Annotated in this window: 96 protein-coding genes and 1 other annotated feature (1 of these 97 running past the window's edge); of the genes, 74 read left to right on the top strand and 22 right to left on the bottom strand. The window is 49.3% G+C overall.

Translation table 11 applies throughout. The features are described 5' to 3' along the window. The 6 genes from FHS16_RS18285 to FHS16_RS18260 form a co-directional block, all read left to right on the top strand. Nucleotides 1-152, top strand: partial view of an N-6 DNA methylase gene (locus FHS16_RS18285; RefSeq protein ID WP_183565680.1) — the end only. The gene continues 724 nt to the left of window position 1, outside the view; 152 of the gene's 876 nt are visible here — the last part of the coding sequence; its start codon lies beyond the left edge, outside the window; its stop codon occupies nt 150-152. 386 nt (nt 153-538) lie between these two features. After that, a complete protein-coding gene (locus FHS16_RS18280; RefSeq protein ID WP_183565677.1) occupies nt 539-1,708 on the top strand; it encodes a polysaccharide deacetylase family protein in 1,170 nt (389 codons plus the stop codon). Between the two features lie 31 nt (nt 1,709-1,739). After that, on the top strand, nt 1,740-3,185 hold the full coding sequence (locus FHS16_RS18275) for an FG-GAP repeat domain-containing protein (RefSeq protein WP_183565673.1): 1,446 nt from the start codon (nt 1,740-1,742) through the stop codon (nt 3,183-3,185). Nucleotides 3,186-3,210: 25 nt separating this feature from the next. Beyond that, nucleotides 3,211-4,077, top strand: coding sequence for a response regulator transcription factor (locus tag FHS16_RS32260; protein ID WP_183565670.1), 867 nt, complete (start codon nt 3,211-3,213; stop codon nt 4,075-4,077). Further along, a complete protein-coding gene (locus FHS16_RS18265; RefSeq protein WP_183565666.1) occupies nt 4,074-5,468 on the top strand; it encodes a sensor histidine kinase in 1,395 nt (464 codons plus the stop codon). The genes FHS16_RS32260 and FHS16_RS18265 overlap by 4 nt, the downstream gene beginning before the upstream one ends. Before the next feature lie 351 nt (nt 5,469-5,819). Then, nucleotides 5,820-6,641: an alpha/beta hydrolase gene (locus tag FHS16_RS18260; protein ID WP_183565664.1), complete on the top strand. Its 822-nt coding sequence runs from the start codon at nt 5,820-5,822 to the stop codon at nt 6,639-6,641. 39 nt (nt 6,642-6,680) lie between these two features. Here FHS16_RS18260 and FHS16_RS18255 read toward each other — a convergent pair whose 3' ends face one another. The 3 genes from FHS16_RS18255 to FHS16_RS18245 are packed head-to-tail and all read right to left on the bottom strand — an operon-like array spanning nt 6,681 to nt 10,421. Then, nucleotides 6,681-7,841: a Ger(x)C family spore germination protein gene (locus FHS16_RS18255; RefSeq protein WP_183565659.1), complete on the bottom strand. Its 1,161-nt coding sequence runs from the start codon at nt 7,839-7,841 to the stop codon at nt 6,681-6,683. Then, nucleotides 7,838-9,328, bottom strand: a complete 1,491-nt coding sequence (locus tag FHS16_RS18250; RefSeq protein ID WP_312890966.1) for a spore germination protein — start codon at nt 9,326-9,328, stop codon at nt 7,838-7,840. The genes FHS16_RS18255 and FHS16_RS18250 overlap by 4 nt, the downstream gene beginning before the upstream one ends. After that, complete coding sequence (locus FHS16_RS18245) at nt 9,312-10,421, bottom strand: endospore germination permease (protein ID WP_183565655.1); 1,110 nt, start codon at nt 10,419-10,421, stop codon at nt 9,312-9,314. Before FHS16_RS18245 ends, FHS16_RS18250 begins: the two co-directional genes overlap by 17 nt. Nucleotides 10,422-10,590: 169 nt before the next feature. Here FHS16_RS18245 and FHS16_RS18240 point away from each other — a divergent pair, with 169 nt between their 5' ends. The 3 genes from FHS16_RS18240 to FHS16_RS18230 all read left to right on the top strand — a co-directional run bounded on the left by FHS16_RS18240 (nt 10,591) and on the right by FHS16_RS18230 (nt 13,519). After that, nucleotides 10,591-11,664 (top strand): DUF3048 domain-containing protein, encoded by a 1,074-nt coding sequence (locus tag FHS16_RS18240; protein WP_183565652.1) that lies wholly within the window; start codon nt 10,591-10,593, stop codon nt 11,662-11,664. Nucleotides 11,665-11,887: 223 nt separating this feature from the next. Continuing rightward, nucleotides 11,888-12,499, top strand: coding sequence for a DUF47 domain-containing protein (locus FHS16_RS18235; protein WP_183565649.1), 612 nt, complete (start codon nt 11,888-11,890; stop codon nt 12,497-12,499). 24 nt (nt 12,500-12,523) lie between these two features. Further along, nucleotides 12,524-13,519 carry an inorganic phosphate transporter gene (locus FHS16_RS18230; protein ID WP_183565646.1) on the top strand — a complete coding sequence of 332 codons (996 nt, stop codon included), beginning with the start codon at nt 12,524-12,526 and terminating at the stop codon, nt 13,517-13,519. A 569-nt stretch (nt 13,520-14,088) separates the two neighbouring features. Here FHS16_RS18230 and FHS16_RS18225 read toward each other — a convergent pair. After that, nucleotides 14,089-14,625, bottom strand: coding sequence for a tyrosine protein kinase (locus FHS16_RS18225; RefSeq protein ID WP_183565643.1), 537 nt, complete (start codon nt 14,623-14,625; stop codon nt 14,089-14,091). Nucleotides 14,626-14,861: 236 nt separating this feature from the next. On the opposite strand from FHS16_RS18225, the gene FHS16_RS18220 reads away from it, so the two are divergent. The 6 genes from FHS16_RS18220 to FHS16_RS18195 all read left to right on the top strand — a co-directional run bounded on the left by FHS16_RS18220 (nt 14,862) and on the right by FHS16_RS18195 (nt 20,827). Then, complete coding sequence (locus tag FHS16_RS18220; protein WP_183565641.1) at nt 14,862-15,152, top strand: YerC/YecD family TrpR-related protein; 291 nt, start codon at nt 14,862-14,864, stop codon at nt 15,150-15,152. Nucleotides 15,153-15,163: 11 nt separating this feature from the next. Next, complete coding sequence (locus FHS16_RS18215) at nt 15,164-15,946, top strand: sirohydrochlorin chelatase (RefSeq protein ID WP_183565638.1); 783 nt, start codon at nt 15,164-15,166, stop codon at nt 15,944-15,946. Between the two features lie 63 nt (nt 15,947-16,009). Further along, nucleotides 16,010-16,918 carry a diacylglycerol kinase gene (locus tag FHS16_RS18210; protein ID WP_183565920.1) on the top strand — a complete coding sequence of 303 codons (909 nt, stop codon included), beginning with the start codon at nt 16,010-16,012 and terminating at the stop codon, nt 16,916-16,918. An 80-nt stretch (nt 16,919-16,998) separates the two neighbouring features. Then, on the top strand, nt 16,999-18,507 hold the full coding sequence (gene rlmD, locus FHS16_RS18205) for a 23S rRNA (uracil(1939)-C(5))-methyltransferase RlmD (RefSeq protein ID WP_183565634.1): 1,509 nt from the start codon (nt 16,999-17,001) through the stop codon (nt 18,505-18,507). A gap of 763 nt (nt 18,508-19,270) precedes the next feature. Further along, nucleotides 19,271-20,218: a helix-turn-helix transcriptional regulator gene (locus FHS16_RS18200; RefSeq protein ID WP_183565630.1), complete on the top strand. Its 948-nt coding sequence runs from the start codon at nt 19,271-19,273 to the stop codon at nt 20,216-20,218. 204 nt (nt 20,219-20,422) lie between these two features. Beyond that, nucleotides 20,423-20,827, top strand: a complete 405-nt coding sequence (locus FHS16_RS18195; protein ID WP_183565627.1) for a VOC family protein — start codon at nt 20,423-20,425, stop codon at nt 20,825-20,827. 644 nt (nt 20,828-21,471) lie between these two features. Here the strand turns inward: FHS16_RS18195 and FHS16_RS18190 are convergent. From FHS16_RS18190 to FHS16_RS18165, 6 genes are all read right to left on the bottom strand, one after another. Beyond that, complete coding sequence (locus tag FHS16_RS18190) at nt 21,472-22,203, bottom strand: response regulator transcription factor (protein WP_183565624.1); 732 nt, start codon at nt 22,201-22,203, stop codon at nt 21,472-21,474. Then, the gene (locus tag FHS16_RS18185; RefSeq protein WP_183565621.1) at nt 22,200-24,356 is read right to left on the bottom strand and encodes an ATP-binding protein; all 2,157 of its coding nucleotides are present in this window, start codon (nt 24,354-24,356) and stop codon (nt 22,200-22,202) included. Before FHS16_RS18185 ends, FHS16_RS18190 begins: the two co-directional genes overlap by 4 nt. Before the next feature lie 489 nt (nt 24,357-24,845). Beyond that, complete coding sequence (locus tag FHS16_RS18180; RefSeq protein ID WP_183565618.1) at nt 24,846-25,229, bottom strand: hypothetical protein; 384 nt, start codon at nt 25,227-25,229, stop codon at nt 24,846-24,848. After that, nucleotides 25,226-26,650: a hypothetical protein gene (locus tag FHS16_RS18175; protein WP_183565613.1), complete on the bottom strand. Its 1,425-nt coding sequence runs from the start codon at nt 26,648-26,650 to the stop codon at nt 25,226-25,228. The genes FHS16_RS18180 and FHS16_RS18175 overlap by 4 nt, the downstream gene beginning before the upstream one ends. Before the next feature lie 2 nt (nt 26,651-26,652). Then, nucleotides 26,653-27,045: a hypothetical protein gene (locus tag FHS16_RS18170; RefSeq protein WP_183565610.1), complete on the bottom strand. Its 393-nt coding sequence runs from the start codon at nt 27,043-27,045 to the stop codon at nt 26,653-26,655. Between the two features lie 31 nt (nt 27,046-27,076). Then, nucleotides 27,077-27,640, bottom strand: a complete 564-nt coding sequence (locus FHS16_RS18165; RefSeq protein ID WP_183565607.1) for a hypothetical protein — start codon at nt 27,638-27,640, stop codon at nt 27,077-27,079. Between the two features lie 445 nt (nt 27,641-28,085). Here FHS16_RS18165 and FHS16_RS18160 point away from each other — a divergent pair, with 445 nt between their 5' ends. The 14 genes from FHS16_RS18160 (at nt 28,086) to FHS16_RS18095 (ending at nt 52,689) form a co-directional block, all read left to right on the top strand. Then, nucleotides 28,086-31,103, top strand: coding sequence for an S-layer homology domain-containing protein (locus FHS16_RS18160; protein WP_183565604.1), 3,018 nt, complete (start codon nt 28,086-28,088; stop codon nt 31,101-31,103). 204 nt (nt 31,104-31,307) lie between these two features. Continuing rightward, the gene (locus FHS16_RS18155; protein ID WP_183565601.1) at nt 31,308-32,465 is read left to right on the top strand and encodes a HupE/UreJ family protein; all 1,158 of its coding nucleotides are present in this window, start codon (nt 31,308-31,310) and stop codon (nt 32,463-32,465) included. A 23-nt stretch (nt 32,466-32,488) separates the two neighbouring features. After that, nucleotides 32,489-33,796: a tetratricopeptide repeat protein gene (locus tag FHS16_RS18150; RefSeq protein WP_183565598.1), complete on the top strand. Its 1,308-nt coding sequence runs from the start codon at nt 32,489-32,491 to the stop codon at nt 33,794-33,796. Then, a complete protein-coding gene (locus FHS16_RS18145; RefSeq protein ID WP_183565595.1) occupies nt 33,793-34,338 on the top strand; it encodes a HupE/UreJ family protein in 546 nt (181 codons plus the stop codon). The genes FHS16_RS18150 and FHS16_RS18145 overlap by 4 nt, the downstream gene beginning before the upstream one ends. Nucleotides 34,339-34,687: 349 nt before the next feature. After that, entirely contained in the window at nt 34,688-35,623 is a 936-nt protein-coding gene (locus FHS16_RS18140; RefSeq protein WP_183565592.1) for an S-adenosylmethionine decarboxylase related protein, read from the top strand. Between the two features lie 19 nt (nt 35,624-35,642). After that, on the top strand, nt 35,643-36,527 hold the full coding sequence (gene speE, locus FHS16_RS18135; protein WP_183565589.1) for a polyamine aminopropyltransferase: 885 nt from the start codon (nt 35,643-35,645) through the stop codon (nt 36,525-36,527). Nucleotides 36,528-36,777: 250 nt separating this feature from the next. Next, nucleotides 36,778-37,071 carry an AbrB/MazE/SpoVT family DNA-binding domain-containing protein gene (locus FHS16_RS18130; RefSeq protein WP_183565585.1) on the top strand — a complete coding sequence of 98 codons (294 nt, stop codon included), beginning with the start codon at nt 36,778-36,780 and terminating at the stop codon, nt 37,069-37,071. 1 nt (nt 37,072) lies between these two features. Continuing rightward, nucleotides 37,073-37,465, top strand: a complete 393-nt coding sequence (locus FHS16_RS18125) for a type II toxin-antitoxin system death-on-curing family toxin (protein WP_183565582.1) — start codon at nt 37,073-37,075, stop codon at nt 37,463-37,465. A gap of 172 nt (nt 37,466-37,637) precedes the next feature. Continuing rightward, nucleotides 37,638-37,751, top strand: a complete 114-nt coding sequence (locus FHS16_RS32680; RefSeq protein WP_376769682.1) for an NUDIX domain-containing protein — start codon at nt 37,638-37,640, stop codon at nt 37,749-37,751. A gap of 138 nt (nt 37,752-37,889) precedes the next feature. After that, nucleotides 37,890-42,248, top strand: coding sequence for a BREX system ATP-binding domain-containing protein (locus tag FHS16_RS18115; protein ID WP_183565575.1), 4,359 nt, complete (start codon nt 37,890-37,892; stop codon nt 42,246-42,248). A 110-nt stretch (nt 42,249-42,358) separates the two neighbouring features. Continuing rightward, nucleotides 42,359-47,062 carry an S-layer homology domain-containing protein gene (locus FHS16_RS18110; RefSeq protein ID WP_183565572.1) on the top strand — a complete coding sequence of 1,568 codons (4,704 nt, stop codon included), beginning with the start codon at nt 42,359-42,361 and terminating at the stop codon, nt 47,060-47,062. 538 nt (nt 47,063-47,600) lie between these two features. Next, nucleotides 47,601-47,741 carry a hypothetical protein gene (locus FHS16_RS18105; protein WP_183565569.1) on the top strand — a complete coding sequence of 47 codons (141 nt, stop codon included), beginning with the start codon at nt 47,601-47,603 and terminating at the stop codon, nt 47,739-47,741. A gap of 104 nt (nt 47,742-47,845) precedes the next feature. Continuing rightward, nucleotides 47,846-51,709: an InlB B-repeat-containing protein gene (locus FHS16_RS18100; protein WP_183565566.1), complete on the top strand. Its 3,864-nt coding sequence runs from the start codon at nt 47,846-47,848 to the stop codon at nt 51,707-51,709. A 410-nt stretch (nt 51,710-52,119) separates the two neighbouring features. Next, nucleotides 52,120-52,689, top strand: a complete 570-nt coding sequence (locus FHS16_RS18095) for an SF0329 family protein (protein WP_183565563.1) — start codon at nt 52,120-52,122, stop codon at nt 52,687-52,689. Nucleotides 52,690-52,875: 186 nt separating this feature from the next. Here FHS16_RS18095 and FHS16_RS18090 read toward each other — a convergent pair whose 3' ends face one another. After that, entirely contained in the window at nt 52,876-53,943 is a 1,068-nt protein-coding gene (locus FHS16_RS18090) for an LLM class flavin-dependent oxidoreductase (RefSeq protein ID WP_183565560.1), read from the bottom strand. Between the two features lie 298 nt (nt 53,944-54,241). Here FHS16_RS18090 and FHS16_RS18085 point away from each other — a divergent pair, with 298 nt between their 5' ends. From FHS16_RS18085 to FHS16_RS18065, 5 genes are all read left to right on the top strand, one after another. Next, nucleotides 54,242-54,838: a DUF6630 family protein gene (locus FHS16_RS18085; RefSeq protein ID WP_183565557.1), complete on the top strand. Its 597-nt coding sequence runs from the start codon at nt 54,242-54,244 to the stop codon at nt 54,836-54,838. Nucleotides 54,839-54,857: 19 nt separating this feature from the next. Next, on the top strand, nt 54,858-55,817 hold the full coding sequence (locus tag FHS16_RS18080) for a HEAT repeat domain-containing protein (RefSeq protein WP_183565554.1): 960 nt from the start codon (nt 54,858-54,860) through the stop codon (nt 55,815-55,817). A gap of 102 nt (nt 55,818-55,919) precedes the next feature. Next, nucleotides 55,920-56,531: an FMN-binding negative transcriptional regulator gene (locus FHS16_RS18075; RefSeq protein WP_183565550.1), complete on the top strand. Its 612-nt coding sequence runs from the start codon at nt 55,920-55,922 to the stop codon at nt 56,529-56,531. Between the two features lie 142 nt (nt 56,532-56,673). Then, nucleotides 56,674-57,912, top strand: a complete 1,239-nt coding sequence (locus tag FHS16_RS18070; RefSeq protein WP_183565546.1) for a carboxylate--amine ligase — start codon at nt 56,674-56,676, stop codon at nt 57,910-57,912. Nucleotides 57,913-58,221: 309 nt separating this feature from the next. Then, entirely contained in the window at nt 58,222-59,160 is a 939-nt protein-coding gene (locus FHS16_RS18065; protein WP_183565543.1) for an aminoglycoside phosphotransferase family protein, read from the top strand. A gap of 70 nt (nt 59,161-59,230) precedes the next feature. Here FHS16_RS18065 and FHS16_RS18060 read toward each other — a convergent pair whose 3' ends face one another. Continuing rightward, complete coding sequence (locus FHS16_RS18060) at nt 59,231-60,160, bottom strand: helix-turn-helix transcriptional regulator (protein WP_183565539.1); 930 nt, start codon at nt 60,158-60,160, stop codon at nt 59,231-59,233. 100 nt (nt 60,161-60,260) lie between these two features. On the opposite strand from FHS16_RS18060, the gene FHS16_RS18055 reads away from it, so the two are divergent. The 3 genes from FHS16_RS18055 (at nt 60,261) to FHS16_RS18045 (ending at nt 61,487) form a co-directional block, all read left to right on the top strand. Further along, nucleotides 60,261-60,728, top strand: a complete 468-nt coding sequence (locus FHS16_RS18055) for a VOC family protein (protein ID WP_183565536.1) — start codon at nt 60,261-60,263, stop codon at nt 60,726-60,728. 234 nt (nt 60,729-60,962) lie between these two features. Next, complete coding sequence (locus FHS16_RS18050) at nt 60,963-61,274, top strand: hypothetical protein (RefSeq protein WP_183565533.1); 312 nt, start codon at nt 60,963-60,965, stop codon at nt 61,272-61,274. Nucleotides 61,275-61,319: 45 nt separating this feature from the next. Next, nucleotides 61,320-61,487: a nucleoside triphosphate pyrophosphohydrolase family protein gene (locus tag FHS16_RS18045; RefSeq protein WP_221226397.1), complete on the top strand. Its 168-nt coding sequence runs from the start codon at nt 61,320-61,322 to the stop codon at nt 61,485-61,487. A gap of 118 nt (nt 61,488-61,605) precedes the next feature. On the opposite strand, the gene FHS16_RS18040 is transcribed toward FHS16_RS18045, so the two are convergent. The 3 genes from FHS16_RS18040 to FHS16_RS18030 are packed head-to-tail and all read right to left on the bottom strand — an operon-like array spanning nt 61,606 to nt 64,691. Then, complete coding sequence (locus tag FHS16_RS18040) at nt 61,606-62,745, bottom strand: DHHW family protein (protein ID WP_246431826.1); 1,140 nt, start codon at nt 62,743-62,745, stop codon at nt 61,606-61,608. Nucleotides 62,746-62,778: 33 nt separating this feature from the next. Beyond that, nucleotides 62,779-64,161, bottom strand: a complete 1,383-nt coding sequence (locus FHS16_RS18035) for an MBOAT family O-acyltransferase (RefSeq protein ID WP_183565527.1) — start codon at nt 64,159-64,161, stop codon at nt 62,779-62,781. Between the two features lie 5 nt (nt 64,162-64,166). Continuing rightward, complete coding sequence (locus tag FHS16_RS18030; RefSeq protein ID WP_183565524.1) at nt 64,167-64,691, bottom strand: DUF4358 domain-containing protein; 525 nt, start codon at nt 64,689-64,691, stop codon at nt 64,167-64,169. A gap of 451 nt (nt 64,692-65,142) precedes the next feature. Here FHS16_RS18030 and FHS16_RS18025 point away from each other — a divergent pair, with 451 nt between their 5' ends. From FHS16_RS18025 to FHS16_RS17965, 13 genes are read left to right on the top strand one after another with little or no spacing between them, the layout of a single operon-like run. Then, on the top strand, nt 65,143-66,498 hold the full coding sequence (locus FHS16_RS18025; protein WP_183565521.1) for an AMP-binding protein: 1,356 nt from the start codon (nt 65,143-65,145) through the stop codon (nt 66,496-66,498). Further along, entirely contained in the window at nt 66,498-66,767 is a 270-nt protein-coding gene (locus tag FHS16_RS18020) for a phosphopantetheine-binding protein (protein WP_183565518.1), read from the top strand. The genes FHS16_RS18025 and FHS16_RS18020 overlap by 1 nt, the downstream gene beginning before the upstream one ends. Next, nucleotides 66,764-67,822 carry a Gfo/Idh/MocA family protein gene (locus FHS16_RS18015; protein ID WP_183565515.1) on the top strand — a complete coding sequence of 353 codons (1,059 nt, stop codon included), beginning with the start codon at nt 66,764-66,766 and terminating at the stop codon, nt 67,820-67,822. The genes FHS16_RS18020 and FHS16_RS18015 overlap by 4 nt, the downstream gene beginning before the upstream one ends. Before the next feature lie 14 nt (nt 67,823-67,836). Beyond that, on the top strand, nt 67,837-68,964 hold the full coding sequence (locus tag FHS16_RS18010) for a DegT/DnrJ/EryC1/StrS family aminotransferase (RefSeq protein WP_183565512.1): 1,128 nt from the start codon (nt 67,837-67,839) through the stop codon (nt 68,962-68,964). Between the two features lie 55 nt (nt 68,965-69,019). Further along, the gene (locus FHS16_RS18005) at nt 69,020-69,304 is read left to right on the top strand and encodes an acyl carrier protein (RefSeq protein ID WP_183565510.1); all 285 of its coding nucleotides are present in this window, start codon (nt 69,020-69,022) and stop codon (nt 69,302-69,304) included. After that, the gene (locus FHS16_RS18000) at nt 69,301-70,260 is read left to right on the top strand and encodes a DUF6005 family protein (protein ID WP_183565507.1); all 960 of its coding nucleotides are present in this window, start codon (nt 69,301-69,303) and stop codon (nt 70,258-70,260) included. Before FHS16_RS18005 ends, FHS16_RS18000 begins: the two co-directional genes overlap by 4 nt. Next, nucleotides 70,244-71,614, top strand: coding sequence for a glycosyltransferase family 4 protein (locus FHS16_RS17995; RefSeq protein WP_183565504.1), 1,371 nt, complete (start codon nt 70,244-70,246; stop codon nt 71,612-71,614). Before FHS16_RS18000 ends, FHS16_RS17995 begins: the two co-directional genes overlap by 17 nt. Then, nucleotides 71,601-73,418, top strand: coding sequence for an ABC transporter ATP-binding protein (locus tag FHS16_RS17990; protein ID WP_183565501.1), 1,818 nt, complete (start codon nt 71,601-71,603; stop codon nt 73,416-73,418). Before FHS16_RS17995 ends, FHS16_RS17990 begins: the two co-directional genes overlap by 14 nt. Beyond that, a complete protein-coding gene (locus FHS16_RS17985) occupies nt 73,415-75,022 on the top strand; it encodes a class I adenylate-forming enzyme family protein (RefSeq protein WP_183565498.1) in 1,608 nt (535 codons plus the stop codon). The genes FHS16_RS17990 and FHS16_RS17985 overlap by 4 nt, the downstream gene beginning before the upstream one ends. Further along, a complete protein-coding gene (locus FHS16_RS17980; RefSeq protein ID WP_183565494.1) occupies nt 74,976-75,239 on the top strand; it encodes an acyl carrier protein in 264 nt (87 codons plus the stop codon). Before FHS16_RS17985 ends, FHS16_RS17980 begins: the two co-directional genes overlap by 47 nt. Next, entirely contained in the window at nt 75,236-76,375 is a 1,140-nt protein-coding gene (locus FHS16_RS17975) for a phenylacetate--CoA ligase family protein (protein WP_183565490.1), read from the top strand. Before FHS16_RS17980 ends, FHS16_RS17975 begins: the two co-directional genes overlap by 4 nt. Nucleotides 76,376-76,422: 47 nt before the next feature. Further along, nucleotides 76,423-77,376, top strand: coding sequence for a hypothetical protein (locus FHS16_RS17970; protein ID WP_183565487.1), 954 nt, complete (start codon nt 76,423-76,425; stop codon nt 77,374-77,376). Beyond that, nucleotides 77,373-78,245 carry a sugar phosphate isomerase/epimerase family protein gene (locus tag FHS16_RS17965; RefSeq protein WP_183565484.1) on the top strand — a complete coding sequence of 291 codons (873 nt, stop codon included), beginning with the start codon at nt 77,373-77,375 and terminating at the stop codon, nt 78,243-78,245. The genes FHS16_RS17970 and FHS16_RS17965 overlap by 4 nt, the downstream gene beginning before the upstream one ends. 27 nt (nt 78,246-78,272) lie before the next feature. Here the strand turns inward: FHS16_RS17965 and FHS16_RS17960 are convergent, their stop codons facing one another. Continuing rightward, the gene (locus FHS16_RS17960) at nt 78,273-79,124 is read right to left on the bottom strand and encodes a helix-turn-helix transcriptional regulator (protein ID WP_183565481.1); all 852 of its coding nucleotides are present in this window, start codon (nt 79,122-79,124) and stop codon (nt 78,273-78,275) included. A 118-nt stretch (nt 79,125-79,242) separates the two neighbouring features. Here FHS16_RS17960 and FHS16_RS17955 point away from each other — a divergent pair, with 118 nt between their 5' ends. From FHS16_RS17955 to FHS16_RS17915, 9 genes are all read left to right on the top strand, one after another. Continuing rightward, the gene (locus tag FHS16_RS17955) at nt 79,243-79,515 is read left to right on the top strand and encodes an acyl carrier protein (protein WP_183565478.1); all 273 of its coding nucleotides are present in this window, start codon (nt 79,243-79,245) and stop codon (nt 79,513-79,515) included. Between the two features lie 45 nt (nt 79,516-79,560). Continuing rightward, a complete protein-coding gene (locus tag FHS16_RS17950) occupies nt 79,561-80,691 on the top strand; it encodes a hypothetical protein (protein ID WP_183565475.1) in 1,131 nt (376 codons plus the stop codon). Beyond that, nucleotides 80,606-81,124: a hypothetical protein gene (locus FHS16_RS17945; protein WP_183565472.1), complete on the top strand. Its 519-nt coding sequence runs from the start codon at nt 80,606-80,608 to the stop codon at nt 81,122-81,124. Before FHS16_RS17950 ends, FHS16_RS17945 begins: the two co-directional genes overlap by 86 nt. Beyond that, complete coding sequence (locus FHS16_RS17940; RefSeq protein WP_183565469.1) at nt 81,033-81,773, top strand: class-II aminoacyl-tRNA synthetase family protein; 741 nt, start codon at nt 81,033-81,035, stop codon at nt 81,771-81,773. Before FHS16_RS17945 ends, FHS16_RS17940 begins: the two co-directional genes overlap by 92 nt. 496 nt (nt 81,774-82,269) lie before the next feature. Further along, nucleotides 82,270-84,072, top strand: a complete 1,803-nt coding sequence (locus FHS16_RS17935; protein ID WP_183565466.1) for a sensor histidine kinase — start codon at nt 82,270-82,272, stop codon at nt 84,070-84,072. 5 nt (nt 84,073-84,077) lie between these two features. After that, a complete protein-coding gene (locus tag FHS16_RS17930) occupies nt 84,078-85,667 on the top strand; it encodes a response regulator (protein ID WP_183565463.1) in 1,590 nt (529 codons plus the stop codon). Nucleotides 85,668-85,811: 144 nt separating this feature from the next. Then, entirely contained in the window at nt 85,812-87,167 is a 1,356-nt protein-coding gene (locus tag FHS16_RS17925; protein ID WP_183565460.1) for an ABC transporter substrate-binding protein, read from the top strand. A gap of 134 nt (nt 87,168-87,301) precedes the next feature. After that, nucleotides 87,302-88,183: a carbohydrate ABC transporter permease gene (locus tag FHS16_RS17920; protein ID WP_183565457.1), complete on the top strand. Its 882-nt coding sequence runs from the start codon at nt 87,302-87,304 to the stop codon at nt 88,181-88,183. A 15-nt stretch (nt 88,184-88,198) separates the two neighbouring features. Further along, complete coding sequence (locus tag FHS16_RS17915; RefSeq protein WP_183565453.1) at nt 88,199-89,041, top strand: carbohydrate ABC transporter permease; 843 nt, start codon at nt 88,199-88,201, stop codon at nt 89,039-89,041. Here the strand turns inward: FHS16_RS17915 and FHS16_RS17910 are convergent, their stop codons facing one another. After that, entirely contained in the window at nt 89,042-90,310 is a 1,269-nt protein-coding gene (locus tag FHS16_RS17910; RefSeq protein ID WP_183565450.1) for a DUF3895 domain-containing protein, read from the bottom strand. Between the two features lie 265 nt (nt 90,311-90,575). Here FHS16_RS17910 and FHS16_RS17905 point away from each other — a divergent pair, with 265 nt between their 5' ends. From FHS16_RS17905 to tyrS, 7 genes are all read left to right on the top strand, one after another. After that, nucleotides 90,576-91,235, top strand: coding sequence for a pentapeptide repeat-containing protein (locus FHS16_RS17905; protein ID WP_183565447.1), 660 nt, complete (start codon nt 90,576-90,578; stop codon nt 91,233-91,235). Nucleotides 91,236-91,622: 387 nt separating this feature from the next. Continuing rightward, nucleotides 91,623-95,309, top strand: coding sequence for an S-layer homology domain-containing protein (locus FHS16_RS17900; RefSeq protein ID WP_183565444.1), 3,687 nt, complete (start codon nt 91,623-91,625; stop codon nt 95,307-95,309). A 155-nt stretch (nt 95,310-95,464) separates the two neighbouring features. Then, nucleotides 95,465-96,862 carry a threonine synthase gene (gene thrC / locus FHS16_RS17895; RefSeq protein ID WP_183565441.1) on the top strand — a complete coding sequence of 466 codons (1,398 nt, stop codon included), beginning with the start codon at nt 95,465-95,467 and terminating at the stop codon, nt 96,860-96,862. A 203-nt stretch (nt 96,863-97,065) separates the two neighbouring features. Further along, complete coding sequence (locus FHS16_RS17890; RefSeq protein ID WP_183565438.1) at nt 97,066-97,554, top strand: SRPBCC family protein; 489 nt, start codon at nt 97,066-97,068, stop codon at nt 97,552-97,554. A 54-nt stretch (nt 97,555-97,608) separates the two neighbouring features. After that, nucleotides 97,609-97,862, top strand: a binding site (T-box leader). An 83-nt stretch (nt 97,863-97,945) separates the two neighbouring features. After that, the gene (locus tag FHS16_RS17885; RefSeq protein WP_183565435.1) at nt 97,946-99,625 is read left to right on the top strand and encodes a glutamine--tRNA ligase/YqeY domain fusion protein; all 1,680 of its coding nucleotides are present in this window, start codon (nt 97,946-97,948) and stop codon (nt 99,623-99,625) included. A 229-nt stretch (nt 99,626-99,854) separates the two neighbouring features. Continuing rightward, nucleotides 99,855-100,913 carry a hypothetical protein gene (locus tag FHS16_RS17880; protein ID WP_183565432.1) on the top strand — a complete coding sequence of 353 codons (1,059 nt, stop codon included), beginning with the start codon at nt 99,855-99,857 and terminating at the stop codon, nt 100,911-100,913. 78 nt (nt 100,914-100,991) lie between these two features. Next, the gene (gene tyrS / locus FHS16_RS17875; RefSeq protein WP_183565429.1) at nt 100,992-102,281 is read left to right on the top strand and encodes a tyrosine--tRNA ligase; all 1,290 of its coding nucleotides are present in this window, start codon (nt 100,992-100,994) and stop codon (nt 102,279-102,281) included. A gap of 57 nt (nt 102,282-102,338) precedes the next feature. On the opposite strand, the gene FHS16_RS17870 is transcribed toward tyrS, so the two are convergent. The 4 genes from FHS16_RS17870 to FHS16_RS17855 all read right to left on the bottom strand — a co-directional run bounded on the left by FHS16_RS17870 (nt 102,339) and on the right by FHS16_RS17855 (nt 106,352). Continuing rightward, complete coding sequence (locus FHS16_RS17870; protein WP_183565426.1) at nt 102,339-103,535, bottom strand: MFS transporter; 1,197 nt, start codon at nt 103,533-103,535, stop codon at nt 102,339-102,341. Between the two features lie 71 nt (nt 103,536-103,606). Further along, a complete protein-coding gene (locus FHS16_RS17865) occupies nt 103,607-103,888 on the bottom strand; it encodes an ArsR/SmtB family transcription factor (protein ID WP_183565423.1) in 282 nt (93 codons plus the stop codon). 143 nt (nt 103,889-104,031) lie between these two features. Beyond that, nucleotides 104,032-105,009, bottom strand: coding sequence for a phosphotransferase (locus FHS16_RS17860; RefSeq protein ID WP_183565420.1), 978 nt, complete (start codon nt 105,007-105,009; stop codon nt 104,032-104,034). Nucleotides 105,010-105,269: 260 nt separating this feature from the next. Continuing rightward, nucleotides 105,270-106,352, bottom strand: coding sequence for a branched-chain amino acid aminotransferase (locus FHS16_RS17855; RefSeq protein ID WP_183565416.1), 1,083 nt, complete (start codon nt 106,350-106,352; stop codon nt 105,270-105,272). A 119-nt stretch (nt 106,353-106,471) separates the two neighbouring features. Here FHS16_RS17855 and FHS16_RS17850 point away from each other — a divergent pair, with 119 nt between their 5' ends. The 5 genes from FHS16_RS17850 (at nt 106,472) to rnhA (ending at nt 110,846) form a co-directional block, all read left to right on the top strand. Further along, on the top strand, nt 106,472-107,380 hold the full coding sequence (locus tag FHS16_RS17850) for a LysR family transcriptional regulator (protein ID WP_183565414.1): 909 nt from the start codon (nt 106,472-106,474) through the stop codon (nt 107,378-107,380). Between the two features lie 2 nt (nt 107,381-107,382). After that, nucleotides 107,383-108,747 carry a UTP--glucose-1-phosphate uridylyltransferase gene (locus tag FHS16_RS17845; RefSeq protein ID WP_183565411.1) on the top strand — a complete coding sequence of 455 codons (1,365 nt, stop codon included), beginning with the start codon at nt 107,383-107,385 and terminating at the stop codon, nt 108,745-108,747. A 142-nt stretch (nt 108,748-108,889) separates the two neighbouring features. Beyond that, a complete protein-coding gene (locus FHS16_RS31475; RefSeq protein ID WP_221226396.1) occupies nt 108,890-109,036 on the top strand; it encodes a hypothetical protein in 147 nt (48 codons plus the stop codon). Between the two features lie 151 nt (nt 109,037-109,187). Continuing rightward, nucleotides 109,188-109,949, top strand: coding sequence for a methylenetetrahydrofolate reductase (locus FHS16_RS17840; protein WP_183565408.1), 762 nt, complete (start codon nt 109,188-109,190; stop codon nt 109,947-109,949). Between the two features lie 240 nt (nt 109,950-110,189). Then, a complete protein-coding gene (gene rnhA, locus FHS16_RS17835; protein ID WP_183565405.1) occupies nt 110,190-110,846 on the top strand; it encodes a ribonuclease H in 657 nt (218 codons plus the stop codon). A gap of 226 nt (nt 110,847-111,072) precedes the next feature. On the opposite strand, the gene FHS16_RS17830 is transcribed toward rnhA, so the two are convergent. Further along, complete coding sequence (locus tag FHS16_RS17830) at nt 111,073-111,939, bottom strand: AraC family transcriptional regulator (RefSeq protein ID WP_183565402.1); 867 nt, start codon at nt 111,937-111,939, stop codon at nt 111,073-111,075. A gap of 142 nt (nt 111,940-112,081) precedes the next feature. Between FHS16_RS17830 and FHS16_RS17825 the strand changes: the two genes are divergently transcribed. From FHS16_RS17825 to FHS16_RS17815, 3 genes are read left to right on the top strand one after another with little or no spacing between them, the layout of a single operon-like run. After that, nucleotides 112,082-113,140 (top strand): Gfo/Idh/MocA family protein, encoded by a 1,059-nt coding sequence (locus FHS16_RS17825; RefSeq protein WP_183565399.1) that lies wholly within the window; start codon nt 112,082-112,084, stop codon nt 113,138-113,140. Next, a complete protein-coding gene (locus FHS16_RS17820; protein WP_183565396.1) occupies nt 113,137-113,994 on the top strand; it encodes a sugar phosphate isomerase/epimerase family protein in 858 nt (285 codons plus the stop codon). Before FHS16_RS17825 ends, FHS16_RS17820 begins: the two co-directional genes overlap by 4 nt. A gap of 19 nt (nt 113,995-114,013) precedes the next feature. After that, the gene (locus FHS16_RS17815) at nt 114,014-114,904 is read left to right on the top strand and encodes a sugar phosphate isomerase/epimerase family protein (protein ID WP_183565393.1); all 891 of its coding nucleotides are present in this window, start codon (nt 114,014-114,016) and stop codon (nt 114,902-114,904) included. Nucleotides 114,905-115,343: the final 439 nt, after the last annotated feature.

The raw sequence follows: 115,343 nt of genomic DNA, 5'->3' as shown, positions 1-115,343 counted from the left end.
GCAAAATCCAAATGTACTTCTATGCACCCTGGTACGCCAGTCCTGGTGATGTAACCGGTTATGACAAGATGGAGGTTCCAATTCAACTTGTGCCCGCCATACCGAGTCGAAACGGTAAAATAACAACTGATCAATTTGCGTTTGCCTTCTGACGCAGGCGGTATTCTGTAAAAAGGAATTAAATATTGATTATTGAACCAGTAATCAAATTTATATTAGCAGACCTTCCCCTGCATGGGAGCCTAAATAAAAAGGCTCTCGGTGCAGCGGGAGCTAATGGAGTGAATGATATGAATAGTATGTTAATAGAGTCAGAAAGCCTGTATGCAGTCGTGTCAAATACAATGATGGAGTACAAAACGATTTGGTGCCGGCTTGAGAATGGATCCTATTGGTGTTACCGCTCTCGACCAGCGGATACTGCAGAGCAGCTCATTAAAGAATATAACAAGCTCGAAAGGTGTTACTAATTTGTAACTCTATCGATTTGTGGCAGGGGTACAATGAATCTATCAGCGAGGAATAGAAGGTGAGAGTAATGAAAAAAGCAAGACGGAAAGCTCGAAATGTAGTTGCAGGGCTGTTTCTGACAGCGGTTATGATAGGGGTCAGCGGATGCTCGGCTGGTTCTTCATTTAGCCTATCTGCACTTTTGTCTGGCGACAAACAGCCACAGGTAACCGGTAACGCCCAGCAGGGTCCGCAGACGGGCAGCGGCACTGATGGTGATGGAAATTCGGTTATCGTCGGGAATGCAGGCGGGGTGGATGGGGCAGTCGAGCACGGCAATTTACCTGGGCATACACAAAGTCCGAAGCCTGACGCTCAGCCAAGTGATCAAGCAACCGAGAAGCCTTCAAGCACAGTGACGAATTCACCTGTAACGCAAGCAACGGCAACGCCGAATCCGGAAACAACGCCGCAGCCTGAGGATACAAGCACAGAGCAGCCAATCGTTACAGGGACGGATCATCCAGCATCGACGCCTACGGGTAAGCCGGGTGCGACAGCGACACCGGATGCGGGCAATGTTGATCCTAAACCGGATTCGCCGGCAACAAGCAAGCCGGAAACCCCAGAGGCGGATCAGCTGGATAAGCCTGATCAGCACACGCCTGCCATTAAGCCGGGTAAAGGCGAGAAGTTTATTGCTTTGACGTTTGACGATGGTCCCGATCAGCGTTATACGAATGATATTTTGGATATCCTGAAGGAAAAGGGTGTAAAGGCGACCTTTTTTGTTGTTGGCCAACAGGTGAAAAAGAACCCCGAGGTGCTGCAGCGCATCGCGGAAGAAGGGCATTCCATTGGCAATCATACGTACAATCATAAAGATTTATCGAAGCTGAACAAGCAGCAGATAATCGAAGAAATCAAAACGTCGGACGCGGCGATCAAAAAAGCGGTCGGCTATACACCGGTTATGGTACGCGCACCTTACGGCGCCGTTTCGGATACGCTTAAAGTGCTGCTTAAAGCCAACAACCGGGATTTAATCAGTTGGAATATTGATACGCGGGACTGGGCAGGTACATCAGCAGCGGATATGAGCAAAATGATTAAAAAAGAAGCTAAACCTAATGGTATAATATTAATGCACTCTTTTGGCAGCAAAAATATTAAAAATACAGTCCAGGCACTGCCCGGCATTATTGACGATTTAGTGGAAATGGGCTATACGTTAGTGACCGCCGATCAGATGATTTAGCAGAGGTACAAGGCACGAGGAGGCTGTAAAGTTGGATAACGCAAGTTATACGAAAGCCAAGCCTAGAAGCAGACTGCTCATGCGACGGAGCCTATTGTTCAGCGGCATCGCTTTGCTTCTATGCTTGGCTACAGGCTGTCGTTATACGGCCGCGCCTGCAGATCTTCTGCAGAAGCCAGCTATCGCGCCGGAGAAACAGGCGATAATACTAGCGATTGAGAAAAGCTTGCCCGCATACAGCAAGCTTACGCTTCCGCTCAGAGAGGATCATATGGAAGCGATCCGGCTGATTGACGTGGATGGTGAAGGCACAGAAGAGGCAGTCGTTTCTTATTACAATGAATACAGCTCACCAGAGTTAATGGTGTTTAAATATGCGTCTGGGTCGTGGAAGCCATGGGTGCTCGTACAGCAGCCGCTCGCGAGGGTCATCGATTGGCTGAAGATCGAGGATCTTGACAAAGACGGCCAAATGGAAATTATGATCGGATGGATCGGGGCTTTCGACAGCCCTAACGTGCTTGAGATTTATTCTTTTAACACAAAGCCAGAACGCAACGAAAATGGTCAATTGACGCTGAAGCCCGTGGAGACATTGCCTTACTCCTATGGGGATACGGGTGATATTAATGGTGATGGTCGGCTGGAGCTTGCGATTATTTCCGAGATAGGAACCAACCAGGAAATGGCCATGCCGGAGTTTCATCTCACGCTCTACAATTGGCGAAACGGAGGCGCGCAAGAGCTGTATTCAGAAAATCTCTACAACGAGGTTAATAATTATGATCGTTTATTAATCGGGCGAATATCGCCTGACTATAGCGGCATCATTCTGGAAGCTTCGACTGGAGCGCACAGCACCTATACGACAATGTACGCATGGGAGCGGAATAAATTGAAGCTCGTTTATCCCTCACGCTCCGGCTTGCTCGAAGGCTTGAACGGCACGCCTACAATGAGCAAGGATATTAATGGTGATGGCATCCTGGAGCTACCTTGGGCAAAGGAGGCACCTGGCTACATAGACCTTTCCTATGCGGAATCGAAGTGGTTGAACGAATGGATGCAGTGGGACGGGAAAGCGGATTTCGTGAAAATATCGGAAGAATTCACTGATTACCGCTATGGCATTCAGCTTCGAATCCCGAAGTCTTGGATGGGACGATATACGCTTCACGGCACGGATGAGCCCTATGCGGTTGTTACAATCGACTATTGGAATGAATCCCTAGATCTAACCTCGGCTCTGGCGACGCTTTATGCCGTGCCGCAGAAGAAATGGGATAATGTCGAATCGGCATGGAAGCTGCAAGGGAAGCCCTATCGTCAGCTCATGACCGACAGCGGCAACGTATTTGCAGTTTCTTTCGTCAAGGAGGCTCCGCTTGAATGGGAAGCAAAAGAGCGGCAGGCATTCAGCGAGATGGCGGAGGTAGAGGCTGTCTTTTCTTCATCTCTCACCATTCGGAACGATTAAGAAAGAAAAGCGGGTGCTTTGCATTATGCGTATATTATTGTTGGAGGACGAGGAGTCCATTCGCGGCTTCGTCCGCATTAATCTAAAGCGCAACGATATGGAAGTCATTGAAGCGGAGACGGGTGAAGCAGCGCTCGCGCTTGCTGCAAATGAAGGACATATCGATATTGCGCTGCTTGACGTTATGCTTCCGACCATTAGCGGGTTTGAGGTATGCGAGCAGCTCCGTGCCTTGTATCCTCGGATGGGCATCATTATGCTCACGGCGAAATCGCAGGAAGAGGACAAAATTCACGGGCTGGAGTTGGGCGCAGACGATTACGTACAGAAGCCCTTCAGTCCTGGCGAGCTCATCGCCAGAATCAAATCGCTCTACCGGCGCATGAAGCCGGGGCTTCCGGAACCGGCGGTTCAAGCAGCTCCGGTGCAAGACCAGCTGGCCGATCGAGGAGCTGCAGTAGAGCTTGGCGCCAGTTACCATTATAAGCAATCGGAAAGCGTATTGTCCGCATCCGGCATGAACGGACCGCAAAGCGTGCTGCCGCCTGCGCAGGCGCCCATTCCTTACATGAATGTTCATCAAGAACTTATTGTGCATCCGTTCCGGCTTTCGGTAGCGGAGCGTAAGCTTTGGAAACAGCATAAAGAAATTATACTCACCCCCACAGAATGGACGCTGGTTAGACTACTCATGGAGCGCGTCGGAGAGAGTGTCAGCCGCGATCATATCTTGACAGAGGTATGGGGAAGATACTACGTCGGCGATCTGAAGGTCGTTGACGTAAACATACGTAGAATTCGCCAAAAAATCGAAAAAAACCCATCTGATCCCGCCTTTATTGAGACGGTATGGGGCTATGGCTATCGATGGAAGCGGAGCAACGACGAATGAAAAGCGTACAAACGCGAATGGTATGGAGCTACTTGCTGCTTATCGTACTTGTCGTCAGCGTGCTCGGGGGCGGATTCGCCGCCTTGATGTGGAATTACTATTACGGCAGTGCCCAGAGCTCCGTCAAGCAGCGAGCAGAATCAGCCCTTTCCCTTCACAGCCGCTCGCTGTCTTCCCTTACGGTGAAGGACCAAGGCGATTATATGCTGCAATATATGGTCGAGAGCGGCACGAGATTGCAATTGCTGGATAGCACGGGTCAAATTCGTATCGACTCGGATGGATTTGCGCCTGATATCCGTTATAGTACCGCCGATGTGAAAACGGCAATCGCGGGTGGAACGGGGAGCTGGCGCGGCATAGATCCGTATTATGGCGAACGGGTTATGTCTGTGACCATCCCGCTTTGGAATGAGACTCGCGTCGTGTCCATGCTTCGTTATTCGGCTTCATTGGGGCAGGTCGATGCGATGGTCAGCCTGCTCATTCGAATGGCATCAGCGGTAGGCATCGGCGTCATCCTGCTCTTTCTTGGACTTAGTCTCATACTTGCCCAGCGCATAGTGAAACCGATTCGAGAGCTTACCAGAGCCGCGCGTTATATGGCGGAGGGAGACTGGACACGCCGAGCGATTCAGCGCAATGACGATGAAATTGGCCAGCTTGCCGAAACCTTCAACGTAATGGTAATGGAGCTGAGCAAACGAGAGAAGCTGAAGGATGATTTCATTTCGTCCATATCCCATGAACTGCGCACGCCGCTCACTTCCATTAAGGGCTGGAGCGAAACGCTCAAGGAAAGCGAGCCGACCGAGGATGATGAAGAGGTAAAGCTTGGATTGTCGATTATAAGCAAGGAAACGGAACGCTTATCGGGACTGGTTGAGGATTTGCTCGATTTCTCGAAGCTTTCCGCACGGACGATGGAGCTGCATAAAGAGGTGCTTGATTTCAACGGTCCGGTGAAGGAGACCGTGAACCAGCTGGCCGTTCGGGAGGAGCATACGCGTGTCAGAATATTGGCTACTTATGACAAGAGTCCAATCGTCGTCAAGGGAGATGCCAACCGGTTGAAGCAGGTCATTATCAATCTCATTGATAATGCGCTCAAATTTACGCCTGCGGGCGGAACGATTCGAGTGGTTACGAGAGCGGAGCATGAGGCAGCCATGCTTACGGTATCGGATTCCGGCTGCGGAATCGAAGCGGAGGACTTGCCGCATGTTACGGAGAAGTTTTACAAAGCAAGTACGGGTCAAGGAGGCTCGGGACTTGGACTTGCCATTTGCAAGGAAATTATTGAGCTCCACGGCGGTCAGCTTACGATCGACAGCGAACGTGGAGCCGGAACCATTGTGACGATACGAGTACCGCTCATGCGTGAGGAATAGCCGCGTTCCTCAGCCTGCGGCGTTATCCGTATCGTCGTCAATCTTTGTAAAAGAGCATCTTGCGTTTCGCAATAACATAAGCGATTGCGATAATAATACCAAGCGTTAGCGCGACAGAAAACCAGTGATCCTTTAGCCACGCAATCCATAAGGGCATAGTTTTGCACCTCCAAAACATGATATAATGCCAAACATATGCATAGTATGTCCCATTTCTCAGCATCGTAAGAGATGCCGTAATATTTTAAAGCCGAGATTGACAGGGATAGAGCATGGATGCTATTATGGCTTTAATTAAATCAAAGTAAACGGGTAGGAATTATTATATATTGAGATTGGGAGGTTGGCTGGATGGAAAAGCACTTGACGCTGCGACATAACGAGCTTGAGCTTGCGGCAACGCTGCATTACCCTACTGACGGAAACAAAACAGAATCTGAGAAACGACAAGCGATTATCATTTGTCATGGATTTATTGGCTCGCGCGTCGGCGTGGATCGATTGTTCGTGAAAACTTCTCGCGCGCTAGCAGCGCAAGGCTCTTACGTTCTGCGTTTTGACTACGGCGGCTGCGGAGAGAGCAACGGCGACTATGGTTCGCTTGGCTTTGATTCCATGGTTGACCAGACAAGAAGCGCGATCGATTATATCGCCAGTATGGAATGCGTTGACCCGCGTAGAATTGTATTGCTTGGACATAGCCTAGGGGGTGCGGTTGCGATTATGACGGCAGTTAAGGATAAGCGCGCCAAGCGGCTTGTGCTTTGGTCGCCGGTTGCTTACCCATTCAATGATATCGTACGAATTGTCGGTCGCAGCAGCTATGATGATGCGGTTACGGCAGGCAGCTCGGACTATCAAGGCTACACGCTGCAGCCCGTTTTCTTCGAATCGCTGCTTCAGCATCAGCCGTTCCAAGCGGCCACGAGATTCGGAGGCGAGGTACTGCTCGTACACGGAACGAGCGATGAGCTCATTCCCGTCGATTACAGCTTCCTGTACCAGAAGGTGTTCTGGACACGCAGTGATGGAATATGCGACAAGGAAATTATTTTTCAAGCGAATCATACGTATTCCACCAGCAGCCATCAGGAGGAAGCGATCCGGGTAACCTCAGATTGGCTGAACGGCCTGGATAAGCAGCAGGAAGAATGGCATCACTGGAGCATATAACAAATAAGAGGCAAGCTCTGCATGTAGGAGCTTGCCTCTTTATTTGACCTGCCGTTTGAATTTGCCGTTATAGATAATATTTACTTTCACGTTGAGCGCTTCAATGGAGTTGGCGTGGATAACGAGCTCCTTGCCGTCGTTCGACAGCTTCTTCCACAGCTTGGGATGCTTTAAGCGCAGCTTATGGCCAAGCTCAAAGGGGTCGACACCGATCTTCAAGCCTTCTTTGTAGGTGTCCATAATTTGCTTTTTAATCGTATCCTCGGCTAATTGCATCATCTCTGAATAGGGCATTTCCGCGAGGTATTCAAACATGCCCCCCACATAGCTAACCTTAATACGGAATCGAACGTCTTCTCCTCGTACGAGCGGAGTAATTTTGATTTTCGGACGCAGGATGATGAGCTGCCCATATACCTTCCCATCTTTCTTTAGGATGAGCGGAGCGCTTTCCATGCTGGGTACGAGCCAGTGGTAACCTTCAAGCTTAGCGCGTGATATAAATCCTTTGATTTGGTTGCCATATTCAAAAAAAGCGCCGTTAATCATGAGCATCGGCTTGCCTATCTGACTCTCATGCCACTGTGTGTCGTTCAAGCTGAGGCTTGGCAAATAGGCTGTGGCTGACGGCTCGTTGAAGATGGAGATGTATTTGAAAAACAGCATGGGCGGATAGGTTGAATTCTGCTCATAGTTGCTCTGCGGATCATGCATGATCGAAGCCAGCGGCGACAGCTTGAAGAAAGGCGTTGCCGCCAGCAGCTTTTCAAGCGGTGAACGCGTACCGTAAATCCACGCGTTATAGCGAATTTCCGGATAGCGGTTGATCATCTCCGCAAGGCTGTCCCCCTTCGCCTTGAGGGCGCGCTCCGTCAAAATAATAGACGATACATGCCCCCACGAGAGCTTGAATTGCGCTGTTTTGAACAGATCGGTGATCGCGGAGATAAGTGATTCACCTTTGCCTTTTCCGATCCAAACGACCGCCTGTTCATTCGCTTTGCCGCCTGCCTCCGTCTTGGCGATGTTCGAGAAATCGAGCAGCTGTATGTACACGTTGAATTGATTATCCACGAAATCAATGCCCATCGCTTTGACATAGCTGACGCTTTGGATTTCGGTAGCGCTCCAGCAGCCGGGCAAGGTGAGAATGGCAGCCAAAGCGCCAAGCAACGCAAGGAGGCGGACCCTTCTAATCATGGCTCATTCCCATCCTTTCTAGGCTTCTGCGTATGCAAGTAATCAGGTCTTCGTTTGTTCAGTCTAAAGGGCAGCTTCAGAATGGAAACGGCTAGCTGCTTTATGTTAAGCGGAGCGGCGGGAGCCAGATAGGGAACGCCATAGGATTGTATCGTCGTTAAATAGATGACAAATAGGATTATAGAAAGAATAAACCCGTACATCCCGAGTATCGACGCCATAAAAAAAGAAGCGAATCGAAGCAGTATCGTTGTGCTCGTGAGCACCTGATTGACGAGTGTCGAGCCGGATACGACGGTAATCGCCGTTACGACGATCATAAGCGGAGATATCATGCCTGCTCGGATAGCTGCATCCCCGATAATTAAGCCTCCAACGACAGTCAAAGTCTGGCCGATGGAACTTGGCAGCCTCACGCCGGCTTCACGGAACAGCTCCATCAAGCACATGATAAAAAACATTTCCAGCGGCGATTCCATTGGCAGTCCGTGCCGGCCCGATGAAATGGTAGCAAGCAGCGGGAATGGAACTTGATCCGTGTGAAAGGTAGTGAGGGCAATATACAACCCGGGCAGAAAAATGGTCATGAGTAAACCTACAAACCTAAGAATACGCCCCATGTTAGCAGACATGGCGGGAAAATAGGCATCCTCGGGCGATTTCATGAGCAGGAACAAGTTCACAGGTGCAATGATACAGGTCGGATTGCCGTCAACCAGAATGATGAAGCGGCCATTCAATAAGCATTCCGCCGCGAAATCGGGACGGCCAGTATAATCATTGGCCGGAAACAAGGTGAACAGCGCGGGATCAAGCATCTCTTCAAGCTCTCCGATGGAAATAAGCTTCTCCACGCTGATTGCGTTAAGCTTATGGTTGATATGGGTGATCATCTCTTGATCCGCGATATCTTCGATATAGAGCAGAGCTGTTTTGGTAAGCGTCCTGGAACCGATTACGTAATATTGGCAAGCGAGCATATCCGACCGTAATCGTCTTCGGATAAGGGAGACGTTAATGGCGACCTGCTCGACAAAGCCATCCTTAGGTCCCCGAATCGATACCTCCGTAGACGATTCGTTTGGCTCACGGTTCGGGAAGTTCTCGATATTTATGGTCCATAACGATTGCAGCGACGGCACGCAGAAGATGAGATGCCCCTCGAACACGTAGGAAGCAAGCATCTTGCGATCCAGTGCTTGATGCGCCAAGTCATGGGAATGCCATTGCAGCTTGGCGCTGCGCTGCATATCCTCCCGCCTGAGGAAGCGGGTCTGCTCGAATAGCTCGCCAAGCTCAGGCATGATGACATCGTTAATGATTTTGGTATCAGTCATCCCCATGCAATAAATGAATACGGCTTGAACCGAGGCGGGGGCCGATCCGTACATCTGGGTGTTGACCATTACGTCATTGGAGGATGCAAACCAAGCGCGAAGCTTGTGCTCATCCAAAAATTCGGCAGATTCATTACTGTTCGGGGTCACGGATCGTTTTCTCCTTTCTTGAGCTTCGGAGCAGCAGCGTGAATGCTAGAAAGAAGGTCAGTGCCGTTACATACACAGCGCTCACAGGGAAATAAACGCGGGTCAAAAACGCGAGCGTATCTTGGTCGCGCCAAGGATAGAACGCGATGATTGTAATCAATAGAGAGAAAATAGCTAGCGAAAGCAGCCGCTTTCTCGGTTTACGAATGTTAAGCATATCGGTCATTAAATATAGGGAAATGGCAATTCTGGCAAAAGAGCCGCAGAGCCATTGATAGATCGATAGGAAATCGACATGCTGCAGCAGCTTGCCGATATTGACAATCTTCCACTGTTCAAAGGCGGTGTGCCGCTGCTTGGCGGCTTCAAGCGGGCCGAATTCCGTGATGGCGCCGATCGTGGGACCAATGACCATGCCTAGCATGAACAAGGCGAGCAGCATGAGATGCCACCAGCGCATTTTACTGCGAAGCTGGTGCTGGAACAGCAGCAGCACCCATAGCTCCATGAGTCCTGCCAGTGCATAAAACATGCCGTTAATGGCCGGTTGTGGACCATGTTCGAGAATAGGAAACAGCAGGCTGTAATCTTTGTACTTCGTGTTGGCTATGGATACGAAATAACCTAGCACAATGACTAGCGGGAGCAGAATGCTCGATGTCATGGCAATCGTGCGCAGCCCGGCATATGCAGCAAGCATGGATACAACCGTTGCAGTAACAATAACGACGGAAAAAGGCGTCTGCTGCATATAGGTGGCTACTGTCCAGGCGGATGTATCGTGCAGCGTGTAGGAAGCAGAAACAAAGAGGAGCATTACCGCCGATAACCGAAAGATCCAAGACGGAACGATGCCGAATTGTCTCTCCAGCCAATCTGGAAGGCGTTCGCCGTGAAGCTGCTTCAATATGCCGAATAAGATAAGCACCCACAGCAAAAAGAACGGTGCGGCGCAAATAACCGACAGCCAGGAATCGCGCTTGGCTACGCCAAGAATCAACGGGATAGACATGACATGGGACACGAGTCCCGCGCTTAGCAATAAGATCGAGAAGGATAACCAAATGCTGATGAGTCCGTTTCTCCTGTTCATAGCAGCACCCTCTTTCTGGCAGGAGATATCGTTACCATGTGCAATTTATGGGTTTTCTAATCAGGTTATCAACATTTTTGTCGAGACAACCTCTCCAAATTATGTTTAAATGAATCTAATGTGAAAACGAAATCATGCTAGATTTAGCGCGGAAAAGGCAGGTTAACATATGGATAAACAAATCCGGAATTCGGCAGTGACGCTGCTATTATCACTAACCCTCCTACTCTCCGCATGCAGCGGGGGCAATGGCGGGAACAGCCATACGCCGCCTGAGCCAGAGAGCAGCGTTTCACCGAGCAGCACAGCAGAGACGATAGAAAAGGCGCCTCTGCCGTATGAAGCGCCGCTCACCGGGCTCAAGCTGGAGAAGCCGGCAGAAGCAAGGCCGATTGTCGTGATGATTAACAATTTTGCCGCAGCAAGGCCGCAGTCCGGACTTTCGAACGCCGATGTGGTGTGGGAGGTGCTCGCTGAGGGCGGCATCACGCGTTTGATTGCCGTATTTCAGAGCACAGCTGCCTTAACCGATACGATAGGACCCATTCGAAGCATAAGGCCTTATCTCATAGACATTGGCGACAGCTACGGAGCCGTGCTTGCCCACGCAGGCGCGAGCACGGACGGTTATGCAGTTCTGCAGCGTCAGGGAAAGCCTTATTTGGATGAAATCTCGAATGCTGGCAGCTATTTCTGGAGAAGCAAGGAGCGGAAAGCGCCGCATAATTTGTATTCAAGTTTGGAGAAGCTTCGCACGGGCGCGGAGAAGAAAAAATACAGCTTGGATAAGCAGGTCCCGCCGTATACGTTTGCGGAAGCGGGCTCCACGGAAGCGGGAGTGCCAGCTTCGGACATTACCATTTCTTTTTTGCTCAAAAATTATAGTGTAGGTTACTTGTACGATTCTGCTGCGGGATTGTACAAGCGCTCAATCGGAGGCAAGCCGCATATCGATCTGAACAACAATGAGCAGCTGTCCGGAACGAATCTGGTCGTGCTTGGAGCCAATCATAAGACGCTGGATAATGAGGGACGGTTAGCTGTAGATATGGCGAGCGAGGGACCTGCTATTCTCTTCCAGAAGGGGAAGGCCATCGAAGCGGATTGGGTGAGGGCGCCGGACGGCATGATTCGAATCGTTAAGGATGGAGCAGAATTGCCTTTTGTTCCCGGAAAAACCTTCTTTCATATCGTGCCGAACAATCCCACTTTCGAAAGCCATGTTTCTTGGGTACAAACGTAGCACATTGGAGACACTGTTAACAGGCGTTAACGGATGGGCTTCCAAGGTGTAAAAAGGACGCAATCCCGTAAGCGGGATCGCGTCTTTTTTATATTTATTTTGAAAATCTAAAACTTTTCATAAAACCTTTACATTCTCTTAACAATTCACATGTAAACTATGTTAAGATATTGTGGGCTCATAGCAGTACGCCTAAACATCAAGTCGTGTAAAGGGGATTACGATGTTCAAGAAAAAGGATATTTTCTTTAAGACGTTCGAGGAGATGGCTGACGCAATCGTCGAGGCCGTTGAGTACTTCGGCAAAGGCTTGTCAGACCTGTCGGATGTTTCGGCTTTCGCCAAGACCATGAAGGAATACGAGAGCAAGTGCGACAAACATGTACACACGATTTTGAAAGAGCTGAACAAAACGTTCATCACTCCGATTGAGCGCGAAGATATTATGGCCCTTACGTCCTCGCTTGACGATGTGCTTGACGGCATTGAAGCTTGCGCATCACGTTTTGAAATGTACAATATTCGGGAGAAGGATGAGTACATAACCCTATTCGGCGATATTCTTGTTCGTTCCTCTCACCAAATCAAGAAGGCGATCTACCTGCTTACGGAGCGCAAACTGCTTGCCATTCGCGAGCCTAACATTGCGCTTAATGAGCTGGAGAACCAAGCTGATGACCTGCTGCGTGTCTGCATTAAAAGCTTATTCACGAATGTCAAAGATCCAATTGAGCTGATGAAGCGCAAAGAGATTTACGAGATGCTGGAGCAAACGACCGACTTCTGCGAAGATGTTGCCAATACGCTGGAATCGATCATTATGCGTAACAGCTAATCTGGAGAGTAGGAGTCTTTCACAATGGATTTAATGGTTCTATGGATTGTCGTCTTTCTAGCGCTTTCGTTTGATTTTATAAATGGTTTCCATGATACGGCTAATGCCATTGCAACAGCCGTATCGACCCGGGCCTTGAAGCCGAGGGTTGCCATCGTGATGGCTGCCGTGATGAACTTCGTTGGTGCAATTACCTTTACGGGTGTCGCGGCTACAATCGGGAAAGGCGTTGCGAATCCCGCTGAGCTTGAGCAGGGGGTTCCGATCGTAATAGCGGCACTCTTGTCCGCGATTGCTTGGAACTTGCTCACCTGGTGGTTCGGCATTCCGTCCTCATCTTCACATGCATTGATCGGTTCCCTGGCGGGTGCCGTAATCGGCGGAGCAGGCATGAGCGCAATTAATGGCGGCGGATTGATTAAGATCGTTCAAGCACTTATCTTCTCGCCGCTTATCGCGTTCTCTGCGGGCTTTATCATCATGTGGATACTGAAATTAATATTTGCCAAGTCGAGCCCGCATCAAGTGAACAAAGGCTTCCGATTTGGTCAGATTATTACCGCGGCGTTCCAATCGTTCTCGCACGGCACGAACGACGCGCAGAAAGCGATGGGTATTATCGTATTTGCGCTCGTAGCCTCGGATGTTCAAACGACAATGGACGTACCGCTTTGGGTTAAAATTTCCGCGGCGACCGCTATGGCACTCGGCACATCGGTTGGCGGCTGGAAAATTATTAAGACCATGGGTACGAAAATTTTCAAAATTGAGCCGATTAACGGCTTTGCCGCAGATATTGGTTCCGCTGTCGTTATATTGACAGCAACGATGATTCACCTGCCCGTTAGTACGACGCATGTTATCACCTCGTCCATTCTGGGCGTAGGCAGCGCGAAGCGCTTCTCTGCCGTGAAATGGGGAGTTGCGGGACGTATCATTGTCGCCTGGATCATCACGATTCCGATTACGGTGTTAATGGCGATGTTCTTCTATTGGATTATTCATTTCTTCTTCCTATAGAAGGAGTGAACCGGATAGTGAGGAAAACCTCACTCGCCATGAGCGAAAGCTCGTGGGGAATGAGCTTCTCCTCACTATTTTTTGTGTTGTCTTGGAAGCTGTGGACAACTATTATCGAAATGGCGCGAAAATTGCGTATATTCACATAGTTAATAACAGCTGTGCATGGAATCGCCATAGGCTTAGCAAGACCTGGTGATTAAGGGAGCCGAGCTGTGGATGAACGCATTTTTTGGCTAAAATCACCTAAGCAGTCAAAAGGATATTCACATCGCATGAACAGCTGTGCATGGAATAGGCAATAAAGCTGGCGAAGGTTGTCGAAGGTTGCGCTTGTGCACAGGCGATTCTGGTTAATGAGCAGAGAATATGTGATAATGACTGTGGATAGGATGCGGTTTATGTTATCCACAGCCGGATAACTTCATATTCGATGTGTGAAATTGTGAATAAACGCTTCAATAAATACACCTCGGCTATCAGCATGTATTGCTGATAGCCGAGGTGCTTCATTTGGAAGGATGCAGCTTACTTATATCCAAAACGTATGTGAACGGAACATTCGTAAATTACCTGCGGCGTTTGGGCTTGCGGCGGCGCACGCCATTGTTCCCGCTGCCTGAGCCTGAAGTGGGTTTGCGACGCTTCCGGCGTTTTGGTTTCCATTCACCTTCATCGTCATCCTCAGACGAGCTTGACGATTTTTTACCGAATGAGCCCATAAGCACTTTCACAAGAGGGGCCATCTGTGAGACGCTGGACATAACCTTCTGTACTTTCGTAACCGTCGTAAGAATGCCGTCTATTCCGCCGATTCGGTCGACGAAGCCTTTGATCTCGCCTAGGCTGGCAAGGGAGAAGCCGCTTGCTTTGGTGCTGGCGGGCGTTTCGACCACATCGGCCGACGCTTCCGGTAAAACCGCGGGCAGGATATCCTGCGCTGACGGCTCTGGTGCTGCAGGAGGCATGGTAGGGAGGTCCCCGCCAAAGCTGAAGCCGCTCGACTTCGCGCCGGACGACTTGCTCGGCTGGGCTTGCGCCTGCCGGTGGCCGCCGTGCCAGTCGTACTGCTGGCTGCCGCTGCCGGGATTATTGCGATAATTCACACGGATCACAACCCTTCTTTTATAACAGTCTATGGGATAGGCGAACATACGGATTGGACGAATGTCACGGGTTTTGGAATTTTTTATAGATAAATGCCCTGTGCTTGTATGCGCATGCCTGTCTGCAGGGCGCTAGGACCATCATCTCAGCTGCAATGCGTGAATACGGTAATGTTTGAAAAAAACGGTTAAAAAAGATACAATAGTAACATTAGTTTTAATAGGAGTGAATACACATGCAGCTTAAAAAGCTGAACGATAAAGCAATAGATCAATTATTCGAAGCGATTCTTACATTAAAGTCAGTCGAGGAATGTTATGTGTTTTTTGATGATCTGTGCACGGTGAATGAGATTCAGTCCATGTCCCAAAGGCTTGAAGTAGCGCGCATGCTTGGCAAGGGCAGTACATACAATGCAATTGAAGCAGAAACTGGCGCGAGCACGGCAACGATTTCAAGGGTGAAGCGTTGTTTGAACTATGGCAATGATGGGTATAAAATGGCTTTAGAGCGTCTCGGAAGGTAGGTAGTCCTTCGATGAAGCCAGGCATTCTCGTGATTAGTCACGGCTCTCGGGAAGAGGCGTGGGTTAAGCTGGTTGATGATGCCATAACGAGGGCAGCGGCTTCACCTCGCTTATTACATATTCCAATCGTATCGTCGTTTCTCGAAATTGTGGAGGGACGGCTTATTCAGGATGGCATTGATGCGCTTGAGCATCAGGGTGTTACGGATCTATTCGTATTGCCTCTGTTTATTTCGTCCGGCAGTACGCATGTGGATGAAATCGGGCAAGCGTTCGGCTTCCCTTGGCTGACAGATCTCGAAGGAGATCTTGGTCTATTTCGTGTCGCAGCGAATGTAGTGTATGGCGAGCCGATAGATGATGACCCAGAGATCGCCGAGCTGCTTGCGGCGAATATTGCCGAGCTCTCAGAAGCACGCGAGAAGGAAGCGCTGCTGCTTATCGGACACGGCAGCAAAGAACCCGTATTTCATGAACGCTGGCAAGCAGGCTTGATGAAGCTTGGTGAGCGCTTGCGAACGCATGGCGGCTATAGGCGCGCAGAACATGCGATGCTGCTTCCCGACCAAGCAGCTGCGAAGCTTGCTGCGATGCAGATAGCGAATCCTGAGGAAACGGTAATTGTCGTGCCGTTGTTTCTAAGCCGGGGCTATTTCACGAATCATGTTATACCGACGCGGCTCGAGGGGCTTTCTTACCGGTACAACGGCAAGGCGATGCTGCCGAGCAGCGCGATTGAAAGCTGGCTTACCCGTCAGATGGAAGAGGGTCTGCAGCGTTTAGATAAAAGCTAAAGCATATAAAGTTAACATATAAGCTAGGATGAATGGATCGTTAGGGGTGGAGCCGACATGGCAATCAAGCGGGCGAGACTGATTTATAACCCGTCATCGGGAAGAGAAGAAATGAAAAAGCGTCTGCCTGACATCCTTCAGCGGCTAGAGCAAGGCGGCATCGAGACGAGCTGCCATGCGACGATTGGAGAAGGAGATGCTACGCTTGCTGCAGCGGAAGCGGCTGACCGCGGCTATGACATGATTATTGCAGCGGGCGGCGACGGTACGCTTTATGAGGTTATCAACGGACTCGCCGGCAAGGAAAACTGTCCTCCACTCGGCATTTTGCCCGTAGGTACGACGAATGATTTTGCACGGGCGATGGGCATTCCGAAGCACTGGGAGTACGCCGTCGATTTGATCATTCAGCAATACAGCCGCCCGATTGATGTCGGGAAGGCGAACGAGCGTTATTTTATAAACATTGCCGGCGGGGGCTCTTTGACCGAACTTACCTATGATGTGCCGAGCAAGCTGAAGACGATGATTGGCCAGCTGGCTTATTATATGAAGGGCATGGAGAAAATGACCCGCCTGAGACCGACAGAGCTGACCTTTCAAGCGGCTGGCGTCGGTGAGTTTCATGATGAGTTTATGATGTTCCTCATCTGCAACAGCAATTCCGTAGGCGGATTCGAGCGTCTTGCGCCAGATTCCAAGCTTGATGACGGTTTGCTGGATGTCCTGCTTATCCGCAAATGCAACCTGCCTGAGTTTATCAAGCTGGTGACGCTTGCGCTGCGCGGCGAGCATCTGAACGATCCGCATGTGATTCATTTCCGTACGGATGAGCTGAAGGTGACGACGCCTGATTACGTACAGATCAATCTCGATGGCGAATATGGCGGGGTACTGCCGTGCACATTCTCGGTGCTGCCATCGCATTTGCGTATTTTTGCGGATGAGACGGGTACATCAACCTACCGATAACTGAGGATGAATGGGCCATTTAGGGCACAATGGAAGATAGAAGGCAAGCAACAGCATTGAAGATAGAGCGGAGAGAGTTTATGAATAAAGGAAGAAGCAGAGGCGGCAAAGGGAGATCGCGCGGTGCAGCAGGCTCTGGTGCAGCGGCGGCTCCGGTAGATGCTCCTTTTCAAAAAAATGAAGAAGTCACCGTCGATATTATCGGCCTGACGCATGATGGGGAAGGGGTAGGCCGCGCAGAGGGCTTTACCCTTTTTATACAGGGAGCGCTTCCCGGTGAGCGCGTTCGCGCCAAAGTGATGAAGGTGAAGAAGCAATATGGCTATGCGCGATTGGAGGAGCTGGTGCAAGCAAGCCCTTCGCGGATCGAGGCGCCTTGTGATATTTATAAGGAATGCGGAGGCTGCCAGCTTCAGCATTTCGATTACCCTGCGCAGCTTGAGTGGAAGCGGCAGCATGTGGTGGACAACCTCGTGCGGATCGGGAAACTGAGCGTAGCCAGCGAAGGCGCGGCTGCTGCGAATGAGGAACAAGCGTCAGGCGGGATTGTGGTTCATCCAACCATTGGAATGGTCGAGCCATGGCGTTACCGGAATAAAGCTTCCGTTCCGATCGGCACCAGCGCTCAGGATGGAAAGTTGATTGCAGGGTTCTATGCCAGGGGCAGCCACAGAATTATCGATATGGATGATTGCCTGATTGAGCATGAGGACAATGATGAGGTTATTCGCGTAGTGAAGCGAATCGGCCGTGAGCTCGGAGCGACGCCTTATGATGAGGCGTCGGGCCGGGGCGTGCTTCGCCATGTGATGGCGCGGACCGGCGTCATTACGGGTGAGATGATGGTCGTTCTGGTCACTAATGTCAAGAAGCTGCCTGCGGCGGAGGAATGGGTCAAGCGCATTCGCGCGGAGCTGCCAAACGTGAAGAGCATCGTTCAGAACGTGAATGAGCGAAATACAAACGTTATATTCGGCGATGAGACGCGCGTTCTCTGGGGCAGCGAGGTTATCTATGACGAGCTTGACGGCATTCGCTTCGCAATCTCAGCTCGGTCTTTCTACCAAGTGAACCCGATGCAGACCGCTCAGCTCTACCACAAAGCGGTGGAGTACGCCGGATTGACGGGAACGGAAACCGTCATCGATGCCTATTGCGGCATCGGTACGATCTCGTTGTTCCTCGCCCGTCAGGCTGGGCGCGTCTATGGCGTAGAGATTGTGCCGGAAGCGATCGAGGATGCTGCCCGTAATGCGGCATTGAACAGTATCACCAACGCATCGTTTGAGGCTGGACCAGCAGAGGTCGTCATTCCGCGCTGGCGCAAGGAAGGGATAACGGCGGACGTAATCGTCGTCGATCCTCCGCGCAAAGGCTGCGACCCAGCGCTGCTCGAGACGATTCTGGCGATGAAGCCGGAACGGGTTGTTTATGTCAGCTGCAATCCGTCTACGCTGGCAAGGGATTTGCGAGTGCTGGAGGATGGCGGCTATCGGACGGTTGAGGTTGTTCCTGTGGATATGTTCCCTTGGACGGTTCATGTGGAGAGTGTGGTAGGGATGCGCCGAGTCGATGTAACCAACAATTAAACCCGTGATATTCGTAATAAACCTCTGCTAAAAATCGAATAAAGATGTGATAACAATGGAGACGGGATGCAAATGCCCCATCAATTTATGTCTCCAATCGTCATGCAAATGTTACGACTAAGCCGACCGACTATCAGGATCTTCCTCTGATTTTCACTCGGCTTTTCTTTTCCTCAGGCTCTCTCTACGATGTCTCAGATGCCGTCTAATCCTTCCTTCAGGCTTCTCCTCCCGCATATAGAACAACTGTAAAGCCGCACTACATCTGCATTTCTCAGGCATTTCCTCGCTCTATTCTCCCGATTGAAATGCTCGTCTCGGCTCTTTTTCTGCATCTCTAATCCGCTCTTTCCCAGACTTCGATTCCTGTTTGTATTAGCCCTCGAACTGCCCTACATCCCTATCTTTACCCCTGTCTTTAAACTGCTCTTCCCTTGCTCTTTTGTCATGACATTATTCAGTTTATAATAAAGTCGTGATACAAAAGTCGAGAAAAAAATCATGAAAATGACTGTTTTGTAGCATGACTTTATTTATAAGGGCAACGGTGGAATGCGGGTTTCAGGGGTGTTATTTGGCAGGGGTTTATTCATACTGAACAAATGAGATATGACAGTATCGCTCAAATGCATTGGTTTTAATATCTCTGTACACTTAGGTGTATTATTAGACTAACGAGCAGTTAAGGTAAAGCGCGGTGAACCTTACCACAAGTGATGGCAAGTTTTTGGTGAACAGCATTAAGTTTCAAGGGGGGCAGCCAATGAACAAAATAGACCGTTTATTAGCCATCGTTCTGGAGCTGCAAAGCAGAGAAGTGGTACGGGGCGAAGATTTGGCGGACCTATTCGAAACCAGCGTGCGGACCATCTATCGTGACATTCAGGCACTTAGTGAAGCGGGCGTGCCGATTATAGGTGCCCCAGGCACAGGATATTCTTTGATGAAAGGCTATTTCCTGCCGCCGATCAGTTTCACGATAGAAGAAGCCGTGACCTTGCTTATAGGAACGGACTTTATCGAGCAACGATTTGATGATGAGTATTGTATCAGGGCTCAAGCCGCTCGGAGGAAAATCGAGGCCATTCTATCGGAGAGCGTTCGCAATGAGACCTCTCGTGTGCGCAAGGCGCTGCGCTTGCTCACTCCCGGTAAACGGGTTGCGCTGTCAAAAGAAAGGGAATATTTCGAAAAGATCCGTCGAGCGATATTAGATGAACGAAAAATCAGATTTCATTATTCGAAAGGGATTGCGGATTCCAAGGGGAATCACCATAGTGATCGTACCGTCGCTCCCTATGGCCTGGTACTCGTTGAAGGATCTTGGATGCTCGTGGCCCGTTGCGATCTACGCCAAGACATTCGCCATTTCCGCTTGTCCCGAATGACCGAACTTATCGAACTGGAAGAACGATTCGAACTACCAGCGCATTTTAACTTAAGGGAGTATACCCCTCCTGATGATCGCCATTTGCGAGTTCGCCTTCGATTTAACCATGACATCGCAGATAGGGTGAAGGAATCGAAATATCATTACATGGAGGATATGGAAGAGCATCAAGATGGATTGCATGTGGTCTTACGCGTTCGTCAACTGGATGAATTGCTGCAATGGGTGCTTGGCTGGGGAGCGGGTGTGATCGTATTGGAACCTGAATCATTCCGAAATTGTATTCGTGAGGAAGCCCAAAGAATGTTAAAACGCTACTGACATAACGTTGTCAGTAGCGTTGTTTTATAATCGGGTATGTAAACGTAAAGGAGTGGTGAGATAAATGCGAAGTACGTCTTGCATCGGTTGGGGGACACAGCCAATCTATTTTTTACAGCTACTTTGCCCCTTAAGGAAGCTTCGCTGGTTCTGGCCCACGATAATACGGTATTGTACCATTTATTATAGGAAGGATGATATCTTGTGAATTTCGCTTCTGTGCGCATCATTACTAACGACGTGGATCGTCTCGTCGAGTTCTATGAGAAAGTCATGGGTGTTTCGGCGGAGCGCCCCGCGCCCGTTTTTGCCGAACTCGTTGTGCCATCATGCACCCTGGCAATCGGCCACTCCCAGACGGCGCAACTATTCGGCGCTGGTTCCGTAGTGGCGGCCAACAATCACACTGTCATCATCGAGTTCCGAGTCGACAATGTCGATGCCGAATACGCACGCTTGAAGCTATTTGTCGATGATTGGGTAAAGGAACCGACCACGATGCCGTGGGGGAACCGTTCTGTGCTTTTCCGTGATCCCGACGGCAACCTCGTCAACCTCTTCGAGCCGGTGACCGAGGAAGCGATCAAACGGTTCAGCGGTAGGCGTTGACGGACAGTTAAGGTGAGTGAGGTCTCAATTTAAGGAGTGGCAACGATTCGTAAAATAAATGGCCATCTAGTGAAGAATGCCTTAAAATGAGCAAATGTGAAAATTACGTATGTTAAAGAGGAAATGAATGAAGTAAATAAGTAGCTGAGGCATTTGCAAAAAGATCGTATGGAGCTTGCTGATAAACTGCTGAACAAGACGCGGGACGATGAAATATTCAAAGGGGAAAGGAATTGGATGACATCATTTTCCAGGAACAGGAAAACGAAGTCTCCATACATGCGTTCCAATTAGAAGTTCAACGATTTACTCAACTGGAAATTTCGGATGAAGAAATCTATCAATAATAGCATTCGATACATGTGGAGTGCTTGGTAGAGATCCGCCGAGTCGATATCTAGAAGTATATAGTTATCCGTTTCAGAGAAGTTTCCTGGTGTTCTGTTCTATATGAGATGAGATTTAAACACGGGATGTAGCGGAGAATCGGCACGAAAGACCACCCTCTAAAGTAAAACGGAGGTGGTCTTTCGTATTACTTTATGCGAACCATTTTTCGATAGTTAAAAATGCATAAATCCCTTGCCGCTCAAGGCTTTTACCGCTTGACCACTTCGCTTTTGTCGCTTTATCTGGGATATGATTTAGCGGCAGTCGTGTACACTGCCAACCTTATCGCTGCTTTCGCGCTTGCTGGCAACCAGCATATATCCGGCCCCCCGAATCGTAATGATTCTCTCAGGATTGACAGGATCAGCCTCGATTTTTTTTCGTAAATTACTGATGTGTACAGCGACCGTTCTCGTATCCTCCAGACTCTCCATTCCCCAGATGAGATGGAACAATGTATCGACAGTGACGACACGATTAACGTTTTGGGCCAAATAGGATAGTAGACTAAATTCTTTTTTCGATAAAAAGATGGTATTGCTATCTATATTGACGGACTGTGCGTAGAAATCCAGCGTCATACCCGGTAACTCGAGCAGTTGTTCCCTTCTGCTTGTCGACACTCTGCGAAGGTGAGCCTTGATTTTGGCCATGAGTACTCCCGGACTGAACGGCTTGGTCACATAATCGTCGCCGCCATAGGATAATGCGCTGATTTTCACCTCGTCTTCCTCACGACTGCTCAGAAACACGATCGGCGCATTCGTGTAATTACGTGCGTTCCTGCACCAGTCAATGCCGTTTTCATTAGCCAGCATTACATCCAGTACTATCAAATCCGGATCGAGCGATGAAAGCAGCTTCATGGCTTCTGTCCCGCTGTGGCTATATGAGGATATAAAGCCTTCCCGTTCGCAATACACTTGAACAATCTCACAGATATGGGGATCATCATCGACGATCATAATTTTGTACGTTTCCTTCATGCTGTCACCTTCCTGCTTCTCGAATACAAAGGCAGCGATACATAGAATATCGACCCCGTCTTGCCATCGCTCTCCGCTCGAACCGCCCCTCCATGCGCTTGTACGATTTCCCTGCAAATCGCCAGCCCGAGTCCGCTGCCCTCTACTTCCATGTCCATGCCCGATCGATCATACCTATAATTGCGATCGAAGATTTGCTCGAGCTGCTCTGGGGGAATACCCGTGCCAGAATCTTGTACGCTAATTATCGCATAGCGGGTATCTTGCGCCTCGTCCACGGCTAGTGCAAGACGCACCGTCCCACCAGTAGAGGTGAACTTCATCGCGTTCGACACTAGATTAAACAACGCCTGCTCCAATCTTTGCCCATCCATCTCGATAACAGGCAAGTCAGGTCGTTGATCTTCCGTATTTCCGATATCCAATATGAAATGGAGCCCGGCGTCACGCACAACCAGCTCATATTGTTCAAAGAAATCACGCAAGAAGGGAATGGCATGAACCGGCTCCATTCGATACGCTACTTGTCCCGTCTCTAGATGCGACAAAAAGGACAACTCCTCGATCATGCGGTTAATCCTTATCGTGTTATCCCGGATATACTTCAGGTACTGTTCGTTGCGCTCCGGCTTAACCATGTCCTTCACAGCTTCGACATAACCAAGCATGCTGGACAGGGGCATGCGCAAATCATGCGTAATGTAGGCAAGCAGCTTCTTCCTCCCTTGCTCGGAGTGGAGCAGCCGATCATATGACATGCGGAGATCCTCGTGAGCTGCGGATAACGCATGTGTGCGCTCCATCACGATCCGCTCCAAATTGGCATTCATTTCAGTCAGCTTGTTATTAGCTTCCTGCAGCTCACGTGCAATCCTCTCTTCGTTCGTTGCCGCCCTCGTAAATCTTGAAGAAAGCAGAATCATCTGTGCGATCGTAAATACCAACAGACCAAGCGGAGATGTATTTCCGATTAGCGACCATTCATTGTAATATAAAAAATCGTTGATAACCGTAACAAGAGTAACCACCGACACCAACAGGAAGATCAGCGCTCCCTCTATACGCCGCATAGCCGCTTGGGCAAGCCCAACCATCAGATACACCATGTGCAGAACAACGATTACACCAATTACCAGTAACATTTTTGAATAGATAAGTGCAGGGGTTATCACAACAATTAGACAGAGTGCGCTGGTTGCGATGCGGGTACCAAGACGAAACCAGCGCGACACATAATTCGGGAAAATGCATTCAAAATACATGGTGATGATATAACCACTGATGCAAAGAATCAAATACTCGATCTTAAACTGCAATTCCCACGGAAAATGAGGAAGCAATTGTGTAATCATGAGCTCGCCGTTTAACAAGGAGCGAATGCCGAACAACACGGTGAACAAACCAAAGTACAACGGCGCCTTGTCCTTGCGTCGCAGCACGAACAACAGCAGATTATACAATCCAATCACCAGCAGACATGCAGTTATGAACATATCTTTGGCAATCTTCAGATTTGACCTGACCGTTAACACGCTGCTGCCACCCAGTTCTATATATTGGGTGATGCCGCCTCGCTTATGATGAAAGTTCGCTACTTGCATAACAAGCTCTAAAGTGTCGTTTTCGGGCTGGAAGAACACCAGCTTCGTTGCCAGATGCGGTTTCACGCGACTCTTGTCCGGACCCACCTCACCGACTTCTGCCAGCAGCTCTCCATTCGCCCACAATTTATACGCATGAAATATAGAAGGCAGCCGGAGAGCAAGCCGCTCATTCCTATCCTGCTTGCTAAGCTCAATGACCAGCCGAAATGTTGCGAAACCTTCTCCGCTCAGCTCTTGTCCATCCAACGGGTAGCCTAGCCAGGATCCGGGAATGTTGATATATCGATTAACCTGTCCACCGTTTTCCATGCGGCTCCGTATATCCTCTGGAGAAAGAAGTTCTTGCCAGAAGAACGCCCATTCCCCCTGTAACTTTAGCGGATTCTTACTAACATGATCCTTCGTTAAATCTAGAATGCCTTCTTCGCTTTGAATCTGAGGGGAGTCCGGTGCAAATACGACGGCATAGCTTGCGACCAAACCAACAACAACGACAACAGCTATGTAAAGCAAGACAGTACGAGAACCGAATCGAAGAATATCCCTCATGATGAAGTCGTCCCCAATCTACAAAATGCGCTATAAATAAGTTGATTATCTTAATGATAGCATCATAAATAGAAAATGTGTTAATAGCGGTGATAAATTAACACTGTAGTCTGTTTCTTTGGCCCTATACGTACACGGCTATTCAGTTTGACGCCAGCATTGGATTGTTTGAGAAAGAGGAGAGCCGGATTGGATTGACGACAGTGTAGTAAATATCGCTAAACAAATGAAAAAGAGGATGGAGGAAGCGGAATAGCTTTACGTTTGAGTCCAATTCCAGTCTGAACGTAAAAGCCGGAAGATAGGAACCTCTCCGGAACATGCAGACCCATGCCCGTCAAACGGGTACGCACCCATATTCGTTGGCTCCGAGCACTAGGCATCCCGGAATAGACTCGTATTGTCATGGCTGAAGCGCGGAAAATGTCTTGAAACACAAACAACGCCCTTTCTGCTTCCTATTGGGAAGCGAAAGGGCTGGAAAGTGATTTACCAATCAAAGTGCCTTTTACCCCCCAACGTGTCGGTTATATCGATCTTCAAATCTCGGATGCTCAACCTCCCACGATTGTAAGCTTTGCCTTGATCATCAACGAATTCGGATAACGGCACGCTGGATTTGCCGGCTGGCATCAAATCTGCTATATATGTGTACTGGTCGTCAATGGTGATTTTCGCATCGAACCATACAAATCCGGTTTCGTTTTGGACAATTAGATGCCCGCCCGTAACCGCAATGTCGGCAATCGGAATCATTGTGTTTGGAGCTGGTACGCATCCGGCCATCGTGATGGTTAGGAGTATTAGCAAGAATAATGAAACGTTTCTCCTCATTGGTTTTCTAGTGTAATTCATCTGTTTTTTTCGCATCATTCACGTTCCTTCACTTTCGATTCAACAGACAAGGCAAAGTCAAAGAATAGATTGGGCGAGGCGGGATGACTGCGGTGCACCTCAACGGCAATGACATTGGTCCCCTTCACAAGCTTGTCCAAATGGGTTTTTAGATCAATTCTTCGAGAGTAGGTTAAATCATTCGGAAACGCCAGCGAGGACTCGGTTGCGAATCCGCTTAGAATGGCGTCCCGAGATACTTCCTGGCCGTTCAGATAAACGACGTAACCGTCCTCAAAGGCGATATTCAAAAATAAACCGGACAACTCCTTCGGATCCTTATCCAATTCAAACGACTTGCGGAAATAATAAGTAGGGGACTTCCCGGCCTCCAAGGTTGTTTGAATATTAGTTTGCCGCTCTTTATTACTCGTCGTTCCCAGTGGAGCCCTGCCGACCTCCCAGACGGAATCGTCGTATTCCGGACTGCGCCAATCGTATGCAGGCAGTTGTACTGTTTCCGTGTGGAATGTTTCAATAATCGGACCTTCTCCCACCAAATCGACACCTTCCGGTATAAAGAATTTGATCTCCTTGCTGCCCGGATGGTAGCGCCATAAGGATTCAATGCCAACGAGCGGTATTTCTTGTTTTTCTTTCAACGTAGCCAGGTCCCACATCGCGAGGTTATCCGGATTCTCTACTAGTTGATCCAGCACTTGTTGCTGTTTATTCTCAGCCTTAATGGAAAGCGCGTTATCATTCGCTTCCAATACCATTATGAAAGGTGTTTCCTTCAGCTTGGACAGATCCCATACTTCCCAGCCCTGATATTCAGCTGGCGAATAATCAGAAGGCTTTTGTGTAACGGCTAAATTCAGAACGTAGACGGAATCGCGGATGAACACCGCACTGATTCCGGCGAGTCTGAACGCGTTCCATACCTCGGGAAGCTCCGGATCTTTGCTTAGCCAGGCTATGTTGTACGTCAGCTTATTTTTGTCAACCGTCTTACGGGTCCATTCCAACTGGCGGTCTCCCGGATCAGACATCCGCTCGGCGTTGAGGAAGAATAATCGGGCGTTGCCGTTAGTTACTGCATAAACTGATTTCCCGTAACCGGGAAGAGTCTGGGCAGGCACATGAGAATAAGCTTGGCTGAAACTTTGTTCCGTCGTAGAACCATCGTATATGGGATAAAGCTGAAACGTTTGCGCTTCCGGATGATTCTGCAACAACTGGTTGGACGCGGCAAAATACGATAAGTCTGGGAATTGCTTGATCCACTCCCCGATTTCCCCTTCCGATTGACTGAAATAACCGAATCGAAACGAAGTGGACGACGTGGGGGGTGACTTGAATCCTTCCATGGGGACTCTAGTCCAAAAAAAGGACAAAAATAGAACAATCAAGAGCACCAGCAGCAGCAAAGAAAGTTTATATTTGTATAGGATTGACATGATTACCCTTCTCCTCCCGGTAAAGTGTTCGGCAGGGCCGGCCACCACAATATGCTGTGGTATACGGTAGGCCAGATAATGATCATATTGGCAATAAAGGCAATGGCAAATCCTATCGTCCACGGCTTCAGATTGACATCTTTCCGTCCGATCGTCCAATGGAATATAGCCCAAGTGGCCAACCAGACGACCAGTCCTATCGTTTCTTTGCCGGTATAGGGTCCGATGCCCCACCAAGAGGGGATCCAGGAGCCCAGCTTCAGCAAAACCTGATTGGCTCTAATCGGATTGTAATAGCTCCATAAGTGACTGACCGTTATCGCTGCGATACCGAGCCATACCGAAAGCAGCACGGCAGCAATTTCGCCTGTTTTTCGTTGTTTGTCTTCTCTCATGATGTTCTCTCCCTCTTAACCTTGTTGAAAATCATACCATTTTCAGTTTCGCCAAACCGATTCCGAACGCCAATCCAATCAGCAAACAGATCCAGAATAGCGTGATCAATAAAGCGATGATCCCGCTAACCGCTGAGCCCGGTTCTAGAGCATAGCGAAACCGGCGCAATAAAAAGGCAGCCGCAATTCCGAGAGGAAGCGGGTACAGCGAAACAAATTCTTTATATTCCATAATAATCAAATGCACCTCAGGCTTGTGGTACATCAACCACTGCTGGGCACCGTCCACCCCTCGGTAAGCGGGGTAGAGCCAGTTGCCTAACACGATCGTAATCAGAACCATAAGATTCGTAAGCCAGAGCACCCATTCCAGTTTGGCTGCGGCCCCATTCTTGCCCCGCAGCATGGGATAGACTAGGTGAATCACTTGGCAGCTCATGATGACGGTGATGGTTGCGCCCAATCCGTGCAGGACGGACTCCAGCTTATGGTTACTAAGCCCTATGATATTGAGTAAAGGTATCGAAAAAAATAGCAGTGCGGCTGCACTCGCTTGCGTAATCGCAAAATCTCTTGCATTGAACAATGATCTCATCGGCTGTACCTCTCTCTCTATCGTCATGTTGATATCGATCATCTTAGAGAAGAATTATATGCGGGATGTTATCGCGAGTTTAAGCAATTGTAAAGCTAGAACGATTCGCTAGGCTATTGCGATAGGATAGGGAGCCTCTACAGGCATGAATACTCGAGAAACCCGCGTAACATAAGGAATATCTCGACACAAAGAGATTTAGGACTAAAATAATTAATAATATCTTAAATTTAAATTGCAATTTGATACTTTATAATAAGCAATGGCAGTTTAACTCAGGGGATATCTTCAAATCGCAACTTTTGGAATCGAAGATGTGAGCAAGGCAGCCGAGATGACAGTGGTTAAGGAGGAAAATAAATCTATCTATTTTTTTGTGCGATAATATCGCTTGTTGCGGTTTCCCCTGATTCCGACTCCGAATGAACGAGAAGGGAAGAAAGAGATGAAGGATAAGTTAAATGGCAAGTGGAGAGTTTTATCATTGATTGTTGGTGTGTGTACGGTTCTTTTCACCGTTGGTATTTTTAACGTGTCGGCTGCAAGCAACATCATTAAAGGGCCGTATCTGCTATTCGAAGGTTCCAACACCGCAATGAGTGTCCTTTGGCAGACGAGCGAAGATCAATCGAATGTCCTTAAATGGGGGACCGAACCCACGTTGACTGTCACTTCTAGCACGTATGAAGCGACCGTCGGAACGTACGGTGACGACAACCAGCACATGTTCAACATCACAGGTCTGCAGCCTCAGACCAAGTACTACTATGAGGTAGATGGTGAGGCTGGTTCTTTTGTCACCGCGCCTGCGGATGATGCTACCTCCGTGAAGTTCCTATCCTACGGCGACAGCCGCACCCAACCGAATTATCAGGATCAGGTGGCTACCTTGGCACGTCAGGCATATGAAGCTGACCCAGCCTACCAGACGCTTCTCCTGAACAGCGGGGATATTGCCTCAAGCGATTCCGAGAGCAACTGGACCGCTCAACACTTCGTTCCGAAGTCCGCCTACCCGAACTTGCACACTCTCCTGACCGAGGTTCCTATGGTGGGGGCAAGGGGTAACCATGAAGGAGTAGGCTCGGTCTATGAGAAATACTATCCTTATCCATACGTGGAGGACTTCTACTGGTCCTTCGATTACGGACCGATTCATATCGCAGTAGTAGACGAGTATACCGACTTTAAACCTGGCTCGGCCCAGTACAACTGGCTCGAAAACGATCTTGCTTCCACTAAAAAGTCGTGGAAGATTGTGATGGGGCATCAGCCGGCGTGGGGTGCCGGTACTCATGGGAACAATACCGATCTCCAGGAATACATCCATCCTCTCCTGAAGCAGTTTGGGGTGCCGTTGTACCTCAACGGTCACAATCATAACTATGCTCGCGCGGAATTCGAGGGGGTCGAGTATATCACCTCCGGCGGCGGCGGCGCTCCGTCGTACGATGTGGACCCAACTTGGCCGAACATCGTCAAAGCGGACAAGTCGTACTTCCTAACGGAGTTCGATGTTGAAGGGGATCAAATGGTCGTTACCTCCCGTCGGATAGACGGCACAGTAATCGAGACCATAACGGTTAATAACGCCCAGGTTCAACTGGATATTTCCGAATTAACCCTTACTCCAGATAAGGATACTTTACAAATGGATTCCCCTGATAGCAGCATTAAGCTCGGTCTTTCGGCTATGAACAGCCATAATGCTAATGTGGATCTTTCAGGTGCCAATGTAAAATATTACACGGATAAGCCTGACATGCTTTCCATTGCGGCGGACGGAACAGTGACAGCCAAGAACAAACCTGTATTTAATGAATCTGCTCAGGTTTGGGCTCAGATCTACGATGGAAGCAAACTGGTTACCAGTAATAAGGTGACCATCCATCTCGAAAATCCAGATGGGCTGGCAGAAGCAACATTGACATCGGATGTCAATTCGGTATCAAGCAACTCTAAGGCTCAGCTAAGTCTATCGTTGAAAGACAATTTGGGAGTGGATATGGATCTTTCTTCGGCCACCATCCAATATAAAACAAGTATTGATGATATTTTGAAAGTTTCTGCCAGCGGAATTGTAACCATGCAAAATCAGCCTCTTCGCACTATGTCCGTAAACATTTGGGCAGAAGTTACTGTTCAAGGAATATCAATCGATAGTAGTAAGGTATCTATCATTGTCGGTCCTCCATTAAACGGAGAATCCCATGTGCTTGTATCGCCAATCAAAGGCCAATACGACGATACGGAAGAACTTGCAGATGGAACGTTGGATTTGGAGAGTTCGGACCTGGAAATTGTAACGGAAGAATCCAACCAACAGATCTTACTCAGATTTGCTGAGCTGGCTATTCCTCAAGGGGCTAAGATTCTTGACGCATATATTCAGTTTTCCGTTGACGAGCCCGATAAGAACGTGGATCCGTTTGACGTGAATATATATGCGGAGGACGTTGCAAACTCAGAACTGCAAAATCCGCCTAATGTTTCATCACGTATGAAGACGAAAAACTTTGTCAACTGGAAGGATGCGCCGGCGTGGACAGTAGAACATGAAGCCGGTCCAGATCAGCAAACGCCTAACGTTGCAATTTTGGTTCAGGAAATCGCAAATAAGGATGGCTGGAAAGAAGGGAACACACTGGGCTTCATTCTAACCGGTCAAGGGACTAGAACTGCCGAGTCCTTTGAAGGCGCAGGCGACAATGAAGACCAAATTCCACAGCTGCATGTCATCTACACAACAGCGGCTTCAGTTCCGACGCAACCGGGTAATGGCGACGGTAATCCGACACAACCGGGCAACGGCAACGGTAATCCGACACAACCGGGCAACGGCAACGGTAATCCGACGCCTCCGGTTAACGGGGGCAGTGAACCGGTAATTCCGGTCAATCCGTTCACTGATGTCAACTCGCAGTACGATTGGGCGAATGACGCTATCGCAGTGTTGGCCAAACAAGGCATCATCAACGGAACGTCGGCTACTACCTTTGAGCCTGGCAAACGCATTACGCGCGCCGACTTCATGGAAATGCTCGTCCGTATGCTGGACCTGAAGGCAGACGTCACGTCCAATTTCAGCGACGTGAGCGCGAACGACTACTACTATAAAGCGCTAAACATCGTCAAAGCGCTCGGCATCGCGAACGGCACGGGCGACAACAAGTTCAATCCGCGCGACTTCATTTCTCGTCAGGACATGATGGTACTCATTAGCCGGGCGATGGAAGTAACCAACAAGCTGGACCTAAGCGGTATGCCGGCAGATTTGAACGGCTTCAAGGACAAGCTGTCGATCGCACCTTACGCAATCGACGCCGCAGCTGAAATGGTGAAAGCGGGCATTATTCAAGGCAACGGCTCGGCGCTGAACCCGAAAGGTCAGGCGACAAGGGCGGAAACTGCACAAATGATTTACCGTCTCTACTTGATGCTGCAGAAGAACGGCAGCCTCTAAGACAATGGATTTTGCACAAAGCGTCTCAATAGAGACAATCGATATCAGCACTGATGATGCCGAGAAGCATCCGGTGGCACCATTTTGTATATAACAGCTTAGACTACGCTCGGATGCCGATTGTTCAAATCAGTATAAAACAGGCGGCCGCAGGGTGTTCCCTGCGGCCGCTCCATAATTTAAAGAAGAAACGAGGGCATCGTCATGCCTTTGCAATGGCTTAGAAAATTAGCTCCATTGATCCTGATCGTTTTCATATTTTCCGGTGGTTCCCACGTCTCCGCTCACGACATGTATCTGGGAGGATCGAAATGGGCTATTGGCAAGGATCGCATTTTGTCCACGATTGAGCTTGACCCTGCCTTATTTCAGGAAATAAGAGGGATCAAAGGACTTAAATATGACCTTGACAATCTCACGAATGAGCAGCTTTATGAAATTGAAACCAAGATTATTCAACCTTACATCAACGAAAAGTTGTCAGTTTCCGTCAATAATCGCTCTTATCCGATAAAGGTAGAGAAAATAGAGAGGGAGGGAACCTTTTGGAAAATATGGCTTAAGATGAGCGAGGTGGGCTTGAACTGGCAAGAAAATAAAGTGAAGATTGAATACCGTCTTTTATTTGAAGAGACTAACAATCAGCATGTGAATCTTGGCTATATCTATTTTACCGATGCCGATGATGAATCGGTGCAGGAGGTTTTCAATTATAACCAACCGGATTTGCAGTATACACTGGACTCCCGGAATACGGTATGGAATTTCTCTGATAAAACCGCAGCTTTATTGTCGGATATATCTACTTTCCTCTTGCTTGGAATGAAACATATCTTAGCCGGATATGCCGGATTTGATCATATAGCATTTTTAATTGCTTTACTTGTGATCGGTTTATCGACCAGGGGAGCCTTGACGATTTTCGCTTCCTATACAGTGTCGTACAGCATTACTTTGTTGCTGGCAGCCATGCAGGTTGTAACTCTGAACTCCAGGTATGTCGAAAGCGTGATCGCTTTCTCGATTTGTTATATCGCGCTGGAAAACCTGTTGGCAAAACAGATTAATTATCGATGGCTGGTCACATTTATGTTCGGATTGGCCCATGGATTCGGATTTGCCAACGATCTTCAGGGGTTCATCGCAGGTAAATCGAATCTTGTTCATTCGGTGGTCTCATTTCATGTCGGCGTGGAATTGGGACAACTGATGATCTTTTTAATCATATTGCTCTTAATTTATCTGATAAAGAAAAAGCTGCCTATGAGAAAAGTGACTGCTGTAACATCCGTATTCATTTTTATTGCTGGTTTCATCTGGTTCGTCGATAGGGTGTTCAACTTACACCTGGTACCGTTCTAAGAGAAACAGGAAGAGAGAAATACATGAAAAAAAATAAATCATTCTATTTTTTTGTTTCCATCATGATTGCTATTATTATCTTCGTTACGAGCTCTGGCACCAGCATGGCTCAAAGCAGTTCTGCCGACCTTGAACGGGAATACAACATGAAAGCGAACCAATTTTTTACTGACAAAAATTATGAGCAGGCCGCTTTCGTTTTGGAGGAGCTGTTGGCAAAGATTCCGGATCTGAAAAGTGAAACTGTCTACAGGCAATTGACCCATTTCTATGATGATTACCTATTTAATTTTGAAAAAGCATTGTTCTTTTATAAAGAGTATCTTGATCAATTCCCTGAGGGGGTATTTGCGAGTGCCTTCCAAGATAGGGTTGCATATCTAAATGAACGACATTCTGAATGGCAAGCATTGCAAAACTTCAGGAAAATCCAGTTGGAAGCGGGAAATAATTCCCTTAAAGTAACGCTGGATGAAGTGGAAACCTTGCTTTCAAAGAATGAGAACGCAGTGATTGCGCCCGAAATGCATATCTATTTGGCAAACAAATATTTTGAAACAATCGAATATCAAAAGGCAAGAAAAAATGTGGAAAAATATTTAAACAGCTTTGACAAGGCAGACATGTCAAGTGCAGATAAAGCCCGGTCCCTGCAGTTGTATTCCGACATTCTTGTCAAGCAACATCATTTCGGCAAGGCTATCAGGGCCTTGGATCAGTCCATAGCGCTAGAAAATCCGGGAGAAAACTTTAATTATACAGTGGAAAAAAGCAATATCATAAAGCTAAGGAACATGTTGTATGGATTCATATTCTGTCTTCTGTATTATATAGCGATGGTCATATTGCCAATTCCCCTAAAGTTTTGGAGGCATTTCAATCTACAAAATTATGCCAGGCAGATTGCCAGGCCTTTGCTGCTTCTAGCCCTAGTTTCACTAGGTCCTGTCTTGATTCTGAACATCATTCAAAAGCCGGAAGTCGACCTGCGGTTTTTCTATGGCCAACTGGGCTTATCAGTCCTCTCGCTTATGGTAATAAGGGTACTAGCTCCGCTGTCATTGAAAACAAGCAGATTGGTTTATGTTTTGATGAGCTGCTTGCAAATGGGTGCCGCTTCTTTCATGCCCTATTTCATGACTGTTTACAGTGGGAGGAAGATATTAATAAGCACTGTAACAGAGGCTGATATAGATCCCGTGCCTTCTTTATTCCTCATATTAATTTGGGGTTCGTCCGCTGCTGCTTTATTGATTACCGTCATTTATGCGCGAAGAGCACGGCATCCACATGAACAAAGTAAAACAATCTTGGGAGGGTTCACAAGATGATTTCTGCATTCATCGCGTTTTTCAGACTAGGAATGGAACATATTTTAACAGGCTACGATCACCTATTGTTTTTATTTTCACTTTTAATTGCAAGGCAAACGATTAAACAATATGCAACGGTTATTACTGCTTTTACCATAGCTCACTGCTTAACTTTGACATTAACCGTCCTCGACATTATTAATGTACCATCTAGTTTCGTCGAACCAGCAATTGCCCTTAGTATTTGCTATGTTGCTATTGAAAATATGTTTAGAAGAGATGTAAAGAATCGCTGGATGATTACATTTGTTTTTGGTTTGATTCATGGAATGGGATTTGCCGATTTATTAAAAGGTATGGATTTACCAAAAAACGCCTTGGGTTTTAATATATTTAGTTTCAATTTGGGTATAGAGGCGGCTCAGATAGGGATACTTGTTGTATTGCTTCCTCTTCTCTTCTTTGCTCAGAAATGGAAATATTCGGTGAGAGTAGTCAATATATGTTCCGCAATAGCTTGTGTATTAGGTGGTGTGTGGTTAACCGAAAGAATATTCTAGCGCATATCAAGACGTTCCATGCAAGCGGCGAGAAGGCTATTTGGGTTTCAGTGAATGGTGTGATCCCATTCTATACCCTTCACCGTGTAAATCCACAACCGCATGAGGTTGTGGATTTTGTTATATAACGACTAAGTAAATGAATGGAGCCAGGCCCCTTTTTCAAGAGGTCTTGGCTCTATTTTTCGTTGTAAGACCATGTTCTTCTTTGTCTGCAGTTTTCTATTTAGTTTATAGATTGGATGGAAGCAACACTATTGAGAAACGATAGATTCTATTCTACAGATAGGTAATTGATTGGATCATATTCTAGCTATTATGAATATCTAGCTTAAAGGAGTTGAGGAACTTGGACCATCAGAAAATAACCCTTAGTATTAACACCGCTTTAGAAAATACAATGGTGGACGAGAAAGAAGAGCTTGAAGGATTTACGTTATTGGAACGATACCGCATTTTCGAAGAAAATAGAGGACGGTTCACGAATACAAAGGCGATCATCGGCTCTGGAATGAATCCCGGCGTCGTGCAATGGATGGCCTTGGAAATGATAAGGCAAACACCAGGTGAAAATCCGCTGGGCTGCTTTATCGTTGAACATGATAATACATTTTATAAGGATGTATCGCTAGCTCAGAAAAACACGGTTTATACGACATGGTCACCCGAATGTTTTTTGGATGAAGCCATACTAAACTATCCTATGTTTATGAAGCAACATATGCCTCTCTTTTTCTATAACGCTGTTTATGAGCTGGAGTTTAAAGTGTCGCTCGGAAACAAGCAGTTTTACGGTTGCTTGATGCCGCATGAAGAGGTTGTTACTCTTGGGAAAGCATATGATATGGAGGTCGGTTTTCTTTATCGCGTGAATGACTTTACTACGGATTTGATCCGTTCGAATCTTGGTAATGCTACCGATCTTTGGGATTGGAACCACAAGGTTTTGGACCCGTTGGATGCTGAACTGGATGGAGAAGATTTGGTAGGCGTGCTGCTCGTTTACAAAGACAAGGAACGATTTATGTACAACACGATGAATAACAAAAAAATATTTTCCGAATATAAAACAAATGCTACTTATTTTCAGGTAGCGTGCGGCATCTATGGTGCCTTATCCGCTCTGTTGCTTGATGACATTCCTGCTGGAATTTATTTTGTGGACGAACTTCTGCTTCAAACCGATACCAAGTATGGTGCGTATCTATCTTACTATATGAAAGACTTTGTTACGGGCGAAAGTACTGGTTCTGATGGGCTTTTATTGGATCGATTAAAAAAATGAATATTCGGTGGGGTGTAGAATGAAGGATAGAAGGCATTCATTAACTGGTTATTATAAAGAGACAAATGAGGATCTGTGGTTATGGGATGACCTTCCAGATTTAGATATGGAAGTTGGATATAAAGTCGGAGCATTGCTCCACTACGAACAATCATCTTTTCAAGAGATTAGCATTGTCGAAACGAAAGGTTTCGGCCGTATGCTAGTTCTGGATGGGACTCCCCAAGTTACTTCAAAAGACGGCTTTATTTATAATGAAATGATTACGCATATTGCAATGGCCACTCACCCTGAACCAAGAAAAGTAGCCATGATAGGAGGAGGCGATTGCGGACCAGCCCGCAAAGCACTGAAGTATGCAAGTGTGCAGCAAATAGATGTTGTGGAAATTGATCCGAGAGTGATTGAGGTATGCAGGTTATGGATGACAAAAGAGGCTGATCCTGCGCGGGGTGAACTAATACGTACAGTATTAAAGGACGGGTATAAGTGGATTCAAGAACAAAAAAATAAATATGATGTGCTTCTCGTGGATAGATCAGACCCCTATGGGCCGGCAGTTAGTCTATATAAACAACAATTCTATCAGTATGTTTACGATAGTTTGACTGATGAGGGTATAGTCGTTTTTCAGTCAGGTTCCCCCTACTACAATTCGGATATTTTGAAAAAAACGATTAGCAGATTGAAAAAGCTATTTCCAATTGTACGCACTTATTTATGTTCCATTCCTTCATTTCCCGGGGGGATATGGAGCTTTACTGTTGCCTCCAAAAAGTGGGATCCACTCGAAGCAAACTTAAATGGTTTGCCGTGGGAGGAAACGAAATATGTAAATCCTGAAATATTTCGGGCTTCTTTTGTATTGCCCAACTATATAAAGAACAAGTTGGAAGAGAAGTGAAAATTCAATCCCGTTAAACAGGGGCGAGTGAGCACGATTGGCTAATCGAGTAGCATCAGGCGGTGAATGGTGGTTTTGCGCAGCCACGTTTCGCCTCCACCAAACCATGAAAAACCCGACCTCGTGAGGTCGGGTTTTTGCTTTATAAGTGTTTAGAATTTTGATAAGATGTACATACGTTAAAAAAGTAGTAACAGTTATAAGGTATAACTGGTCGAAGGCCGATCATAATATAGAAAGGAGAATGAATATGAATGGTGTGATCAAAGTGACAAATGATAGGCAGAATGTGAAGCGTTATTCTCGCAAAATTGGAAGAATGGGCAATAGCTTGGGAGTAAGCTTGCCAAAAAGTCTGGCTGAAAAGTTGAATGTCTCACAAGGCGATGAGATTGAATTTATTGAAAATGATCGTGGTGAAGTGGTATTGAAAAAGGTTCGGCAAGTTCAACTCCCCGATAATGTAAGACCAGAAGTTCTTGAAGCGTTCTTTGACGTGTTTGAAGAAGATGAAGGTATCCTTGAGGATTTAAGGGATAGATGAAATGACAACATTCCTAACCAAAGAAGAGGTTATTTCTGCCCACTATTTCATGATGAAGAAAATGAACGACGCAGACCAAGCGGGTGTGAAGGATCACGGCCTGTTGGAGTCTGCGGTACATAGACCTCAACAAAGTGATTTTGGAGAAGATGCTTATCCATATTTATTTGACAAAGCCGCTGCCCTACTAGAGTCTCTGGTGAAGAATCATTGCTTTCACAATGGCAATAAACGGACTGCCTATCTGGTTACAAAATCATTCCTTATGTTGAATGGAAAACATCTAAGAATGGAACGTAAATACGCAGTGGAATTTATTGTAGATATTGCAAAAGGAATTCATTCGATGGAGACTACAGCAAACATTTTAAAAGAACATTCTGTCGACAGATAATTCATAGGGGCGATCCTGGGTGACATCAAAACTGTGACTACACCCTTTAAAAGCCTGTATGGTGTGATCTTCGGACAGGGGTTCAATTCCCCTCGCTTCCACCATGTAAATCCACAACTGTACAAGGTTGTGGATTTTTAATTTTCTATTTGAGTAATTTTGATTTTTTGGGGTGTGTAAGCTGCTCGGCGACGTGGAAGAAGGAGAAAATAACGAGGAGGCTTTTTTGCGTGAAATAAAGGAAGAAACGGGGGACGGTGCCTTTATACCGCATGAGCTGCCGTAAATATATATGTTCATTTCTCACTTTATTAGTTGTTCGAATTCTGAGATGAATTCGTATGCGCGTCATTCCGATATAATGATAGAATTAAAAGATGCACTGGGTATGATGCACTAAGAACGAATTGGAGTGGAAACTGGGATGGTTCTTACAGAAGCTATTCATTTAAAGGAAATGATGAACGGAGGCCCAATGAACGTCAGCTCCTTCTTACATATAGCTATAGGACTGACGGAGTCGGTACATTTGGCTCACAAGCAGAATGAATTATTTGGAAATTGGAGTCCAGCGAATATTCAAATTCAATTGGATATGAAAGCAGCTATTTCCATAGATCCGCTACTCATGGATTACACTTATATGTCCCCCGAACAAACAGGCAGAATCAATCATATGCCAGATGGACGCAGCGATCTGTATGCCCTTGGTATGATCTTTTATGAGATGCTGTCAGGGCGACTGCCGTTTCATGCACAAAGTGTAGAAGAATGGATACATGTACACCTTGCTGTTGTACCAAAGCCTCTAAGCGAATGGCGTTCGGAAATGGCTGGCTCGCTTGAGGCTGTTATTATGAAGCTGTTGTCGAAGAATCCGGAAGAGCGCTATCAGAGTGCATATGGTTTATTAAGTGATTTGAAGTGGTGCGCCTTATCTATGGAAGAAAAGGGAGAAGTCATATCCTTCGAAATCGCTCAGGCAGATGAGGCAAGCCGGTTTCGGCTTCCTCAGACCCTCTTTGGTCGTGAAGTGGAAGAAAGAGCTCTCCGAGATGCTTTCGAACAGGCAAAAGCTGGTGCATCTTCGTTTGTTTTCGTTAGCGGAAGCGCAGGAAGCGGTAAAACGGTGCTCGTTCGAGCACTTCAGATGTTAGTTAGAAGGGATGGCGGTCGGTTCGTTAGTGGCAAATGCGATATGATGAATCGCGACATTCCGTTCTCTTCACTGCTGGAAGCTTTGCGAAGCCTCATTCGGCAAATATGGAGCGAATCACCGGATCGAGTAGCGAAGCTGAAGAAACAATTAACAAAGGCCTTAGGCCTGGGAGCAGCTGTCATTGTACAGCTTTTACCGGAAGCTGCAGAGCTGTTCGATGTCATTCCAGCAATAGAACCGCTGCATCCTGCTGAGGCTGCTATTCGCTTTAACCGCTTAGTGCCTATATTCATAAAAGTTTTTGTAGATAAGCAGCATCCCTTAGTCATTTTCCTTGATGATCTTCAATGGGCAGATCCTGCTACCATAGATGTTCTTCGTACAATTGTACATGATCAAGCACGGCCTGGCTTACTAGTGATCAGTGCGTTTAGGGAGGAATTCACTTTAGGATGGCAAAAACATGAAGAGAATAAAGTGGATGCAGCTGCATGGATGGCGGAGTCGCTTTCCTTGCATGATGAATTCCAATTATCTGTACATCATATCCATCTCGAGGCTCTGTCCTACATCGAAGTGAGACAATTCGTATCGGATGTTCTTGATGAGAACTCCGCCCGTATTCGCTCGCTCGCGGAGGTGTTATACCACCGAACAGGCGGCAATCCATTATACTTGAATCGTCTACTGGACAATCTGTATCGAGAGAATAAGCTTTATTATGATGAAGTAGAGGCGTCATGGGTATGGGAACCATCTGTCATCACGGACATTCCTGAGGATCCGGACATTGTACATTTAATAGAGGCTCGTATTCGTATGCTATCCCCCGAAAAGATCGAGCTGTTAGCCATAGGAGCAGCTATCGGACATCGTTTCTGTCCACTCACGATCTCTTTAGTTAGTGGGAATTCTCTGCTGCATGTACGCAGACTTCTGCATGTAATAGAGGAAGAGGGTCTAATCTGCCGAGAAAATGACACTGAGGAGTCAGACGGTGTTGAACGTTATTATAGATTCTTGCATGACCGTATTCAACAGGCAGCTTACATGACCATGTCTGAATCGGACCAAACGAGCTTACATCTGAGCATTGGCCGCGTCATACGAGATGATTTATCAAGTGAGAGTGTATTTACTATATTTGACATGGTGCATCACTTGAATCTGGGCAGCAAGAAGATAGTGGATGATGCGGAGAAGAGAGAGCTTGCCGCATTTAACTATCAGGCGGGTATAAAGTCTAAGGCAACAACAGCATTTACGGCTGCGCTCCATTTTTATGAAATCGCTTTACGTCTTTCTGGCGGCGACTGGCAAAATACAGCGTCCCTTGATTACCGGCTCCTGCTGGAGGTATCGGAATGTGAATACATGTGTGGTCATACAGATCGTGCGGAGGAATTACTCGCAAACTTAATGTCTTGCACAACAAACGTGGTTGAACGTTCTCATATCTATTTGATACGTATTGCCATGTATTCGTATTTGAAGAAGGATGAAACGGCTGTCCATATTGGGCAGCAGGCGCTAGCAGAACTCAGCTGGCATTTACCAAGCAAGCCTTCCAAAGCATTAGTTATAAAGGAAATATTAATGACACAGAGTGCATTGTTCAATAAGGGTAGCGAGGTTCCACATTTACCGATTAATCGTGACCCGCGCTATAAAGCATTGTCAGACCTGGTCATGGCGATTTCGCTCCCTGTCTATGTGTTAAGTCTAGAGCAGTCAGCTGTGTTATTCTCAAGATTTGTTCGTTATGGTCTAAAGTATGGAAGCAATGAGGCTTTCTCCTTTATGCTTGCCAGCTACGGGATGGTTATTTATAAAATGTCAGGTTTCCGTACGGGGCCTCAATATGTAGATCAGGCATTCCATCTAGCAGCTTCCTTCGACAGCGCAGACCTGCGAAGCCGATTATATTATCTGAAAGGCCTTGTCGGCATTATTAATCCGGATGAAGGGATTAAGCAGTTTGAGAAATCGATCCAATATGGGATGGAATCGGCTAATCTAACCTATGTTAGCATTGCGATGATGACGACTATAACAAACTACACCGGCGATTTGTATTCATTATCTGCACGGATCAAAGATTATGAAGAGACTTCACAGCAGCTTGTGGACGGAGTCACACGTAATATTTTTCGTAGGGCAAAATGGTACATCGCACAAATGCAAGATGGGGCTGGAGAAAGCGATGAAGTCGTTAAATCCTTACTAAACGAGCCATACAAGGATTTTTTGAATAACGAGGTCTATTATACATGTACCTGTAACATAGAGATTGCTTATCTCTTCGGGCGGTACCAGGAAGCCCTTGAATGGGCCAAGAGAGGTGAGAAGAATACATTCCTCCAAACTCGGCCGCATGTTCGTAAACAAAGGATGTACCATTCATTAACGCTTGCTGCTATGTACTCGGAAGCGTCGCCGAATGAGCAGAAGAGGATACGGATGAAGCTGCGTGAGCACTTGCGTTCTATGAGGCGATGGTCTGGCTATAGCGACAAGGATTCGTCTGCTTATTTGCTCTTATCAGCTGAAATCTATCGGATGGAGGGCAATCGAGTTGCTGCTGCCGAGCGATACGAAGAGGCAACCCGGGCAGCCCGCCAGGCAGGAGAGGGACTAATGGAGGCTATTTCTTGTGAACGGGCCTCTGTATTCTATAGGCAGATGGGGAGTATGAACGGGGCGGAGGCTCTTATTGCTGATGCTTGTGACACTTATACAAGATGGGGCGCTACTGCCAAAGCAAGGCAGCTGAGAGAAACAAATGAAGGATTAAGAACAGCTGCGATTGAGAGAATAGGGGATGACAAGGCAGTTACAGAGGAGCCTAGTGCAATCGAAATCAAGTCTGAGTTCACGTCTTGGCTTACTGCGGACAATAGGCAATACAAACAGCAGCAAGAATGGATGAGTTCACTAGACCATTGTCATACCATGGACCAATTCCTGGAGCTTGCAATCCGCTATTCTGGTGCAGAAAAGGGATTTATTGTGGGTAGCGAGGGAGAGAGCTACGCCGTTGAAAAGGAAGTTTCATTGAGCGATAGCAGCGGAGCTTCGTATGGTGAGTCTATTATCCGTTATGTACTGAAAACAGGCGAATCGGTGGTACTTGTTAATGCTTCGCACAGCTCTTATTCCGCTGATCCCTCTATTCGTAGAAACCAGTCCCAATCCGTACTGTGTATGCCTGTTCTTTTCACAGGAGGATTAACGCCATTCGCACTTTACTTGGAGAACAGTCTTATAGCCGGCGTTTTCACTCAAGAAATACGGGTCATGCTGGAGCAAATGATTGCCCGAATGATGTATGTGAAATCATTAGATGAAGCTCGCAGCCAAAGTTATTCACCCATCGTTCCAACAGATGATCTGTCATCAACTTCTGCGAAAGCTTCACAGCTGTTATTCGAATCACTTACAAATCGTGAAACAGAGATCCTGTACGCGCTGACAGATGGATTGACGAATAAGGAAATTGCCTATCGATTCGGATTAACAGAAGGAACAGTCAAAGGCTATATTCATAACGTATACGGAAAACTGGGAGTTAAAAGAAGGAGTCAGGCGATTGCCCGTGCAAAGGAGTTAGAACTCTTAAATTAGACTTTTTTCTACAATATTTGCGAAACACTAACTTTGGTTAGTGTTTTTTTGTATGGCTTGGGACCTATACTTAGGTCCGAATTCAATAGTGGTATGGAGGAGAAAACGACATGAGTACAAGATTTAGAGCAAGTAGGAAAGTAACGTCTATTATCTTAGCGATGTTAATGGTACTTGGTGGATGGAACGGGCTGTTCGATAGAGGGAATGAAGTATCTGCTGCGTCAGGTGTAGAATTCGCAGGAGGAACGGGTACGAGCAATGAGCCTTATCTCATTGAAACGGCTGTCCAACTCGACGAGGTCAGATGGCATTTGGGCAACAACATACATTTTAAGCTGACAGCGGATATCGATTTGAGCGGTTATGCGGAAGGCGAAGGCTGGGCGCCGATTGGTAAAAATGTTGAAGATTCATTCCATGGTCACTTGAACGGCAATGGGTTCAAAATTTTAAATCTTACCATTAATAGACCAGGAAGTTCTTATGTTGGGCTTTTCGGAGTAGCTGCTAAGGAAAGTTCAATTACTAATATCGGGCTGGAAAATATCAATGTAGTGGGTAATTTCACTGTAGGAGGCTTGGTAGCGTTAAATTCTGGCTCAATTATTGGAAGCTTTACGACGGGAAGTATAAGAGGAAGTACTGCTGTAGGAGGCTTGGTAGGGCAAGGGCAGTATGAGGCGCTAATCAGCAATAGCTACAGCAATGCGAGTGTGAATGCGCAGCAGCAGGCAGGTGGCTTGATAGCGATGAATTCCTCGGATAAGATCAGCGACAGTTACGCGACAGGAAAGGTGAAAGCTGGAATTTATTCAGGAGGTTTAGTCGGTTATAGTTACAGACCAGTCTTCCGTAGCTTGTACGACAGCGAAACGACAGGGCAAAGTGATACGGAGAAAGGCGAAGGTAAAACGACTTTAGAGATGAAGACGCTAAGTACGTATGAAAGTTGGCTGAGCTTTAACGATTATTGGGGAATCGATCCTGACGTGAATGAAGGATATCCCTATTTGAAAGCTTTCTACCGTGAAATGAACTACGACGGTAACGGTAACACCGGTGGAACCGTGCCGACTGACAACAACATATATTCCAATAATGAAACGGTTACCGTGAGTGGAGATATAGATCTTTCAGATCCTTTAGTCAAAACCGACTATGTCTTCGTGGGATGGAATACGCTAGCGGATGGCAGCGGTACGAGCTATGTGTCAGCAGACACGTTCTCGATAACCGAGAATACAACCCTATATGCACAATGGCTGAGCACCAAAGCTACTTTGACATCCGGGTTTGGAACGGTGAGCACGGGAGGGACAGCGACGGAGACCATTACGAGCATTCCGGGCGATGTGACGTTAGACGAGTTGAAGGCAGCGATCACGCCGGCAACGAATGCTACGTTCGAGATTTATGAGGCCGATGGAACCACGGTAGCGACGACATTGGCATCGGGCAATAAGGTCATCGTTACGGCTCAGGATGGAGCAACGAAGATTACGTATACCGTGACGATAAATGCTATAAATGTAATTGCGAGTGCAGCGATTAGCGGGGTACCTGCGCCAGTTGCGGGCGAAGTGCCAATTCGGGAGACAACTACAGCTGAATATACCGCATCAATCGCTTGGTCTCCTGAGGCTGCTCCCCGATTTGCAGAGGGAGAGACTTACACGGCAACGCTGACGATCACGCCCAAGAGGGGATATGTGTTGAAGGGAGTGCCTTCGGATTTCTTCACGTTAGCGGGGGCAACAGTCGTAACAAATTCAGCCGATTCCGGAGTGGTAACCGCGACATTCCCGGCAACCGGTACGGTATTTGCCGGTGGTTCGGGAACAACAGAGGATCCTTATCTCATTGCAACCGCGGCCGAGCTTAATCAGGTCAGGTATTTCTTAAACGCGAGTTTTAAGCTGACAGCGGATATCGATTTGAGCGGTTATGCGGCGGGTGATGGCTGGGTGCCCATTGGTAATTGGTATCGTGCATTTGCAGGAAACTTCGACGGCAATGGTTATACGATTGCGAATTTAAAGAGTAGTAGAACTAAATATAATTCTGAAGAACCTGTAGGACTATTCGGATATATATCCCAAGGGATAGTCAGTAATGTCATTCTGGAAAACATCGATGTAGGCAGTCGATCGTATGCCGGTGGACTAGCTGGAGTGAACGGAGGAACGATCACGAACAGCGGGGTCATCACAGGAAGCGTCACCGGGGACTCTGCAGGCGGATTGGTAGGCTATAATGAAAGCAGCATTACCAATAGCTTCTTTGCGGGAAGTCTGAGTGGAGCGGCGACATATGCAGGCGGATTGGTCGGCTTTAACGAGGGCACGATTAACAAGAGCTTTGCTACCGGAAACATTAGCGGTCAACATCGGACAGCCGGTGGTTTGGTAGGACACAATGATGGATTTCTCTCTGACAGCTACTACAATGGAAGTGTGAATGGGAAGACTTTCGCCGGCGGATTGGTTGGTAATACCCGGTATAGTATCATCAATAGCTATGCAACGGGTGCCGTAACAGGCGACGGACGCTTAGGCGGCTTAGCTGGAAACAATGATCTTGCAATCAATAGCTTCTACGATAGCGAGACAACGGGACAAACAAGTTCGGGAACAAGTGGCGGTACGGGGCTAACGACAGCGGCGATGATGCTGCAAAGCAGCTATGAAGGTTGGGATTTTGAGCATACATGGGCAATCGATTCCTCGCTTAACGAGGGGTATCCTTACTTGCAGAGCTCTCAGCTCCATCATGTCGCCTATAACGGAAACGGTGAAACCGATGGAGACCTGCCGAGTGCCGAAACCGCGTATTTGCGTGGAACAACGGTTAGCGTTGCTGGAAATACCGGCAATTTGGTCAAGACAGGTTATACGTTCGCGGGATGGAATACGCTAGCGGATGGAACCGGCAAGAGCTACTCGGCGGCAGACAGCTTTACGATCACGGCGAGTAAGACGTTATTTGCTAGATGGATTAATACCACCGCAACGTTAACCTCTACAATTGGAACGGTTAGCACGGGCGGAACATTGCAAAAGACGATTACGAACATTCCGAGCACAACGACGTTAGAGGCGCTAAAGGCAGCGATTACGCCAACAGCGGGCGCGACGGTTAAGGTCTACGAAGCAGATGGGACAACAGCAGCATCAACTTTGGCAACAGGCTATAAGGTCATCGTTACAGCGCAGGATGGAGTAACACAGGTTACGTATACGGTAACGTTAGTGAAAACGGCAGCGACGCTAACTTCGACAATCGGCACCGTAAGTGCCAACGGCACAGGCAATGAATCGATAACAGCCATTCCATATGGTACAACTTTGGCAGCGCTGAAAGCAGCAATCACGCCAGCAGCGGATGCGACGTTTGAAGTGTACCAAGCAGACGGAATAACGGTAGCTACAGGATTAGAGACAGGTAATAAAGTCATAATCACTGCTGAAGATGGCGTAACACAGGTTACGTATACGGTGACGGTACTGAAAAAGACAGATGCGACGCTAACTTCGACAATCGGCACGGTAAGTGCAACGGGCACAGGCAATGAAACGATAACAGCCATTCCATCCGGTACAACTTTGGCAGCGCTGAAAGCAGCAATCACGCCAGCAGCGGATGCGATGTTTGAAGTGTACCATGCAGACGGTGTAACAGTAGCAACCGTATTAGCGACAGGCAATAAAGTCATCGTAACCGCTGAGGATGGCGTAACGCAGGTTACGTATACGGTGACTGTGAATGAAGCAACAGTTCCACCTATTAGCGGAGGCAATGGCGGAAGTGTTGTTCCTACTCCAGCTAAAGTGACATCAAAAGACGGGAGCCTAACGCTTCCAGTTGGATCAATTGGCGAGGTAAGCTTGGAAGAGCGATTCACGATTACCGTGCCTACAGGCGCAGTCAATCAAGAACTGAAATTAACGATTACGAAATGGCTGGATACGAAAAATGTGTTAGCCAATAAAGAGGTTCTTGCAAGCTCGGTATATGAAGTATTGAAAAACATCCCGGGTAATTTCATCAAGCCTGTAACGCTCACCTTTGCTTTCGATGCGAACAATGTGAAGAGCGGCCAAGGGGTTGCGATCTTCTATTTCGATGAAGGGAAGAAAGAATGGGTAGAAGTGAAAGGCAGCAAGACAAGCGGAAATGTGATTTCAGTAGAGGTTAATCACTTTACGAAATTTGCGGTTCTTGTTGTAGACCAATTGACAGGACTTCCCGTGTCAGAGGGAACAACGCCTGCTGAACTTAGTGATATCGCAGGACACTGGGCTGAAGCAAGCATCAAGCAAGCAGTAAAAGATGGCATTGTGAATGGCTATGTGGACGGAACGTTCAAGCCAGGTAAAACGATAACCCGTGCAGAATTCACCGTCATGCTGATGAAAGCATTGAACGCTCAGGAAGCAGGAGCGGAGCTGACCTTCACAGATAAAGCGGACATTGGGACTTGGGCGCGCGCTGCGGTAGCACAAGCGGTGCAAGCTGGCATTATTAGCGGATATCAGGATGGGACCTTCCAGCCGAATGCGAATATTACGCGGGCTGAGATGGCAACGATGATTGGAAAGGCATTCGAGCTGCTACTAGACCCGAATGCAGTCACCTCTTTCGCAGATGATTCATCGATTCCGATCTGGGCCAAAAGTGCAGTAGCCGCTCTGAAAGAGCGCGGTGTAGTGAAAGGTACAGGGGTGAACACATTCAATCCCCGCGCACAAACAACAAGAGCCGAAGCGGTTGTTATGCTTCTGAATATGTTGAATGTAGTAAACGAAAAATAACGGTCAGTAAAGTTATTATAATGACTAATACAAAGGCTCAAGCTGAAAGCCGATGCCACCAAAGTTCACTGCATGCCTTTTCGCATTTGCCATTTCGCCTACCCTATTTAGTTAATGACCTACCCGATTGGGTAGGTCATTTTTTGTTTTCCAAATATTATAATAAATATAGATTTGTTTCAAGGAAGGTAAGTACATGGAACCATTGAAATATGTGAGTGTAAGTCCCAATTGTAATTGCATATATTCAACCTGCGGTCTAATTGCCTTTCATCATTTAGGAGCATAAGGAATTGGAGCTCCTCTCCTAGCTACTTACCTGCAGAATATCGAGATTCAGGCTTGCAACTTCTAAGTACCCCCTCTTATGTTGTGTAAATTGAAAGACCAGAATGCAATAGACGGGCAAGGCGTGTTTTACCGCAAGGATGATACAAACTGTATTCCGTTCTTATAGGAGAAAGGTTTAGAGGCGGAGTGGTCAGGGATGTAGTTTAAGTTTTTTAAAAATTTAAATGACAAGGAGGAGTAAGGTATCTTGCTGAAATGCAGACCGTTGATGTATCCATTGCTAGTAAGTATGATTACGCCGTTTATACCAGGGACGGCTATGGCGGCTGCATATAACTGGAATATGACGGATGGTGGCGCTGCTAAAGTGTTGATTCATGTTCAATAAAATATGACTATATGTCTTTCGAATCTAAGAGAGTCACTATAAAAAAAATGACGAATGACATCAAGCACAAATCATAATTATTTTAGATTAGGAGGTAGAGATTGATGAATAAACGGCGTTATGTTTTTTTGTTTATTGCATTACTTGTTTTATTGGAAATGATTCACCCTGCTTCTACTTTTGCTGCATGGAGCAAGCCAGACCCTCAATTGAGTAAAAAGATGAATGGTGTTACCCGTGGAACTGACAGGTTTGTCGCTGTTGGAGATAGCGGGGCACTTTATTATTCCTTAGACAATAGTGGAGGTCAGTTCTCATCTAGTGTCGTGACAGGTACTTCAGCAAGCCTCAATGATATTATCTATGCTGACGGCAAGTATGTGATGGTGGGCGGGGCCGGGACGATCCTAACTTGGGTGCCTGGACATGTGCTTGGAATTTCTACCTCAGATACTAGTAATATTTTATCAAGCATCGCTCACGGGGGTGGCAAGTATGTAGCGACTGGGCAATTTGGAACAGTAGTGACCTCCTCTGATGCAGTGACTTGGGATAGTCAAATTCTTTCTGGCGCTGGTGGATCTTATATGTATGGCGTTACTTATGGTGATAAGTTTGTAACGGTGGGACAGCATGGTGAGATATGGTCTTCACTTGACGGAGTAAGTTGGACAGAGCGAATATCGAATACAAGCAATTATCTGCAGGCTGTAACTTATGGCAACGGGCAATATGTGGCGGTAGGAACCACCGGAACGGTTGTAACATCACCCGATGGAATGACTTGGACAGTGCAAACATCGGGCATAACACAATCATTAGGCAGCATTACTTATGGCAATGGCCGATATGTAGCAGTAGGATTTGGGGGAACAATTATGACCTCCAGCGATGGAGTTAGCTGGAAGCGAAGTGCATCGGGTGTCACTGACTTTCTTCTTGATATTCAATATGGTAACAACACGTTTATGGTGGTAGGGGACAACATGAATCTGGTATATGAAAACTCGACAGTAACTTATCATGGTAATGGGAACACGGGAGGAACTGGACTTATAGATAGCAGCACATATGGGATAGGCGCATCGGCAACGGTGTTGGGTAAGGGAAGCTTGGAGAAAACGGGCTACACGTTTGCGGGTTGGAACACCGCTGTGAACGGCAGTGGAACTAGCTATGCGCCAGGTTCAACGCTGACTTTGGATATGGCGAATGTAACGCTGTATGCGAAATGGACGTTGAACCCGACGTACACCGTTACGTATAACGGAAACGGAAGCACCGGAGGGGCAGTTCCTACTGACATCAGAACGTACGAAACCGGCACATCGGTAACGGTGTTGGGTAATGGCAGCTTGGCGAGAACGGGCTATACATTTGCTGGCTGGAACACTGCGGCAAATGGCAGCGGAACGAGCTACGCAGCTGGGGCAACGTTCGCTATGGGAAGCGTGAACACGACGCTGTATGCGAAATGGACGTTGAACCCGACGTACACCGTTACGTATAACGGAAACGGAAGCACCGGAGGAACGGTGCCAACGGATAGCGGAACGTACGAAACCGGTACATCGGTAACGGTGTTGGGTAATGGCAGCTTGGCGAGAACGAGCTATACATTTGCCGGCTGGAACACTGCGGCAAATGGCAGCGGAACGAACTACGCAGCTGGGGCAATGTTTGCTATGGGAAGCGTGAACACGACGCTGTATGCGCAGTGGACGTTGAGCCCTACCTACACGGTTGCGTATAACGGAAACGGAAGCACCGGAGGGGCAGTTCCTACTGACATCGGAACGTACGAAACAGGTGAATCGGTAACGGTGTTGAGTAATGGCAGCTTGGTAAGAACAGGCTACACGTTTGCCGGCTGGAATACTGCGGCGAATGGCAGCGGAACGAACTATGCGGCAGGTGCGGCACTTACGATGGGGAACGCGAACGTAACGCTGTATGCGAAATGGACGTTGAACCCGACGTACACCGTTACGTATAACGGCAATAGCAGCACCGGAGGGGCAGTTCCTACTGACATCAGAACGTACGAAACCGGCACATCGGTAACGGTGTTGGGTAATGGCAGCTTGGCGAGAACGGGCTATACATTTGCCGGCTGGAACACTGCGGCAAATGGCAGCGGAACGAGCTACGCAGCTGGGGCAACGTTCGCTATGGGAAGCGTGAACACGACGCTGTATGCGAAATGGACGTTGAACCCGACGTACACCGTTACGTATAACGGCAATAGCAGCACCGGAGGGGCAGTTCCTACTGACATCAGAACGTACGAAACCGGCACATCGGTAACGGTGTTGGGTAATGGCAGCTTGGCGAGAACGGGCTATACATTTGCCGGCTGGAACACTGCGGCAAATGGCAGCGGAACGAGCTACGCAGCTGGGGCAACGTTCGCTATGGGAAGCGTGAACACGACGCTGTATGCGAAATGGACGTTGAGCCCTACCTACACGGTTACGTATAACGGAAACGGAAGCACCGGAGGAACGGTGCCTACGGACAGCGGAACGTACGAAACAGGTGAATTCGTAACGGTGTTGGGTAAAGGAAGTTTGGTAAGAACGGACTATACATTTGCCGGCTGGAATACTGCGGCGAACGGCAGCGGAACGAGTTATGCGGCAGGGGCAACGTTCGCTATGGGAAGCGCGAATGTAACGCTGTATGCGCAGTGGACGTTGAGCCCTACCTATACGGTTACGTATAACGGAAACGGAAGCACTGGAGGAACAGTGCCAACGGACAGCGGAACGTACGAAACCGGCACATCGGTAACGGTGTTGGGTAATGGCAGCTTGGCGAGAACGGGCTATACATTTGCCGGCTGGAACACTGCGGCAAATGGCAGCGGAACGAGCTACGCAGCTGGGGCAACGTTCGCTATGGGAAGCGTGAACATGACGCTGTATGCGCAATGGAGCGCAAACATAAGCTCTGGCGGACCAAGCATCATCAAGGTAGTCTCAACGGACGGAAAATTAACATTGCCCGCGGGAGCAATAGGAGAGGTTAGCTTTGAAAATGATGTGAAAATATTTATTCCGTCAGGGGCAATAGACAAGGAGTTAAAAATAACAATTAAAAGAGATTTGGAAATCAAAAAACTTCTAATCCAACAAATGCATCCGGTCAGCGACGTTTTTGAGATCTCGAAAAACATTGTAGAGAATTTCAAAAAATGGATAACGATATCCTTTGCATTTGAGCCATCAAAATTGGCGGAGGGACAGCAACCGGGAGTATTCTATTTTGACGAAACAAAGAAAGCCTGGGTGGAGGTTGCTGGTGGCAAGATCGATGGCAGCTGGATCTCGGTAGAAGTAAATCACTTAGCAAAATTTGCGGTGCTATGTGTTGAATCAGTGAACGGCCAGAGAGTACCTTGTGGGCCGTTAAATTCAAGTCCAATATCTGAATTTAACGATATCTCAGGGCATTGGGCAGCCATTAATATCAAACTAGCTGTAAATAAAGGAATCGTTAGCGGTTACCCAGACGGCACATTTAGGCCGAATGCTGCTGTTACACGAGCGGAGTTTGTGGTGATGTTGATGAATGCGTTGAAGCCGAAAGCAGATATGGCCCATATATCTTTTACCGATTCAGCGAAAATTGCACCTTGGGCGAAGGAAGCGGTAGCACGGGCCGTGCAAGCCGGTATTATTGAAGGCTTCGAGGATAGCAGTTTCCGCCCGAATAAAGCAGTGACTAGATTGGAGACGGTAGTGATGATTGCGAGAGCACTCGACTTAAAGGCGGACGTCAATTCAACAACCGGCTTTGTGGATGATCATCAGATTCCAAATTGGGCGAAGGGCGCAGTGGCAGCGATGAAAAATTCGGGACTTGTTCGCGGTAAAAGCATAAATGGGTTTGCTCCCAATGATAAAACAACGCGGGCTGAGGCTGCAACGATTCTATTGAGAATGCTGGAACAAAAGAATATGTAAAGCATGAATTTATGTGCGTCAGCAATAGGCTCACAACAAATATTAAGCATGAATAATAAATTGAATATGCATGATTCGTATGAAACAATAAGCGATCTTCGAGAAGATAGTTATATCTTATCTCGAAGATCGCTTGTTTTGTTATAGCTGCAAAGAAGTGGACAGTCCATTTTTCATGCACATATATTCTCGGAGCTAAGAATTCAAATCCTTTTTTGAACATGGAGGATCGGATATTGATGTAATAATTATATGATCCACAACGTGTATAGGCCACCTCAGATGAAAAAGGAGTAGGTCAAGATTGCGTGTATGTAGTATGATCACTGTGTTGGTTATTGTATGATGGAGTATAGAACGACTGATCCATTAGGTATATATAATAAAGAACATAGCATTTAGGAGGATACATGTCCTGGAGTAAATTGAAGCAACAACTGGAGAGCTTTCTCTCTCCTGCGTTAGTTGGAAGGGTCGAGTACCGTTCAACCAGCTACCGTTATTTACCTGATAAGGCTGGGCTTTGTTATATTGCGGTAGATAAAAAGAACGTATTCAATATGGCTGATATAACGACCTTAATCAGATGGTATCAGACGGAGCTTGAAATTAAAAATGATCCAAATATCCAAATTCCGATCTCCGATGAAGAAATTGAAGCGCTCAGAAAAGAAACCGAAGGGAAAGTTCCGGAGGACCGTATAAAAGTCATGTTCAGAGGTAGGAAAATATCAGAATATGCAAAGGAGCTTTTGTCAGCGCAGTCATCATTAAGCAAATCAAATTTTACCGTAGCAGCTAATCAATTTTTATCCACTTCAATAGAGGAAAGCCTGGAGAGCAGCGATATTCTCTTGAATATTTTAGCTTTGGTGGACAGACGAGTCGGCAGAAAGCGTATTTTAAACTTGTCCGAGAAGATGAAGTTAAAGCATCCAATCGTGCAGTATTTTTATGAGCTGCGGCGCAGTACGCTATGACAAGAAAAAACTTAAAAACCTCCAGCCGGAGGTTTTTTGCTGAAGGGATCACCATGGCGATTCAAAAGGTCAGAACGCTTATTGCAAAAGACAGTAACATTTCGTTTTATACTCCTCCCTAACTATATGAAAAACGGCCGCCTTGGACTTCGTTCATCGTCCAAGGCGGCCGTTCCGCTGTAATCATTAGGGCTGGTTTTTTGTAAGCTCTTTCCGTACGATCGGCGCTACCTTCGTGCCAAGCAGCTCAATGGCGTGAAGCACCTCGCGGTGAGGCATCGTTCCGACATTGACATGCAGGAAGAAACGGGTAACTCCTAGGTTTTTGCGAAGAAGAAGGATTTTCTCGGCTACGTACTCCGGATCGCCAACATATAGCGCGCCGCGCAGGCTGCGGGCTGCGTCATAAGCGCTGCGGTCGTAGTTCTGGCGCCAGCCGCGCTCGCGCCCGATGACGTTCATTTGTGCCTGCGTTGGCAGGAAAAACGAGTCGGCAGCTTGCTCGGTTGTATCCGCGACGAAGCCGTGTGAATGCGTCGCTATCGGCAGCTTGCTCGGATCATGACCTGCCTTTGCCGCGGCTTCTTTATACAGCTTGACGAGCGGAGCGAAGCTCTCCGGCATACCTCCGATGATAGCGAACGCGATGGGTAGACCAAGCACACCCGCACGAACGGCGGACTCCGGGTTGCCGCCGCTTGCGATCCAGACCGGCAGCGGAGCTTGAACGGATCTCGGGTACACGGCAAGATTATCGATGGCGGGACGATGTCCGCCGCGCCAAGTTACCTTCTCGGAATCACGGATAGCGAGCAACAGCTCCAATTTTTCTTCGAACAGCTCTTCATAATCATCCAGGCTGTATCCAAACAGCGGGAAGGACTCGATGAATGAACCGCGACCTGCCATAATTTCTGCACGCCCGTTCGATAGGCCATCCAGTGTGGAGAAAGCTTGATAGACGCGTACGGGATCATCGGAGGACAGAACGGTTACCGCACTGGTCAGACGAATATGCTTCGTCATTGCAGCGGCAGCTGCGAGTACGACTGCAGGCGAGGTGCCAGCGTAGTCAGCCCGATGATGCTCGCCGATCCCATAGACATCTAGCCCGACCTGATCGGCTAGTACAATTTCTTCGACCGCATGGCGAAGCCGCTCTGCATGGCTGATGACCTCTCCTGTCACTGGGTTTGGCGTTGTCTCCAAAAATGTGCTTATTCCTATTTCCATGCTTGCTGCTAAATCCGTCATTTCAAAACTCCCCTTTCATTCCTTCTATTTTACTCATTTTTTTATGGTTTCTCAACTTTAGTAAGCAAAATATGGATGCGCTGCGAGAAACGATGGTATCTTTTTCATTGTAGGACGACAGTGCCGAAAGGAATGCATCCACGTTTCAATTGTATTTTAATTTTGGCTGAAACCGTTGGAGTGGTTTTTCTGATTGGCAATGTATACAATTGAAAGATACCCTTTAGATACAATGAGCAAATCATATAGCGAGCATAGAAAATGAAAGCTTATAAAGCCGGATTGGAGGACGTGCAGCATGGGCTTATTCGATTTTTTTCGAAAAAAGAATGCAGATGCGATGCTTGTGTCTGGCTCGGAAGCAGATCAAGGCTTGGAAGATGGAAAGCTCGCAGCTCTTCTTGCGCTTAGCAGAAGGCTGTCTGCTGGCAATGAAGATATCGTGCAGGAGGTTAGCGATGCCTATCTGGCCCCGGTAGAATACTGCGAGAAATGGCAGGACCGGCTTGACGATCGGGGAATAACGGGTCCGATGGAAGGTCTGCCTTGGATTGCATTGGTAGATGCGCTGATAGAGGAAAGATTAGCCGATGAAATGGATTGGAAATCAGAGGGCAGCACCGTTCTTTACGTAACCCGAAGATTAATTGCGAGGAAGCAGCTTCTCCCTCATGACAAGGACTGGTCCGAGTTTGAATACGACGAGCAGCAGCGGACAGAAAAAATGCTGGAAACGATGAAAACCAAGCTGGAAGCATACGGTATCGCTCTGGCATGCATGGATATGGAGAGCGACAGCTACGTATTGATTGCGGTTAGAGCCGAGCAACTCGGTGAATTGAAGCAACTCGCGCATACTGCCGGGTACCGGATTGGTAATCATTTTTCCAGCTGAGAGTCGGAGGGAGATAAGAATGAGCGAATGGATAGCGTATGTTCGCAACCTGCTCCGACGGATGACTGTGGAAACGAACGAGCAGGGGGAAGAGGTACAAAGCTCTGCGGATAAGGTGTCATGGAAGGCGATGCGCGAAGCGGAAACGCTGAATGATCCCGCAATCATTGATGCAGCTGCCGAGCTGCTGAATGAAGCAGCGGACGAAGAGACAAAGCTGCATATATGCTTCATATTGAGTCATTTGGCTCATATAACAGGAGATCCTCGGGCTGTCCGCTTGATGCTTAGTGTGCTTGCGAACACAACGAGTAATCGAAGTGTTTCCCGGCTGCTATGGTCGTTCGCCCGTGTTCCAGAAATACCAGATGCCGTACCATTTCTAAAGCTCAGCCACTCGCCGAACGGCGCAATGCGAAGAGAAGCAATACGGGTATTGGGCCGCTGCCGGCAAGACGAAGTATATGAACGTATGATACAGCTGCTTCAGCAATCAAAGGATGACTACGATATTATTTATACGTTATGGACCTTGCGTGATCTTAGCCTAGCTAAGGCTTTGCCCCAGGTGCTTTCGCACCTCAGTTCCTCTGCCGGAGAAGTCCGGAGCTTGGTTATTCGTTATGCGGCAGACTTTGGAGATGCGTCATATGTGCCGTGCTTTGTTCATGCGCTGGAGCATGACCGTTCGGCAGATGTGAAATGGAATGCAATGGAGGCGCTCGATAAATGGGGCGGAGCTGCGGAAACAGCGCTTGTATGGAGAAGATGCAAGGCGATAACCGCTAGGCCGCGAAAAGGCGGAGGGCAATTTCCGATGAGCGAGCTTATGCATGGTTTATCTTTTTTATGGCGGTTCGGTAAAGACAAGCCAGAGGTGCAGAAGCTGCTTACAGACCTTCGCACGACCAAAAGTGACAAGCTGTTCGAGCATGAAACAGCCTGGTTAGAAGCGTTAATGAAAGAATCGCCTAATTAATGTACGATGGACAAGACTTTTAATTATACGTTTTGCATGGTTGATTATTAGCATTGTAAATGATTTTGATAACAAACAAAATGTATCAGAGGAGAAATCCAAATGTACGTACCTTCACATTTTGAAATTACGGATTTATCTATTGCCTATAAAATTATTAAAGAAAATAGTTTTGCCACATTGTTCTCTCAGCATGATGGGGCTCCATATGCTACCCATTTGCCATTAATTCTCGATAAAAATCATCTGTGCCTATACGGGCATTTTGCTCGTCCAAACCCTCATTGGAAGGATATTAGTAAACAGACAGTGCTAGCCGTATTTCATGGTCCACATTGTTATATCTCCCCATCTTGGTATGAGACGAATAGAGCAGTTCCAACATGGAACTATGTGACTGCTCATGTATACGGTTCGGTAGAGCTTATAGATGATGAGCATGAGTTAATGATGTCCTTAAATGATATGGTGTTAAAGTACGAAACCGCTAATAGTTCCTATAGGTTGGAGGATATAGACCCTAACTTTCTAAGTGGTTTAAATAAAGGGGTTCAAGGCTTTAAAATGAAAATTGACAGAATAGAGGGGAAAACGAAGCTAAGCCAAAATCATTCGGTACAACGACAGGAATTGGTCATTGAAAAGCTAGAGAAGATCAAAGATACAAACGAGCAAACGATTGCTTCTCTGATGAAACAAAATCTAAGTCATTAAGCTAGAGGCGAATGATTGTGAACCATCAGGAATGGATTTTATAGGACGTATGGCGAAAAGGCAAACTTCAGTAAACGCAGGTCCGTTTTTTGATATAATAAGAGGAAAAATGAATGTAGAACATGTGGAACAAGGAGAAAATATGAATAGTAATGATTTTTTACCGATTATACTTGGAAGCGATGAAAATGCTTATGGAAACGTACGGCTTATTCATGAGGCTTACCAGATTAGACCGCTGCTGCTGTGCACCCGGCTGTTAATCCCAACGAAGAACAGCAAATTGTTCGACCTTATTCAAATCGATCGTTTTGACCATGATGACGTATTTCCTGGCGCTTTGCTTTCCATATTGGAAAAATACGCTGCCCCGAACAGAAAGCTTGTTGTCATTGCTTGCTCGGATTACTATGCCAGCATGTTGTCGCGTCACTATAGTAAATTCAAGGGACTTATTGCGAATCAGTTTATTTCGGAGGCTTTGCTTGATACGTTTGATACAAAAGATAAGTTCTATACATTATGCGAAAAGCATGGACTGGATTATCCAAAAACGATTGTCTGTGAGCCGCATGAGCGCGAAAGAGCATTGGAACAAATGGATTTCCAATTCCCTATCGTCGTAAAGCCTGAAAACAGCAATGCCATCGCTTATTTGCATTGTCATTTTGAAGGTAAAAAGAAAGTATTTTTCTTTAAAACAAAAGATGAGTATTTAACGATGGTTAAAAACATGAACGCTTCCGATTATAAAGGGAAGTTAATTATACAGGAATTTATTCCTGGCGGTGATAGTTCGATGCGTGTCATGAATAGCTATTCCGATAACAATGGGAAAGTGAAAATGATGTGTCTCGGCCAGCCGGTGCTTGAGGAATATGCGCCGAAAACATTGGGCAACTACGCAGCCATTATTAGCCGTTCGGATATGGACATTTATCAGAGGGTAAAGACATTTCTTGAAGAAATCGGGTATGTCGGATTCTCTAATATCGATATGAAATACGACAGCAGAACAGGCAAATATATGCTGTTTGAAATTAACCCGCGGCTTGGCAGAAGCAGCTTTTTTGTGAGGGCGGGAGGACTTAACATGATGGCTGCGCTGATCGATAATGTGGTATATGGTAAAAACACAGACTGCATTTACAACCAAAATACAGCCTTATGGACAAATGTGCCGAACATTGTATTGCGGAAATACGTAACAGACCCCGTATTATCGGCCGAGATTAAAAAGCTGAACAAGCAGAAAAAAGTACTCAAAACACTTTGGTATAAAAAGGATTTGAACGTGGAACGAGTACTAAGAGTCTCACGGTATTATTTCGGCCATATAAACAATTACCGACGTTTTTATTTTAACAAGGAAAAGATGTAGTTACCGAACTGAGAAAATAGGCGCTTATCAAAATAGGTGCAGCTAATTACAAATAAATCCAGATGTGAATGTTGGATTGATCGGCTAGCCGGGACAGTCCAATTTAAACGGAGAACGATAGTCGTACGAATTATGGAGTAGTTAGCCGGATGGCAGCTGCTCCATTTTTATTTAGGGTCTAAGCATCCTGAGCGTTCTTGTGCTGAGGTTTGATATTCAAATTCATGTGTAACCGGCAAATTGAGCAATAAATAAGTTCAGTGTGGTAAACTGTTCGAAGCACGACACTTGAGGGGGATTAAAGAAACTATGGAAGGTTCTATAGTTTTACTAGCAGAACGAATTGCAGGCAATTTTCTTCTGGAACAAGTAAAAACTTCCTACCAGATCATAGGTAAAGGCGTCACAAATCAGGTTTGCGTAGTTGAGACGGAGAGTCGCAAAGTGGTTGTCCGCATGAACGATAAAGATACATTACCAAGCTTTATCAAAGAAAAATGGTGCATCGAGCAAGCAGCGGCAGTTGGTATTCCTGGACCTGAGGTTTTGTCCATTGGCATCGCAGATGAAACAGCCTATATGATTCAAGCTTTTATAGATGGCAACAACGGGTTAGACAGTACGGTTCCCAAATCCGATATTTGGAGGCAGCTTGGCGAATATGCCAGGCTTATTCATTCGATTCCAGTGAAAGGATACGGGGAAAATCTGATTGATCCAGTCCATGGTGAGTTTCAGTCGCCTCCTCATGCAGGTTCGGACGGCAGTTGGCAAGGGTATGTGCAGTATAATATCGATAGTTTGACTGAGCATGATCGCTTGATTGAGCTAGGTGTACTCACTCAGTTGGAATCGCAGAGAGTAAGAAAACGGTTTGAAAATTTGAAGAGTACACCGTTCCGTTTCGGTTTAAACCATGGAGATATCTCTTTAAAGAATACGATTGTCAATCAGGCAAACCAAGTTATATTGCTGGATTGGAATGCAGAAGTAAGCGTGATACCGTTCGCAACGGTTACTCAATTGATGCATTACCAAATTCTAGGACTAGAAGAAAGCGCAAGTGCTGAGGAATTCAAAGCTTTTATGGACGGGTACGGAATAAGTGAAAAAGACCTGTCTGAAACGAGGCATTTGCTGCTCTTAAGGGCTCTCGATAACCTCAGGTGGGCTATTGATCGGAGTCCTGATCTGATCGAACCCTATGCTGCGTTTGCGAAACAAGTCATTGACATGATTAGGAGTTAGCTAGCAAAGACAGAGCGATAGTATAACCAAGGGTTGGAAATCGAACATGCGTTTTGCCAGCATTTTGATGTTAATGGGAGCTTTTTAAAGTATACTTCTCCACCATACTATTCAAATAATCTCGAAATTCATCAACATACGTTTCCGGCTCTAGTATTTCCAGATATGTCCCGAAGCTCGCTAAAAATTGAAAGCCAATACTGTTTTGAGGCACATAGATAGTGGCTAAGAAATATTCAGAGCTGTAGTTTTCAATACTCTTTCGACCGTACCTTTCAATCAATCTGTCTGTTATGCTAGGCGAAATCAACGCCTTAATAGCGACTAGTTGCGGTTGATAACCTGCTTCATGTTCTTGTTCGAATAAATAATCCCTGGGGATAAAAGTATTTTCATCCATAATAAGATGGTCGATCCTGGATAATTTAAATGTTCTATAACTCTGACGATGTAAACAGAATCCCTTCAAATACCAACTCGATTCACTAAAATGAAGTTGATAGGGCTCGACAATTCTATTCGTCGTGGTCCCATTTTTATCTATATAATCAAATGAAACCAAGCTTCTTTTTAATATCGATTCTTGGCATATCTTCAAGGTTTGAAGAATCTCAGACCGTCCCTCCCAATCATAAAATGACAACTGGATTGAACCTTTCGTAGATGATGGGCTAACCATGGCTTCTATTTTTCTTATAGTCACTTCAACTTCTTCGCTTATTAGAATTTGTTCCAATCCACTGAGTGCAGTCAATATATTCTCCAAGTCAGAGCTGCTTAAAAGACGTTTGTCCACCTTGTATTCATCCATAATGCCGTAGCCGCCATTAACTCCAATGACAGAATAGATCGGGATGTTTGATAAACTCAGTGTTTCCATATCACGAAGAATGGTTCTTTTGGAAACGTTAAATAATTGTGCGAATTCTTTTGTTGAAACGATATTTTCTTTTTTCAGCAATATCATGATGATAGATATTAATCTCTCAACCTTCTCCATATTTTCCTCTCTTTTTTTGTGCTTTATTTTAAAGAGTGACATGCGTATGTCACCATTTATACATTATACTTCATTTATCACAAGAAGGAGGTATAACTTTATGGCAGCTATTGCATATTTTAACTTTGATGGAATCGCAGAACAAGCCATTGAATTTTATTCGGAGGCTTTTCATGCAAACGAGGTGAAAAAGGTAAAATTCAGCGATCTTCCGCAAGATCCAAACTATCCATTGCCAGAAAATGAATTAAATATGATCATGGAATCTTCAATTGAATTTGCTGGCGGGAAAATCATGATGTCGGATATTCTACCTTCGATGAAGAGTGTGACAGGCGAGTTGGTTAAAGGAAACCAGATACTGATTAGTATCGTTATTGATGATAAACAGACACTGGAAAATTACTTTACCAATTTGTCTGTAGGCGGTTATGTTATCATGCCGTTATCAGAAATGCCTTGGTCTTCCTGCTTCGGAATGTTGGCTGATAAATTTGGTGTTGTATGGAAATTTAATAGTGACGCAGATAAGTTTCTTGATAGAGTACTCTCCAAAAAAAATAATTAATTCCAAAAAATGGTCTTGTAACTGAAGGCCATTTTTTTTATCTAACGTACCCGTCCCTCGGTTGTATCCTGATCGAAATACAGTTCGTTCCAAATCGCAAAAAGCTTGTTGTTGCATTCGGTTAATTGTGGTTCGCACGCGGAACGATTAGAATTGTAAGGGATAGAATCTTATCCATCAACCTATGAAGAGCAGTGCCGGACGTTATTAGTAATGGAAAAATAGGAGGGTTATATGAAAATTCATTTAATACTATTCGTTTCATCCGTTGCACAGGAATGTGAAATTAATGCCCATGCGTCACTTATGAAAACATTTGATTCTACGATTCGTCCCATGCAAGGGGATATCATCGATGATCCAGGCTTTGACTCGGATTATCACAACGGCTACGAAGTGGTCAAAATTACGATGAATTATGCTTCTGAAGAATGCTGGGTTTCTTTGTCCCCACTAGCGATAGAGCTGGAGAACATACAAATAGAAACATATATCGCGAAACTTAAGGCTAACGGCTGGCAACCTTTCTCAAAGGATAATGAATAGTCTTTTTCAATAGAAATTAGAAAAAAATATCAAGCTTTAGAAAAGATGCATCATGGAACGGAATGGACAGTCGAAGAAGATGCATTGGCCTTTTTGACAGATGCCGGATTGGCAGGGAGACTGACGATGCCTCAGCAGGGGCGCTGGCAAACAAGCGGAGAACCAGCAGTAGATCAATTCTTAACCAAAACGGAGGAACGGTTAGCGGAATAATGAAACGATCAAGAAATGGGGAAATAGAAGAGAAATAGAAGAGAAAATGGGAAACCATTGCAAAATAGAGAAGCGGCAGCCTCGGATTGGAATAAAAACCGTGCTGCCGCTGTTTGCTTTAGTATTTCAATTTGAGCAGGTTGCGTTCGCCAATAAACGTTGTCGTATTGAAAAGCATCAGTACATCCTCGATGCCATTCTCCGCCATATAGTCACTGATGCTGCCATTATAGTAACGAATGTCAATGACATGGATATCCTGCACATGCTGTGTCAGAAATGGCAGGAAGCTATGGGCGTAAGAATCTTTAATGACGAGCATTTTATCCAGCTCTACCTGATTAGCCGGAAGCTTGCTATGCAAAGTCATAAGCGCATGGACACCGCCTAGGAAATAGGAATACTTATCCTTTTTGGCCAAATACCTTGGGTCGTACATACTGTTGACCGTTTGGTCCGTGTCGGCAATATACATTTCAGTTTGGATGCCGTTCTTGTCCTTATAGGCTTCAATGGAATCGGGCCTCACGCCGCTGAACTGGCTGCGTGTATGATAGCTGCCAAGAAACGAGTCGGTCATCGTTTCAACGGCAAAGTCGCTCTCGGCAGCCGGCGTCCAGCCCATCTCCTTGGCATATGCGGCATAGGCAAGATAGGCGCCATACGTAGTCCAGTGGTGGTCTGTTTTATAATAAATAGGTTTGCCAGAGCTTGCTGCGCTGCGGAGAAAATCAAAGCCGTCCATAAAGGTCATGCTGCCTTGCACCTGCTCGCCGATAAAGCGATTGACCTCGTCCTGCGGATAAGCCTCAGCGAGCCATGGCAACCGCTCTGGATACAATCCAATCGAGGTGGGAGCAAGCATGAACGTCATATTGGCGTTCGGGTGATTCTGCGCATACAGCTGCACAGCAGCGGCGTATTCCTTTATTTCCGCATAAGCAGGCGCGCTCAGCTTTTCGAATAAATATCCGTCCTTCCCTTTGTAGATACCGTTGTTTTCCTGCTGAAGCCGCAGCTGCTCAAGCATAGACTTCGTCCACACCCATTGGTTGCGGAATGGAAAATGATCAGTAACGTAGCTTTCTGACTCGTCTGAGAATGTTTTGGACCACAGATTGTCCCAGGTTAACTTGGGCGCTTTCTGCAGCGTACGGTTCTCCACATCAGAAAACGCTTGGATCGGCAATAGAAAGAACAATAATGACATGGTGAACAATAGGCCTATGAAGCCCCATATATATATGCGATCTGTCATCTTGCTCAATGCAGCGGCCTCCTTCCTTGTTCGTTAAAATCGGAAATATAAGAATGGATTAAATGTAGCATCGACTAAATAAGCCACTGACATGAAGAAAAGCATGGCGTGCCAGCCAAGCTGGATGACCGGCTTCAATCCGGGTTTTTCCTTGCGCTGCGGCAAAGACGCAATGACCAATAAGACGAGCAAAATAGCGTTAGTGTATAGCAGATACAGCGACTCATTGTTCCACATAGGCTGATGATTCATGCCGAACATGGCGGCAAAATACGCACCCATATCCGATAAATCCTCAAAGGCGAAAAATACCCAGCCGATTAGAATAAGAAGCAGCGCGTAGACATGCCGAACCCAAGCGGGCATCCGCAGCAGAAGCGTAAGCGCGAACCATTTCTCCAAGACGAGCACGACCCCGAAATACAAGCCCCAAAGCAGGAAGTTCCAGCTTGCCCCATGCCAGATTCCGGTTAGCAGCCAGACGATCATAATGTTGCGAAGCTGCTTCCAAGGACCTTTGCGGTTCCCGCCTAACGGTATGTATAGATAGTCCCTGAACCAGGTGCTAAGCGATATATGCCAGCGCCTCCAAAAGTCGGTGATGCTTTGCGCCGTATAAGGGCGGTTGAAGTTTTCATTGAAACGGAAGCCGAACATCATGCCGAGCCCGATTGCCATATCCGAATACCCGCTGAAATCGAAATAAATCTGAAAAGCAAACGCAATAATGCCTAGCCAAGCGGTAAGAGCAGGAAGCGTATCTGTGCCTGTGCTGGAAATAGTATTCCATAATAAACCAATATTGTTGGCTAACAGTACTTTTTTGGCTAATCCGATAATAAAGCGCCTTACACCTTCTGCAAACAGCTCTGTGTTGACGGTACGATGGCGAAGCTGCTCGGCGATCGTCGAATACTGTACGATAGGTCCCGCGACAAGTTGAGGAAACAAAGCGACGAACGTACCGAAGTCGAGCCAATTGCGCTGTGCTTTGGCCTCTCCCCTATAGACGTCGATAATGTAGGACATCGATTGAAACGTGTAGAAGGAAATACCGATTGGCAGCGCCAGTTCGGTTAAAGGGATTTGCGTCCCGATTAAGCTGTTGACGTTCTGAATGAGGAAATCGGCGTATTTGAAATACCCAAGCAAGCCTAAATTAACGATGATCGAGGCGACAACGATCCATTTCCGCTGCGCGCTGCCGCGCTTCGGATTGCTGAGCAGCAGTCCAAAGCTGAAGTCCGTAACCGTAGAGATCAGCATGATTGCAATGTATACGGGCTCGCCCCATGCGTAGAAGACGAGGCTTGTCGCGAACAAAACAAGATTTTTGAGTCGCCACGGTGACACGAAATAGAGCAGCAGCACGGCAGGCAGGAATAGAAAGAGAAACAGCAGGCTGCTAAATACCATACTCGTTATTTTTGCTCAAAATACGTATCGAAGGCAGCAACGAATTGATCTGCTTCCTCGGAAATAACGAATAATACGTAGTTGCCTTTCGTGACGAGTTTATAGTTTTTAGCATTTTCATATTGATCCTGCAGATACGTTTCGAACGTTTTTTGCACGTCGGCGGCACGTTTTTTCACGCCTTCTTCAACGGCTGCGACATCCTTGGCGTCCTTCACTTTGAATAAGGCAATCTCATTGGTTTTAACATTCATCATCGGGGACATAATCGTATATTCTTCCATCATCGCAGGGTCGATATAGAACATTTGCTTCACCATATCGCCGGTCATTTCGATTAATGCTGGCTGCTCGATGGCAGCCAGCATGCCGTCCACGATTTCTTTGGTAGTTTTCGTCGTAACGGCGGCTTGCTCTTTACTCGTTGTGTTGCTCCCGCCTGCGCCATTATTCGAGCCGGTATCCGAGCAGGCAGTCAGCGCCAATCCTAATGCAATAACGAGCATAAAAGCGAAGTAGTTTTTTTTCATTTTGTTTAATCTCCTTGGTGTCGTTTATTTTGTTTTTCAACTAATAACAACGAAACTAAAAGCGTTATTGTTGCTGTTTGCGTTATTATGGTAAAAAATGACGCGAAGCATACGTGTTTGCAGTTAAGGGCAGCGAACACTACGAAGGATGATACGGTATTGCTTGGCTTCATAAGGTGAAGGGGCTCGCGGAATGTGGAGAAGCGAGCTCGTGATTGTGGCTGAGGCGATTTCTTGCACGCAAAGGAGTCTAGGATGCGCGGGTATCCATGCCTGGCATAGCAAAGCTGAAACAAATAGCGGGTCGAATAATGGAGAGTCGCGTCGATAGATGTCAGATGTGTCACGGACGCTTCGCCAATCCTGAAAAATGGCGCACATTCTGAAGAATTATATATTGAATAAGGAGGTGGACAACCCTAGAATCGTAAGAAAAAGGAGTTGTTGCGCTATGGATCCCATGCTGAAAGTAGACGGCAATACATGGAGCAAAGCGCAGTTCGCATCGCGTATGCGGGTAATCGGGGAACTGGAGCCATGCCGCTCGCCCGAAGGGCACCGGTACGCAATCCGGCTGCGCGATCCAGTAGACATCTTGGCTGCGGTGGTCTATTTCCGCGAGCATCATGCCTCGGCGCTGCTGCTTCACGGAGACACGCCGGCCAATGAGGCGGCGACGATGGCGGCGCATGCAGGCTGCCGGGCTTTGCTTCTAGACGCACCATTGCAAGCGCTTTCTTTGCAATTGCCGGAGCACGGGTATAGGGCAGAGGGACAAGGCGCAAGCCGCTCAACGATTATTAGAGCTACGGCAGCAAGAGAGCGGCAATTTGAGCCCTCGCTGCTGCAATTCAGCTCGGGTACGACCGGCGATCCGAAGCTGATCAGCCGGGCTTGGTCCGATATTGCATGGGAAACGGTAAGCTACAATAGTTCGCTTGCGGCAGCAGGCGGGGAGCCCCCGCTCGTGCTTGTGCCGGTGTCCCATTCATACGGCCTTATTACGGGCGTGCTGGCCGCTTGGGCGAGAGAGGATATCCCGCATGTCGTCCATACCCGGAATCCGAAGGCCGCATTGCGCCATATCCGCGATAACCCCGACAGTATCGTCTATGCGGTTCCTTTTTTATACGGGCTTATGGATTCGCTTAGCAAAGGCGAGGTTCGTTACCGGAAGGCGATCAGCTCCGGTGCTCCCTTGACCGAGAGCATGCTGGCGAAGCTGAGGACTGCGGCGGGCGAGGTATGGCAGCAGTATGGCTGCTCCGAGATCGGCTGCATCTCTCTTAAGGCAGGGCCGGAGCGGCCCGACGAGGCAGGGCGGCCGCTAGCCCATCTGCATGTCAGAGCGGAGAGTCCCCAGTTGGAGCATGGCGAAGGCGCGGTCTCATCCGAAGGCGCCGCGAAAGAACTCGTGGCAAGAAGCGGTACGCAGGTAGTGAGGACGGGGGATATAGGCGCCGTAACGGCAGAAGGCGAACTTCGGGTGCTGGGCAGGCTGGACGATCTGATCAATGTGTCCGGGCAGAAGGTTATGCCTAGCGAGGTGGAGAGGGCGATTGCCGGAATAGATGGCGTGAGGGAGGTGGTCGTGTACGGAGCTGCACACTCCGTGTGGGGAGAGACAGTCAAGGCGATGATCGTGGCCGACGGAAAGATCGGCGCGGATGCGGTCCGGGCTGAGTGTTCGAAGCTGCTGCCCGGCTATAAGGTACCGAGCGCCGTGCGGGTCGTGGATGAAATACCGCGCAAGACATCGGGGAAAATAAGCAGAAGATGGCTTCGTAAATGGGAGGAGGAACAATAATGGAACGCAATCGCATTGTCGAAGGGCTGCGCAAGATTATCGCGGAGGAGCTGGATGTCGCGGCGCCCGCTGAGTTAAACGAATCGGATAGGCTGAACGAGGATTTGAACCTGGATTCCATTATGATTCTGCAGTTAGCCGTGTATATCGAGGAATATTTTGAAGTGGCTTTTCCCGAAGACGACGTCGATCCGGGCGTGTTCGCGACGGTCGGCAGTTTGACGGATTTTATTGTCGCCCTGCACGTACCGGGAGCCGCTCTCCGATGAAGCAGGTGAACCTGGGGATTGCGGGATTTGGTCGCATCGTCGAGCTAACCCATCTGCCGCTTCTGAGGAAAATGCAGGAATATCATATCTGCGGTGTATTCGATCTAACGGCGCAAAGGCGGGAGCTGGCGGAACGCAGAGGCTTGGCCGCTTGGGAGAGGCTCGACGAGCTACTGGACGGCGAGACGGACGCGGTACTGATTGCGACGCCTCCGCGCAGCCACTACGCGATCGCCTCAGAGGTACTGCGCCGCGGCAAGCATGTGCTCGTTGAGAAGCCCGTGACCGTCAACGCGGAAGAAGCGATGCTGCTGCGGGAGCTGTCCCATAAGCATGGCGGGATCGTCACGGTATTTCATAACAAACGGTTCGACCCTGCCATGGCGATTCTGGAGGAGGTGCTTCAGAGCGGCGTGCTGGGCAGGCTCCAATTCGTTGAACGGCGGCATCATCAATTCGGCTCTGGTGCCTCGTTTGGCGTGCAGTCGTTCCGGCCTTCCTGGCGGGACGAGAGCGCCTACGGCGGGGGGGCGCTGCTGGACTGGGGCGTTCACCTGATCGACCAGCTGCTTCATCTCAAGCTCGGCAGCCGAACAAGCGTGACCGCGTTGATCCATCGCCTGCGCCTCGGAAAGGGAGACGCAGAGGATTGCGTGACGGCCCATCTTGAGCTGGATAACGGCATTCTGCTTATGCTTAACATCCACTTCGGTTCCCACGCGGCTGACCCGCAGTGGATCGTCGGAGGGGAATTTGGAACCCTTCGGATTACAGGGCAGGGCGAGGCCGTCCTGCAGCTGGTGAACGGGCCGCCAAGCACAGTTCCCTCCTCTTATTCCGGCAAGAAGAGCTATCGGGGAGACATGGACGCGGTGCGCCATATATATGGCTCGTTTGCTGCCAAGCTGTCCGGAGAGGGCGAGCTGGCCGTTACGTTGGAGGAGGCCATCGAAGGCATGATCGTCATGGACGAAATAAGAGCGTCTGCCGTACAGGGAGAGTCAAGGCATCGCTTGGCTGCCGAAGATAAGTCCCTGTCGCAAGGAGCTGTCTAACAAGGGGGAAAGGCATGGGCATATTGTTCGCGGGACCGCAGTTGGAATTCGAACAAATTAGGGAAGCATGGTTTGATGCAGCAGCACAATTGGCCGCGAAGGGCGTCTTCGTCGGCGGGCACCCAGTCACGGCATTCGAAGGGGCATTCGCCCGATATTCCGGTACGTCTCACGCGGCTGGTGTCGGCAATGGAACCGATGCTCTGTTCCTGGCGCTCAAGGCGCTCGGCATAGGGCCGGGCGACGAGGTCGTCACGGCTGCCAACACGTTCGTCGCGACCGCCGAGGCGATTCATCATACGGGAGCGACGCCGGTGCTTGCGGATTGCGACTTGGGAAGCTATCTTATCGATCCAGAGAGTCTGATGGAGAAGCTGACTCCGCGCACGAAGGCCGTCATTCCGGTGCATCTATACGGTCAGATGGTGGATATGTCGCCATGGATCTCGCTTGTGCGGGAGCGGGGAATCGCTGTCGTGGAGGACAGCGCCCAAGCTGCGGGAGCGAGACTGGGGGGCATGCCTGCCGGCAGCATAGGCAATGCGGGCTGCTTCAGCTTTTATCCGGATAAAAACTTGGGGGCGCTCGGCGACGGTGGAGCTATCGTCACCTCGGATGAGTCGCTGCTGTCGACCGTTCGCAAGCTGCGCAATCACGGCGGAGAGACGCGGTACACGCATGATATACCGGGCTACAACAGCCGGCTGGATGCGTTGCAGGCGCTTGCGCTGAGCCTAAAGCTGGAGCGGCTGGACGAGTGGTCAGCGCATCGTAGGCGGATAGCGGGGCTTTACGAACGCTATTTGGGTGAGGTCGACGGAATTGTACTGCCTGCGCACCGCGGCGATGACAGCCATGTGTTTCATCTGTACGTGGTGAGATTGCCTGTAGAGGCAAGGGAGAGCGCTCGGCGTTATTTGCAGAAGAAAGGCATCTTGACCGCGGTGCAATATCCGCTGCCTGTACACCTTCTGCCGGCATTCCGCCACCTTGGTTACAAGGCGGGAGACTTTCCGATTGCGGAATTCTGTTCGGAGCGCATTCTGTCTCTGCCCATGCACATCGGCATGAATGAGGAAGCGGTACTCGAGGTAGCGGAAGGGCTAAAAGGGGCGCTTGCTTCGCCTGCTTATCGGAGCTGACGGCCCGCGGTAAGTGATGGTGGAGCCGAATACGAGCATGGGAGCGTGAATGGCAATGGCAAGCATGGAACGGGAGGAAGAACGAGAGGACATTATGAATGGCCTGCGGAAAGACATGGCAGAGCTAATCGATGATGCCTGGCTTGCGGGACGAATCGGTGAGAATGACCTGCTCGAGCCTGCAGGTGTGGATTCATTTGTGATGATTAATCTGATCCTTCGCGTGGAGCAGCGGTACGGACTGACGCTATCCGACGGTGAGCTGCGACCCGAGGTCGTCGGGACGCTGGGAGGACTGGCGGACAGCATATGCGCCAAACGAAAGGAGGATACGGCATGAGCGGCCCGCCAATTCATTGCTTATTGGATTGTTTGGCGCACCTTGTGCGGAACCGGACGGACATGGACCCGCGTCCCATCTATCTAGGCGTCTGGAATGCTCCGTTCATCGCGAGTGAAGACGGGTTCTCCTATTATTCGGAAGAGATCGATCCCGATATTGACCTGCGGCGGTTCGAGCAGCTGTATGGACCGTGCCTGACTCGCTGGCTGGAGCCGCAGTGGGAGAAGGAACAAAAGTTCGCGAAGCTGGAGGAGGAGTTGTCGGAGGCGGGGGAATCAGTATCCGTTATTGCGCTCGTTGATCTGTATTACATGCCCCATTCCGCGATCTGCTACGGACTGAAGCATTTGCCGCATATGCTCATCGTGGAGCGCGGTCAGGACGGAAGCCTGCGGGCAGTGGATCCTTTCTTCGATTGGGAGGGGGAGATTACGCGTTCGGTGCTGTACGAGGCCTTTACTTGCGGGGGGCTGAGCTCAGGCATTACGATTCGCCTGGACAAAGCATCGGAGCCTAGCCGCTTTGCTGCGGGAGAGGCGTTCCGCATGCATTTCGACTTGGGAGCGAGTCCGTTGATACAGGGCGTGGATGATTATTTGCGCCACATCGAGATCGGTACTCCGAACTATACGGCGGCGAAGCTGTACGCCAGTATCGGACAAGTAGGGGTCATTGCGAAGCGCTGGAGAGGACTCGGCGAGGTTGCCCGTTATTTTGCGGATAAAGGCGGAGAGGATGGGGCACCGATACTGGAAATGCTGGATCAGCTGCTCGTCAAATGGGAAAACATTGTGCTTGTCATCGTGAGGCTCGGGGTGCTTGGCAACCATGCCAAACTGACCGATGCGCGGGCGAAGCTCGCGAAGCTGGCTGAGCTGGAGCGCGACATTCGGGGCGCATTGTGGACGCTCTTCGAACGATGGAAGGAGGCGGGGCATGAGCGGGTCATATAAGAAGCTCCGTATCGGTTATTCCTCCGGCTCGGCAAGAATGGTTAATGAGCGGGCAATCGACTCCAATTGGGTTCGTTACATGGGGCAGCATGCCGAGCTGGTCCCGATTCCCCCGCTCGCCTTGTACCGGCTTTTTGGCGGTTCGGTAGAACGATTCGTTCGAGATTGGCCGAAGTCGCTGCAGCGTATGTCGGAGGGGCTTCTGGAGCTGCGGAATCATTATGACTTGCAGACCTTATATCTGAACATTCCCGCCCTTGCACCCTATCTGTTCATGGGCAGGACAGCGGGCGGCATCGATCTTGGTTTTTTGATTATCGCACATTCAGTGGCCTCGGAGCATTGGTTGCGGCAATGGCTGGGCATTGCCCCGTTCCTGAGCGAGCGGGACGTTCTGCTATGCTCAACGCCGAGCAGCAAGGAAGCTTTGTGCCGAATCTCTCCCCGTTACCGGCTGGCTAAGGTAATACCGCTAGCTATAGAACGAAGAGACTGGCACGAGGTAGAGGATTCACTCGGACGAAGGAACGGGCGAAGACTGCTGTCCATTGGGCGGCTGGAGGACGTAAAAAACATGGAGCTGCTGCTGCGGACGTTCGCTGCTGTGCGCGACGTATTGCCGGATGCGAGGCTGACCGTTGCAGGGGAATATACCGGTCGGAATAGACTGCAAATCGAGGGCTACAAAGCACGGATCACTGAACTGCTGGCGACCCTTGAATTAGGCGAGCATCTCTTCTTCGCAAATGCCGTTGAAGGGAAAGAGAAGGAGGCTTTGTTCTCGGAAGCTGATCTGCTCGTCAACGTCTCGACGGATCCCGGAGAGACGTTTGGTTACAACCTGCTGGAAGCAAAAGCATGGGGAGTACCTGCCATCTGCGCGGGCTGGAACGGATTCCGCGACGTAGTGAACGACGGGGAGGATGGCTTGCTGGTTCCTTGCGAATGGGATGGGCCAAGCCCTGCCGTGGATGAGTGCCAGGCTTCGAAAGCAGTCCTGTCGCTTCTTATGGACGACGGTTTGCGGAGGCGCATGTCCCGAAAGGCTGTGGCATCGGCGGAAAGGTACGATTACCGGAACATATTCCCGGCAGTCGTCAGGGAGGTCGAGCTCGCTGCGGAATCGGCAATGAGCGAGCCGGAGCAGATGAATGTCATCGCGATGATGGGGCAAAGTTTGCCGCAGCTGGGGAGGCTGTATCAGGCGGAGCATTTGCGGAAACTGCCATTCCTTGAGCAGTCCCTGCTGCGAATCGTAACATCTCGATCCGAAACGCCGCTGACGGAATGGATGCCGCTCGTCAAACCGATTGCAAGCCATTATGCGGGGAGGAACGCTTATGCAGAGCATTAGATTGTTTATGCGTCTGGCGCCTTATGTCCGCATTCGTTGGCCGCTTACAGCGGCGGCATATGCTTGTGCCTTGTTGAGCCTAACCTGCAGCTTGGTGCAGCCGTACCTTTTCTTGATGCTGATCGACCGGGTATTGACGGGGGGCGAAAAGGAGCTGCTCGCTCCGCTGCTGCTCGCTTCGGGAGGACTCGCTATCGGCTCCATGCTGCTAGGGACCGTGCAAGCTGCCATGTTCCGCTACTTGGGAATCCGGCATACGCTGGACCTGCGCGAGGTTATTCTGGCACATCTGCGGCGATTGCCGATGGCCGAGATCGAACGGCATGGCGCTGGCAAATATTCCGCATTGATGGGCATGGACACCGCGACGATGGGCAACTTTCTGAACCATGTGGTCAAGGAGCTGCTCACCCAGTGGTATACGCTGCTGTTCGCGCTCGCGGTCATTTTTTACCTGGATTGGCAGCTTGCGCTAGCAGCACTTGCGGTTATCCCCATACTGCTGGCAATTCCCCGGATGTTCCGTTCGCTCATTATGCGCCATACTGGCGCGGTCAGGGCGCACAACGAGGAGATCGGCACGTATTTGTACGAAAGCATCGAGGGCTCGCGAGAGATTCGCGTTCACGGACTGGAACGATGGGAGCGGGAACGTAACGAAGCCCGCTACCGCAATCTGGTGGGAGCTAGCGTAAAGGATACGCTGTACCGGGTGCTGTCGGCCCATTCAGGCTCGCTCGCGGTAAGCGGCATCGTCGTCGTAGTCTACGGCTTCGGCTCCGGCAGGGTATTGGACGGGACGATGACGATCGGCATGCTCGTCGCTTTGGTTTCCTATTTAAACAATGCGCTTGCTCCCGTACAGGCCATGAACCACTTCGTTGGTGAGCTCCAAGGCGGGGAAGTGGCCATGAAGCGAATCGAGGAATTTCTCTGCTCGCCAGAGGAGCCGATGCCCCGTCAGGGTGTTGCGGCAGAAGCGAAGGGACAGCCTTGGCTGCCGGCTGTCGAGGCTGCAAGCCTGACGGTTCTAGGCGGAGAACAGACGATATTGGACGGTGTCGACTTCGCTCTGAAGGAGGGGCAGACGGCTGCGTTCGTCGGCCGAAGCGGCTCGGGCAAAAGCACATTGTTTCGCGCAATCCTCGGCTTTATGCCGGTAGAGACCGGCTTAATCCGTCTGGGAGGCGTGCCGCATGCCGCATGGACAAGGGAATTTCTCAATCGACGCATCGGAGTGGTGTTCCAGGAGAGCTTTCTATTCGCGGGCAGTATCCGTGATAATATCGCGATCGGACGGCTGGATGCAACGGATGAGGAGATTTACGAGGCTGCCTGCAAGGCGGATTTAGGGACCTGGATCGACAGCCAGCCAGCCGGCTTGGCTACGATATTGGGCCATCGGGGCGATGGATTGTCGGGAGGGCAGCGGCAGCGGGTCGCCATCGCCAGAGTATTTCTGCAGCGGCCGGAGGTGCTCATCCTGGACGAGCCAACGTCGGCGCTTGACCGAGGGACGGAGGGACAGGTGCTGCAGTCTTTGGCCGAGCTGATGAAAGGAAAAACGACGCTGATGTCCACACACAGGCTCCAAACCGTGGAAGAAGCCGATATGATCTATGTAATGGAAGCGGGGAAAGTGACGGATAAGGGCAGTCATGCCGATCTCTTGCAGCGTGGAAGCGCGCCTTACCTTGCGATGCTTAGCCGCCAAAGCCGTATCTCGGAAGCGGATAGCTTCGAAGACGTGGCGCTGCCATCGGATCTGCCGCTCGAATTGTCCAAGAGGGAGCTGCCGGCATGAGCACGATACCGATTTCGTTTATCGAGTGGCTGCACGATACCGCGAGAGCGGATCGCGGCATGTTCTACGACTTGGATGGCGTACGCCGCTATATGGGCTTCGACGAGCTTTACCGGGATGCGCTGCTCATGGCGGAGCGTCTTCGAAGCCTGAAGCTTCCGCCAAGGTTTATCGCGCCAATCTGGATGACGCCTTCCCCGTCTTGCTTCCGTGCCATCATGGCCGTCACGCTGGCGGATGGCATACCGGCCCCGCTTCATGCCGCTTCCACCTTCGCGGAAATACCAGCGATGCTGGACGGGCTGGAAGCCGAGCTTTTCCTCTATAGCCCGTCGTTGCTACCTGTTTCGCGGCAGCCGGAAGGTTGGGCCTCGCTTGCGGGACTAGGAAGGCTGCTTGTAAACGGTGAAACCGGCGAGGCATTGAAACCGGCAACGCAGGACCGGGCGCACGGGCTGCCAGAGCGAACGCGCCAGTATATACCGCCGCATGATACGGCGTTCATCTTCATGAGCTCCGGCTCCACAGGTACGCCTAAGGGCATTATGCTGAGCCTTCGCAATATGTGGTCCAACGTCTGGTCCATTAAGGAGAGCCTGCAGCTGGGGGGAAGCGATAGCGTGCTCATTACGAAGTCGCTGGGCTATTGCTCGACGGTAACAGGAGAATGGCTGCTCGCGTTGCATGCGGGAATGAACATCGCTCTAGCGCCAGGCCTGACCCATCCATTGCAGCTGATTGCTGCGATCCGAGAGCATCGGCCTACGTTTCTATGTACCGTGCCTGCCGTCATGCTGTCGCTTGCTAAATCCGTCAAATGGCAGGCAGAGGATTGCCGAAGCTTGCGGAAGCTGATCGTCGTTGGCGCGGCGATGCCGCCCGATATGCTGCTGCTGATACAGAGCAGGCTGCCAGCCACGGACATCATGCCATGCTACGGGCTGACGGAGGCATCGCCGCGCGTGACGTATCTGCCCTCGCGCTGGCTCGCGGCCAAGCCCGGTTCGGCGGGGATGGCCGTTCCCGGCGTTGAGCTTGCCATTTACCGCGACGGACGGCCATGTCCGCCGGGCGAGACGGGGGAGGTCATCGTCAGGGGCGATAACGTGATGCTGGGCTATTACAACGACGAGAAGCGAACGGCAGAGGCGTTGACGCCGTTCGGATTGCGGACGAAGGACGAAGGATGGCTGGACGAGGACGGCTGCCTATTCTTGACCGGCCGATCGGACTATGCGTTCAACGTAGCAGGCCACCTGTTCCATCCGGAAACGCTGGAGAATGTTCTGCTGTCGCACGCCGCTGTTGCAGAGGCTGCCGCGGCGGGCATGCCGGACGCGGCAACGGGAAGCCGCCCCGTCGCATTAGTCGTCCTAGAAAAGGGTGGCTCCGCGTATGACGATGCCAAAGCCGTGACAGAGCTGCTTGAGTATTGCCGAGAACGGCTCCCCGCCGCGGGAAGGCCCCGGGACCTAATGATCGTCCCGGCGCTGCCCCGTACGAAGACGGGCAAGCTGGACCGGAGAGCCATTCAAGCAAAAGTAGAGGAGGGGTACGATGATTGCGGAAGAAGAGAGATCTCCGTTGCAATTGACGGTCATTGACATTATGGCGGGGCTGCTGAGGCGGCATCCGGAGGACATTCGACTGGAGCATTCGCTGCTGAACGACCTGTATTTGGATTCGCTGCATGTGCTGGAGCTGCTTACGCTGCTGGAGCAGAGGTTCGGCTTCGAAACCGACGCCGAGGATCTGCAGCCGCATGTGTTCGTGACGGTGGAATCCGTGGTCGCGTTCGTTCGCGGGAAGGCGGCGTCATGACGGGAAGCGCGATGCCGGAACGACTGGAGCGCGCCATGGCGACTGCAATCGAGCAATATCCGTTTTATCGGCGGTTTCAAGGTGCCGACGCATCCTTCCGCGATTTGCCCGTCTTGGACAAGGCGGCGATCAACGCCAATCGGGAGCTGCTTGAGCTTCCTTCCCAGGAATCGTTGATCGTCACCCATACCTCGGGCAGCACGGGCACGCCGTTCCGCTGCGTGAAGACACGGGAGGAGCAGCGGGCTCTGGGGCTTGCCATCCAGCGAAGCCGGCGGAGAGCCGGCGTGCCGACAAACGGCCGCATGCTGCTGCTGGGCAACGCCTTGCTTGCTGACCGCAGGATGGTGACGCTGTACGGCAACCGGATGATGCAGGAAAAGCCGCATCTGATTCAGGGACGCTGCTCCGGGCTGTACGAGCTTGCCATGCATGTGGAAAGGAACGGATTGCCGATCGCTGACTCGCTCGTCGCCTTGCAGAACTGGGGCGAATACGCGCAGCCGGGGCAGCGCAGGGAGATCGAGCGCGTCTTCGGCGTGCCGATGCTGGACTATTACGGCATGGAGGAGGTCTGGCTTATCGCCTTCGCAGGCATGGACGGCGTACTTCGCATCGACGATTCGCTCGTATATGTGGAGGCGCTGGACCCGGTTACGCTGCTGCCAGTCCCCGAAGGCGAGACGGGGGAGCTGGTCGTTACTTCCTTCGTCATGAACAGCCTGCCCTTCCTGCGCTACAGGACGGGGGACATGGGGAGAATCAGGCGCGACGAAGGCTCCGGGGGGCCGATCCTTACGCTGATGCCGTTCCGGCAATCCTCCATCAAGCTTCCGGGCAGAGAGCTTCAATCCGCCGTACTGCGTTATCTTGACGGATTCTACAAGTGGCTGGCGACGGATCTTGGCGTAAGGCAGTTCCAGCTCGTTCAGGAGACGCATTATGAATTCCGCCTCTGTATTGCAGGCAGCCATAGCAGCGGCGCGGAGCTGGGGGAAGCGGCGGACAAGCTGGCGAATTTGCTTAAGAAGGTGCTTTTGGCAGACGAATTGAGGATCGCCGTGGAGCATGTAGAGGAGATTCAGCCCCATCCCGTCAGCGGGAAGTGCCATCCTTTCGTAAGCCATGTGTCCTGATTTCGCAATCTCGTTCAATCTAACTATTGAGGAGGAATCAGACGGACATGGATACAGTCGTTTATCGTCCCGAAAGCCCGGCTGGGCTGGCCGCGCTCGAATGCACGGCATCATGCATCGTAGCGGCGATAACGCATTCCGGCGGTGATCCACGCTATTTTCTGCTGGGCTACTGGCATATCGGATATTATGACGGCATGCTGATGTCCGTTCGGAACATGAAGTGGATTGATTTGTGCTTCGAGTACGGAATCCGATTCTACCTTACCTCGGGGAGCGCCGAGGATGTAAGCTCGCTGCTCGATGAAGGCGGAATGGCGATCGTATTATGCAGAGCCTCCAGGCTGCGATTTTTCCCGAAGTCCATGCTGGGCTTTGAGTCGGCTGGTTTCTACCATAGCATTCTGCTCCATAGAAGGAGTGACGGAGAAGGCGTGGGCTGTTATGAGATCGTTGATCCGGTAGCCGGTTATGCGGGAGAAATGACAGCAGAGGAGCTCTCGCACGCCAGCGTGCGAAGGAATGAGCTGGTGTACTGCAAGCTGGTTTGGGACGCTGCATATAGTCGTCCCACTCGACAAGCATCGCTGCGCAAGGAGTCGGTTGCGATTCTGAACAGTTATCGGAAGGAATCAGGCAGAGCTTTCAAGCTATTTTGCGCCGATGTTGCAGCCAGTGCCGATTGGGAAGAAAAACGGCGCAGAACGTGGGCGGAACAAAACATGATCGCGCTCTCCGCCATGACCCGGATGCGAGGTCTCGTATGGCAAAGCTATCGCGAACTTGGATCATACTCGGAATGGGAATCGGCAGAGGGTGACCGAAGAGCGGAGGATGTGAAGCGCGGCTGGATGAACGTGAATCTGCTGTTGGCGAAGCTTGGGAAACGCCGGCCGGCAGGGGACCTACGGGAAGGGCTGCTGCGCAAGCTGGAGGGAGCCCGGCTTGCAGAGCTGGAGCTTCTCGAATATTTGGCGGCGAGAGGCGGGTCTGAAAGATGAACATTCATCTATGCTCCATTTCGTTCAGGCATGAGCTGGTCTCGTTCCCGGAGCTGCTGGATTTCGCGGCGCTTAATGGCTTCGCGGGCATTGAGCTGTGGGGCGCGCATGCCGCGGCCATGGCCCGCCGCATGCCGATGCAGGCGGCCCGTGCCGTGCTCGGCATGCGGCGAAGGGGGCTTAAGGTCGTCATGATCAGCGGTTACGTGCCGTTGCTTGCCGAGGCGGAGGAGCTTTATGACGCTCAAGTTTGGCGGCAATGGAAAGACTTGATCGCGCTGGCGCGCATGTTCGAAAGCGACAAAATCCGGATATTCGCCGGGCATAAGCCCAGTGCGCAATCCCGGGAGGAGGACTGGCAGCTAGCCGTTGTCAGACTGCGGGAGATGGCGGGACTGGCGTGGAAGCACGGCATTCGCACCGTCATCGAGACGCATCCCGGCACGCTGGCAGACAATTTGGCGTCTACGCTGCGCTTGATTAGGGAGGTCAATCATCCCATGCTCGGCGTGAACCTGGATTTCCTGCACCTATGGGAAGCGGGCGACGATATTGCGAACGCGTATCAGAGACTATCGCCATGGACGATGCACTACCACTGCAAAAACGTACGGAGCCGCCGCGAGCTTGCCGTCTTCTCGCCAGGCAACGTGTATGCTCCCGGCGGGACGCGGGAGGGCATGGTTCCGCTGGCGGAAGGCGCCGTAGACTATGAAGCCGTATTTTCGCTGCTCCGAGACGAGGAGCCACTAGCCTCCTTCTCCTTGGAATGGTTCGGAAGCGATCCCTACCGCTATTTGTCCGAAGAGATTGCCTGGATCAAGGCACGGCCCTGCATGCTAGAGCTGAATGCCGCGTCAGGCCGCTAACGAGGGTTCAAGTACGCACCATTTGTCTCATACATCCATCGTCTTCGCCCGATATCGTCTTCGGTATTCGATGGGCGTCATGCCAAGCCTGTTTTTGACCATGGCGGTGAAATTGCCGGGGTTGCGGATACCGACGTGCTCACAGATTTGTTTGACTGGAGTTTCTGTATTCTCCAAATAATGAAGCGCCTTGCTAACTCGCAGCTCGTTCAGATGCCGGATGGGAGACACGCCGAAAATATGGCTGAATTCCTGGCAGAAGTAGTTGGGATTATATCCAATCGCGCCGGCGATTTCTTGAAGCGAGAGATCGGGATTGCCCAGATGCTTGCGCATATACCGGACGGCATAGACGATGGGCAGACTGCTTTTTTTGCGCTTATGGGCTTTGGACGGGTGGGCTGGGGACTCTCGTATTTCCTCCGCCTGGGGGAGGGCGGAATGGCTGTCCGGCAGAAGAAAGCACTCCATCAGCATGAAGAACAGCAGGCTGCTGACTTGCACGCGCGTGACGATATCCTCCCCATCCATCGTCAGCTGATAGGCTTGGAGCTGCATCAATATTTGCTTGCTGAGTGGATTGATGTGACCCTTCAGCGATGGAGGGAAGCTGTCTAATTCAAGAAGAGCAGGGAATTGAAAGTCTGCTGCCTGGAGAGCAGGCGACTCATCTGAAGCAAGCCTGACGGTCTGCAGAGGCGCGATCAGAAGCGGCTGGCCAGGTGCCAGGATCTGTATGGAATTGCCGACATCACAAGAGAAGCTTTGCTGCTGCGACCACAGCAGTTGAAAGCCGGAGCTTGTCCACTCATCCCGGGAGATATTTTGGAAGCGGTCGAAGCTTAGCGGAATGAACCGGGAAATCTGCCATTCTAACATGAATTATCCCCCTTAACCAACATCATGAGGCCGGCACTTAGCTGCGGATTCCAGATATAGCTATTATAGCTAAAAAGGGCGAGGCGAAGGAAACAATTAATAGACGGGAGTGTGCCCCATGTCCATACATGCCGCGAGCAGCGATACGGTTCAATATTTGAAGAAAAAGATAGCGGAAATGACCGAAAATCCGGTTCTGGAATTCGATGCGGATATCTATGCCCAGATTCGCGATATGGGCGTGGACTCGCTTCGAATGATTCAACTGCTTGTTCACATCGAACAGCATTTTGACATCGCGTTCGACGATGACGAGCTGATTATCGATTATTTCGCCACCATCGATCAGTTTGCCGCAAGCATCGCCAGAAAGCTGGCCTCAGCGGTCTAGGCAAGAGATGTTCGTTAGGACAATCCACACAAGGAGGATGACGTCATGACAACGAAACGGCTGCCCATGCACGACCACGAATACAAGACGTATCCCAACATCGCCCATTTATTCTGCATGATCGGCAACCGGGAGGAGACGCTCCCGTGGGTGTACAACAATTTTATTCAACTCGTTTATTTCGGATCGCTCCGCAAGATCGACTATACCAACAAACAGGACAGCTTCTTTGACCCGCTGCTGTTCGACTGTCCATGGCTTCAATTTCAATTCATGCACCGGGACACCGTAGCGCAAAAATGGAACGGAAGCATCGTCCAATTCGCGATCGACGCCATTGATATGGGGCAGTACGTATACTTTTTGGCCGATCAGACGCATATTCGGGAATCAGATGCTTACGGCAGGCATGCGCACAATCACGACATGTTCATTTACGGCTACGATAAGGCAGCGGGAAGGCTGCATATCGCGGACAATATGCGGAGAGGGAAATACGTCGAGACGTCATGCTCCTTCGCGGAGATGGAGGCTGCTTACGCGGCTGCCGACCCGGACAGCGATTGGTTTGACCGGCGCGTGATGTCAGTGTCCTTTAAGCCGAAAACGTATTTTCAGTACGAAAGGAATACGGCTTTCGATTCGTTGTCCGCCGTGGACGCGATGGACCGTTATGTCAGGGGATGGAAGCCGTCCTCTTACTTATGCTTGGAAAACACGTACGGGATTAAGGTGTATGACCGTATTCAGGAATATTTGCAGGGGCTTGAGCAGGAGCGGGACGTGGTGGATATCCGCTTGCTGCATATTTTGTGGGAGCACAAAAAGCTCATGCGCAGAAGACTGCGCTTCATGCTCGAGCACGATTTCCTGCGGGACGCTTCGCTCGATTCGGCTTATGCAGAGGTGGAGAGAGGACATGGGATCGCGGTAGGTATGCTGCTCAAATATTCGGTGAGCGGAGACAAGAGGAGCATCGCGAAGGTAGCCTCCCTCTTGTCCGACGGGGCAACGCTGGAGAAGGAACTGTTGAACAAAGCCATAGCAGGGACGCATCATCGTCCCATGTATGATAAGGGAGGTGCTTTGAGTGGAGAAGATTCGGTTGTCCTGCAAGGACATATTGACCGCAAACCAAGCAGAATCGCTGATATCCAAGCTGGCATACAGCATTGAGGGCGTCCGCGGCTGCGACTGGAATTCCGAAAGGATGGAGGTGGTCATTGAGCCCATAAGCATGGACTCCTGCGAGGCGATTGCAGCGACGGTAGAAGCGATGATCGCCGAGGAACGAGGGATCCGGACGCTCGGAAGCAGGACGATTAAGCAAACGCCCGCCAGATCGGGCATTTCGAAAGGAGGCTTTGATGACGGCCGCGAGAATACAGTGCAGCAAGCTTACGCGGCGGACGGAAGCGTCAAGCGTGATTATGCGGTGAAGCTGATCGGGCTGCTCGACCGGTTATTCGAAGGAATGGCGGTCCGCAGGGGGGGCGGCGCTGCGCCGATACCCGTCCATGATTGGGCTCGACACGCTGGAGAAATGCGGTTATATCCGCTCTTTCCCGCAAAATCTGTTCGTGGTGGGCGAGTTTCCCCATCGGTATGACACGCTTAGGGAGGTCAAAACGGCTGCGGACCCCGCTGCGCTTGCAAGGCAAAGCCGTCACGCCTTGGCGCCCGCGGTATGCTTTCACTGTTACGCTGAACTGTCCGGGCAAGTGCTGGACGGGCCTGTGCGGCTTACCGCGATGGGCAATTGCTTCCGTCACGAGGCGGAGTGGAGGGTGGGCAACCACCGGTTAACCGAATTCGGCATGAGGGAAGTCGTATTTGTCGGAGACACGGATTTCGTGGAGGAAGAACGAAGCTGGTGGATGCAGGAAATCTGGTCGTTGTTTGTCGAACTGGGCTTACACGGAAGCTTGACGACGGCGAATGATCCCTTCTATTTCTCGGAAGACGCGCTCAAAATCCAACATCAGAAGATGGCGTCGATGAAATACGAATTGCTGGCGGAAACGCTGGGCCGCAGTACGTTTTCCATCGCTTCTTTTAACCACATGGGGGACTCGCTTTGCAAGCCGTTCGACGTCAAGGGCCCCGCTGGTTTGCCGTGGTCATCGGGCTGCGTCGCCTTTGGCATAGACAGGTGGGCATTTGCGCTGCTGGCGGAATACGGTGCATGGGACGAGTGGCCGTCAGCCGTTAAGGATAGGCTTCATGGCCGTGCCATGATGCCGGCAACGCAAGGATGAAGGGATCACTTCTTTAACAAAAGCAAAGAGACCAAGGCCGGCTGGGAACGTATTTCTAGCCGGCTTTGTTGCGCGTATCGATTATGCCGGGCAGTATTATTCCGAAGCCCATGCAGACGGGGAAATGCCAACGCGCAAGACAGGTTAAACGCCTAACGCCTTGTGCGTTTTTAGTATCTATTTAAGCGACAAAGGCGCAACTAACGCAAGCTATCGAAACGAAGCAGCCGCTTCCTCTTGCAGCTCAAGGCGGCACCACGCTGCGTATTCCGCTGTTGACGCTGGAGCAAATATCGAAATCGGTAGACATGACGAATTTTTAATCTATCATCCATTGTAGCGGGCAAATAACGAATGGGGACTGCCCTTTTAGGTTGTTCGAAGCCTAAGGGGCAGTCCTTATTTTTATTTCCCATTGATTAAGCGCTTACGTTCGCCGTATATTATTTAGTAAAAAGAGTAAAAAAACAGCTTAACCTGCTCAGGGGGGCATCAAGTGAATGTATACAACCGGCTGAAGCGGTTCGAATGGTTCCGCAATCGATTAATCCGCAACAAAATTACGCTCGTCTATGTTCCGCTTATTATTATTCCCTTGTTCGTGCTTGGCTTTGCCTCCAATCAGATCTATACGAATGCCATTGTGGAGAGAACGGTAAAGAGCGTGTCGGATAATTCATCCTTGATCATTACCCAGATTAACGGCAAGCTCGCAAATGCAGTCAGTGCGGCGAATATGCTCACGCTGAATATGAACAAGGTGCTGGTCGAGGACCAGTCGGGAGCAGGAGGGCAAATGTCGGAGCTGCAGCTTTACACCAAAATCACGAATCAGCTAAGCTTCGCGCTAGTCGTATTCCCTGATGTGGAGTCAGCCGCGTTCATTGATCCCGACTATCATATATTCGGCTCCAATACGAGTATGGAAAGCAAGCAGGAGCTTGCGGCCGGAAGCGAGCTGCTGCGCCGGCTGCAGCAATCAAACGGAGCGAATATTTGGTTTCCGATGCAAAAACGCAATTATCTTGTGAAAAATGAAACGGTGCCGATCCTTACGCTCGGCAAGCGCATCGTGAATATTAATACGGGCGTTCCGCTCGGCTACGTCATTCTGAATATTAGGGAGAGCGCGTTGTCGGCCGTGTATGAGGATATCGGTTCGATCAAGGAAGGCTCTTATTATATCGCGGATACGGCTGGGCGCATCGTCTCCTCTAAGCAGGAGGAGGAGGTGCTGCAGCCGATTACAGAGCCCTCTTTATTGGAATGGGTGCAGAAAAGCGCGGTCGGAGCGAAGGTTCAGTCGTCACGGGATGGCGATATGCTGCTGATCAGCAGCGATATGCAGGGTCTTGGCTGGAAGCTGATTTCCCAGGTGCCCTACGATTTGCTAACGGAGGATACGAGGAAGATTACGAAGCTGATTCTGCTGATCGGCCTCGTTTGTTTTGTGATCGCGCTTTTCGTCGCAAGGCTGCTGTCCAATGTCATTTCCAAGCCGATTGTCCACTTGTCGCGCCATATGAAGAAGGTGAAGGAGGGAAACCTTGACCAGCAGATCGAGGTGAATTCCGGCGATGAGATTGGTCTGCTCGCTTCCGGGTTCAATACGATGATGGGGCGGGTCAAGGACCTTCTGGCGAACATCAGCGCGGAGCAGAAGAAGAAGCGGGAGTACGAGCTGGCCCTTATGCAGGCACAGATCAAGCCGCATTTCCTGTATAACACGCTCGATGTGATCTATACGCTGTCAGAGATGGGACGGGCTCGGGACGTGCAGCGCACGACGAAGGCGCTCGCGGATTTCTACCGGGTTGCCCTCAGCCAAGGCAAGGATCAGATCAGGCTTGAGGAGGAGCTGAGGAGCGTTAAGGATTACTTGTCCATTCAGCGAATCCGCTACTCCGACGTTTTCAATTATGAAATGGATGTTGAGCCTGGGGTGCTGGGCAGCATGATTCCGAAGCTGACCATTCAGCCCTTGGTGGAAAATGCGATCTATCACGGCCTGAAGAACAAGGCGACGTTTGGGCTGCTTACGATTACGGCTAGGCGGGAGGAGCAGAAGGTTGTTTTGACCGTAAAGGACGACGGGGCGGGCATGACGGAGGAGCGTCTTCATGATCTAAGAGCAAGCATGAGCGGCGCGCAGCAGCAGGTTGGTTATGGGCTAAGCAGTGTGCATGAACGTATATTGCTTTATTTCGGCGAGCCGTATGGCATACAAATCGAGAGCGAGAGCGGGCTCGGCACGACGGTGACGGCAGAGCTTCCCTATCAAGCGGAACAGGAGCGGTAGCAGCGATGCAGAAAGTAATGATCGTGGATGATGAGGTTATATTTCGAGACTATTTGAAAACGGTGCTGGACTGGGAAACGCTCGGCTTCGTCATTAGCCAGGAAGCCAAGCATGGCCAAGAAGCACTGGAGATGGTTGCATTGGAACAGCCGGATATCGCGCTCGTCGATATTACGATGCCGTTCATGGACGGGCTGGAGCTGGCCGAGCGGCTGAGGGCGCAGTATCCGGAGATCAGCATCGTATTGATTACGGGGCATAATGAATTTGAATATGCGCGCAAAGCGCTTAAGCTTGGCGTTGAGGATTACATCCTGAAGCCCTTCTCCAAGGATGAGCTGCTGCTCACGCTTGTGAAGCTGAGGCAGCAGCATCAGAAGGCGCAGGAGGAGAAGGTTACGCTTCGCGAGAACACGGAGCTGATGAAAGAGAGCTTCCTCAGCCAGCTGATAAGCCGAGAATATGCGCTCACGGAATCGGAGACCATCAAGCGGCTGCAGCAATTCGGCGTGCATGCGGAATCCGGCCTCTATGTCGCGGCCTGTATCGAGATTGACCATATGGACCGCAAGTGGAGCAAGGCAAGCGACCGGCTGCTGATGAAATATGCGGTCACGAATGTACTGAACGAGGCGCTGGAGGAGAGCGGCAATTATTTGATATTCAACGGGCCGGAGGGACGGATCGTAGCGCTCGCCCGTCACCAGGGAGGGCTTGCAGACGAAATTCCGACGCTGGAGGGCTACAAGAAGCTTTGCTTTCTCATCAAAAAATACTTGAAGTTTACGATTACCGTTGGCGTTGGTCGCAGCAAGGACGGCTTCAAGGGAGTAGCGTCCTCTTACCTCGAAGCGCTTGAAGCGCTGCAGAACAAGTTCGTGCTCGGCAATGACCGGGTAATCGCATATGGGGAGCAGCTGCCGAGCAGCGGGAATCAGCCTTTTTATCCTACAGAGGTGAACGAGGAGCTGCTAGTGCTGCTGCGTCTGAACAGCTGGGAAGCCATTGAGCGGAAGCTGGGCGACGTGTTCCAGACGATACGGGAGCGAAGGCTGCCTATCGATTATATTTATGTCATATGTATGGGACTCGTATCGGTGAATTTATCTTACTTCGAGGAGTCCGGCCATCCTGTCGAGGATTGCTTTGGCGACCAGTTCTTTCCGTATAACGAGATACGCAAGCTGGAATCGGCTGAGCTGACATTCGATTGGCTAAAAGAGCTGTTCCGCAAGGCGGTTACTTACAATAGCAAGCATCGCAATACCCGCTCTTCCCAAATCGCAAAAGCAGCGAAGGCCTATATGGAGCATCATTATGCGGACCCTGCGCTTCAGCTGGATCAGATCGCATCGCATGTGTTTATTAATGCCAGCTACTTGAGGGCGGTATTCAAGAAGGAGATCGGAATTACGGTCAGCGATTATTTAACGCAATATCGGATGCAGCAGGCAAAGGAGCTGCTCAGCCGCAATAACGTACGGTTGACGGACATTGCGGAGAAGGTTGGATACAACGATTCGGGGTATTTTAGTAAAAGTTTTAAAAAGTTTTACGGATATTCGCCTAGCGAGTACGAAAAGAGCCGCCATTAGCGGCTCTTTATTGCGAAAACCTGCGGATTTTACCAAAAGCACGCAGTTTCTTCATTATCAAGCTTCGCTGTTTTCCTTATACTCAGAAATGTAAATAGCATGGTCAGAAAGCTTTGGCTAGAACAAACTTTAGGGGGTCAAACGATGAAAAAGCTTGCAATTGCGGCGATGAGTTTTTGCATGGTATTTTTGGCAGCCTGCGGCTCCGCGGGCAACAATGAAGCTGTGAACGACAAAGCGGCTAATGAAGGAAACAAAGAGACGGCGACAAACGCCGCGCAGGAGGAAACAAAACCGGAGGAAGACGCGAAGCCGGTTAAGCTTCGGATTTATGCGCAGTATGCCGATGACGATACGAAGCTTCCTTACGATTACGCGGTAGCGGAATTGAAGAAAGAAATGCCGAACGTTGAGCTTGAGCTTGAAGTTCAGGCACAGGATGACGGCCAGAAATTAAAGACGTACGCGGCAACGGGCAATCTGCCTGACATTTTCCAAGCGGGTCTCGACATCATTACCACCTTCAAAAAATCCGGCAACATTCTTGAGCTGGACTCCTACGTTGATGAGCTTGGCTTCAAGGATAAAATGTTCCCAAGCACAATGAACACGCTCGTAGCGGACGACGGACACACGTATGCATTCCCGTATGCAGGCAATGAATTCGTATTGCTCTACTACAACAAAGAGCTGTTCGAGCAAAACAACGTAAAGGTTCCAACGACCTACGACGAGCTGATGACGGCAGTTACAACGTTTAATGCGGCAGGCATTACGCCAATGTCGATCTTCGCCAAAGAAAAGTGGCCGACGGTTGCACTGTTCGACATGTTCGTAACGCGCAACGAGCCGCAGGGCATCCTGAAGCTTGATAAAGGGCAGGCAAGCGTGAGCGATCCAGCTTACAAGGAAGCGGCGGATAAAATTATCGAGCTTGTGAAAGCAGGCATGCTTCCTAAAGGCGCAACGAATCTCAACTACGACCAAGCAGCGGCATTGTTCCACCAAGGCAAAGCAGCGATGTTCCTGAACGGACAATGGGAAATTGCCGAATCCACGAAGCAGCTCGGAGACAAAGCAGGCTGGATGTACTTCCCAGGCAAAGACGCAGCGAACTACGAAGCTAGCAAATATGCGTTCAGCGGCGGCGGAGGCCCAGGCGGCTATGCGGTAAACCCGGACACGAAAGACAAGGATCTGACGGCTAAGGTAGCCGCATTCTTATCGCTCAAATACGCTGAGTACAAATATACGGAGCGCGCCAATCCTCTCGTTTCTACAAAGGTAGATAAAGCGATCGTTACCGAATATCCTCCGATGATGAAGCAGCTGTCTGACGATATTGCCAAAATCACAAGCACGACTTCATTCGCATGGGGCTTGTCCGATGCGAAGTTCAAAGCAGCGATCGAGGATGCGTCACAAAGCCTGATGACCGGCGCATACAGCGCAGAGCAGTTCATCGAGGACGTGAGCAAGGCCGTTCCGGCAGCGAAATAGCAGCAAGAGCAAATGAAATAAAGGGTAAACGAGGCGGAACTCACTCCCATAGCAGCAATTGGAGTGGGTTCTAGCTCTCTTATGGCAAAACGCGGCATGGAACATATAGTCAGACTTGCAGAGGAAGTGATGAAATGAACAAATTTCTGGGGAACAAGACAGCGATACTTTTGTTTATATTGCCTGCTCTCCTCTTATACACTGTGATGGTATTTTACCCGATCGTCCAGACGTTTTTCCGCAGCATGTATGAGTGGGACGGTCTTTCGGAGGGCACTTTCATTTGGTTCGACAACTACACGAGATTGTTTCAGGACAGCTTGTTTTTCACTTCCCTTAAGAACGGCCTCATCTTCGCGGTAATCATTACGGTGACCCAGATTGGGATTGGATCGATTCTAGCTTTCGCGGTTGCGGATGCGAAGTTCAAAGGGCGCAAAATTTTGCGCATTAGCTTTTTCATACCGGTCGTGCTTTCGATTACGGTCGTTTGTCAACTGTGGCTGTCTATTTATAACGGCGAATATGGGCTGATCAACAAAATATTCGAAGCAATTGGGCTTGAATACAAGCAGGATTGGCTTACGAGCAGCAAGTCGGCAATTATCGCGATTGCGTTCGTAAATGCGTGGCAGTATATGGGGTATCATTTCGCCCTTCTGCTTGCGGGCGTGAAGTCCGTTCCTGAACAATATATGGAAGCTGCCCGTATTGACGGGGCAACGAAGCTGCAAGCCATTTTGAAGATCAATATTCCCATGATGGCGGAAACGTACAAATTTTGCCTCGTATTCGCAATTACCGGCGGGCTGAACGCTTTTGCCAATATGTATATTATGACAAGCGGGGGACCAGGAACCTCGACTTATACGCTCACTTATCTCATGTATCGTTCTGCATTCCGAGTAGGAGAGTTTGGTTATGGCAGCGCGGCCGCGGCAATTCTCGTCATTGAATGCCTGATCGCGACGCTTATTATTAACCGACTGATTGCTAGAGAACGCATTTCATACTAGAGGAGGCGTGCCCAGATGACCTGGATGATGAAGCTTAGAAAAAACAACCCGAGCATGCAGATCTTTTTATGGCTGTACGCCATATTGTCCGTGTATCCGCTCGTATGGATGATCTTTTATTCCCTCAAAAACAATGATGAAATATTCGTAACGAATCCGTTTGGACCGCCTGTGCATTTGCGGTTCGAGAATTACGTAGAGGCATGGTCGAAATATAATGTACCCTCATACTTTATGAACAGCTTATTGGTGGCGGTAGCGACTGTAGCGGGGGCCATTCTGCTTGCGGTTATGTTCTCCTATGCGGCTGCAAGGCTGCGCTGGCGGTTCAGCAAAATCGCGCATACGTATATTCTTGTAGGCATGTTTATTCCGATTCAAGTCATTATGATTCCACTTGCGATTCTCGTAAGGGACTTGAACCTGGCTAACACATACGGGGCGTTGATTATTCCGTATATCGCCTTTAATATTTCATTTGCTTCCATGGTATTTTACGGCTTCTTCCGTAGTATTCCGATTGAAATGGAAGAATCGGCCTGTATTGACGGCGCGAGCATTTACCGGACGTTCTTCAGCATCATGCTGCCGATCATTAAGCCTGCGCTTGCAACGATGGTCATCTTTATTTTCCTCAATTCATGGAATGAGTTCACGATGGCTGTCATTCTCATTACCAAGGAAAGCTTGAAGACGCTGCCGCTCGGCCTGCTGTTCTTCCAAGGGCAATTCACGACGGACTGGGGCGCTATGGGAGCGGCAATGACCATTGCGAGCCTGCCAACGGTTCTGATCTATATCCTGTTCAGTGAGCAGGTTGAGAACGCGCTTACCGTCGGCTCGGCTGTCAAAGGTTAATTATACTTTCTCATACACGCGATCCTCGGAATTGCTGGATGTAAGCTCGCAAAGGCGTTCCGCCGAGAGCTTGTCCATATAGGCAGCGACGGCAATATAAATCGCAGGCTTGCCGGTAGACATTCGCGTATCCTGCACGAGCTTCTGCTCAATGAGGAAGTTGGAGATGGCAAGCGTGCTGATGCGTCCGTATTTGAGCGCGTCGTTCACGACGCTTTGCGCCTCAGGAGGCAGATAGAACGGACTGGAACGTTTGGCGTCCGAGCTGCTTGTTTCAGTCTCTCTCCGCATGGCGGCGCCGAGCTTTCTGCCGGCCTCCTCGAATGTTTGTGCATCTTGATTAGGCGAAGCAGAAGGCTCATCAAATAGAAAAGCGCCTTGGCTCTCTGCCGCCTCGTCGAAGACGAATGCACCTTGGCTGCCTGCCGGTTCATCGAACACGAAAGCGGCTTGCCCGCTACTGGATTCGCCGAAGCTGAAGGCTCCTTGCTGCACAGCTTCCTCGCCAAAGAGGAAGGAGCCCAGCACGGTTTCGGGTTCTGCTTCCGTGAACTCCTGTGATGGCGGTGGTGGTGGATTACCCGCTGTATCCGTTAGCTGCATAAACTCGGGTTCCCGGGGATCATCTCCTATATCCGGCGGTGCATCATAATAAGTCAAAGCGGCCGCAAGCCGCTTTTTTCTATTGACGACATCAAGCTCGTGCAGCTTTCTGCGGAGACGGGCAAGCTGCCGATCGAGCAGCGGAAGCTCAGCATCGATTTGTGCCTGAATATCTAGCGGCACCTCCAGCTCCTCGGGAAGCGGCAGGAACAGATGCTGTCCGAGCTGCCAGCCATTCTGGTATTTGCTAAGCACTTCATTCAGTTCCCCGTCAAGCACATCGAAGCCTTTCATAATATCAGCGATAGCCTTGGCGTCAATACCGGTATGAAGCTGCAAATGCTCGATGCCGAAGTAACGAATAGTATTCGTTGGCACATGAAGAACCTGATGCTGATAGCGCAGCGAGCGCCCGCATTCGCACTTGGTGAGCGGCGATACTTCGCCGCTGTCGGTAAACCCGATATAGTCCCACTCCTCGATAAAGGACTCGATGTCCTCGAACTGCGCATCCTCGGGAATGAATTGACATTTTTTACGCGCAAGCTGCCTGGCGAACAACGTTCTTCTGCCGCGAACAAGTTCATGGTGCAAGAAATGGCGTTGCTCCTCTGACAGCTGCTCCATGATGCGGTCGCGCTGTTCCAGCGTCATCTCGTATTTCATCGCGCACCTCCGTATCTCTCTATGGCTATAACCCCATAACGGAGCTGAGCAGCTCTGCTAAGGGCTGGATTGTAATGTGACATGTTCGTTTCTTCATTATAGATGGGGAGGATTAATAAGTCATCAAGGATATGGATGTAAGCCGCAAAGCGAACGTCATACAATTGACATCTAATGAGCCTGCAATTGCGGAATGTTATCCGATATAATGTAGGTTAGGTTGAGCGGTTAGCTAAGAAGCTGCCGCAGGAGGGGGTTGTTACTAATGTCAGGCAAGGAAAAGAAGCTTGATTTGCCTAAGATCCCAGAGGGTCTTACGGCGCTTGACGTACCCGATTATGAATGGGCGGACGAGCATGAAATTAGCGACAGCATCATAGAGGATTGCGGCATTCACAATCAATCGGCGTATAAGCCCTGCTTCGATAGAGTCGTGTTTCAAAACGTAGTGTTTCGCGGCACGAGCCTGCGCAAAGCGGAGTTTACCGATGTTCGGTTCGTAAACTGCGATTTATCGAATATCGATTTGAGCGAGGTTATCCTGCACCGCGTTTCCTTCCATAATTGCAAGCTGCTCGGTATGGATATAACGGGCTCCACGCTGCGCAACGTTTGGTTCGAGCAGTGCTACGCGGATTATGCGGTGCTGCGCTTCACGAATGCCAAAGGCGTGAAATTCGAGAAGACGTCGCTGGCCAAGGCGGATCTTTCGAATATGACGATCGCGCAGTTTTATATGAAGGAAGCCAATATTGATCAAGCGCAGTTCTCGCAAACAAAGCTTGGCGGCGTCGATATTAGCAGCTGCGAGTTCAATGCCATTGGCGCGGGCTTGGAAGACTTGAGGCGCTGTATTATTTCACCGGCGCAGGCGATTACATTCGCGGCGCATTTCGGCTTAGTTGTAGATGACGGCACGAATTAAGCAGCCTTAAACAGCAGCATAGGGGTAGTTGGAAGATAGCTGCAAGCATGCGGCTATCTTCTTTTTGCTGTACAGGGAGCTTTATGGTTTTCAATATTATTCGGGTTTGGGACGCGCGGGATCATGCGGCTATCTTCAAGCGAATACGTGCGGATTTGCCCTCGCCTGGATGTGAACAGCGTTTTTTGGTTTGTGAATATATCGTACCTGAGTGAACATTATGGCGCTTCGGGAGCTGAGATATGACGTATTCTCGGGAGTTCACCCTCGTTCGCATTGTTCAGTTGAATCGCTGTTTCATCTTCGTTATCATTCGTGATGACGTTCAACAGCCAATGTGAAAGCGCAATCAATACGAGCGATCAAAAGGTCGAAGGAGGAATACGATTGTTTAAAAAGAAGAAATGGCTGTCCTTGGCGTTATGCTGCTCCCTACTCGCTTCCTTTCTATCATCATGGGTGCCTGCGTATGCAGATAACGATGAAAAGGGTACATCGACAGCCATAGCCGCTGATTTCACGGATCAGGAGTTGAAAGATAACGACTACATTCTTTATTACGTCAATGCGGGGGATCAGACGCCAGCTACCGTGGAAGGCACGGATAAACTCGGTCTCTACAGCTCCGTGACGGAGCAGGTATACGGGATTGATCCCGTCACTTCCAAAGCATGGGGCTTGGTTACGGCAACAAGCGGAACGAATGTGCGCGACGCATCGACCAAATCGGGCTCCGTAAGATACTATAACGGCACACAGGTGAGAGATAAAGCGTTGGCCTATGATTTTGAGCTGCCAGCGGGTGAATACGACGTAACGTTCGGCTTCAACAATCCGTGGAGCGGACGCAGCGTTAATCTTCTGGTGGAAGGAAATAACGTTTCAGGCGGAGACTTGGCGATTGGCGCGGAAGGTGCCGAGAAGGCAGTTACATACAGGAAGCTTGCCATAACGGACGGACAGCTGAATGTACGCATTCAAGGGCCAGCGACTGCTGCGCTTAGCAATTATAACGATCCGCTTATTAGTTATTTAATCATTAGAAAGAACATTACCATACCGCTATCTGAATTGGATAATCAGATCACTGCTGCCGAAGCGGAATTGGCGAATACGGCATACACGACTTACAGTCTGGCTGAGCTGAGCCGGGTTATTCAGGAAAGCAAGACGCTGAAGCAGACGCTGGCGGGAAGCAATGCCGACGTGACGGAGCCTGCTGTTCAGGAGCAAATCATTACAGCAATTGCGGCTCTGAAAAAGGCGGCAGCTGAGCTTGTGATCAACGCGCCTAACGTTTCCTTTAAGCCAGGTGCGGTGTGGCGGGATACGAACGGTGCGCTCATTCAAGCACATGGAGCAGGCATGATGTACGACGAGGAAACCGAAACCTATTACTGGTATGGCGAGGATAAAACCTTCGGTTATTTGCCTGCCAGAGGCGTAAGGGTCTACTCGTCCAAGGATTTGTACAATTGGGTGGATCATGGACTTGCGCTGACAGCGATCGAATCTGCGGATGATTTTGTTAATGATCCGCTTATCTCTGCACTGTATGCGGACCGTACGGATAAAGCAGATATTCTGAACGATATCGGCACAGATCGGATTATTGAGCGTCCGAAGGTGATCTACAACGATTTGACGAAAAAATACGTCATGTGGATGCACACGGATGGCCCAAGCGCGACTTCAACAGCCAACTACGCGAAAGCGGAAGCGGGCTATGCGCTTAGCGATTCGCCGCTGGGACCGTTCGTCTATCAGAGAAGCGATCGAATGGATCAAGCGCCTGCAGGCGCAACCGATGATGGCCAGCCAAGCCAGCCGGGAATGGCTCGCGATATGACGTTGTTCAAAGACGATGACGGCACAGGGTACTTGGTTTATTCGAGCGAGGAAAACCTGACGATCTACATCTCCAAGCTCAATGAATCCTATACGGATGTCGTCGGATGGCATAAGGATGGCAACGCCGAGCGTGATACGCAGTATAAAGCGGTGCATGGCGTCGATTATGTACGTGTATTCCCGCTTGCCCAGCGCGAGGCTCCGGCTTTGTTCAAATACCAAGGCAAGTATTATATGATAACGTCCGGCGCAACTGGCTGGGCTCCTAATGTAGGCAAGTATACGGTTGCTGACGATATTATGGGACCTTGGAAGACGATGCGCGACGTAGCGCCGGGAAGCGCTACGACCTTCGGCTCGCAAAGCACGCAGGTCATTGCGGTTGATGCAGCTGCTGGCAAATTCATTTATATGGGAGACCGTTGGAATCAGAATGATCTGGCTAATTCCAGGTACATCTGGCTGCCAATCGAATTCGGCCAAAATGATGAAATCGCGCTCCGATGGCAAGACGAGTGGACGCTAGAGCAACTGGAAGGAATGGGCAAGGTGACGGTTAATACGGTGCTGCCAACAAGCACGGTAATTGGCAAAGCTCCTGTATTCCCGAGCACGGTCAATGTGACGATGTCAGACGGAACGGTTAAGGATACGCCAATTGCTTGGAATGTAAGCGCGGAGTCTTTCCAAAAGCCAGGCACCGTACGCGTCAGCGGTACGCTTACGGAGCTGGCGAATAAGAAAGTCGAGCATCAGCTTTACGTTATCCCAGAGAGCAGCGCGTATTTCGTAAACGCAGGCGGCGCGGCAACCGCGGACTACTTGGATATGATTGCGCTTATGGGAGCGGGGAAAGTACTGAACGGAGAAACGATCGACCAGAAATATGATCCGGAGAACAGTCAAACCTGGGGCTATATCGGGGATAACACGCTGACCTCCGGTACGAGCAGCGGCGATATATTCAGCTCCCTTAGGTATCTGAAAGCGAATGCAGGGGATGATCTTGCCTATCGCTTTGATCTAGAGAACGGCGGCTACGATGTATATGTCGGCCTTTATGATCCGTGGTCTCAATATTCAAACGGCAAACGGATTGCAGACATTATTGTGAATGGGGAAGTCAAAACAAGCGGGTATGTCTTTACGGCAGCAACCGATGTGCTCAGCTACGCTGATGTAGCCATTGCGGATGGAAAGCTTGATCTTACCGTACATCGTTCGGCGAATGCAGGCACGTCCAGCTCGGATCCTCAAATCAGCTGGATTGTCGTGGCGAAGAGCCTAGGTATTCGCGTCACAGGCGTTTCCATCGACAAATCCGAGCTTACGCTTAAGGAAGGAGAGCAGGAACAGCTAACCGCGACGATCGCGCCACTCGACGCGGCCAATCAAGCGGTTACATGGTCAAGCTCGAATGACGCTGTTGCGTCAGTAAGCGACGCAGGCATGGTCACTGCGGCATCGAATGGGGCGGCGGTTATTACCGCAACTTCGGTAGACGGGGCGCATATGGCAACAGCCGCAGTAACCGTAGAGAAAGAGGAAGAGACAGGCGGAGAGGCGACGCCAACGCCAACGCCGACACCAGATGCAACCGCATCGCCAACGCCAGACACAGTCACATCACCAACGCCGGCATCACCGTCTGTGTCTAGCCCAAGCCCAAGCGCAAGCCCAGAACCAAAACCGGTGTTCTCGGATACCGAAGGGCACTGGGCAACCGCGGCTATCAACAAGCTTGCCGATAAAAATATACTGGGAGGTTTCCCAGACGGCAGCTTCAAGCCGGATAAGCAGATGAGCAGAGCGGAGTTCATGGCTGTTATGTACAGATTGCTCGATCTGGACACCGCAGCAGGTGATTCAAGCTTCGGCGATATTCCGGCAGCGGCTTGGTATAGCAAGTACGTTAAAGGATTATATGAAGCGGGAGTGGTAACGGGATTCCAGGACGGCAGCTTTAAGCCTAATCTGGAGATGACGAGGGAGGAAGCCTTTGTAATCTTGTACCGTGCGCTCGGGGAGCAATTAACCGAGACGACGGGAACAAGCCCGCAAGCCTATACCGATCTGCCGGGCGTATCCAGCTGGGCGAAGGAAGCAGTCGAGGCATTGACGAAGGCCGGTATTATAGCAGGCTATGAGGATGGAACGATCCGGCCTAAGGATAAGATTACCCGTGCCGAAATCGCGACGATTGCAGCAAATGTTATAAAATGACAAAACAACGAAAGGCATCCTGTATTTCTGGGTGCATTTCGTTTATTTTTGACCCATAAAAATGATATACTGTGGTGAAAAGAATCGATTATTATGGAAAACGATGATATGATTTGAATAACGATAATGGTGCGCATGTAGGAGGCTATTTACAAATGGAGTACATTAGTACAAGAGGCAATGTTGGCAAAATCGGATTTATCGATGCGTTTATGATGGGCCTTGGCAATGACGGAGGCCTGCTCGTTCCGAACGAGATCCCCGTTATTTCGGCTGAAACCTTAAAGGAATGGCAGGAGCTAAGCTATCAAGAGCTTGTACTTGCTATATTCTCGTATTATACGAATGGGGAAATACCGGAGCAGGATTTGAAGGACATGGTGTACGCGAGCTATTCAACCTTCCGCGATCCGGAAGTAACGCCGGTACGCAAGCTGAAGGATGATCTTTATTTGCTGGAGCTGTTCCACGGGCCAACCTTCGCATTCAAAGACATCGCCCTGCAATTCATGGGCCAGCTGTACACTTACGTAGCAGCTAAGCAGAATAAGAAAATCCATATTCTCGGAGCTACCTCCGGCGATACGGGAGCTTCGGCCATTGAGGGCGTTAAAGGCAAGGATGGCATTAAAATTTGCATCCTTCACCCGCATGGCAAGGTCAGCAAGGTGCAGGAGCTTCAAATGACGACGGTTCAGGAAGACAACGTACTGAATTTGTCCGTAGACGGCAACTTCGACGATTGCCAGCGCATGATCAAGGATTTGTTCGCAGATCTTGATTTTAAAGCGACGAACCAGCTTGCGGCGATTAACTCCATTAACTTTGTGCGCATATTGGCACAGACCGTTTATTATTTCTATGCCTATTTCCAAGTGGTGAAGCAGACCGACGCGAAGCAAGTGAACTTCAGCGTGCCAACCGGCAATTTCGGCGATATTTTTGCAGGTTATTTGGCGAAGCGCATGGGGCTTCCTGTTGGCAAGCTGATCCTTGCAACCAATGAGAACAATATTTTGGAGCGCTTCATACTGGAAGGCGTGTACAAGCCGGGAGATTTTCGCAGCACGTACAGCCCGTCGATGGATATTCAAGTGGCGAGCAACTTCGAGCGCTACCTGTATTATGTGCTAGGCGAGGATGCCGCACAAATTCGGACGCTGATGGAGCAGTTCAAAGCAGAGGGGCAAATCGTGATCGCCGGCGAAGCGCTAAGCAAGGTGCAGGCGGAGTTTGGCGCGCATGGCGTACAAGGCCAAGAATGCTTAAGCACCATTAAGAAATACAAAGCGGATAGCGGCTATTTGCTTGATCCTCACTCAGCCTGCGGCGTTGCCGCGGCTGACAAATACGGCGACGGCTCGGAAATTACCGTGTCGCTTGCAACCGCGCATCCTGCGAAGTTCAATGAAGCGATCGAGCTTTGCGGCATCGAGCAGACGTTTCCTGAACAGATCGCGTCGCTATTCCACAAAGAGCAGCGCCAGACGCGCGTAGATGGATCGCTGGCTGCGGTTGTCAGCCAGCTGGAAGCATTCTATAACGCTAATTAAGAAATGGATAAAGAAGCTGCAGTTGAAGGATCGATCTTTCAGCTGCAGCTTTTTGGCTTGGTCCGCGGGAGCTCGAATAGCGAGCAATGCTCCGATTCTCTTTATCATTTGAAACGGTTTATTTTCTATCTTATACTAGTTGATATGGTTATTCATGGATTTTTTTGCTTCTAAATGCGGGATGAAGGAGGAGGAGTAGGGTTATGCTTGCAACAATCACACAAGCAGCGGAGGGGTATGAGGTTCGATTCGAACGCCATATCAAGCATTCGGCTGAGCATGTATGGGCATGGCTGACGGAAAACGACAAGCTGGTGCAATGGTTTTCGGAGCTTCGCGTTCAGGATTTGCGCGAGGGCGGAGTGATTACGTTCGATATGCAGGATGGAAGCTTTGAAGAGCTTGCGATTCTGGAGCTTAAGGATCAGGAAGTGCTTGCTTTTACATGGGACAAGGATCAGGTTCGTTTCGAATTGATACAAGAGACTGACGGCTGCCGATTAGTTCTGGTGGAGAAGCTTCACATGATTACGGCACATACGCCGAGAGACATTGCTGGTTGGGATGTGTGCTTGGATATCATTCAATCGCTCGTGGAGGGCAGCGCTTCCCCAAACCGCAAGGACAGCTGGCAAATCAAGTATGATCAGTACGTTCAAGCTTTCGCAGCGATAACTCGGGAACAGCCTTAATAGGGCTGAGCCCATTGCGGAATCCGTTCGGATTTGTTAACCTATATCAAATATGAAAAGGCGATGACGAGAAGAGTAAATAAGACCGTTCTTTCACAGAGAGCTCCGGCAGCTGAAAAGGAGCAAGGAATGTTTTATTGAAACAAGTCTCTGAGCCTCACACCGGAACCTCTGCGAGGGGATGCTGTGACGGGAGCTCCTGTTATAGAGCTAGAGTATAAGCATCCATAGATGCCGTACTTGAAGAGGTTAATATGGCGACATATTAATGAACCTGGGGTGGTACCGCGACAAATTTCGCCCCCAAGACGAGAGGTCTTGGGGGTGGAATTTTTTTTATTTTCGCAGGTGATTTATGATCGGCCATTAGCCTAACTATGGAGGTTTTGCGATGAGCAGGGACAACGAAATTGCTGCTGAGCATTTTTTGGACAAAATCATAATCGAAGACAGGGAAGCAGGGCTATTCAGCCGCGTCATGTGCACGCGCTTTCCGCCTGAGCCGAATGGCTATCTGCATATCGGGAGCGCGTATGCGATTCACACGAACTTTACCATCGCTCATAAATATAACGGAAATTTCCATTTGCGCTTTGATGATACGAACCCGCTGAAGGAGGATATCAAATATGTGAATGCGATAATCGAGGACATCGAGTGGCTGGGCTATAGTCCGAAGGGGCATGTCTATTATGGTTCAGATTACTCGGACGAGATTTATGAAGCAGCCGTCGCGTTGATCAAGAAAGGGAAGGCATTCGTATGCGATTTGTCGCCGGAGGAGATGACCGACTATCGCGGGACGCTGACAGTGGGGGGCAAGAACAGTCCGTTCCGGGAGCGCGGGGTTGAAGAAAACCTGCAATTGTTCGCTGGCATGAAAAACGGGGAGCATAAGGCGGCCTCCAAGGTGCTGAGAGCGAAGATTGACATGAGCGCTCCGAACATGAACCTCAGAGACCCCGTTATCTACCGCATCATTCATGCAGAGCATTATCGGAGCGGCAGCAAATGGTGCATTTACCCGATGTATGATTTTGCCCATCCGATTCAGGACGCGATCGAAGGCATTACCTATTCGTTATGTTCGAGCGAGTTCAAGGACCATCGCCCATTGTACGAGTGGGTGCTTCAAGAGCTTGCGGTCAACGAGCCGCCAAAGCAAAGGGAATTCGGAAGGCTCAATCTAACGGGCGTCGTGACGAGCAAACGTTATTTGAGGCAGCTGGTTGAAGGGGGCTTCGTAGACGGCTGGGATGATCCAAGGCTGCCGACGATTCGGGGCTTAAGAAGAAGAGGCTTCACTCCGGAGAGCATCAGAAGCTTCATCGAAGGAATAGGAATGATCCGCACGCAAAGCTCGGTTGATATTGCCATGCTGGAGCATGCGGCAAGGCAGGATTTGAAACCCGCGGTTAAAGGCTATATGGCCGTAATCGACCCGCTAAAGGTCGTGATCACGAATTATCCGAAGGGGAAAACAGAACTTCTTTCGATACCCAGCAACAGCGAAAACGAAGCACTGGGAAGTCGGGAGGTACCCTTCTCGCGGGATCTGTATCTAGAGCGGGAGGACTTTATGGAGCAGCCCTCCAAAGGCTTTCACCGTTTAACGCTAGGTACGGAAGTGAGACTGATTGGCGCTTATTTCATCCGTTGCGACGAAATCGTCAAGGATGAGGCAACAGGAGCGATCATCGAGCTTCGATGCACGTATGATCCTCAAACCAAAAGCGGATCAGGCTTCGCGGGACGGAAGGTAAAGGGAACGGTTCACTGGGTGTCTGCTCCGCATGCAGCCGCAGCCGACATTCATTTGTACGATCGATTGCTCCTCGATGAAGAGGGACCGAAGGACGAAGCATTCGACTGGGTCCGTGCAGTTAACCCGCAATCGCTGCTTGTCATGCGGAACTGCATGCTGGAGCCCGCCGCGGCGCTTAATCAAGCGGAGGACAAATGCCAGTTTGTCAGGCATGGCTATTTTTGCGTAGACAGCAAGCATGCGGCAGACGGCAAACTTGTGTTCAACCGGATCGTAGCCTTGAAGGACAGCTGGCGCAAACCATAAAACAACAACAGGAATCCCCCTGCGTATCCTATGAATGGTGCCGCTGGGGGATTGGTTTTATCGTCTATTATGTCTGGATTTTATTTGGTCCATTTCGCAGCTCTGTTAAAAGCGGAATGGAGAAAAATACCGCAACGTATGCCAAAGAGTGCGCGAAATGCTAAAATAAAAGGATGGAGCTGCCATCGCGCTAGTCATCATACCAATCACAATGAATGGGAGGGACGGCATGCTGCGAATACGGATTCCGGCTATTTTTATAGCGGCTATACTGATGCTGCTTATAGGACCTGCAACAGCCGGCGCCAATGGCGGACCCCTTTATGAACCTGCGGAAGGATACGGTTTGCTGCAGCTGGATGAGCATTCGAAGGTCAGCTTGGTTCAGGAGAAGGTGCTGTTCAAAATCGGCAAAAGCGTTAACGACTATATGGGTCAGGCCGACATTACAGTTTCTTACGAGCTGCACAATAAATCGAATGAGCGGAAGGACATTCGGGTATTGTTTTTGACACCTTCCAAAGAAGCGCTCACTGTTACAGAAAGCGGAGAGCAGGTTGCTGTGAGCCTCGCGCATGAAGCTAAGCCTGCCAATTGGCAAGCAGCGGTAACGGATACGGTAACAGATCCGGTTAGCGGGAAAGCAATTAGGTTGAATCAGGGATGGATAGGCAATCAAGCGCCTGTGGGTACGCAGTTTCCACTTTCCTTCGGTCCTGACGAAACGAAACATATCGTTATTCAGTATGCGGAGGGCGGAGGTCTTTACGAGAAGGGTATTATCCATAAAATACGCTCCCACCAGTATTATTTGACGCCTGCCGAGTTTTGGGAGGGGGAGCCAAATGTAGAACTTGAGGTGCAGCTGTATGCAGCGGGAGCTAAGCTGCATTCGAATCTTCCGATGGAGAAGTCGAGCAGCACCGTATACAAAGCTTCGTTCCGCAGGCTGCCAAGCGAGGATTGGTATTTTTCTTACGTTTTCTCAAGCAGGCTGCTATTTCCAACCAATATCGAGTCGGAGCATAATCTGTTGACGCTCGGAACTGCAGTCATACTGGCGACATTTGCAGCATGCTTAGCGCTGTTATTACGCAAAAGCTATATTTTCACGATAAGCATGCTTGGGATTTTGGCGTTTACGGTGTATTATATTTCAAGGATGGGCGGTTATCCGTTTAATTTCATTTTTGTGGCCTTAACCGATATTTTGGTAGGTGTGTCCTTGGTCATCTGTGATGTTTTCATTAGAAAATCGATTCGCAGGCGCAGGCTAGGCGGCACTTAGATTTAACCGCGAACGGCGAACCTACGGCCTTATTGGGGCTTGACGCTAGCTGGATGAAACCATAGAGGAGAGAGCTGTATGACAAAAGAAAAAGCAGTAGTTAATCAAGACGATCTTTTGGCGGATCTGGAGTACAGGGGATTGGTACAGCAATTCACGAACCGCGAGGAATTACATAAAAAGCTGGCAAGCGAGCGCGTCGTGCTGTACTGCGGCTTTGACCCGACGGCGGACAGCTTGCATATCGGAAGCTTGCTTCCGATTCTATGCTTGCGGCGCTTCCAGCAGGCGGGCCATATCCCGCTCGCGCTGGTAGGCGGCGGGACTGGTCTGATCGGTGATCCAAGCGGACGCTCTTCGGAGCGGTCGCTTAACACGTCGGATACCGTAGCGCAGTGGACGGAGAGTCTAAAGCGCCAGCTTTCGAGGTTCCTAAACTTCGATGCTGCCGACAATGCTGCCAAGCTGGTGAGCAACTACGACTGGATTGCACCGCTGGACGTGATCACTTTTCTGCGTGACGTTGGCAAAAACTTTACGGTGAACTATATGCTCGCCAAGGATTCCGTTGATTCCCGCTTGTCATCAGGCATCTCCTTCACCGAGTTCAGCTATATGATTCTGCAAGCCTACGACTTCCACAAGCTTCATCAGGAGCATGGCTGCGCTTTGCAAATTGGCGGCAGCGATCAATGGGGCAACATAACTGCCGGGCTCGACCTTATTGGCAAAATGGGCGGCGGAGATGCTTACGGCATGACGATGCCGCTTGTAACCAAAAGCGACGGTAAAAAGTTTGGCAAATCCGAATCCGGTGCGATTTGGCTGGACCGTTCAAAAACATCGGCCTACCAGTTTTATCAATTTTGGATAAACACGGAGGATAACGATACGATTAAGTTTTTGAAATATTTCACGTTCCTCTCGCGTTCGGAAATCGAAGCATTGGAGCAGGAGCTTGAGGCTCATCCGGAAAAACGCGTGGCGCAGCGCGAGCTCGCGCGCGAGATTACTCGCCTAGTACACGGCCAAGAAGCGCTGGACAGCGCGGAGAAAATTACGCAGGCTTTCTTCTCGGGGGATGTTAATCAGCTGAGCGAAGCGGAATTGATCGAAGCGCTGCAGGACATGCCTACGACGGTCATAAACGGCCGGGACGAGCTAACGCTGATGGATCTGCTGATTGAATCTGGAGCAGCGCCATCTCGCCGCCAAGCGAAGCAGGATATTACGAGCGGCTCGATTTCGATAAACGGAGCCAAGCAGACAGATGCCGAAGCCGTAATTGGCACAGGAGACAAGCTGCATAGCAAATATGTCGTGCTTCGGCGCGGCAAAAAAAATTACTTCTTTGTTCGCTTTGAATAGGATAAAGACAAACAAGCAGGCCGCCTATGATGGGCGGCCTGCTTGTTTGTTGCTGCATTACTTGGCTGGAACCACTACTGTGCGCTCCAATTCTTTGCGTCGGGAGCGAGAGTGGGAAACCCCGAAAAATGTGGCTGCTGTTGCAGCGGCAAGTATGACGCCTGTTGCTCCGATCCAAGTGATTGAGGTGAGCGAGGCTTGCTCGACGATTACGCCGCCTAGACCTGCGCCTGCAGCCATGCCCAGCTGAAGAACAGAGCTGTTCAAGCTAAGCATGATGCCGGATGCTTCCGGAGCGAGTGACATCAGGTGATACTGCTGCGTTGGGCCGGATGACCAAGCCGTGAACGCCCATAGCATCAGAAGCGGGAAGACGATGACCTGCGATTGCCCAGCAAATGAGAGCAGAACGAGTGCAACGGTATGGAATAGCATTCCGCTGACGAGCGTTCGCGGAGCCCCCCATTTGTCCGTACTGAATCCGCCGATTTTGGAACCGATGAGGCTCGCGATGCCGAATGCGAATAATCCGATGCTGACGCCTTGTTCGGTAAGCTTGGTGACGGTTAATAAAAAAGGCGAGATGTACGTATATACGATAGAGTAACCGCCGATCCATAAGAAGGTTACGGTTAAGGCGATGGCGATTTTCGGCTGCTTCAGAAGGGACAACTGTTTGCGAATTGGAACGGGCGCTTCACCGTCGGATTGCGGAATGGAAGTGACGATAATCAGCATTGCCAGAAGTCCAAGCAAACCGATTGCTCCGAAGATAAGCTTCCAATCGTAAACGGAAGCGGCCAGCCTGCCGAGCGGAACGCCAATAATTAAAGCGGTGCTGAAGCCCATAACGAGCGTCGCAATCGCGCTGCCTTGCTTGCCTGCGGGAGCAAGCTTTGATGCGACGGTTAATGCGGTGACGACAAAGACACCTGTGCTGAGCGCTAGTACAATCCGGGATACGATCAGGAATGCAAAACCAGGCAGTAAAACGGCGATTAAGTTGCCGACAGCGAATACGCCAAGCGAGTAGAGTAGCAGGCTGCGCCGTTCCATGCGTGCGGTAACCGCCATGAGGATCGGGGTGCCGAATGCATAGGCGAGCGAGAACACGGTAATTAATTGCCCAGCTGCTGATACCGAAACGCCGACGTCAGAGGCAACCTTATCTAGAATGCCGGCAATAATAAATTCAGAAGTTCCAACCAGAAAGCTGATAATTGCCAGCATGTAAATTTTCCAAGCGTTAGACATACAGATTTTGCTCCCTTCTCCACTCCAATAATTTTATATTTCTAAATATATAGAAATAGTAGACAAAAAAATTACTCCAACAAATAAGGCGCGTATTTCTTCGCCAATTCGCGGTTCACACTGTAGTAGATATACGTTCCGTCCTTGCGGAGATTGAGCAGTCCGCATTCCGTCAATTGCTTCAAGTGATGAGAAAGAGTGGAGCCTGCTACGGATTCAAGCTTGGAGCCGATATCGGAGCAGCACAAATTTCTCTCTTCTGTGAGCAGCAGAGCGATTTTGAGACGAGTAGGCTCGCCAAGCGCTTTATAGACTTTAACGGCTTCGCGTACGTTCGCATGATCTTCTGACATGGCGGCTTCACCTTTTTCTACGATTGTTATTTCTATATGCGTAGAAATAAGATAGCATACCTTTTTTATAAAGTAAACAGGCGATTCAAAATAGAAGGTGGGATGGAGCAAACACAGGATAGCTTCGATTTGCTCCGGTAAGACTAAAGCTGATGCTTTTCCACCCATGCGTACAGAAACTTCAGCTTTCCATCAAAATATCCATCGTCCTGCCATGCACCCCAAACCGGGCTTCGACCGGTATGCAAGCCCATCAGCCATATTTGCCTGACTGCGACAAAAGCGGGAATCATGGCCAGATCCTGCTCGTTCATAGTCCGTTCCTCCAAATATGCTTTCAGAAAGGCATCCCAGCAGGCGTCCTCGAAGCTGCCTACCTGCCTGCCGTGCACGCGGTCCCATAGAAAAACAGACAAGTCATAGGAACGCCAGCCCATCCCGCAGCAGTCAAAGTCAAAATGGGTGAGGCTGCCGTCATCGCGATGAAACACATTCCACCCATGCAGATCGCCGTGGCAAATTCCCCAGTCATAGGATGCAAGCGAAGCGGTTTCGAGAGTCGACCTTAGCCGCAAAGCGATGTCCTGCACGAGCTTCACGTCAGAGGGGCGATGCCGCAGGAAAGGAAGCAGCTGTTGCAGCGGCTCGTCAAGCAAATGAGAGGCATCGAGCGCGAACCGCTCATAAGCCGGCACATACTGATCCATGGCATAATGCAAGTGTGCGACGGCACGGCCATAAGAGCTGCTTGATTCCAAGTCGACCTTCCCAATCCCTTCGGCAAAAGTGAAAAGCGCAGCATAACGGAAGCCTTCCGGAGCATTCAGCTTGGTAATCAGTTCTCCATCGATTCGGAGCAGCGGCCGGGCTACGGGCATATCCCAGCTGGCTAGAAAGGACAGCAGCTCCAGCTCGAATCGGACTTCAGCCTCGCTGCGCCAAGCATGCTTATAGATGCGCAGAATAAATGTACCGACAGTAGTCTCGACCTCGTAAGTATCGTTCAAGCCGTTCAGGATAAAGCGACTGCGCAGCGGCGTCCCGATATCATACCTCGCGGCTATCCCTTGGAAGAGCTCTTCTTTCTGAAAAACCGTATGCACAGCCGTAATGTTCAGCATGTCTAATCCATCCCTTATTCGATTCAGTACGTTTATCCTAACGGAAACGCAGGCCAAATGGGATAGATTAAATGGATATAATTGTTTTTTACTGGAGACCGCATAGATTTGTCAGCCGAAACGGAAGCTTTTATTTGCAGTAGACAGCTTTTATTGGGAAGAACAACGATCAGTTAGCTGTATCTAGGGGGAAGCTTTTGAACATAAGCAAAAGCCAGCAGCGCGGGCTGCTGGCTTTCCTATTTGTTCTGCGTGTGGGTTTATACGTTTACCGGCGTCGCTTCAACCATCCAGCCAAGCGGGTCTTCCAGCTTGCCCATTTGGATACCAGTCAGCGTATCATATAGCTTTTTGGAAAGCTCGCCTGTCTTCCCGTCATTAATAATGAGGACGTCATCCTGCCAGTTCAGCTCGCCGATTGGTGAAATTACGGCCGCTGTTCCCGTGCCGAAGGCCTCTTCGAGCTCGCCGTTTTGACTTGCTTTATACAGCTCTTCAATCGTAATCGGACGCTCTATCACTTCAATGTTCCAATGCTTAAGCAGCTGAATAATTGAATTTCGAGTGACTCCATCCAAAATACTGCCATTCAGCGCTGGCGTGTGTACGACGCCTTTCAGCTTGAAGAAAACGTTCATGCTGCCGACTTCCTCGATGTATTTGCGATGTACGCCGTCGAGCCAGAGGACCTGAGAATATCCTTTTTCTTTGGCGATCTCTTGCGCCTTCAAGCCAGCGGCATAATTGCCTGCCGTCTTGGCTTCGCCAACGCCGCCTTTGACGGAGCGGACGTATTCAGACTCGACGAAGATTTTGACAGGGTTCACGCCTTCCGTATAGTAAGCGCCTACTGGCGACATGATGATGATAAATTGATAGTGCGTAGACGGTGCTACACCAAGCTGCGGCTGTGTCGCAATAATGAATGGGCGGATATACAGCGATGTGCTTGGTGCTGTTGGGATCCAGTCCTTGTCGACGGATATAAGCTGCTTCAAGGCTTCAATGACGACATCTACATTCAGCTCTGGTACGCTGAGACGCTCGTTGGAGCGATTCATTCTTTGTATGTTTTTATGAGGCCTGAACAGAAGGACACGGCCGTCATCCGTTTTATACGCTTTCAAGCCCTCGAATATCGTTTGTCCATAGTGGAACACCTTAGCGGCAGGGTCTAGCACGATCGGTTGGTAAGGCTGGATGCGGGGCTTATGCCAGCCGTTGTCTGTCGAATAATCCATAATAAACATATGATCCGTGAAATGATTGCCGAATCCTAGCTGATCTGCTGCTGGCTGCTGTTTCTTATTGCTCGTTAATTCGATTTCCAATGATTGAAGCAAATGGCCCATCTCCCTTTAATGATCGATAATTGAATGCTAACACTACATGCGATATATTTAAAATATCTATTTTATTGAAGGTCCATACCTTTTGGGTATAGATGAACGGAGTGATCGATTTGGACATGCGTCAGCTGAAATACTTCTTAACTATAGCACAAGAAGGACAGGTTACGCGCGCTGCCAAGCTGCTCAATATGGAGCAGCCTCCGCTGAGCCGCCAGCTAAAGCTGATGGAAGAGGAGCTTGGCGTCAAACTGTTCGAACGTAACGGAAAGGGGCTTTTACTTACCGACGCGGGAGCGCTGCTTAAACAGAAGGCGGAATCGCTGCTGCTGCAGTTCGACGAATCCCTTCGTGAGGTGAAGGGACTCGACGAAGGGATCAGCGGCGTGCTGTCCATCGGGTCTGTCGTTTCGTGTATATCTTTGCTGCCGAAGCGAATCGAGCTGTTTAGGGAGAAGTATCCCCAGGTCACGTTCAAAATATCGGAGGGCGATCACTTTTACTTAGGCGATAAGCTCGAGAAACGGGCGATTGACCTCATCGTCGCTAGGCTGCCGTTTGAGGCGCAGAAGCACCCTCAGCAGTATTCAATTCTGCCTTTGCCGTCAGATCCATTCGTGGCCGTTATTCCAAGCTCGTGGTCAGCGTATGAGGGAAAGGAATCATTATGCATGAAGGAGCTCGCGCATTTTCCGTTTCTTACGCTGAAGACGGACCGGACGACGCGCATGCATGAGCAAGTGGTCAATGAATGCAAGCGCCACGGATTCGAGCCTAATATTATATGCGAGTGTTCCAGTGTTGCAATTATTATGTCGCTTATTGCAGGAGGGATTGGAGCAACCGTATTTCCGAAATCGGTTATGTCCTCGTTCCCGAGTACCGTCGTCAAAATGCTCGCAATCGAGGATGCTCATTTTCAATCAGATGTCGGGATCCTTTGGCTGAAGGATCATTATCTGCCGCAGCGGGCGCAGCAGTTTATTGAAAGCTTCCGTATGGCGTCATATGAGGGGGAATAGGTGTGGGGCTTAACATAGAACAAGTGAGATCATTGCTGCTGGCAAATAACCAGGAGCATGTTCTCGACAGGCTAGAGCGATTAAAGGGACCTGCAAAGGATAAGCTTGTCGCCCAGCTAGGGAATATTGATTTTGATGCATTATTCCGAGCCATTCATATACATACAGGCTTAAGTAAGAAGCGCAATGAACGAATGGAGCCGATTCCCTATGTGAATGAGACAGATATCGGCGAACAGGAACAGCACGCTCTTATCGAGCAGGGCTGGTCGCTCCTGCGCACAGGAAAAGTGGGTGCTGTCGTTGTGGCTGGCGGGCAAGGGAGCCGACTAGGTCATGAAGGTCCTAAGGGTACGCTGGATATCGGGCTCCCTTCAGGGAAATCATTGTTCCAGCTGCAAGCCGAACGGCTGCTCAACCTATCTAATCGGGCAGGAAAGCCTATTCCTTGGTATATCATGACAAGCCCGGAGAATCACGCAGTTACGGAAATGTTTTTTCATGCCGCAGACTGTTTTGGCTATCCGCCCGAAGATGTTTTTTTCTTTCAGCAACAAACAATGCCGGTGCTTGATCACAATTGGAAGCTGATTTTTGCAGCCGAAGATGAGCTTTTGGTTGCGCCAAGCGGCCATGGAGAGTGTTTTGCTTCTTTGGGCAAATCGGGAGCAATCGACGATATGAAGCGAAGAGGCTTGGAGTGGGTGTTCTATTACAACGTGGATAATGCGCTGATTAAGATAGCTGACCCCGCCTTTATCGGATTGGCCGTCTCGCATTCAAACCCCATTGCGACCAAGGTGATCGAAAAGACGGATTCCGAAGAGAAAATTGGAATTGTATGCTTGAAGAACGGCCGCCCTGCCGTAGTGGAATATAGCGAGATTCAAGAAGACATAAAAAAATTGAGCGATAAGGCTGGGCGATTATTTTATAATCTCGGGCATATATCCATTCATCTATTCAAGCTGGACTTTATTGAGCGGCATGCTGATGCGGACCTCGATTATCATATCGCTTCTAAAAAAATGGCATACATAGACAAGAACGGAAGCTTGGTTAAGCCATCCGAGCCGAATGCGTATAAGCTTGAACGGTTTATATTCGATCTTTTCCCCCGAGCATCTGGATTGACGGTGCTCAAAACGAAGCGTGAGGAGGAATTTGCGCCGGTCAAAAATAAGGGCGGAGAAGACAGCCCGCAAAACGCGCGTCGCCTCGTACTCGATCAGCATCGGAGCTGGCTTAAGGCAGCAGGAATTGCTGCAGAGGAGCTGAATGATCACGAAGTCGAAATCTCGCCGCTGCGGTCCTTTTCAGGCGAAGGACTGCATGAATACAAGGCCAGTGACCGTGCGTCACAATAATCATGATGCGGAGACAGCGAAAGCTGTCTTTTTTTGCTGATATGAGAGGGAATTGTATACAATGGGAACATATGTTTGCTGATATGGACGATGAAAGGTTGCCGGTCAATCATTCATCACAAGTGGGAAAGGAGATGGTTAGATGTATGCATCAGGCTTGATTTCCAGTGATCTCTTACATCAGCAATTGGACGAGCATTGCCGCTTGCTGGCACATTCCGGTTACTTGAACGGCAGCGGCCTTCGAATTAAGAAAAAAATAATGATAGCTTTCTTTACATATCCTTAGCGGAGTATATATAAAAAATAATGATAGCTTACTTTTAATATCCTTATTGGTAATTTGAATTAAAATTCGATATTATGAATTATTATACATTACATTCAGAGTGGCTTTTTTATGCGGCTTTTATCATATTCGTAAGCAAGGAGTTCATGCAGTGAGAATTTCATTAGAGTTGGTACCGAGAGATTCAGAAGGCTTGAAAGCGGAGCTTCAATTGATAAAAACAGAGTTTCCGGCAATTAATACGATTAATATCCCGGATTTGACGAGGTTTGACCTTAGAAGCTGGGAAGCCTCGCGTTTATCGAAATCGTATTACAGGGATTGCATCCCGCATATTAGAGCGATGGACTTTGATGCGGGACGGCCTTTTGATTTAATCGAATACTTGGATAAGCATCACATTTCCGAGGTTCTGATCGTTACAGGGGACGAGCCGCAAAACAGTACCAAGCAAGTATACCCGACGACCTGCATTGACATGGTTACGAAGCTGAAGCGGGAGCATCCGCATTTGAAGATTTATTCGGCGATTGATCCTTATCGAACCAGCATTCGCAAGGAATACGAATATGTGCAGCAAAAGCTTGACGCTGGCGTAGACGGATTTTTTTCTCAGCCCTTTTTTGATCTGCGGCTTATGGAGCTTTACGCGGACATACTGGAAGGAACGGACATCTTCTGGGGCGTGTCTCCTGTCGTTTCCGAGACATCGAAGCGATATTGGGAGAAACGAAATCATGTGGTATTTCCTAAAAATTTCGAGCCGACCTTGGATTGGAATATTGCGTTCTCGAAGGAGGCGCTGGCCTATACACAGGAAACGAACAGCAGCCTGTATTTCATGCCGATCAAAGTGGATCTACAAGACTATTTCAACGGTATATTCGGTGAGGTTCTCGTTAAAAACGCATAGATACCAAGATACTTATCAGGCAGCCGCCATGCAGCGGTTGCCTGATTTTATTTGGTCGGGAGCTTAGACCACATATGTTGTTCAATTATGATAAAATTCATAAAGGGATTTCTATGATGAATAGAGAAATCTGATGGAGTCGGCCTTTGGATTGGAAGGTAGCGGTCACTTCAAACTAATGGATAATGGCAGGACCTTGTTCGCGCTGGTCTGCTTATCATAAAGGTGGGTATATGCAAAATGGCAAAAGGGAAATTTTATGTCGTGTGGGTTGGCAAAAAAACGGGCGTATTCACAACGTGGGCAGAATGCCAAGCGCAGGTCAGCGGTGTGAAGGATGCAAAATTCAAATCGTATGAATCCAAGCTCGCCGCGGACACAGCCTTCAAGGATGGCTGGCAGAAGCATTGGGGAAGCGGAAAGGCTGTCGCACCGGCACAGTCCGGAAGCAGCGTAAAACAAACCGTGATGTTGGAAGCAGCAGCGGCATCTATCGATTACGACAGTATATCGGTAGACGTAGGGACGAGAGGAAACCCCGGGCCAGTTGAGTATAAGGGCGTTGACACGCAGACGGGCGATATTTTGTTCTATGTGGGTCCGATTCAGAACGGGACGAACAATCTGGGCGAGTTCATTGCTATCGTTCATGCGCTTAGGTATTTGAAGGAGAAGGGCAGCAAACAGACTGTCTATACGGACTCGAGAACAGCGCTAAGCTGGCTTCGCAACAAGAAGGTAGCTTCAACCTTGAAGAGGGACGCGTCTACCTCGAAGATCTGGGAGCTGACGGATGATGCAGTGAGGTGGATCCAGACGAATACGTATCCGAATAAGGTTGTGAAATGGAATACGGAAGAGTGGGGCGAGATCAAAGCGGATTTTGGACGGAAATAGTCCTATCGCCGGAGCGATTCAGCGCTGAGCAAGGAGCAGGCATTTAGAAAAAAATAGCCCCATCGCCGGAGCAATTCAATGCTGAGCAAGGAACAGACATTTAGAAAAATAAATAGCCCCATCGCCGGAGCGATTCAATACCGAGCAAGGAGCAGGCATTTAGAAAATGAGTTAGCTTTCTCGTCGATGCGATTCAACAATGTGCAAGGAGCAGGTTTACGGAAAATTAGTTTCCCCGAAGCGAGGACGGGGAAACTTTTTTGTGTTTTTTGAACGTGCGGCTGAAGTAGTAGATATCATTGAACCCAGTTGCTACGGCAATCTCGGATACGGTGAGCGGGCTATGGCGCAGCAAATAGTCGGCCTGTCCGAGGCGAGTGGTTGTTATATACTCCGTTACCGTATGGCCGCTAAGCTCTTTGAATAAGCGGCTGAAATGGTAGCGGCTCAAATTAGCCATAGCTGCAAGCATGTCAACAGACAGCTCTTCTTTGTAGTGCTGCTCGATGTGCTGGAAGACCGGCGCGAAGCGCTCGATGTTTTTCATACGCTCGGCGTACTCGTCCTGTGTGAGCACGGTGGCGACATGTCCGCGAAGGAGAAGGGTCAGCAAACGGTACAATTCCGACTTGATCGCCAGCTCATAGCCGAACTCGCGGTGCTCCAGCTCATTCACGATAGCAAGCATGCAGGAGGACACCTTGCTGTCGTCCCCGATGTAATTTTGCAGCAGCAGCCTATTTTGAATAATCGGCGTGATGAACTTCGTTTCGGCGGCGTCTACCGACTGGCTGTGCAGCAGCGATATGTCGGCGATCAGCGCATAGTAATACAAATCTGGCGATAGGCTTGTTCCATAATGGAGCTCATTGCTGTTAACGACGATTAAATCGCCTGCGGATGCCGTCATCGTAGTGGATCCGCATTCAATAGAAGCTTCTCCGGCAACGATATAGAGAAACTCAAGATGCTCGTGAAAATGATGCGGAAATATGACTACGCCTTGCTCTTTAAAGGCGGTGCGGTGCAGTTTAATGGGGAAATGGGGATCCGGCATGTCCATGGGCTCGCGCAACGCTTCGAATTTCTCCATTCTCATCCTCCTCCTTGCTTCCGATAGCACAATTGTACAAACAAACCGCACAGCTTTACATGGAGTTGCACGTTGAAACCATTATAATACGAAAGTATAGACACGCAAAACCTACGAAACGATATTAAAGGAGAGATTAGCAATGCAACCGATACAAATCGCAGTTATTGGAACGGGCTCTATCTCATCACTTCATCTAGATGCATATACGAAAAATGCGAATGCCAATCTTTACGCAGTATGCGATTTAAATGAGGGAAGAGCACGGGCAGCTGCCGAGAAATACGGTGCCGAGAAGGTATATACCGATTATCGCGAGCTTCTGGCAGATCCGGTCATAGATGCGGTGAGCATCTGTACGTGGAATAATACACATGCGGAAATCAGTATTGCAGCACTTGAGGCTGGCAAACATGTGCTAGTCGAAAAACCGCTATGCAAAACGGTTGAGGATGCGCTTAACGTGCAGGAGGCCGTAGAAAAATCAGGCAAGCTGCTGCAGGTCGGTTTTGTGCGCCGCTATGACACGAACGCGCAGCTGCTGCGCGCGATGGCAGATCGCGGAGAGTTCGGCGAGATTTATTTTGCCAAAGCATCTACACTTAGAAGACTTGGCAACCCCGGCGGCTGGTTCTCGGACATCGAGCGCTCGGGCGGCGGACCGCTTATCGATATTGGCGTTCATGTCATTGATCTTTGTTGGTATATGATGGGGCGGCCGCGTCCGGTATCCGTCAGCGCGAATACATACCACAAGCTTGGCAACCGCTCGAATGTGAAAAATTTAAGCTTCTATCAAGCGGCGGATTATGATGCGGAGAAAAATACGGTTGAGGATATGGCTAACGCGCTTATTCGTTTCGAGAACGGCGCATCGCTGCTCGTAGACGTAAGCTTCACGCTGCATGCGAAGTCGAATGAAACTTCCGTTAAGCTTTACGGTGAAAAAGGCGGCTTCGAGATCGATCCGGAAACCGTTATCGTAACGGAGCAGAACGACACGATTCTGAATATCTATCCGCAAACGGACAGCAAAGGCTTTGAGTTTAATAGCGCTTTTCAGAACGAAATCAATCATTTTATAGATTGCGTAACAACGGGCAAGCAGCCGCTTAGCCCTGTGGAGGACGGCGTAGAGATTATGAAAATATTGGTCGGCATTTATGAATCGGCCGCGAAAGGGGCGGAAGTGCGTCTATGAAAATAGGAATTAGTACGTATAGCTTATACGGTGCCCTCAAAAGCGGAGAAATGACGATTCAGGACGTTATTGTATTTATTGCCTCGATTGGCGGCGAGCATGCCGAGATTGTGCCTCTGGGTTTTAATCTAACCGATAATCCGGAGCTGATCGAAGCAATCAAGAAGCAGGCAAAGGAAAGCGGCATTGAGCTGTCTAACTATGCCGTAGGAGCGAATTTCTCAGGCCTCGATGATGAGCAATTTGAGCTTGAAATTGCCCGTTTGAAGCGGGAAGTCGATATAGCGGCGGCGCTTGGCGTGAAAAAAATGCGTCATGACGTAGCCTCGTCATCAAACTTGTCCATATCCAACTTCTTGATGGAGCTGCCAAGGCTGGCGAAAGCCTGTCAGATTATCGCGGATTATGCGGCTCCGCTAGGCATTACGACCAGCGTAGAGAACCACGGCTTTTACATTCAAGACAGCGACCGCGTTCAAGCGCTTATTGAAATTGTGGATCGCCCGAATTTTAGGACAACGCTTGATGTCGGCAACTTCTTGTGCGTGGATGAGAACCCGTATGCAGCGGTATTGAATAATATCGGCCTTGCATCGATGGTGCACATTAAGGATTTCTACTATCGTCCGGCTACGGACAATCCTGGCGAAGGCTGGTTCAAGTCGAAGAGCGGCAATTGGCTGCGCGGCGCCATTGTAGGACATGGCGATATTGCGATCCCTCAGGTACTCGGCCTCGTGAAGGACAGCGGCTACGATGATTTTATTTCCATTGAATTCGAAGGTTTAGAAGATTGCCGCCTGGGAACGAGACTCGGCTTTGAATTCGTAAAACGAGTGTGGAACGAACTATAATCGGAGGAGCGATGAGGAAATGACTTTGCCTATTATTACGAATAAGATTGGTGTCATCGTGGACAGCTTTCAGCTTGGCGTGAAGGAAGGTTTGCTGAAAGCAAAGCAGGTTGGCGCAGACGGCGTACAGATGTATGCGGTGCATGGTGAGTTGGATCCTGCTAATCTCTCGAGTGCGGCGCGCAAGGAATGGAAATCTTATATAGGCGGCCTTGGCCTCGATATTTCGGCTTTGGTTGGCGATTTGGGCGGGCACGGCTTTCAGGACCCTGCCCAGAACGAAGCGAAAATCGACAAGTCCAAACGGATCATGGAGCTAGGCATGGAGCTTGGAACAAACATCATAACGACTCATATTGGAATCGTGCCAAGCGACCAGAATAGCCGTGTATACGAAACGATGCATGTGGCTTGCGAAGAGCTGGCACGATTCGCGAACGACATGAACGCGTATTTCGCAATCGAAACAGGACCGGAAACCTCCGAGCATTTGAAGACATTTCTGGACGGGCTCGGTACAAAAGGCGTAGCCGTGAACTTCGACCCGGCTAATATGGTCATGGTAACAGGAGATGATCCGGTTCAAGGCGTGTATACGCTGAAGGACTATATCGTTCATACGCATGCGAAGGATGGCGTAAAGCTTGGTCATGTCGACCCGCGTGACGTATACGGCGATTACGGCTATGAAGTGACGCTTGATCACGATCAGATCGCTGTCATGGCTGAATCAGGCTCGGCGTTTCGCGAGGTTCCGCTCGGTGATGGCGGCGTAGATTGGCCATCGTATCTGCGAGCGCTGCAGGAAATCGGCTACGGCGGATATTTAACAATTGAACGCGAGGTCGGCACGAATCCAGAGGCGGATATTATCAAAGCCGTTCAGTTCTTGAAAGGCTTCCGCGCATAAATAACGCATAGAACACAGAACCCCCTACTCTTCCGGCGGAAGGTAGGGGGTTCTGTGTTACCCCACGCTTTAATACTCTAGAACAAAACGTTGTTACTCTATTGCAGCCGGGGAACATACAAGTGTTTTTGAATTTTTGAAGTAGCTTTGAGTAGCTCAGCTTGGTACGAGCTATCGTGGAAGCTACGCTGCAGAAAGTGCAATAGAAATCTCACATGTGCTACCACTTGAGGGGCTACATTGTACAAAGTACAACGAAAACCGGGAATTCTGCTGAAACAAACTAGAATCTGCTGATTACATTGCAGAAACTGCAATGTAGAGTGGGTGATGGCGATCTAAATGGTCATTCTACTGCAGAAACTGCAACGTAGGGCAGATGTTACTTGGTGAGACGGGTTACCTAGTATGGCCTGAGCTAACGTGGAAGTTATGCTGC

It is taken from the genome of Paenibacillus endophyticus, from assembly GCF_014192395.1.
Lineage (GTDB): Bacteria > Bacillota > Bacilli > Paenibacillales > Paenibacillaceae > Pristimantibacillus > Pristimantibacillus endophyticus.
Note: the sequence above shows the minus strand (reverse complement) of the source record. Positions and strands in the feature narration are given on the sequence as shown.

Coding starts and splice junctions, on each gene's coding strand:
- FHS16_RS18280 (WP_183565677.1), top strand. CDS start 539: ATGAAAAAAGCAAGACGGAAAGCTCGAAATGTAGTTGCAGGGCTGTTT.
- FHS16_RS32260 (WP_183565670.1), top strand. CDS start 3,211: ATGCGTATATTATTGTTGGAGGACGAGGAGTCCATTCGCGGCTTCGTC.
- FHS16_RS18265 (WP_183565666.1), top strand. CDS start 4,074: ATGAAAAGCGTACAAACGCGAATGGTATGGAGCTACTTGCTGCTTATC.
- FHS16_RS18260 (WP_183565664.1), top strand. CDS start 5,820: ATGGAAAAGCACTTGACGCTGCGACATAACGAGCTTGAGCTTGCGGCA.
- FHS16_RS18255 (WP_183565659.1), bottom strand. CDS start 7,841: ATGATTAGAAGGGTCCGCCTCCTTGCGTTGCTTGGCGCTTTGGCTGCC.
- FHS16_RS18245 (WP_183565655.1), bottom strand. CDS start 10,421: ATGAACAGGAGAAACGGACTCATCAGCATTTGGTTATCCTTCTCGATC.
- FHS16_RS18240 (WP_183565652.1), top strand. CDS start 10,591: ATGGATAAACAAATCCGGAATTCGGCAGTGACGCTGCTATTATCACTA.
- FHS16_RS18235 (WP_183565649.1), top strand. CDS start 11,888: ATGTTCAAGAAAAAGGATATTTTCTTTAAGACGTTCGAGGAGATGGCT.
- FHS16_RS18230 (WP_183565646.1), top strand. CDS start 12,524: ATGGATTTAATGGTTCTATGGATTGTCGTCTTTCTAGCGCTTTCGTTT.
- FHS16_RS18220 (WP_183565641.1), top strand. CDS start 14,862: ATGCAGCTTAAAAAGCTGAACGATAAAGCAATAGATCAATTATTCGAA.
- FHS16_RS18215 (WP_183565638.1), top strand. CDS start 15,164: ATGAAGCCAGGCATTCTCGTGATTAGTCACGGCTCTCGGGAAGAGGCG.
- rlmD (WP_183565634.1), top strand. CDS start 16,999: ATGAATAAAGGAAGAAGCAGAGGCGGCAAAGGGAGATCGCGCGGTGCA.
- FHS16_RS18200 (WP_183565630.1), top strand. CDS start 19,271: ATGAACAAAATAGACCGTTTATTAGCCATCGTTCTGGAGCTGCAAAGC.
- FHS16_RS18190 (WP_183565624.1), bottom strand. CDS start 22,203: ATGAAGGAAACGTACAAAATTATGATCGTCGATGATGATCCCCATATC.
- FHS16_RS18185 (WP_183565621.1), bottom strand. CDS start 24,356: ATGAGGGATATTCTTCGATTCGGTTCTCGTACTGTCTTGCTTTACATA.
- FHS16_RS18180 (WP_183565618.1), bottom strand. CDS start 25,229: ATGATGCGAAAAAAACAGATGAATTACACTAGAAAACCAATGAGGAGA.
- FHS16_RS18175 (WP_183565613.1), bottom strand. CDS start 26,650: ATGTCAATCCTATACAAATATAAACTTTCTTTGCTGCTGCTGGTGCTC.
- FHS16_RS18170 (WP_183565610.1), bottom strand. CDS start 27,045: ATGAGAGAAGACAAACAACGAAAAACAGGCGAAATTGCTGCCGTGCTG.
- FHS16_RS18165 (WP_183565607.1), bottom strand. CDS start 27,640: ATGAGATCATTGTTCAATGCAAGAGATTTTGCGATTACGCAAGCGAGT.
- FHS16_RS18160 (WP_183565604.1), top strand. CDS start 28,086: ATGAAGGATAAGTTAAATGGCAAGTGGAGAGTTTTATCATTGATTGTT.
- FHS16_RS18155 (WP_183565601.1), top strand. CDS start 31,308: ATGCCTTTGCAATGGCTTAGAAAATTAGCTCCATTGATCCTGATCGTT.
- FHS16_RS18150 (WP_183565598.1), top strand. CDS start 32,489: ATGAAAAAAAATAAATCATTCTATTTTTTTGTTTCCATCATGATTGCT.
- FHS16_RS18145 (WP_183565595.1), top strand. CDS start 33,793: ATGATTTCTGCATTCATCGCGTTTTTCAGACTAGGAATGGAACATATT.
- speE (WP_183565589.1), top strand. CDS start 35,643: ATGAAGGATAGAAGGCATTCATTAACTGGTTATTATAAAGAGACAAAT.
- FHS16_RS18130 (WP_183565585.1), top strand. CDS start 36,778: ATGAATGGTGTGATCAAAGTGACAAATGATAGGCAGAATGTGAAGCGT.
- FHS16_RS18125 (WP_183565582.1), top strand. CDS start 37,073: ATGACAACATTCCTAACCAAAGAAGAGGTTATTTCTGCCCACTATTTC.
- FHS16_RS18115 (WP_183565575.1), top strand. CDS start 37,890: ATGGTTCTTACAGAAGCTATTCATTTAAAGGAAATGATGAACGGAGGC.
- FHS16_RS18110 (WP_183565572.1), top strand. CDS start 42,359: ATGAGTACAAGATTTAGAGCAAGTAGGAAAGTAACGTCTATTATCTTA.
- FHS16_RS18100 (WP_183565566.1), top strand. CDS start 47,846: ATGAATAAACGGCGTTATGTTTTTTTGTTTATTGCATTACTTGTTTTA.
- FHS16_RS18095 (WP_183565563.1), top strand. CDS start 52,120: ATGTCCTGGAGTAAATTGAAGCAACAACTGGAGAGCTTTCTCTCTCCT.
- FHS16_RS18090 (WP_183565560.1), bottom strand. CDS start 53,943: ATGACGGATTTAGCAGCAAGCATGGAAATAGGAATAAGCACATTTTTG.
- FHS16_RS18085 (WP_183565557.1), top strand. CDS start 54,242: ATGGGCTTATTCGATTTTTTTCGAAAAAAGAATGCAGATGCGATGCTT.
- FHS16_RS18080 (WP_183565554.1), top strand. CDS start 54,858: ATGAGCGAATGGATAGCGTATGTTCGCAACCTGCTCCGACGGATGACT.
- FHS16_RS18075 (WP_183565550.1), top strand. CDS start 55,920: ATGTACGTACCTTCACATTTTGAAATTACGGATTTATCTATTGCCTAT.
- FHS16_RS18070 (WP_183565546.1), top strand. CDS start 56,674: ATGAATAGTAATGATTTTTTACCGATTATACTTGGAAGCGATGAAAAT.
- FHS16_RS18065 (WP_183565543.1), top strand. CDS start 58,222: ATGGAAGGTTCTATAGTTTTACTAGCAGAACGAATTGCAGGCAATTTT.
- FHS16_RS18060 (WP_183565539.1), bottom strand. CDS start 60,160: ATGGAGAAGGTTGAGAGATTAATATCTATCATCATGATATTGCTGAAA.
- FHS16_RS18055 (WP_183565536.1), top strand. CDS start 60,261: ATGGCAGCTATTGCATATTTTAACTTTGATGGAATCGCAGAACAAGCC.
- FHS16_RS18050 (WP_183565533.1), top strand. CDS start 60,963: ATGAAAATTCATTTAATACTATTCGTTTCATCCGTTGCACAGGAATGT.
- FHS16_RS18045 (WP_221226397.1), top strand. CDS start 61,320: ATGCATCATGGAACGGAATGGACAGTCGAAGAAGATGCATTGGCCTTT.
- FHS16_RS18040 (WP_246431826.1), bottom strand. CDS start 62,745: ATGACAGATCGCATATATATATGGGGCTTCATAGGCCTATTGTTCACC.
- FHS16_RS18035 (WP_183565527.1), bottom strand. CDS start 64,161: ATGGTATTTAGCAGCCTGCTGTTTCTCTTTCTATTCCTGCCTGCCGTG.
- FHS16_RS18030 (WP_183565524.1), bottom strand. CDS start 64,691: ATGAAAAAAAACTACTTCGCTTTTATGCTCGTTATTGCATTAGGATTG.
- FHS16_RS18025 (WP_183565521.1), top strand. CDS start 65,143: ATGGATCCCATGCTGAAAGTAGACGGCAATACATGGAGCAAAGCGCAG.
- FHS16_RS18020 (WP_183565518.1), top strand. CDS start 66,498: ATGGAACGCAATCGCATTGTCGAAGGGCTGCGCAAGATTATCGCGGAG.
- FHS16_RS18015 (WP_183565515.1), top strand. CDS start 66,764: ATGAAGCAGGTGAACCTGGGGATTGCGGGATTTGGTCGCATCGTCGAG.
- FHS16_RS18010 (WP_183565512.1), top strand. CDS start 67,837: ATGGGCATATTGTTCGCGGGACCGCAGTTGGAATTCGAACAAATTAGG.
- FHS16_RS18005 (WP_183565510.1), top strand. CDS start 69,020: ATGGCAAGCATGGAACGGGAGGAAGAACGAGAGGACATTATGAATGGC.
- FHS16_RS18000 (WP_183565507.1), top strand. CDS start 69,301: ATGAGCGGCCCGCCAATTCATTGCTTATTGGATTGTTTGGCGCACCTT.
- FHS16_RS17995 (WP_183565504.1), top strand. CDS start 70,244: ATGAGCGGGTCATATAAGAAGCTCCGTATCGGTTATTCCTCCGGCTCG.
- FHS16_RS17990 (WP_183565501.1), top strand. CDS start 71,601: ATGCAGAGCATTAGATTGTTTATGCGTCTGGCGCCTTATGTCCGCATT.
- FHS16_RS17985 (WP_183565498.1), top strand. CDS start 73,415: ATGAGCACGATACCGATTTCGTTTATCGAGTGGCTGCACGATACCGCG.
- FHS16_RS17980 (WP_183565494.1), top strand. CDS start 74,976: ATGATTGCGGAAGAAGAGAGATCTCCGTTGCAATTGACGGTCATTGAC.
- FHS16_RS17975 (WP_183565490.1), top strand. CDS start 75,236: ATGACGGGAAGCGCGATGCCGGAACGACTGGAGCGCGCCATGGCGACT.
- FHS16_RS17970 (WP_183565487.1), top strand. CDS start 76,423: ATGGATACAGTCGTTTATCGTCCCGAAAGCCCGGCTGGGCTGGCCGCG.
- FHS16_RS17965 (WP_183565484.1), top strand. CDS start 77,373: ATGAACATTCATCTATGCTCCATTTCGTTCAGGCATGAGCTGGTCTCG.
- FHS16_RS17960 (WP_183565481.1), bottom strand. CDS start 79,124: ATGTTAGAATGGCAGATTTCCCGGTTCATTCCGCTAAGCTTCGACCGC.
- FHS16_RS17955 (WP_183565478.1), top strand. CDS start 79,243: ATGTCCATACATGCCGCGAGCAGCGATACGGTTCAATATTTGAAGAAA.
- FHS16_RS17950 (WP_183565475.1), top strand. CDS start 79,561: ATGACAACGAAACGGCTGCCCATGCACGACCACGAATACAAGACGTAT.
- FHS16_RS17940 (WP_183565469.1), top strand. CDS start 81,033: ATGATTGGGCTCGACACGCTGGAGAAATGCGGTTATATCCGCTCTTTC.
- FHS16_RS17930 (WP_183565463.1), top strand. CDS start 84,078: ATGCAGAAAGTAATGATCGTGGATGATGAGGTTATATTTCGAGACTAT.
- FHS16_RS17925 (WP_183565460.1), top strand. CDS start 85,812: ATGAAAAAGCTTGCAATTGCGGCGATGAGTTTTTGCATGGTATTTTTG.
- FHS16_RS17920 (WP_183565457.1), top strand. CDS start 87,302: ATGAACAAATTTCTGGGGAACAAGACAGCGATACTTTTGTTTATATTG.
- FHS16_RS17915 (WP_183565453.1), top strand. CDS start 88,199: ATGACCTGGATGATGAAGCTTAGAAAAAACAACCCGAGCATGCAGATC.
- FHS16_RS17910 (WP_183565450.1), bottom strand. CDS start 90,310: ATGAAATACGAGATGACGCTGGAACAGCGCGACCGCATCATGGAGCAG.
- FHS16_RS17905 (WP_183565447.1), top strand. CDS start 90,576: ATGTCAGGCAAGGAAAAGAAGCTTGATTTGCCTAAGATCCCAGAGGGT.
- thrC (WP_183565441.1), top strand. CDS start 95,465: ATGGAGTACATTAGTACAAGAGGCAATGTTGGCAAAATCGGATTTATC.
- FHS16_RS17890 (WP_183565438.1), top strand. CDS start 97,066: ATGCTTGCAACAATCACACAAGCAGCGGAGGGGTATGAGGTTCGATTC.
- FHS16_RS17885 (WP_183565435.1), top strand. CDS start 97,946: ATGAGCAGGGACAACGAAATTGCTGCTGAGCATTTTTTGGACAAAATC.
- FHS16_RS17880 (WP_183565432.1), top strand. CDS start 99,855: ATGCTGCGAATACGGATTCCGGCTATTTTTATAGCGGCTATACTGATG.
- tyrS (WP_183565429.1), top strand. CDS start 100,992: ATGACAAAAGAAAAAGCAGTAGTTAATCAAGACGATCTTTTGGCGGAT.
- FHS16_RS17870 (WP_183565426.1), bottom strand. CDS start 103,535: ATGTCTAACGCTTGGAAAATTTACATGCTGGCAATTATCAGCTTTCTG.
- FHS16_RS17865 (WP_183565423.1), bottom strand. CDS start 103,888: ATGTCAGAAGATCATGCGAACGTACGCGAAGCCGTTAAAGTCTATAAA.
- FHS16_RS17860 (WP_183565420.1), bottom strand. CDS start 105,009: ATGCTGAACATTACGGCTGTGCATACGGTTTTTCAGAAAGAAGAGCTC.
- FHS16_RS31475 (WP_221226396.1), top strand. CDS start 108,890: ATGTATGCATCAGGCTTGATTTCCAGTGATCTCTTACATCAGCAATTG.
- rnhA (WP_183565405.1), top strand. CDS start 110,190: ATGGCAAAAGGGAAATTTTATGTCGTGTGGGTTGGCAAAAAAACGGGC.
- FHS16_RS17830 (WP_183565402.1), bottom strand. CDS start 111,939: ATGGAGAAATTCGAAGCGTTGCGCGAGCCCATGGACATGCCGGATCCC.
- FHS16_RS17825 (WP_183565399.1), top strand. CDS start 112,082: ATGCAACCGATACAAATCGCAGTTATTGGAACGGGCTCTATCTCATCA.
- FHS16_RS17820 (WP_183565396.1), top strand. CDS start 113,137: ATGAAAATAGGAATTAGTACGTATAGCTTATACGGTGCCCTCAAAAGC.
- FHS16_RS17815 (WP_183565393.1), top strand. CDS start 114,014: ATGACTTTGCCTATTATTACGAATAAGATTGGTGTCATCGTGGACAGC.